At 42.0% G+C, this 115,343-nt stretch carries 100 protein-coding genes (1 of these 100 only partly in view); 47 read left to right on the top strand and 53 right to left on the bottom strand.

From position 1 onward, the window contains the following. Positions 1 to 1,383 carry the 5' portion of an MBL fold metallo-hydrolase gene (locus AC570H_RS21710; protein ID WP_497358897.1) on the bottom strand. The gene continues 33 nt to the left of window position 1, outside the view, so 1,383 of the gene's 1,416 nt are visible here — the first part of the coding sequence; the start codon lies at positions 1,381 to 1,383; the stop codon falls past the left edge of the window. A gap of 291 nt (positions 1,384 to 1,674) precedes the next feature. On the opposite strand from AC570H_RS21710, the gene AC570H_RS21705 reads away from it, so the two are divergent. Then, positions 1,675 to 1,899 carry a (4Fe-4S)-binding protein gene (locus AC570H_RS21705; protein ID WP_497358895.1) on the top strand — a complete coding sequence of 75 codons (225 nt, stop codon included), beginning with the start codon at positions 1,675 to 1,677 and terminating at the stop codon, positions 1,897 to 1,899. Between the two features lies 1 nt (position 1,900). Here AC570H_RS21705 and AC570H_RS21700 read toward each other — a convergent pair whose 3' ends face one another. The 4 genes from AC570H_RS21700 to AC570H_RS21685 form a co-directional block, all read right to left on the bottom strand. Beyond that, positions 1,901 to 2,920: an asparaginase gene (locus AC570H_RS21700; RefSeq protein ID WP_497358893.1), complete on the bottom strand. Its 1,020-nt coding sequence runs from the start codon at positions 2,918 to 2,920 to the stop codon at positions 1,901 to 1,903. 245 nt (positions 2,921 to 3,165) lie between these two features. Continuing rightward, the gene (locus tag AC570H_RS21695; RefSeq protein WP_497358890.1) at positions 3,166 to 3,933 is read right to left on the bottom strand and encodes a TatD family hydrolase; all 768 of its coding nucleotides are present in this window, start codon (positions 3,931 to 3,933) and stop codon (positions 3,166 to 3,168) included. Positions 3,934 to 4,042: 109 nt separating this feature from the next. Then, on the bottom strand, positions 4,043 to 5,053 hold the full coding sequence (locus tag AC570H_RS21690) for an FKBP-type peptidyl-prolyl cis-trans isomerase (RefSeq protein ID WP_497358888.1): 1,011 nt from the start codon (positions 5,051 to 5,053) through the stop codon (positions 4,043 to 4,045). Between the two features lie 45 nt (positions 5,054 to 5,098). After that, entirely contained in the window at positions 5,099 to 6,109 is a 1,011-nt protein-coding gene (locus AC570H_RS21685; RefSeq protein ID WP_497358886.1) for a DHH family phosphoesterase, read from the bottom strand. 117 nt (positions 6,110 to 6,226) lie between these two features. Here AC570H_RS21685 and AC570H_RS21680 point away from each other — a divergent pair, with 117 nt between their 5' ends. Continuing rightward, positions 6,227 to 6,646, top strand: coding sequence for a nucleoside-diphosphate kinase (locus AC570H_RS21680; protein WP_497358884.1), 420 nt, complete (start codon positions 6,227 to 6,229; stop codon positions 6,644 to 6,646). Positions 6,647 to 6,751: 105 nt separating this feature from the next. Continuing rightward, positions 6,752 to 7,480: a BamJ family beta-barrel-assembly machinery protein gene (gene bamJ / locus AC570H_RS21675; RefSeq protein WP_497358882.1), complete on the top strand. Its 729-nt coding sequence runs from the start codon at positions 6,752 to 6,754 to the stop codon at positions 7,478 to 7,480. A 257-nt stretch (positions 7,481 to 7,737) separates the two neighbouring features. Here bamJ and AC570H_RS21670 read toward each other — a convergent pair whose 3' ends face one another. Both AC570H_RS21670 and recF read right to left on the bottom strand, forming a co-directional pair. Further along, entirely contained in the window at positions 7,738 to 8,028 is a 291-nt protein-coding gene (locus tag AC570H_RS21670; RefSeq protein ID WP_497358880.1) for a DciA family protein, read from the bottom strand. Beyond that, positions 8,021 to 9,124, bottom strand: a complete 1,104-nt coding sequence (recF, locus tag AC570H_RS21665) for a DNA replication/repair protein RecF (RefSeq protein WP_497358878.1) — start codon at positions 9,122 to 9,124, stop codon at positions 8,021 to 8,023. The genes AC570H_RS21670 and recF overlap by 8 nt, the downstream gene beginning before the upstream one ends. A gap of 128 nt (positions 9,125 to 9,252) precedes the next feature. On the opposite strand from recF, the gene AC570H_RS21660 reads away from it, so the two are divergent. The 3 genes from AC570H_RS21660 (at position 9,253) to ytxJ (ending at position 11,125) form a co-directional block, all read left to right on the top strand. Next, complete coding sequence (locus AC570H_RS21660; RefSeq protein WP_497358876.1) at positions 9,253 to 9,921, top strand: tetratricopeptide repeat protein; 669 nt, start codon at positions 9,253 to 9,255, stop codon at positions 9,919 to 9,921. A gap of 181 nt (positions 9,922 to 10,102) precedes the next feature. Beyond that, complete coding sequence (gene ribH, locus AC570H_RS21655) at positions 10,103 to 10,594, top strand: 6,7-dimethyl-8-ribityllumazine synthase (protein WP_497358874.1); 492 nt, start codon at positions 10,103 to 10,105, stop codon at positions 10,592 to 10,594. A 198-nt stretch (positions 10,595 to 10,792) separates the two neighbouring features. Then, entirely contained in the window at positions 10,793 to 11,125 is a 333-nt protein-coding gene (ytxJ, locus tag AC570H_RS21650; RefSeq protein ID WP_497358872.1) for a bacillithiol system redox-active protein YtxJ, read from the top strand. Positions 11,126 to 11,259: 134 nt separating this feature from the next. On the opposite strand, the gene AC570H_RS21645 is transcribed toward ytxJ, so the two are convergent. Continuing rightward, entirely contained in the window at positions 11,260 to 12,777 is a 1,518-nt protein-coding gene (locus AC570H_RS21645) for a malate:quinone oxidoreductase (protein WP_497358870.1), read from the bottom strand. A gap of 430 nt (positions 12,778 to 13,207) precedes the next feature. Here AC570H_RS21645 and AC570H_RS21640 point away from each other — a divergent pair, with 430 nt between their 5' ends. Both AC570H_RS21640 and AC570H_RS21635 read left to right on the top strand, forming a co-directional pair. Beyond that, entirely contained in the window at positions 13,208 to 14,512 is a 1,305-nt protein-coding gene (locus tag AC570H_RS21640) for a hypothetical protein (protein WP_497358868.1), read from the top strand. An 8-nt stretch (positions 14,513 to 14,520) separates the two neighbouring features. Next, a complete protein-coding gene (locus tag AC570H_RS21635) occupies positions 14,521 to 14,964 on the top strand; it encodes a GNAT family N-acetyltransferase (protein WP_497358866.1) in 444 nt (147 codons plus the stop codon). A gap of 98 nt (positions 14,965 to 15,062) precedes the next feature. Here AC570H_RS21635 and AC570H_RS21630 read toward each other — a convergent pair whose 3' ends face one another. After that, entirely contained in the window at positions 15,063 to 15,398 is a 336-nt protein-coding gene (locus AC570H_RS21630) for a hypothetical protein (RefSeq protein WP_497358864.1), read from the bottom strand. Positions 15,399 to 15,680: 282 nt separating this feature from the next. On the opposite strand from AC570H_RS21630, the gene lipA reads away from it, so the two are divergent. The 3 genes from lipA to AC570H_RS21615 all read left to right on the top strand — a co-directional run bounded on the left by lipA (position 15,681) and on the right by AC570H_RS21615 (position 18,039). Next, positions 15,681 to 16,562 (top strand): lipoyl synthase, encoded by an 882-nt coding sequence (gene lipA, locus AC570H_RS21625; RefSeq protein WP_199136699.1) that lies wholly within the window; start codon positions 15,681 to 15,683, stop codon positions 16,560 to 16,562. Positions 16,563 to 16,628: 66 nt separating this feature from the next. Further along, entirely contained in the window at positions 16,629 to 17,180 is a 552-nt protein-coding gene (locus AC570H_RS21620; RefSeq protein WP_497358862.1) for an RNA polymerase sigma factor, read from the top strand. 7 nt (positions 17,181 to 17,187) lie between these two features. Then, positions 17,188 to 18,039, top strand: a complete 852-nt coding sequence (locus AC570H_RS21615) for an anti-sigma factor (RefSeq protein WP_497358860.1) — start codon at positions 17,188 to 17,190, stop codon at positions 18,037 to 18,039. On the opposite strand, the gene AC570H_RS21610 is transcribed toward AC570H_RS21615, so the two are convergent. Further along, positions 18,036 to 19,538, bottom strand: coding sequence for an NAD(P)H-hydrate dehydratase (locus AC570H_RS21610; RefSeq protein ID WP_497358858.1), 1,503 nt, complete (start codon positions 19,536 to 19,538; stop codon positions 18,036 to 18,038). The two genes, AC570H_RS21615 and AC570H_RS21610, sit on opposite strands and share 4 nt — an antisense overlap. A 199-nt stretch (positions 19,539 to 19,737) precedes the next feature. On the opposite strand from AC570H_RS21610, the gene yiaA reads away from it, so the two are divergent. Beyond that, positions 19,738 to 20,145 carry an inner membrane protein YiaA gene (gene yiaA, locus AC570H_RS21605; RefSeq protein ID WP_497358856.1) on the top strand — a complete coding sequence of 136 codons (408 nt, stop codon included), beginning with the start codon at positions 19,738 to 19,740 and terminating at the stop codon, positions 20,143 to 20,145. Positions 20,146 to 20,293: 148 nt separating this feature from the next. Further along, a complete protein-coding gene (locus tag AC570H_RS21600) occupies positions 20,294 to 21,517 on the top strand; it encodes a glycoside hydrolase family 5 protein (protein WP_497358854.1) in 1,224 nt (407 codons plus the stop codon). Between the two features lie 308 nt (positions 21,518 to 21,825). On the opposite strand, the gene uvrA is transcribed toward AC570H_RS21600, so the two are convergent. After that, complete coding sequence (gene uvrA / locus AC570H_RS21595) at positions 21,826 to 24,666, bottom strand: excinuclease ABC subunit UvrA (RefSeq protein ID WP_497358852.1); 2,841 nt, start codon at positions 24,664 to 24,666, stop codon at positions 21,826 to 21,828. Positions 24,667 to 24,992: 326 nt separating this feature from the next. Between uvrA and fabV the strand changes: the two genes are divergently transcribed. Next, positions 24,993 to 26,195 (top strand): enoyl-ACP reductase FabV, encoded by a 1,203-nt coding sequence (gene fabV / locus AC570H_RS21590; RefSeq protein ID WP_497358850.1) that lies wholly within the window; start codon positions 24,993 to 24,995, stop codon positions 26,193 to 26,195. Between the two features lie 176 nt (positions 26,196 to 26,371). Further along, positions 26,372 to 27,259 (top strand): pirin family protein, encoded by an 888-nt coding sequence (locus AC570H_RS21585; protein WP_497358848.1) that lies wholly within the window; start codon positions 26,372 to 26,374, stop codon positions 27,257 to 27,259. 423 nt (positions 27,260 to 27,682) lie between these two features. Here AC570H_RS21585 and AC570H_RS21580 read toward each other — a convergent pair whose 3' ends face one another. Both AC570H_RS21580 and AC570H_RS21575 read right to left on the bottom strand, forming a co-directional pair. After that, positions 27,683 to 28,735 carry a 2Fe-2S iron-sulfur cluster-binding protein gene (locus AC570H_RS21580; RefSeq protein WP_497358846.1) on the bottom strand — a complete coding sequence of 351 codons (1,053 nt, stop codon included), beginning with the start codon at positions 28,733 to 28,735 and terminating at the stop codon, positions 27,683 to 27,685. 110 nt (positions 28,736 to 28,845) lie between these two features. After that, positions 28,846 to 29,619, bottom strand: coding sequence for a lytic transglycosylase domain-containing protein (locus tag AC570H_RS21575; protein ID WP_497358844.1), 774 nt, complete (start codon positions 29,617 to 29,619; stop codon positions 28,846 to 28,848). A gap of 219 nt (positions 29,620 to 29,838) precedes the next feature. On the opposite strand from AC570H_RS21575, the gene AC570H_RS21570 reads away from it, so the two are divergent. The 3 genes from AC570H_RS21570 to AC570H_RS21560 all read left to right on the top strand — a co-directional run bounded on the left by AC570H_RS21570 (position 29,839) and on the right by AC570H_RS21560 (position 32,934). Beyond that, positions 29,839 to 31,131 carry a pseudouridine synthase gene (locus tag AC570H_RS21570; protein ID WP_497358842.1) on the top strand — a complete coding sequence of 431 codons (1,293 nt, stop codon included), beginning with the start codon at positions 29,839 to 29,841 and terminating at the stop codon, positions 31,129 to 31,131. Between the two features lie 140 nt (positions 31,132 to 31,271). Beyond that, a complete protein-coding gene (locus tag AC570H_RS21565; protein WP_497358840.1) occupies positions 31,272 to 32,381 on the top strand; it encodes a lactonase family protein in 1,110 nt (369 codons plus the stop codon). Between the two features lie 37 nt (positions 32,382 to 32,418). Continuing rightward, complete coding sequence (locus tag AC570H_RS21560; RefSeq protein ID WP_497358838.1) at positions 32,419 to 32,934, top strand: hypothetical protein; 516 nt, start codon at positions 32,419 to 32,421, stop codon at positions 32,932 to 32,934. 3 nt (positions 32,935 to 32,937) lie between these two features. On the opposite strand, the gene bshA is transcribed toward AC570H_RS21560, so the two are convergent. The 4 genes from bshA to tilS form a co-directional block, all read right to left on the bottom strand. After that, the gene (gene bshA, locus AC570H_RS21555; protein WP_497358836.1) at positions 32,938 to 34,077 is read right to left on the bottom strand and encodes an N-acetyl-alpha-D-glucosaminyl L-malate synthase BshA; all 1,140 of its coding nucleotides are present in this window, start codon (positions 34,075 to 34,077) and stop codon (positions 32,938 to 32,940) included. A gap of 251 nt (positions 34,078 to 34,328) precedes the next feature. Continuing rightward, on the bottom strand, positions 34,329 to 34,919 hold the full coding sequence (locus AC570H_RS21550; RefSeq protein WP_497358834.1) for a DUF5025 domain-containing protein: 591 nt from the start codon (positions 34,917 to 34,919) through the stop codon (positions 34,329 to 34,331). Between the two features lie 99 nt (positions 34,920 to 35,018). Next, on the bottom strand, positions 35,019 to 35,501 hold the full coding sequence (locus AC570H_RS21545; protein WP_497359190.1) for a hypothetical protein: 483 nt from the start codon (positions 35,499 to 35,501) through the stop codon (positions 35,019 to 35,021). Beyond that, on the bottom strand, positions 35,501 to 36,832 hold the full coding sequence (gene tilS / locus AC570H_RS21540) for a tRNA lysidine(34) synthetase TilS (protein ID WP_497358832.1): 1,332 nt from the start codon (positions 36,830 to 36,832) through the stop codon (positions 35,501 to 35,503). Before tilS ends, AC570H_RS21545 begins: the two co-directional genes overlap by 1 nt. Before the next feature lie 129 nt (positions 36,833 to 36,961). Between tilS and AC570H_RS21535 the strand changes: the two genes are divergently transcribed. Next, entirely contained in the window at positions 36,962 to 39,238 is a 2,277-nt protein-coding gene (locus AC570H_RS21535) for an OstA-like protein (RefSeq protein WP_497358830.1), read from the top strand. A gap of 171 nt (positions 39,239 to 39,409) precedes the next feature. Here AC570H_RS21535 and rdgB read toward each other — a convergent pair whose 3' ends face one another. Together rdgB and AC570H_RS21525 are read right to left on the bottom strand one after the other, a co-directional pair. Continuing rightward, a complete protein-coding gene (gene rdgB / locus AC570H_RS21530; RefSeq protein ID WP_497358828.1) occupies positions 39,410 to 39,988 on the bottom strand; it encodes an RdgB/HAM1 family non-canonical purine NTP pyrophosphatase in 579 nt (192 codons plus the stop codon). Between the two features lie 122 nt (positions 39,989 to 40,110). Further along, positions 40,111 to 40,731, bottom strand: a complete 621-nt coding sequence (locus tag AC570H_RS21525) for a hypothetical protein (protein WP_497358826.1) — start codon at positions 40,729 to 40,731, stop codon at positions 40,111 to 40,113. Positions 40,732 to 40,943: 212 nt separating this feature from the next. Between AC570H_RS21525 and AC570H_RS21520 the strand changes: the two genes are divergently transcribed. From AC570H_RS21520 to AC570H_RS21510, 3 genes are all read left to right on the top strand, one after another. Next, entirely contained in the window at positions 40,944 to 41,429 is a 486-nt protein-coding gene (locus AC570H_RS21520; RefSeq protein ID WP_497358824.1) for a hypothetical protein, read from the top strand. A 61-nt stretch (positions 41,430 to 41,490) separates the two neighbouring features. Further along, positions 41,491 to 42,855, top strand: a complete 1,365-nt coding sequence (locus tag AC570H_RS21515) for a peptidylprolyl isomerase (RefSeq protein WP_497358822.1) — start codon at positions 41,491 to 41,493, stop codon at positions 42,853 to 42,855. Then, positions 42,856 to 43,818 (top strand): AAA family ATPase, encoded by a 963-nt coding sequence (locus AC570H_RS21510; RefSeq protein WP_497358820.1) that lies wholly within the window; start codon positions 42,856 to 42,858, stop codon positions 43,816 to 43,818. Positions 43,819 to 43,874: 56 nt separating this feature from the next. Here AC570H_RS21510 and AC570H_RS21505 read toward each other — a convergent pair whose 3' ends face one another. After that, a complete protein-coding gene (locus AC570H_RS21505) occupies positions 43,875 to 44,312 on the bottom strand; it encodes a transposase (RefSeq protein WP_497358818.1) in 438 nt (145 codons plus the stop codon). A 236-nt stretch (positions 44,313 to 44,548) separates the two neighbouring features. Between AC570H_RS21505 and AC570H_RS21500 the strand changes: the two genes are divergently transcribed. The 7 genes from AC570H_RS21500 to AC570H_RS21470 all read left to right on the top strand — a co-directional run bounded on the left by AC570H_RS21500 (position 44,549) and on the right by AC570H_RS21470 (position 49,096). After that, a complete protein-coding gene (locus AC570H_RS21500; RefSeq protein WP_497358816.1) occupies positions 44,549 to 44,938 on the top strand; it encodes a hypothetical protein in 390 nt (129 codons plus the stop codon). Then, a complete protein-coding gene (locus tag AC570H_RS21495; RefSeq protein ID WP_497358814.1) occupies positions 44,925 to 45,371 on the top strand; it encodes a type II toxin-antitoxin system RatA family toxin in 447 nt (148 codons plus the stop codon). Before AC570H_RS21500 ends, AC570H_RS21495 begins: the two co-directional genes overlap by 14 nt. 4 nt (positions 45,372 to 45,375) lie before the next feature. Then, the gene (locus AC570H_RS21490; RefSeq protein ID WP_497358812.1) at positions 45,376 to 46,047 is read left to right on the top strand and encodes a hypothetical protein; all 672 of its coding nucleotides are present in this window, start codon (positions 45,376 to 45,378) and stop codon (positions 46,045 to 46,047) included. A 583-nt stretch (positions 46,048 to 46,630) separates the two neighbouring features. Beyond that, positions 46,631 to 47,152 carry a hypothetical protein gene (locus AC570H_RS21485; protein WP_497358810.1) on the top strand — a complete coding sequence of 174 codons (522 nt, stop codon included), beginning with the start codon at positions 46,631 to 46,633 and terminating at the stop codon, positions 47,150 to 47,152. Between the two features lie 87 nt (positions 47,153 to 47,239). Continuing rightward, entirely contained in the window at positions 47,240 to 47,791 is a 552-nt protein-coding gene (locus AC570H_RS21480) for a hypothetical protein (protein WP_497358808.1), read from the top strand. 9 nt (positions 47,792 to 47,800) lie between these two features. Further along, the gene (locus AC570H_RS21475; RefSeq protein WP_497358806.1) at positions 47,801 to 48,598 is read left to right on the top strand and encodes a hypothetical protein; all 798 of its coding nucleotides are present in this window, start codon (positions 47,801 to 47,803) and stop codon (positions 48,596 to 48,598) included. Positions 48,599 to 48,697: 99 nt separating this feature from the next. Next, positions 48,698 to 49,096: a DoxX family protein gene (locus AC570H_RS21470; RefSeq protein ID WP_497358804.1), complete on the top strand. Its 399-nt coding sequence runs from the start codon at positions 48,698 to 48,700 to the stop codon at positions 49,094 to 49,096. Here AC570H_RS21470 and AC570H_RS21465 read toward each other — a convergent pair whose 3' ends face one another. The 9 genes from AC570H_RS21465 to mutL all read right to left on the bottom strand — a co-directional run bounded on the left by AC570H_RS21465 (position 49,097) and on the right by mutL (position 58,711). After that, a complete protein-coding gene (locus AC570H_RS21465) occupies positions 49,097 to 49,618 on the bottom strand; it encodes a hypothetical protein (RefSeq protein WP_497358802.1) in 522 nt (173 codons plus the stop codon). A 13-nt stretch (positions 49,619 to 49,631) separates the two neighbouring features. Continuing rightward, positions 49,632 to 50,519, bottom strand: coding sequence for a glycerophosphodiester phosphodiesterase family protein (locus AC570H_RS21460; RefSeq protein ID WP_497358800.1), 888 nt, complete (start codon positions 50,517 to 50,519; stop codon positions 49,632 to 49,634). 197 nt (positions 50,520 to 50,716) lie between these two features. Then, entirely contained in the window at positions 50,717 to 51,571 is an 855-nt protein-coding gene (locus tag AC570H_RS21455) for a nuclear transport factor 2 family protein (protein ID WP_497358798.1), read from the bottom strand. Positions 51,572 to 51,646: 75 nt separating this feature from the next. After that, positions 51,647 to 52,636 carry a M28 family peptidase gene (locus tag AC570H_RS21450; protein ID WP_497358796.1) on the bottom strand — a complete coding sequence of 330 codons (990 nt, stop codon included), beginning with the start codon at positions 52,634 to 52,636 and terminating at the stop codon, positions 51,647 to 51,649. A 56-nt stretch (positions 52,637 to 52,692) separates the two neighbouring features. Next, a complete protein-coding gene (cysS, locus tag AC570H_RS21445; protein ID WP_497358794.1) occupies positions 52,693 to 54,153 on the bottom strand; it encodes a cysteine--tRNA ligase in 1,461 nt (486 codons plus the stop codon). 24 nt (positions 54,154 to 54,177) lie between these two features. Next, positions 54,178 to 55,287 carry an endonuclease/exonuclease/phosphatase family protein gene (locus tag AC570H_RS21440; RefSeq protein WP_497358792.1) on the bottom strand — a complete coding sequence of 370 codons (1,110 nt, stop codon included), beginning with the start codon at positions 55,285 to 55,287 and terminating at the stop codon, positions 54,178 to 54,180. Next, complete coding sequence (locus tag AC570H_RS21435) at positions 55,287 to 56,129, bottom strand: rhomboid family intramembrane serine protease (protein WP_497358790.1); 843 nt, start codon at positions 56,127 to 56,129, stop codon at positions 55,287 to 55,289. The genes AC570H_RS21440 and AC570H_RS21435 overlap by 1 nt, the downstream gene beginning before the upstream one ends. After that, positions 56,122 to 56,859, bottom strand: a complete 738-nt coding sequence (locus tag AC570H_RS21430; RefSeq protein WP_497358788.1) for a rhomboid family intramembrane serine protease — start codon at positions 56,857 to 56,859, stop codon at positions 56,122 to 56,124. The genes AC570H_RS21435 and AC570H_RS21430 overlap by 8 nt, the downstream gene beginning before the upstream one ends. Positions 56,860 to 56,863: 4 nt before the next feature. Next, positions 56,864 to 58,711 (bottom strand): DNA mismatch repair endonuclease MutL, encoded by a 1,848-nt coding sequence (gene mutL, locus AC570H_RS21425; RefSeq protein WP_497358786.1) that lies wholly within the window; start codon positions 58,709 to 58,711, stop codon positions 56,864 to 56,866. A 444-nt stretch (positions 58,712 to 59,155) separates the two neighbouring features. Here mutL and AC570H_RS21420 point away from each other — a divergent pair, with 444 nt between their 5' ends. From AC570H_RS21420 to AC570H_RS21400, 5 genes are all read left to right on the top strand, one after another. Continuing rightward, complete coding sequence (locus tag AC570H_RS21420) at positions 59,156 to 60,781, top strand: amidohydrolase (RefSeq protein WP_497358784.1); 1,626 nt, start codon at positions 59,156 to 59,158, stop codon at positions 60,779 to 60,781. Then, the gene (locus tag AC570H_RS21415) at positions 60,771 to 62,585 is read left to right on the top strand and encodes a serine hydrolase domain-containing protein (RefSeq protein ID WP_497358781.1); all 1,815 of its coding nucleotides are present in this window, start codon (positions 60,771 to 60,773) and stop codon (positions 62,583 to 62,585) included. Before AC570H_RS21420 ends, AC570H_RS21415 begins: the two co-directional genes overlap by 11 nt. Positions 62,586 to 62,721: 136 nt before the next feature. Next, positions 62,722 to 63,780 (top strand): sensor histidine kinase, encoded by a 1,059-nt coding sequence (locus tag AC570H_RS21410; protein WP_497358779.1) that lies wholly within the window; start codon positions 62,722 to 62,724, stop codon positions 63,778 to 63,780. Further along, positions 63,773 to 64,516, top strand: a complete 744-nt coding sequence (locus AC570H_RS21405) for a LytR/AlgR family response regulator transcription factor (RefSeq protein ID WP_497358777.1) — start codon at positions 63,773 to 63,775, stop codon at positions 64,514 to 64,516. The genes AC570H_RS21410 and AC570H_RS21405 overlap by 8 nt, the downstream gene beginning before the upstream one ends. A gap of 133 nt (positions 64,517 to 64,649) precedes the next feature. Beyond that, positions 64,650 to 65,168, top strand: a complete 519-nt coding sequence (locus AC570H_RS21400) for a hypothetical protein (RefSeq protein WP_497358775.1) — start codon at positions 64,650 to 64,652, stop codon at positions 65,166 to 65,168. A gap of 71 nt (positions 65,169 to 65,239) precedes the next feature. On the opposite strand, the gene AC570H_RS21395 is transcribed toward AC570H_RS21400, so the two are convergent. Beyond that, the gene (locus AC570H_RS21395; RefSeq protein ID WP_497358773.1) at positions 65,240 to 66,202 is read right to left on the bottom strand and encodes an isopenicillin N synthase family dioxygenase; all 963 of its coding nucleotides are present in this window, start codon (positions 66,200 to 66,202) and stop codon (positions 65,240 to 65,242) included. Between the two features lie 345 nt (positions 66,203 to 66,547). On the opposite strand from AC570H_RS21395, the gene msrA reads away from it, so the two are divergent. Further along, the gene (gene msrA / locus AC570H_RS21390) at positions 66,548 to 67,129 is read left to right on the top strand and encodes a peptide-methionine (S)-S-oxide reductase MsrA (protein WP_497358771.1); all 582 of its coding nucleotides are present in this window, start codon (positions 66,548 to 66,550) and stop codon (positions 67,127 to 67,129) included. Between the two features lie 168 nt (positions 67,130 to 67,297). On the opposite strand, the gene AC570H_RS21385 is transcribed toward msrA, so the two are convergent. Then, the gene (locus AC570H_RS21385; RefSeq protein WP_497358769.1) at positions 67,298 to 68,248 is read right to left on the bottom strand and encodes an outer membrane beta-barrel protein; all 951 of its coding nucleotides are present in this window, start codon (positions 68,246 to 68,248) and stop codon (positions 67,298 to 67,300) included. 177 nt (positions 68,249 to 68,425) lie between these two features. Here AC570H_RS21385 and AC570H_RS21380 point away from each other — a divergent pair, with 177 nt between their 5' ends. The 3 genes from AC570H_RS21380 to AC570H_RS21370 all read left to right on the top strand — a co-directional run bounded on the left by AC570H_RS21380 (position 68,426) and on the right by AC570H_RS21370 (position 72,969). Further along, positions 68,426 to 69,022, top strand: a complete 597-nt coding sequence (locus AC570H_RS21380; RefSeq protein ID WP_497358767.1) for a TetR/AcrR family transcriptional regulator — start codon at positions 68,426 to 68,428, stop codon at positions 69,020 to 69,022. Between the two features lie 27 nt (positions 69,023 to 69,049). Further along, the gene (locus AC570H_RS21375; RefSeq protein WP_497358765.1) at positions 69,050 to 69,682 is read left to right on the top strand and encodes an NAD(P)H-dependent oxidoreductase; all 633 of its coding nucleotides are present in this window, start codon (positions 69,050 to 69,052) and stop codon (positions 69,680 to 69,682) included. Positions 69,683 to 70,245: 563 nt separating this feature from the next. Next, the gene (locus AC570H_RS21370) at positions 70,246 to 72,969 is read left to right on the top strand and encodes a carboxypeptidase regulatory-like domain-containing protein (RefSeq protein WP_497358763.1); all 2,724 of its coding nucleotides are present in this window, start codon (positions 70,246 to 70,248) and stop codon (positions 72,967 to 72,969) included. 121 nt (positions 72,970 to 73,090) lie between these two features. Here the strand turns inward: AC570H_RS21370 and AC570H_RS21365 are convergent, their stop codons facing one another. The 5 genes from AC570H_RS21365 to AC570H_RS21345 form a co-directional block, all read right to left on the bottom strand. Further along, positions 73,091 to 73,459: a hypothetical protein gene (locus AC570H_RS21365; protein ID WP_497358761.1), complete on the bottom strand. Its 369-nt coding sequence runs from the start codon at positions 73,457 to 73,459 to the stop codon at positions 73,091 to 73,093. A gap of 9 nt (positions 73,460 to 73,468) precedes the next feature. Continuing rightward, on the bottom strand, positions 73,469 to 74,074 hold the full coding sequence (locus AC570H_RS21360; RefSeq protein WP_497358759.1) for a DUF998 domain-containing protein: 606 nt from the start codon (positions 74,072 to 74,074) through the stop codon (positions 73,469 to 73,471). A gap of 11 nt (positions 74,075 to 74,085) precedes the next feature. Further along, entirely contained in the window at positions 74,086 to 76,530 is a 2,445-nt protein-coding gene (locus AC570H_RS21355) for a TonB-dependent receptor domain-containing protein (protein ID WP_497358757.1), read from the bottom strand. A 437-nt stretch (positions 76,531 to 76,967) separates the two neighbouring features. Further along, on the bottom strand, positions 76,968 to 78,575 hold the full coding sequence (locus tag AC570H_RS21350) for a PspC domain-containing protein (RefSeq protein ID WP_497358755.1): 1,608 nt from the start codon (positions 78,573 to 78,575) through the stop codon (positions 76,968 to 76,970). 11 nt (positions 78,576 to 78,586) lie between these two features. Then, positions 78,587 to 78,940, bottom strand: a complete 354-nt coding sequence (locus AC570H_RS21345; protein ID WP_497358753.1) for a PadR family transcriptional regulator — start codon at positions 78,938 to 78,940, stop codon at positions 78,587 to 78,589. Between the two features lie 659 nt (positions 78,941 to 79,599). Between AC570H_RS21345 and AC570H_RS21340 the strand changes: the two genes are divergently transcribed. Both AC570H_RS21340 and AC570H_RS21335 read left to right on the top strand, forming a co-directional pair. Next, complete coding sequence (locus AC570H_RS21340) at positions 79,600 to 81,045, top strand: amino acid permease (RefSeq protein ID WP_497358751.1); 1,446 nt, start codon at positions 79,600 to 79,602, stop codon at positions 81,043 to 81,045. A 147-nt stretch (positions 81,046 to 81,192) separates the two neighbouring features. Then, a complete protein-coding gene (locus tag AC570H_RS21335) occupies positions 81,193 to 81,354 on the top strand; it encodes a hypothetical protein (protein ID WP_497358749.1) in 162 nt (53 codons plus the stop codon). Positions 81,355 to 81,466: 112 nt separating this feature from the next. On the opposite strand, the gene AC570H_RS21330 is transcribed toward AC570H_RS21335, so the two are convergent. Then, on the bottom strand, positions 81,467 to 82,606 hold the full coding sequence (locus AC570H_RS21330) for a putative sensor domain DACNV-containing protein (RefSeq protein WP_497358747.1): 1,140 nt from the start codon (positions 82,604 to 82,606) through the stop codon (positions 81,467 to 81,469). A 356-nt stretch (positions 82,607 to 82,962) separates the two neighbouring features. Between AC570H_RS21330 and AC570H_RS21325 the strand changes: the two genes are divergently transcribed. Continuing rightward, positions 82,963 to 83,679 (top strand): pirin family protein, encoded by a 717-nt coding sequence (locus tag AC570H_RS21325; RefSeq protein WP_497358745.1) that lies wholly within the window; start codon positions 82,963 to 82,965, stop codon positions 83,677 to 83,679. A 132-nt stretch (positions 83,680 to 83,811) separates the two neighbouring features. Further along, positions 83,812 to 84,114, top strand: coding sequence for a hypothetical protein (locus tag AC570H_RS21320; protein ID WP_497358743.1), 303 nt, complete (start codon positions 83,812 to 83,814; stop codon positions 84,112 to 84,114). A gap of 3 nt (positions 84,115 to 84,117) precedes the next feature. On the opposite strand, the gene AC570H_RS21315 is transcribed toward AC570H_RS21320, so the two are convergent. Both AC570H_RS21315 and AC570H_RS21310 read right to left on the bottom strand, forming a co-directional pair. Next, positions 84,118 to 84,441 (bottom strand): hypothetical protein, encoded by a 324-nt coding sequence (locus AC570H_RS21315; protein ID WP_497358741.1) that lies wholly within the window; start codon positions 84,439 to 84,441, stop codon positions 84,118 to 84,120. A 128-nt stretch (positions 84,442 to 84,569) separates the two neighbouring features. Beyond that, complete coding sequence (locus AC570H_RS21310; protein ID WP_497358739.1) at positions 84,570 to 84,914, bottom strand: hypothetical protein; 345 nt, start codon at positions 84,912 to 84,914, stop codon at positions 84,570 to 84,572. 342 nt (positions 84,915 to 85,256) lie between these two features. Between AC570H_RS21310 and AC570H_RS21305 the strand changes: the two genes are divergently transcribed. Beyond that, the gene (locus AC570H_RS21305) at positions 85,257 to 85,724 is read left to right on the top strand and encodes a hypothetical protein (RefSeq protein ID WP_497358737.1); all 468 of its coding nucleotides are present in this window, start codon (positions 85,257 to 85,259) and stop codon (positions 85,722 to 85,724) included. Positions 85,725 to 85,825: 101 nt separating this feature from the next. Here AC570H_RS21305 and AC570H_RS21300 read toward each other — a convergent pair whose 3' ends face one another. Next, positions 85,826 to 87,574, bottom strand: a complete 1,749-nt coding sequence (locus AC570H_RS21300; protein WP_497358735.1) for a M61 family metallopeptidase — start codon at positions 87,572 to 87,574, stop codon at positions 85,826 to 85,828. 208 nt (positions 87,575 to 87,782) lie between these two features. Here AC570H_RS21300 and AC570H_RS21295 point away from each other — a divergent pair, with 208 nt between their 5' ends. The 4 genes from AC570H_RS21295 to AC570H_RS21280 are packed head-to-tail and all read left to right on the top strand — an operon-like array spanning position 87,783 to position 94,202. Further along, the gene (locus AC570H_RS21295) at positions 87,783 to 88,886 is read left to right on the top strand and encodes an efflux RND transporter periplasmic adaptor subunit (RefSeq protein WP_497358733.1); all 1,104 of its coding nucleotides are present in this window, start codon (positions 87,783 to 87,785) and stop codon (positions 88,884 to 88,886) included. After that, a complete protein-coding gene (locus tag AC570H_RS21290; protein ID WP_497358731.1) occupies positions 88,883 to 91,996 on the top strand; it encodes an efflux RND transporter permease subunit in 3,114 nt (1,037 codons plus the stop codon). Before AC570H_RS21295 ends, AC570H_RS21290 begins: the two co-directional genes overlap by 4 nt. Next, positions 91,996 to 93,321 carry a TolC family protein gene (locus tag AC570H_RS21285; protein WP_497358729.1) on the top strand — a complete coding sequence of 442 codons (1,326 nt, stop codon included), beginning with the start codon at positions 91,996 to 91,998 and terminating at the stop codon, positions 93,319 to 93,321. Before AC570H_RS21290 ends, AC570H_RS21285 begins: the two co-directional genes overlap by 1 nt. A gap of 17 nt (positions 93,322 to 93,338) precedes the next feature. Continuing rightward, the gene (locus tag AC570H_RS21280; protein ID WP_497358726.1) at positions 93,339 to 94,202 is read left to right on the top strand and encodes an N-acetylglucosamine kinase; all 864 of its coding nucleotides are present in this window, start codon (positions 93,339 to 93,341) and stop codon (positions 94,200 to 94,202) included. Between the two features lie 177 nt (positions 94,203 to 94,379). On the opposite strand, the gene AC570H_RS21275 is transcribed toward AC570H_RS21280, so the two are convergent. The 13 genes from AC570H_RS21275 to AC570H_RS21215 form a co-directional block, all read right to left on the bottom strand. Next, positions 94,380 to 94,577 (bottom strand): hypothetical protein, encoded by a 198-nt coding sequence (locus AC570H_RS21275; RefSeq protein ID WP_497358724.1) that lies wholly within the window; start codon positions 94,575 to 94,577, stop codon positions 94,380 to 94,382. A 2-nt stretch (positions 94,578 to 94,579) separates the two neighbouring features. Beyond that, positions 94,580 to 96,097, bottom strand: coding sequence for a glycoside hydrolase family 10-like protein (locus AC570H_RS21270; protein ID WP_497358721.1), 1,518 nt, complete (start codon positions 96,095 to 96,097; stop codon positions 94,580 to 94,582). A gap of 116 nt (positions 96,098 to 96,213) precedes the next feature. Further along, on the bottom strand, positions 96,214 to 97,806 hold the full coding sequence (locus AC570H_RS21265; protein ID WP_497358719.1) for a M20/M25/M40 family metallo-hydrolase: 1,593 nt from the start codon (positions 97,804 to 97,806) through the stop codon (positions 96,214 to 96,216). A gap of 322 nt (positions 97,807 to 98,128) precedes the next feature. Continuing rightward, a complete protein-coding gene (locus AC570H_RS21260; RefSeq protein WP_497358717.1) occupies positions 98,129 to 99,400 on the bottom strand; it encodes a DUF1501 domain-containing protein in 1,272 nt (423 codons plus the stop codon). An 8-nt stretch (positions 99,401 to 99,408) separates the two neighbouring features. Then, positions 99,409 to 101,379, bottom strand: a complete 1,971-nt coding sequence (locus AC570H_RS21255; protein WP_497358715.1) for a DUF1800 domain-containing protein — start codon at positions 101,377 to 101,379, stop codon at positions 99,409 to 99,411. A gap of 237 nt (positions 101,380 to 101,616) precedes the next feature. Beyond that, positions 101,617 to 103,728 carry a glycoside hydrolase family 97 protein gene (locus AC570H_RS21250; protein WP_497358713.1) on the bottom strand — a complete coding sequence of 704 codons (2,112 nt, stop codon included), beginning with the start codon at positions 103,726 to 103,728 and terminating at the stop codon, positions 101,617 to 101,619. 77 nt (positions 103,729 to 103,805) lie between these two features. After that, positions 103,806 to 105,626 carry a RagB/SusD family nutrient uptake outer membrane protein gene (locus AC570H_RS21245; protein WP_497358711.1) on the bottom strand — a complete coding sequence of 607 codons (1,821 nt, stop codon included), beginning with the start codon at positions 105,624 to 105,626 and terminating at the stop codon, positions 103,806 to 103,808. Positions 105,627 to 105,648: 22 nt separating this feature from the next. After that, complete coding sequence (locus AC570H_RS21240; protein WP_497358709.1) at positions 105,649 to 108,792, bottom strand: SusC/RagA family TonB-linked outer membrane protein; 3,144 nt, start codon at positions 108,790 to 108,792, stop codon at positions 105,649 to 105,651. Positions 108,793 to 109,142: 350 nt separating this feature from the next. Continuing rightward, a complete protein-coding gene (gene susR, locus AC570H_RS21235; RefSeq protein ID WP_497358707.1) occupies positions 109,143 to 110,747 on the bottom strand; it encodes a SusR family glycan utilization regulator in 1,605 nt (534 codons plus the stop codon). A gap of 307 nt (positions 110,748 to 111,054) precedes the next feature. Beyond that, entirely contained in the window at positions 111,055 to 112,509 is a 1,455-nt protein-coding gene (locus AC570H_RS21230) for a glycoside hydrolase family 30 protein (protein WP_497358705.1), read from the bottom strand. Between the two features lie 134 nt (positions 112,510 to 112,643). After that, on the bottom strand, positions 112,644 to 113,921 hold the full coding sequence (locus tag AC570H_RS21225) for an MFS transporter (RefSeq protein ID WP_497358703.1): 1,278 nt from the start codon (positions 113,919 to 113,921) through the stop codon (positions 112,644 to 112,646). Between the two features lie 7 nt (positions 113,922 to 113,928). Beyond that, positions 113,929 to 114,153 carry a hypothetical protein gene (locus AC570H_RS21220; protein ID WP_497358701.1) on the bottom strand — a complete coding sequence of 75 codons (225 nt, stop codon included), beginning with the start codon at positions 114,151 to 114,153 and terminating at the stop codon, positions 113,929 to 113,931. Between the two features lie 12 nt (positions 114,154 to 114,165). Beyond that, the gene (locus tag AC570H_RS21215; protein WP_497358699.1) at positions 114,166 to 114,783 is read right to left on the bottom strand and encodes a TetR/AcrR family transcriptional regulator; all 618 of its coding nucleotides are present in this window, start codon (positions 114,781 to 114,783) and stop codon (positions 114,166 to 114,168) included. Positions 114,784 to 115,343: the final 560 nt, after the last annotated feature.

Below are 115,343 nucleotides of genomic sequence, written 5' to 3'. Positions count from 1 at the left end.
ATCTGTACGTTTGAGATTGGTGTTTTTAATAGCTCCATAGCCTCCAGCTACATCAATCACATTTTCTACACCACGTGCTTTTAAGATGGAAGCTGCAATCATGGAGCGATAGCCACCTGCACAGTGGATGTAATAAGTTTCATTAGGCTTGATTTCGTTTGTCCAGTCATTGATGTAGTCAAGCGGACGGGTTAAGGTAGCTTCGAGGTGCTCGGCTTCGTATTCGCCCGGTTTGCGTACATCTAAGGCATTGGCCGAAGGATTGGTATTGATGACATGCTCAAATTCCGTCGCACTGATCGATTCGATGCGATCTACTTCTTTTCCCGCCGCTTCCCAAGCTTGTATGCCACCTTCAAGGTAACCAATGGTATTATCATACCCTACTCTGGCCAAACGGGTAATTGCTTCTTCGGCTTTGCCTTCTTCGGTAACCAACAGCAGTTCTTGCTTCAAATCGGTAACCAAAGCGCCTACCCAAGGGGCAAACTGGCCATTCAGGCCTATATTAATCGAATTTGGAATAAAACTTTTGGCAAAATCCTGCGGATCTCTCGTATCTAAAATCAAGGCCCCTATTTGGTTGGCCATATCTTCGAAATCGTTAGGATTTAAAGCCACCAAGCCTTTTTCAAATACCTCGTCAATGCTTTCGTAACCACCTTTGTTCATGGCTGCATTTTTGGCGAAATATTGTGGAGGAGGCAAAATACCCGAAGTTACCTCTTCTATAAATTGTGCTTTTGATGTTGCTTTCAAGGCATAATTCACCTCTTTTTGATGGCCAAGCGTATCAAAGGTTTCCTTACTCATGTTTTTTCCACAGGCTGAGCCTGCGCCATGTGCAGGATATACGATGACATCATCGGCCAACACCATAAGCTTGTTGTGCAGCGAATCATAAAGCGTTGCCGCCATGTCTTCCATCGTTAACGAACCTTTTTGGGCCAAATCTGGTCTGCCTACATCACCAATAAACAAGGTATCGCCGGTAAAAATGCAATAGTCTTTGCCGTTGGCATCTGTTAGCAAGTAGGTGGTCGATTCTGGCGTGTGTCCAGGTGTGTGTAAAGCGGTGATGGTTAGGTCGCCAATTTTAAATTGCTCGCCATCTGTTGCAATGTGCGATTCGAAATGTGTCTTTGCGGTTGGTCCGTAGATAATTTTCGCACCAGACTTTTCTGCCAAATCTACATGGCCAGAAACAAAATCGGCATGAAAATGGGTTTCAAAAATATATTTGATGCTAGCGCCATTATGATCGGCTTTTTTCAAATAAGGATCAACCTCACGTAACGGATCGATAATCGCTGCTTCGCCATTGCTCTCAATATAATAAGCCGCTTCGGCTAAACATCCCGTATAAATTTGCTCAATCTTCATCTTCAATTTTTTATAAAATTAACAAAAAGCCTCGATTCTTAAACGCTAAGAAAAGGAAAAGCTTCTTCCATTATTGCTAATATTGTTTAATTGTTAATCTGGTTAACTGCAAACTAGCAATTGCTAACTCCATTCCATCTCCCATCTTACCTTCTATCTCTTCCCTAAGCTACAAACCAACTCATTTTCCATGAGCTTTCCATAGTCTAGAGACTTTGTTTACATAAGTTTTACGGTGCCCTACTTTAGCTGTCCGTTTAAAATCAGTATATTTAATAGAGGCTTATTCATATGAAAGACATTACCAAAAAATATACCAATGGAGAAGTAACGATTATTTGGCAACCTGCAAAATGTATACATTCTGCCATTTGTTTTAGAGGCCTACCAACTGTTTTCAATCCAAAAGTAAAACCTTGGATCGAAGCAATGGGTGCTTCGACAGCAGTCATAATTGCCCAAATTGAAAAATGTCCTTCTGGTGCTTTAAGCTACATTTTAAGTGATGAAAAATAGCCTAACCAGCAGTTAATTCGCCAGCAATAGATACTTCTAGTAATTGTTTCACCTCTGTAGTGCTCAACCCCTGGCCCATTAAATACATTAATTTGGTTACGGTCGCCTCAAAAGTCATGTCGTTGCCACTTACAATACCCATCTGCTGCAATTTCCTACTGGTTTCGTACAAGCCAAGCTGAACCGAGCCTCCCTTGCATTGAGAAATATCTATAATGATCTTATTACTGGCTATAGCTTCTTGCAGGCAATTGATAAACCAAGGTGCCGTTGTGGTATTCCCCGACCCAAATGCTTCTAAAACAATCGCATCAACCGCCGATTCGGTTACTGCTTTTACTGCCCGTTCGGTAATGCCTGGATACATTTTCAACACTCCGATATTGGCATTAAATGCGGTATGGATTTGAAAAGGTTTTGAAGGCGCCGGCAAAATATAGTTGGGGAAGAAAGTAAGATTCACCCCTGCCTCTGCCAAAATTGGATAATTTGGAGAGGAGAAAGCCTCAAATTTCTCTGAATTGTATTTAATAGATCTGTTGCCACGGAACAATTGATAATCAAAATAGATACAAACCTCTGGCACCATTGGCTTGCCGTCTTTTTTAGTGGCGGCGATTTCTAAAGCGGTGATCAGATTTTCTTTGGCGTCCGTCCTGATTTCGCCAATTGGCAATTGCGAACCTGTTAACACCACTGGTTTGGCCAAATGTTGTAGCATAAAGCTCAATGCCGATGCCGTGAAAGACATCGTATCCGAACCATGCAGAATTACAAAACCATCAAAGCTCTCGTATTTCTCCTGAATTAACTGAGCCAAAGAAGCCCAAATTTCGGGATCCATATTAGACGAATCTAAAATTGGATTAAAGGAATGTACCGACAATTGATAATTCAGGCGGGCAAGTTCAGGTACATTTTGTTGGATCTGCTCGAAATCGAAAGGAATAAGCGTACCGGTTTTGGCATCGTTTACCATCCCGATAGTACCTCCAGTATAGATGATGAGAATTTTGGTCATTCCACTTGGTTTGAAAATTTTACTATTGCAAAGTTGGAATGTTATTTCAAATCCCAAAGACCTTTTTGCCGATTTGCGAGCAACCTTTATCTTTTAGCCACAAATTAACATATTGTTAATTTATATAGCTATTTATTAAAAATTCATCAAATTTAAACTCGTATATATTACTTATTTAACGAAATTCGCAAATAAGAAAAAGCTAAACACCATATTCCATCTTACATATTCCATCTTACCTTAATCTAAACTCCAAAAACTTTCTTCGAGTTTTCCGTAGTAACTTCAGCTACTTCTTCGATGCTTAAGCCATAAATATCGGCTACTTTTTGTGCAATATGTACCAAATAACTGCTCTCGTTGGGTTTGCCCCTGAATGGTACGGGTGCCAAGTAAGGCGAATCGGTTTCTAACACAATATCGGCTAGCGGAATTTGTTCCAACACTAAATCCAAGCCTGCCTTCCTATAGGTCACTACGCCTCCAATACCCAAATAAAAACCTAAAGCGATGGCTCTTTTGGCCTGTTCTAAATTACCGGTAAAGCAATGAAAAATGCCCCGCAGCTTCTCGTCGTTCATATCGTCCAATACTTCAAATACCTCATCAAAGGCTTCGCGACAGTGGATTACAATGGGCAGGCCCAATTCTTTTGCCCAGTTGATTTGCTGCCTAAAGGCATCTTGCTGGATAGCCAATGTGGATTTGTCCCAATACAAATCGATGCCGATTTCGCCAATAGCATAAATCTGGCGACCGTTGATGCTCTTAAAAATGGTTTCCAACTGTTGTTCATAACCCTCTTTCACGTCGCATGGATGCAGCCCCGCCATGGCAAAACAGTTTGTCGGGTATTGTTGTACCAACTCGTCGATCATGGCAATAGAAGTCACATCAACATTGGGCAAGAAAAGACGTTTCACTTCATTTGCTAAACAGCGCTCCATGAGCAATGCCTTTTTGGCCGGATCGGTTTCGTAGTAAAGATGGGTATGGGTATCGGTTAACAACATGATGCAAAGGTAAGGGCATTTGCTCAGCTTTATGTCACCACAAAAGCTGATTTTACAAAAAAAGCCCCCGATATTATCGAGGGCTTGTCAATTTTATTCAGATCTACTCCTAGTGTTTTACTTCTGGAGCAGGTGTAGCAGTTACTGGCACAGGTGAAGTAGTTGTAACCGGAGCTTTGCCTTTGATGATATCTACAATTTCGATATCGAATACCAATGGGCTGTTTGCACCAATTTTTGCCTGTGGAACGCCTTGCTCGCCATAACCTAATTTAGAAGGGATCACCACAGTAATTTTACCGCCTTTGCCAATTAGGCCTAAAGCTTCTGTAAAACCTGGAATTGCACCACCTACTACCATTTTGGTTGGGCCATAAGTTCTGCCCATCGATGGAAGGTTTGCTTCTTTAGCAGTTTTCTCGTCGCTAGTGTCAAAAATGATGTATTTTTTGTTAGCACCTTTTTTAGTCAAGCTGCCAGTATAGCTGATCGAAACTGTATCGCCGGTAACCGCTTTTTCGGCACTGCCTTCTTTAACGATCACATACTCTAAACCACTTGGGGTAGTTTTGGTTTTAAGGCCTTTTTCTTCGATGTAAGCTTTGATTTTAGCAGGCTCTGCTTTTTTCATGTTCTCCATCGTAGTTTGGTAGTCTTTTTGGAAATACTCATTTGCTCTTGCGTGGAATACAGAATCAGCTTCGTTAGCATTTTTCTTGAATACTTTATGGATTTTCACCGTAAAAGTCATGTATTTATCGTTTTTGAACTGCTCTGGCTTAGGCGATTTTTGATAAAAAGCCATGGTATCCAAGTTCAATTTGAAGGTAGCGCTATCGCCTTCTCCAAAAAGATAAAGCACATCATTCATATCGCCAGCATAATTTTTCTTACCTACAGGGAAAACCTGAGGAATTCCGTTTTCATAAGTACTGAAGAAAACCGAATCTTTGTCGTTTTTCTGAACAAAGTCCATCTTCACGATATCACCTTCTTTAATCTTGTCTTTGCTATCGCTATGGTGGATAGTATAAAGCAAACCTCCCGGACCTTTTTTCTCTCTGTTGCAAGCGGCTAGGCCTAGTGTAGCTGCTAAAAGAATTACTAAACTTTTTTTCATTGTTCTAATTATTGTGTTTTTTGAATAGCGTGAGGTCGACCTCAATTATTGTAATAGTTGTGTTTTATATTCTGGTAATATCGATTTAAATTTCTCAATGGTTTGGGCCAGGCTCAATTCTGAAGCCCCGCCTGCCGCATTTCTATGGCCACCGCCGTCGAAGTACTTTTTACAGATTTCGTTGGCCGGAAAATCGCCTGTAGAGCGTAAAGATAGTTTAACTTTATCAGTTCTTTCAATGATAAATGCAGCGAGTTTAATGCCGTTGATAGAAAGCGCATAATTTACGATGCCTTCCGTATCGCCTGTAGCAATCTGATAGGTTTTTAGCTCTTCGGCATTTACCGTAATAATGGCCGTATTGAATTCTCTCAAAATCTCCAATTTGTTAGATAGGCAATGGCCTAAAAAACGTAAACGGTTTTCTGAGGCATTATCGTACACCAATTGGTGGATGCGCCAATGTTCTGCGCCCAAATCGATCAGGTCGGCAGCAATGCGATATACCGTTGAAGTAGCTGATGGAAAACGGAAAGAGCCCGAATCGGTCATGATTCCGGTGTACAAGCAAGTTGCTACGTCTTTATTGAGCAGTTCGCCTTCGTTCAGCTCGTTTTTAATAAAATCGTACACCAATTGCGCCGCTGCACAGGCATTGATGTTCCAATGGCGGTAATCGTCAAAATCTTCAGGATCTAGATGATGGTCGATCATCAATTTTAATCCTGGCGCATTACGGATATGCTCGCCTAATTCGTTGATCCTGCTCAGCGTGTTAAAGTCGAGGCAGAAAATCAAAGCTGCATCGTTAATCAGCTGCACTGCTTGTTCTTGTGCTTCGGTATAGATGATTACGTTCGAGTTGTTTGGCATCCAGTGTAAAAAATCTGGATAATCGGTTGGCGTAATTACCTGTACATGATGGCCTTTCTGAATTAAAAAGGCATATAAACCTAAAGACGAGCCCATTGCATCGCCGTCTGGCTTATGGTGCGTGGTGATCACGATCTTCTGTGGCGTAGCCAACAAGGTTTTTAATTCTGAAATGGATATCATAATTTTTTCGCCAGCAAAGCTAATGATTTTAGGTTTAATTGACACGTTTTATTCGATCGTCCTTTAAATATTAAGCGAATAATTGTATTTTTGCAAAAATTTTGAATTAAAATAAAAATGGCTACAAATAGAACATTTACAATGATTAAGCCTGATGCGGTTGCAAACGGGCATATTGGCGCAATCATTAACGATATTACCAAAGCAGGTTTTAAAATCATCGCTTTGAAATACACAAAGCTAACTGCAGAAACTGCTGGCGAATTTTATGCCGTACACAAAGCGCGTCCTTTCTATAACGACTTGGTAAGCTTTATGTCTTCTGGCCCTATCGTTGCTGCGATCTTGGAAAAAGACAATGCGATTGAAGATTTCAGAAACCTGATCGGCGCAACCAATCCTGCAGAAGCTGCAGAAGGAACCATCCGTCAGAAATATGCAAAATCTATCGATGCCAACGCTGTTCACGGTTCAGATTCTGACGAAAACGCGCAAATCGAAGGCGATTTCTTCTTCACCGCTGCAGAGCGCTTCTAGGCTGCACAAACAACTTATGGATACGTCATCTCGAAACAGTTTGGGATGACGTATTTTTTTTGTAGGTGGTTTTATTTTGTATCTTTCGGCCTTTAAAACTAATTAATGAAGAAAATATTTATTGCCGCTCTAATCGCAACAGTTGGATTGAGCGCTAATGCCCAAACCAAAGGAAAAGCCGCTCCGGCAAAAAAACTGGCTACCGCAGCTAAACCCATTGCTAAAGTACCTGTTTTTAAAAGCAACCTCGATTCGGCCAGCTATGCATTAGGCCTAAACGTAGCCAACAGCTTTAAGGCTGGAGGCGTGAATGCCCTCAACTACGAGCTGTTCAGTAAAGCTTTGAAAGATGTCTTCGCAAGCGCCAATCCATCACTTAGCAAAGAACAATGCCAGGAGGCTGTAACCAAGTTTTTTGAAGAAGCAGGCAAAGAAAAATACGGGTCTGCCATTAACGAAGGGAAAACTTTTTTCGCCAAAAACAAAACCAAAGCCGGAGTTCAAACCACGGCCAGCGGTTTACAGTATGAAGTAATTACACAAGGAACCGGCAACAAGCCTAAAGCTACAGACCGAGTTACTGTTCATTATAAAGGAACCTTGCTCAACGGCAAGCAGTTCGACAGTTCTTACGATCGTGGAGAGCCTACCACATTTGGCCTTAACCAGGTAATTTCTGGTTGGACAGAAGGCTTGCAACTGATGCCAGAAGGATCAAAATTCCGCTTTTTCATCCCTCAAAACCTAGCTTACGGTTCAAGAGCGATGGGCAACGACATTCCTCCTTTCAGCAGCTTGATTTTTGAAGTGGAATTGATTAAAGTAGAGCAATAGGAAACTATTTTTGGCCTGCGCTGTTGTTATAGGCAAAGATCAACAGCCATGAACAAATATATCCCCTTAGCATTTATTGCGCTTCTCTGTACCACACTAAGCAGTTGTGAACTTGTAGAAGGCATATTCAAAGCCGGCGTTTGGACCGGCATCATTGTAGTAGTGATTGTCCTTGCCTTGATTATTTGGCTCATATCCAAAATATTTGGTGGCAGAGACTAACAAGAAATCCCGTTTGAACAGCGGGATTTTTTATGTTATAGAAAAACGATTTCGGTAATTATTTCTCCTCCGGCCCGCTCGTTCAGCTTTTGGATGATCCCGGTACGCACCATCAGCAATTCATTTTTGATTACCGAAGATTCAATACGCACGAACAATTTTCTTTGGCTTACATAAATCTGCGTAGTTCTATTGGCCACAGCCGTACCCATAATTTCTGGCCAATGTGCCACCAAGCCTGTTTCATCATACTTGCCGCGCAAACGGTAAACCGAAAGCATTTTGGTAATGGCTTCCTTTAGGGTAATATCGTTGGGTTTACGCATGGCTGATTGTTCCGTTGACTACTTCGAACAAAGTTACGTTAACATTGATGGCATTAAAAATAGAATTTACTCTTTCTTTATTGGTATCGGTGATAAACAGCTGGCCAAAATCATGGTGCGAAACCATTTCCATCAGCTTACGCACCCTCAAATCGTCCAACTTATCAAAAATATCATCCAATAACAGCAAGGGTTTAAAACCCTTCGATTTTTGCAAATAACTGTATTGAGCCAGTTTCAAGGCAATCAAGAATGATTTTTGTTGTCCCTGCGAACCAAATTTCTTTAAAGGCATTTCCCTAATGGCAAACAAGAGCTCGTCTTTATGGATACCGGTAGTGGTTCGCTCGAGCAACCTGTCTTTTTCAATCGATTGGGTCAAAAGCTGTTCAAAATCCTGCTCGTTCAATTGCGATTGGTAAATTAAGGATACCTCTTCCGCATCTCCACTGATGTAGCTGTAATGCTGGTTAAACAAAGGGATAAAATCGGCCAGAAACAGTTTGCGCTTTTCAAAAATCTTTATGCCCGATTGCACCAATTGCTCATTCAAAATCTCCAGCAGTGCCACATCGAGCTTTCGTGTTGCCGCGATTTGCTTGAGCAATGCATTGCGGTTGAGCAGGTGCTTATTGTAAACGATCAGTTGATCCAGGTAGTCGGCATCGGTCTGCGAAATCACATTGTCTATAAACCGCCTCCGTTCCTCGCTTCCATCCATAATGAGGTTGATATCGTAGGGCGAAATCATCACCAATGGGAAAAGACCAATATGGTTGGCCAGCTTGTCGTATTCTTTTTTATTGCGCTTAAACTGCTTTTTTTGGTTGCGCTTTAGTCCGCAGGTTATTTTTTCGTTTTTTTCTTTCCTGTCAAAATCGCCCTGCACCAAAAAGAGATCTTCGTCGGTTTTAATCTGCTGACTATCTATGGGATTAAAATAGCTTTTGCAAAGACATAAATAATGTACGGCATCGAGCAAATTGGTTTTTCCAGCTCCATTATTGCCCACAAAAGCATTTACGGTTTTAGAAAAATTAAGCTCTGCCGAAGCATAGTTTTTGAAATTGAGAAGGGTAATATTTTTAAGCCACATATTTTACAGCTCAAAGTTACTTTTTTTTAACGGTGCTAATTGACTAAAGTTTAATTAAATAGTTAAAAAAGGGGTTGATACTTTCATTGAAAAACGTATTTTTGCAATCCTTAATTTTTTAAAATAAAATGTCTACAACAGAGAAAGAAATTAATCAGCCTGTGAAAAAAGGTTCTTTTGTACAAGAAAACACCAAAAGCCTGGTTTTTATTGCTGGCGCAATCGTAGTTTTAATCGGTATTTATTTTTGGTATCAAAATGTTTACCTTAAAAACAGAGCAGAAGATGCAGCTGGACAGATGTTCAAAGCTGAACAATATGTAGGCGTTGATTCATTGGCAAACATTGCCATCAATGGCGAAGGCGGTTATCCAGGTTTGGAAAAAATCGCTGCAGAATACGAAAACACCAAATCGGCAAATTTGGCCAACCTTTATTTGGGTGGTATTTATTTGCGCAAAGGCGAATACAAAAAAGCAACCGAAGCTTTAGGCAAATACACCGCTACCGGAAGCCCTGTTGCTGATCCATTGGCCTTAGGCCTTTTGGGCGATGCTTACAGCGAGTTGAAAGATTTCAAACAAGCGGCTACCTTTTACAAAAAAGCTGCTGATAAATCGACCAACAAATTCACTTCGCCAATGTTCCTTAAAAAATTAGGTTTGGTAAACGAACAATTGAAAGATTTTAAAGGCGCTGCAGAAGCTTACAACAAAATCAAATCTCAATTCCCCGACAGTCAAGAAGCAGCTATGATCGATGAATACATCGCTCGTGCAGAAGCTCAAGCAAAATAATTTCCGGTTATCCGGTTCTAAAAGAGAATGTCCAAAAGGCATTCTCTTTTTTTATGGCTGAAATTCTAGCCACAAAAATTATCTTGCTACTCGATACTTGCTTCTTGATACTTTATCAAAAATTACACCATACCAACTTTTCAGCCTTACAACATTAAAGGCAGAATCCTATCTTTGCAACATGGCAACACATCTTAAAAATCTGTCGGATTTCTCCCATACCACTATCCCAAACGGAGCTGATTATAAAATTGCAATCGTAGTAGCAGAATGGAATGCTAAAATTACCGGTGCACTTTACCAAGGCGCTTATGATACGTTGGTTAAACATGGCGTTAAGGAAGAAAATATCATTTCGGCATCGGTACCAGGAAGTTTTGAACTTACTGCTGCTGCAGAAATTTTACTGACCCAACAAGTGGGTTTGCATGCAGTAATCTGCCTAGGCTGTGTGATACAAGGAGACACCAAGCACTTCGATTTTATTTGCGAAGCCGTAGCCAATGGCATTACCAATGTAGGCATTAAACACAGCAAACCGGTTATTTTTGGCGTGTTGACTACAAACGACGAGCAACAGGCTATTGACAGGGCTGGTGGCAAACATGGTAACAAAGGCGATGAAGCAGCCATCACCGCGCTTAAAATGGCGCACTTCGCGACAACAATTTAATTCGCTTGCTTGTTATTCATAAAAATTTGTAATTTAGAGCTTTAAATCAGGAAATCCTTTAAACTAAAGTCGATGAAAAAAGTAGCTATTCTTCTATTATTCTTGTTCTGCGCAATTGCCGTATTAGAATCATGCTCTTCTCGTCTTTGTCCTGCCTACAGCTCTTATCCGGAAGGAAAAAGAAGGAGAGGATAAAAAATGCAATGGATAAATCTTAACGACCCAGAACAAATTAACGCCATTAAAAGCGCACAGGGTTATAGTGTGATATTTAAGCACAGTACCCGTTGTTCGATCAGCCTGATGGCCAAAAGAAATTTTGAGTTTGACTGGAGTGCCATACCTGAAAATACACCACTTTACTTTTTAGACTTGATTAGCCATAGGGATATTTCTGCCCTGATTGCTGAAACATTTCAGGTTCACCACGAATCGCCACAGGTTTTATTGATCAAAGACGGAGAGTGCATCTTGGATTCTTCGCACAGCGATATTTCTGCAGAAGAAATTGCGGAATCAATTACGGCTTAAATAATTCACTGAGACAAGAATTAGTGGCAAAGAAAGAAGTGTGATGCAAAAACTTAGCACCCTAGCGGTTAGTTTTCCATCTCACCTCTTCTATCTTACATTTTCCATCTTCCGTTTTACATCTTACCTCAAACCTAGCCTTCCACCAAACTATTCAGTTTCAGTGTTGCAGAAGTATGTTGTCTGGTTTCTTGGCAAAGCGTTTCGTTTTCTGCCAGTTTTTGTCCGTAGGTTGGGATAATCTGTTTGATTTTAGACAACCATTTGGCGCTTTGCATTTCAGTTTTAAAACAACGGCTCATCAAATCGAGCATAATAGAAACTGCAGTTGAAGCACCTGGAGAAGCACCCAACAAAGCGGCAATAGAACCATCAGCTGCACTTACCACTTCGGTACCAAACTCTAAAATTCCGCCTTCTTTTTCATCCTTTTTGATGACCTGCACACGTTGGCCAGCTGTTTCCAATTCCCAATCCTTCATTTCGGCATTCGGCAGGTATTCCCTTAAGGCTTCCATCCTATCTTCTGGCGATTGACGCACTTGTTCGATCAGGTATTTGGTCAAATCCAAGTTATGCAAGCCAGCAGAAATCATTGGACGGATATTATTGAATTTGATAGATAAAGGCAGATCTAGAAACGAACCATGTTTCAGGAATTTAGTCGAAAAGCCGGCATAAGGCCCAAAAAGCAGTGCCTGTTTGCCATTGATCATACGCGTATCCAAGTGTGGCACCGACATTGGAGGAGCGCCAACCGCAGCCTTGCCATAAACTTTGGCATGGTGACGGGCAATTACCTCTTCATTAGTACATTTCAGCCATTGGCCACTCACCGGAAAACCGCCAAAGCCTTTTCCTTCTGGGATATCAGATTTTTCTAACAAAGGCAATGAACCTCCACCAGCACCAATAAATACAAATTTGGCCAGGCGTTTACGTTTTTTGCCAGTTTCCAAGTTTTTAACTTTTACTTCCCAGGCCCCGCTATCGGTTTTATCCAGCTCACGGATTTCATGGTCGAAAAACAAACTTACATTGGCTTGTTTGCCTAGGTAGCTGAACATTTCGCGGGTCAATGAACCAAAGTTCACATCCGTACCCAAGTCCATTTTGGTGGCTGCTACTTTTTCATCGTCGCTGCGACCTTCCATAATCAAAGGCACCCACTCTTTTAAGGTAGTAGGATTTTCGGTGTATTCCATATCCTCGAACAAGTTGCATTTTCGTAGCTCCTCGTAACGGGTCTTCAAGAATTTGATATTGTCTTCGCCCCAAACAAAGCTCAGGTGTGGAATATTTCTAATAAAGGTGTGTGGATCAGAAAGAATGTTTTTCTCTACAAGATAAGTCCAGAACTGTTTGGAAACCTCAAAAGATTCGGCAATTTGAACTGCCTTTTTGGTATCAACCGAACCATCTTCCTTTTGAGGCGTATAGTTCAGTTCGCAAAATGCCGAGTGTCCTGTACCTGCATTATTCCAGGCATCGGAACTTTCCGCAGCCGCGATATCCAAACGTTCATATATTTCAATGCTCAAATCTGGCTCCAGCTCTTTTAACAACATACCAAGTGTGGCGCTCATAATGCCAGCGCCAATCAGAATTACATCTGCGTCGGTTTCAACAACCGTCTTTCTTTTTCTGCTCATTTTACAACCAAATAAAATCTGTTATTTACTTAGCACAATCGGTGCCAAACAAATACATAACAGTCATGTTAGTCTAATTAAATAAATTCGCGTTCAGTCAGGACGAAGCTATATGCTTCAGCATTTTCCTTGTCAGAAAAAGCAATTCTTTTTGGTTAGTTTACAAATTTACTGTTTAGAAAGAAAAACAAAGAGAATTGCGCCTAGTTTTTAAATTAAAATGAGAAAAAAGACAAACATGCTGTAATTATTTTCTATTTTCATTTACTAGAACTGTTTAAATTTCTGTGGAATATCAAATGGACGGTGGAGAAACCGCCCACTAGCGTCGCTAGAGATAGATGTCTCCACCCAGCTCATGAACTTATAAGTTTCTTTTCATTTTTAAACCGTTTCTAAGTAAAAATCTCATCCATTATTTTAACCATCTATGAAAACCAACGTCCTTGTTTTTATTTTATTCACTTTCCTGATACAAGCTTGTTCCAAACCCAAAACCGATGCCTACCTGTTGGAACAAGACAAAAAGACTTTAACAGCCAATCTGGACTACGACAAAATCACATTCTATAAATTCGTTAAAATTGGCATAAGGTCAAACGCGGTACAAGACACCACCAAGCCTGAATACCAAAAATTTGCTAAACACTTTCAAACCGTAGCTCAAACGTTGAGCAACATCGACACCAACCAAACCAAGATTTCTGTTGTAGATGCACTACGCATGTACCGTGATTACCGAGCCATCAAAAGTTTTGTAAAAGCAACCGACGAAGATATTTTTCCCTCGCTTTTAGAAGGCATCAGCGCCATGAACAGCGACAAAACAAAGCCATTGGCCTTGATGAACGAAAAAGATAAAACCGAGGCCCAAAACATGGAACATGCCATCTTAAGTATGATTGTACTGGTTAGCAGGGATTTTGGAAAGCCATTTGCGCTCTACGAATCAGCAATGACACATCCTGAACATCTGCCGGATGGCGAGCTCAAAACCTTGCTCGAATTTGTAAGGGGCTTTCTGTTTTTTAGCAACAGCCTGTATTACCTGTCGGAAGATGGAATTTCAAGAAATATCGTTTGGCTAGATAAAAACCAGAATATCCCATTGCCCTATACCAAGGCTTTTTTTGGCTGGGGAAACCTGAACAACGAACAAACCCATACCGCTTTTCACAGCATCAATTACTTGTTTAGGGGCTTTGACCGTTTGATGATGGAGCGAAAAATTGACGAAGAAAGGGCTTTAGAAGATTTTGAGAAATTCTTGGCCGACACCAAAAAGCTAGGTCTCGAAAACGAACTTACCTTATCAATAGAGAGTTATTTGTACCTGAAAAAGGAAAAGCCTGAACAGGCAATAGCGGCACTAACCAAATTGAACCAAAGTCCTTTGCTATCAAACAGCGAACACGAAGCCTTAGAAAAAACAATTGCTTATGTAAAAAAGAGGGAGCCTGATGCAGCTTTAAACGGTGTGTATGATAAAGTGTTTTTAAGCAAAGTTGCGACAAAATATATGGTTTCTGTTTTGGCCAAAATCAATTGGGAAAAAGTAATGAAAGACAACAACGTTCCTCATACCGAGAAGATTTTCGGCACCTTGCGCAAAGTACAGCAAATTTCTAATTCGGTGAGCAGCTATACCAGTAACGAAACATTGGACAAGAAAAAAACCGAGCTCAAAAACAAAAGCAAGGAATTGGTAGAAAGCGCAAAAGACCTCTTGAAATAATCTCAAATATGGCGGAGCCCCTCATTACGCAACTTAAAGAAGCAAACCAACAACAAGTGGTACAAATCTGTCAGCTCACCAGTCAATTAGGTTATGAGAACGATCATGCAGACATGTACCAACGCCTCGAAAATCTGCTAAGCAATAAGACCGACAGTATTTTTGTGGCGCTTGCCGATGGAATAATCGTTGGTTGGATTCATGGTTCTTATCGACTCACACTGGAAGGTCCACCTTTCGTAGAAATCCTGGGCCTAGTGGTTGATGTTAATTTTCGAAAACAGCAAATAGGAAAAAAACTGATTGAAGCGGTCAACATTTGGAGCGAAGCTTTTGATGTGGAGAAAATCCGCGTGAGGTGCAACATTAAACGACTGGAAAGCCATGAATTTTACAAAAGTATCGGTTTTGAAGAAACCAAAAGGCAGGTAGTTTTTGATAGGAAAAGTTGATCAGTTTTCAGTTGGCGGTTACCAAACCGCAAAGAATGAAGCTTGATGTACTTAACATGTTCTTCCTTTCTTTGCGGTTGATTTAACTGATTTTTACATCAAATTGGGCCATTATATAAAATTGGCATTGGCGAACAGAAGATCTCAGCATCGATGTATGGCAGACCACCTGAGGTATAGAAGTAACCATCGGTAACCCAAAAATCGCCATTTATAGCTGTTCCTAAAATTTCAGTAGTTACGTAATCATTGGCATAAAACTCGGCGAGCACCCAATTGCTGTTTGCGTCAAGCACCCAGGCTGATCCACGCCAAACACCAATAGGATCTGTTTTTTTCAGTTTGGTTAGTTGAGGAGCTTTTGCGCTCGAAACACTAGTGGCTGACAGACTAAAAACGCTTAGTACCATCATTAAAATAAAGATTTTTTTCATTGATTAGGGTTAATAGGGTTTATATTTAAATATAAGCAGAACGTATTGCTTATCCTTAACAATCAGTCACTTGTAAAAAAATAGAACAATTCAGCATTGGCTTTCAGTTGACAATTCAACAATTAATCATCCTACAGTTCAGCGATTCTACAATTAATCCGTTTAGCCATACAACAATTTAACAATCAGGCCATCGAACAATTAATCTATCCCTAGATAACTTTACAACATTCAAACATTTCGGTTTTCTGACTTATCAATCCTATTGCTTAACTTTGTATTATGATTGAACTTCCTGTAGTTCCGGCTGTAACCCAAGCCCCACGTAAACCCGACTGGCTAAGAGTAAAATTACCTGTTGGCAAAGAATATGCTCAAGTACGTAGTTTAGTTGATACGCATAAGTTGCATACCATTTGCGAAAGTGGCAATTGCCCCAATATGGGCGAATGCTGGGGAGCTGGCACAGCAACTTTTATGATTTTGGGCAACATCTGTACACGCTCTTGCTCATTTTGCGCAGTAGCTACCGGTAGGCCTTTAGCCGTTGATACCGACGAACCGGCACGTGTGGCTAATTCGGTAAAATTGATGCAGGTTAAGCATTGTGTAATTACTTCGGTTGACCGTGACGATCTTAAAGACGGGGGCTCTATCATTTGGGCAGAAACCCTTCAGGCAATCAGACGTGAAAGTCCAGAAACTACTTTAGAAACCTTAATCCCTGATTTTAAGGGCCAATGGGATAATCTTTATCGTGTATTAGAAGAAAGACCAGAAGTAGTATCTCATAACATGGAAACCGTAAGGCGCCTGACTAGGCAAGTACGTATCCAAGCCAAATATGATAGAAGTTTGGAAGCCTTAAAACGCATTTCGGAGTTTGGCCTAAGAACAAAAACAGGAATTATGCTTGGCCTTGGCGAAACCGAAGAAGACATCTTAGAAGCGATGGATGATTTGGTAGCAAACGGCGTGCATATCCTTACTTTGGGCCAATACCTACAACCTACACGCGCGCATCATCCGGTAGTGGATTGGATACACCCCGATCAATTTGCCAAGTATAAAGAAATTGGTTTGGCCAAAGGCTTAAAATATGTAGAGAGCGGTCCATTGGTACGTTCTTCCTACCATGCAGAAAAACACCTGTTCGATTTCTAGTAAAAAATCTAATTACAAAACATTTTCTCCTGCGACTTGTTGTAAGTATTCTGTATATTAGACCAATTGGCAACCTCAAAAAAAATAATCCTTTCTGAAGAAGAGCTGGTAAGCGCCTTAAAAAGACGCGATACGATTGCTATCAAAGCATTGTACAGCATGTATTCTGGGGCTTTGCTGGGCGTAATCTCGCGCATTGTTCAGCCTATTGAATTGGCCGAAGATCTATTACAGGAAACTTTTGTTAAAATATGGAACTCAGCTGAAGGTTACGACCCCTCAAAAGGGCGTTTGTTTACCTGGATGATGAATGTTGCCCGCAACTTGTCGATTGATAAGCTTCGTTCCAAAGATTTTAGGAATTCGAGCAAAAACCAAGATTTAGAAAATAACGTAGATTTCATTGACGAGCAAAAAAAGGTTAGCTTTAACGCTGATATACTTGGCCTAAAAGACCTAGTTACACAGCTTAAGCCTGAATTTAAACAAGTATTAGATCTTGTTTATTTTGGGGGCTATACACACGTTGAAGCAGCCGAAGAATTAAATTTGCCTTTGGGAACCGTAAAAACACGGGTCCGAATGGCTATTTTAGAGTTGAGGAAAAATTTTAATTGAGGTGGAAGTGGAAGATGTAAACGCATATATTGAATCGGGCATACTTGAACTCTACGTTTTGGGTCAGTTAACTGAACAAGAATGTAGGGAGGTAGAAGCAATGGCCCAAAAACATCCCGAAATAAAAAAAGAATTGTTAGCTGTTGAGCTGGCACTAGAGGGCTATGCGCTAGAAAATGAAGTTACACCATCCGCTGATTTAGAAGATAAGATCCTAGGCGCCATAGGCGAAAATAACATTCCTGCCCAAGCACAAACTGTAGCAGCACCTACAAACGAACCGAAGATTATTCCTTTATATACCGATAACAGAGTTAAGGTTTTGCGATTTGCATTGGTAGCCTGCATTGCTTTGCTAATCGTGAGTGCAGCTAGCTTATTCTCTTTGTACAACCAACTCCATAGCGCGCACGAACAGATTGCCAGCCTAAACGCCACAAAAGATAGTTATGCCGCAACGGTTTCGAAATTGGAATTTGACAAAGCCGGCATGAAAAACCGCATAGATATGACCGAGACCAATGAATGGGCAACCGTAAAGTTGGGCGGGGTAAAAAATTCGCCAGCGTCTAATATGTTGGTTTATTGGAACAAAACCAATAAAAGCATCCTGATTAACTATGCCGCTATGCAATTGCCAAAAACAGATAAAGCACACGAATACCAATTGTGGGCTTTGGTTGATGGCAAACCGGTTAGTTTAGGTGTGTTCGGCTCTGACGAAACCGCTAAAGAAGCTGTCAAACAAATGGAAGCCATCAACAAAGCACAGGCTTTTGCAGTAACCATCGAACCGATGGGTGGCAGCCAGAACCCTACCATGGAGAAAATGGTGGTGATGGGCGAGACTTCTATTTAATCCGCTTTCTTCTCTAAAATTTTCTTGAGTGTTTTTGGAATTTGCAAAGCCAATTGTGATGCGCTGACTGTTGCTCTTTTTTTAGCCAGTTCATCTCCAGCTTTTCCATGCAGGTATACCCCTAAAATAGCTGCGTCGGCTGCAGTGTAGCCTTGTGCCAGTAACGCTGCCAATATTCCCGTCAGCACATCGCCCATGCCTCCCGAAGCCATTGCTGGGTTTCCAGTGGGATTGATGTGTATTTCGCCATCTGGCAGGCAAACAAAAGTATATTGGTTTTTAAGGATAATCACGATTTTTCGCTCCATGGCTTCTTCGCTTGCCGTAGCCACACGACTCCACCAGTGCTGATGTTGTCCAAATAAACGATCGAATTCTTTGAGGTGTGGTGTTAATATACTTTCTGGAGACAATTCTGATAAGATATCTTGTCTTTTGGCCAAGAGGTTCAGTGCATCTGCATCTACGATCAATGGCCGTTTTAAGCCGATGATTTGCTCCAACAGCCGCTCGTTTTCAGACTCTGTTCCCAAACCCGGGCCAATGGCAATGGCATTGAATTTATCGAAGATATCAATGCTTAAATCGGCAGTTCTGGGTAAAGCCATCACTTCTGGCAAGGCTGTATTGAGCGCAACCAAGCCACTTTTAGGCAAACATACCGTGGTTAAACCAGCGCCAGTATGCAAACAAGCACTTGCGGCCAAAAGGGCTGCCCCCATGGTAGTTTCATTGCCTGCAATCAGCAACGCGTGCCCATAGGTTCCTTTATGGCTAAAATTCTTTCTTGGCGAAATTAAATTCCCGGCATCTGTTTGCTCGGTTAATTTCCACCGGCTTGCCTGTGCTGCTATAAAATCTTCATCTAAACCAATATCCACCACCCTAAAGCGTTCCAATGCCTGTGCGGATTCGGGAAAGAAAAAATTAAGCTTAGGTAGTTGGAAAGCGATAGCCAGTTCGGCTTTAATGCCATTGTAATGATTGAGCGGACCTTCTGCATAAAAGCCTGTTGGCACATCAACTGCAATCACTCTTTTATCAAGTTCGTTAACAAGAGTGGCTACTGCTAAAAAATCTCCCGTTAAAGGTTTATTTAAACCCGAGCCCAATAAGGCATCGATCAATACTGTTGCCTTTGTTTTTCTAAGTAATGCGAGGTCTGTTAATGGGATAATGGGTACTTTCGTCTCTTTTAAACGCTCGAGATTCTGCAGGTAATCATCGCTTTGCTTAATCGAAAAGCTGGTCAGGTAAACCTCACCATTGGAGTAGCCTTCCTGTGCAAGCAAACGTGCAATGGCCAAGCCGTCTCCACCGTTATTTCCAGACCCACAAATGATGGCTATGGCTGTTTCTTTTAACGGCACTTCTTGCTTAAAAACCTTTACAAAGGCATTTGCGGCACGTTCCATTAAATCGATAGCAAAAATTGCCTGATGCTTGATGGTATAAGCATCAGCTTCGCGTATTTGGGCAGCGGAGAGGAGATTTTTCATCTGTATTAAGTTACAGATTTTAATCTAGAGTTAAAAATCTTCCAATCGTCATCCCAGACCTGATTCGGGATCTATCTCGAGCGAGACTCCGGATCAAGTCCATCATGACGAATCGATAGAAGACAAAAAACTGTAACATTTCTTACTTCCCAACATCTGAATATCAATAATTAAAAACCGCTAACCAAATTAAAAGCAGATGAATCAAAAACCATCGAACGCGTTCATAGCAGCCGCATGGATCGCACTTGGAATTGGCATGATTGGCTTTATCGTAGGGCTTTGGCGCTCCGATATGCTGTTAAATGAAAAAGGTTATTACTTTGCCGTATTGATGTTCGGCCTATTCGCCGTAATCTCTTTACAAAAAGCCGTACGCGACAAACTGGAAGGCATTCCAGTAACCGAAATCTACTATGGCATCAGCTGGTTCTGTACCATACTCACCATTACCCTATTGGTTATTGGCTTATGGAATGCAGACTTGTTGCCGAGCGAAAAAGGATTTTATGGCATATCCTTTATCTTGGCGCTCTTTGGAGCGATTGCTGTACAGAAGAACACAAGAGACAACCAGATCTTTAACAAAGGCCAACAATTAAATTAGAACAATCAAATCATTACAGGCCACTTGCGTAAAGCAGGTGGCTTTTTTTGTGTACTTCATACACTATCTTATTAAAATTGTGACGATTGGAATTCCATAAAATCCTATACTTTAGTTATTTTAGGAATAAATTATCCCAATTTTTCTCATGAAATACTTAAAAATTTTACTACTTGCCCTTGCCCCGTTTTTCGTAGCCGCGCAAACCCCTAAATTCTTTGATGTTAAAGGTAAAAGCATTATCGACCCCAAAGGCCAACCCATTGTACTTAAAGGCACCAACTTGGGCAACTGGCTCATCCCCGAGGGTTACATGTTCAAGTTCAAAGATGCCACCTCCCCAAGAATGATTAATCAAGTATTTACCGAACTGATTGGCCCCGATAAAACGGCCGCCTTTTGGAAAAAATACCTTGACAACTATGTTACCCAAGCCGATATCCGTTACCTGAAAAGCTCAGGAATGAATTCGATCCGTATTCCTTTTCACTATAAAATGTTCACTACCGAAAGCTATTTGGGCGGCAATGACCCGAACCGAGGTTTTGAATTAATGGATCGGGTAATCAAATGGTGCAAAGCCGAAAACCTGCCTGTAATATTAGATATGCATTGCGCACCTGGTGGTCAAACCGGCGACAATATCGACGATAGTGATGGCTATCCTTTCTTGTTCGAGAATGAGGCTAGTCAGCAGTTGACCATTAGTATTTGGAACCGAATAGCCGACCATTACAAAAATGATCCAACTGTTATTGGCTATGATCTATTAAACGAGCCTATCGCACATTATTTCGATACCAAAAAGCTTAATCCGTACTTAGAGCCATTTTACAAGAAGGTAACTGCAGCCGTAAGAAAAGTTGACAAAAACCATTTGATCTTTTTAGGTGGTGCCCAATGGGATTCGAACTTCAAGGTGTTTGGAGAGCCGTTCGACAAGAAACTGGTTTATACTTTCCACAAATATTGGACGGCTACTACGCAAGATGTAGTTCAGGAATATGTAGACTTTAGCAATAAATATAACGTACCAATTTACGTTGGCGAAACCGGCGAAAACAACGACAAATGGATTTTAGAATTCAGAACGCTAATGGAGAAACTAGACATTAGCTGGCATTTTTGGCCGTACAAAAAGATGAACAACAAAAGTGGCATCGTTACTTTCCCTGTTCCAGAAAACTGGGATTTGGTGATCAAATATGCCGATCAACCCAAATACAGCTTTGCCGATCTAAGAAAATATGCTCCTGCCGACAGGACCGTGATTGAAAATGCATTTAACCTGTTGCTAGAGAAGTGCAAATTCGAAAACTGTACCACCAACGATGGCTATTTAAAAGGCCTTGGCTTGAAGGAAGGGAAGTAAAGTTTTCAGTTGACAGTTCTCAGTTGTCAGTTGATAGTATGACGTTATCAGATAAACCCTTATTGAAGCGGGCACGCAATGCAATGGAGTAAAGCGGAAAAAAGGGCTACAATTGCCGATGGGCACAGACATTGTTTTTCAAACAATTAGAAGCTTACTATTTACAGTTTTCCTCCATACGCTATCCTGAACTTCGATTCAGGATCTGTCTCGAGTGAGATGCCTGCCTATCGCAGGCAGGTCGGGCCAAGTCCAGCATGACGAGTTGTATTACACCTGCGAAGTCTTAGAAACTTCGCAAGTGTTTATTATCCTTCCATCTCTTTTTTCAAGAATTTACCGGTTAAACTGATTGGGTTTTGGATCAATCCCTCTGGGGTACCTTCAAAAATAATTCGGCCACCACCGGCACCGCCCTCTTCACCCAAATCAATTACCCAGTCGGCCACTTTTACTACATCGAGGTTATGCTCGATCACCAGAATGGTATTTCCTTTTTCTACCAACTCGTTCAATACGCCCAACAACACATTGATATCTTCAAAATGCAGTCCGGTTGTAGGTTCATCGAGGATATAAAAAGTTTTTCCGGTATCTTTTTTAGAAAGCTCAGTCGCCAATTTAACCCTTTGTGCCTCACCTCCAGACAAAGTGGTAGAAGCCTGGCCCAAACGGATATAACCCAAGCCTACATCATTTAAGGTTTTGATTTTGCGATAAATGGCTGGCATGTGCTCAAAGAAAGTACAAGCTTCTTCAATGCTCATATCCAACACATCGCTGATGGATTTGCTGCGGTAGCGCACCTCTAAAGTTTCGCGGTTGTACCTACGGCCACCACATTCTTCGCAAGGAACAGCCACATCTGGCAAGAAGTTCATTTCAATCACCTTCATTCCGGCACCCTGACAGGTTTCGCAACGACCGCCTTTAACGTTAAACGAGAAGCGACCTGGTTTATAGCCACGGATTTTGGCTTCTGGCAACTGCACAAACAGGTTTCTGATGTCTGAAAAAACACCCGTATAAGTTGAAGGATTCGATCTTGGCGTACGACCGATAGGTGCCTGATCGATCTCAATTACCTTATCAATTTCTTTAAGTCCGTTAATTTTTTCATAAGGCAACGGGGTTTTCTTTGCCCTGAAAAAATGATGGTTTAAAATCGGATACAAAGTTTCCGTGATCAAGCTCGATTTACCACTACCAGAAACTCCAGTCACAGCGATAAACTTGCCCAAAGGGAAATCAACCGATACTTCTTTAAGGTTATGTCCGGTAGCTTTGATGATAGAAAGTTTATGTCCATTGCCCTTGCGGCGTTTTTTAGGAACCTCAATTCCTTTCTCTCCGTTTAAATAAGCAGCCGTTAAAGTACCCGATTTTAAAATTTGTGCAGGCGTTCCTTGGGCAACCACTTCGCCACCACGTACACCTGCTGCCGGACCAATATCAATCACATGGTCGGCCTCTAAAATCATATCCTTATCATGTTCTACCACCAAGACGGTATTTCCTAAATCGCGCAGGTTTTTAAGCGCATTGATCAAACGCTCATTGTCGCGCTGGTGCAAGCCGATACTTGGCTCATCCAAAATGTACATGACATTCATCAATTGCGAACCAATCTGCGTGGCTAAACGGATACGTTGTGCCTCACCACCCGATAAGGTCCGTGCGGTACGGTCTAACGAAAGATAATTCAGTCCAACATCGGTCAAGAAACCAATCCTCGACCTGATTTCTTTCAAAATCTCTTTGGCAATGGTATTCTGTCTTTCATTTAAACGGTTTTCTACATTTTCGAACCAGCCTTTTAGCGAAAGAATATCCATTTCTGCCAATTCGAAGATGTTTTTGCCATCTACTTTAAAGTGCAGGCTTTCCTGCTTTAAACGTGCTCCATTACACTCCGGACAAGTTTTCAGCTTACGGAAGCTATCCATGTCGTCTGCGCCCTCGCCCCTACGCTCCTGTTGTTCTTCGAGCAGTTTAATGATTCCATCAAAAGTAATCTGGTAGTTTTGTACGTTCCATTTATTGTATTCGACAGCGACGCTCAGCAATTCGTGCGTCCCGTTTAAGATGATGTCGATATTTTCATCACCCAGTTTTTCTAAAGGTGTAGAAAGCGAAAAATTATATTTTTTGGCCAGGGCTTTCAACACTTGGAACATCCACACTTCGCGGTATTCGCCTAGAGGTGCCAAACCACCGTTGATGATGCTCAACTTCATGTTTGGCATCACCGATTCCTTATCGACTACGAAAATATAGCCCAAGCCATCGCAACGCTCGCAAGCGCCATAAGGCGAGTTGAACGAAAAGCTGTTCGGCTGTGGCTCATCATAAGAAATGCCTGTTGTTGGGCACATGAGGAAACGGCTAAAATGCGCCACATTATTTTCTTTATCGCTTATTTTGATAATTCCCTTACCCAAACGCATGGCAGTCTGGATGCTATCCAATAAGCGTTTATGATCTTTTTCGTCGATGATTAAACGATCAACTACAATTTCGATATCGTGGATTTTATAACGATCTACCTGCATCTTAGGCGTGAGGTCTTGGATTTCTCCATCAACACGAACCTTTACATAGCCCTGTTTGCGGATCTGCTCAAACAATTCGCGGTAATGTCCTTTACGGCCTTTTACTACTGGCGCCAGGATATTCACAGCGATGCCCTCAAATTTCTTATAGATATTACGGAGAATCTGGTCTTCGCTCATGCGCTCCATTTTCTCGCCAGTATTGTACGAAAAAGCATCAGCAACACGAGCGTAAAGCAAACGCATAAAATCGTAGATCTCGGTAATGGTTCCTACGGTAGAGCGTGGGTTTTTGCTCGTTGTTTTTTGCTCAATGGCAATTACAGGACTCAGGCCAGAAACCTTGTCTACATCAGGGCGCTCCATCCCCCCCATAAACTGGCGAGAATAGGCACTAAAGGTTTCCATGTAACGGCGTTGTCCCTCGGCATAAATGGTATCAAAAGCCAGCGACGACTTTCCACTTCCACTCAGGCCCGTAATTACAACGAGTTGATTACGAGGAAAACTAACATCGATATTTTTAAGATTATGTACTCGGGCTCCATACACTTCTACATCTTTTTGTACGCCGAGGTCGATATTGTTTTTGCTCATAAATTGATTAGTTTTCGATATTAAAAAACAGCCTGCAAAAATAGCGATTTTCAGGCAGAAAAACTACCGATCTGCAAAGCTGAAAATCACGCAGTTGTCATCATTAAATTTTGTGGCTGATGCTTAACAAACAAGCCAAAACAAGAAAGGTTGATACGATTTGCAAAAACTGATTTGAGAGACAATCGATGGTTTTTACCTGCTGTTGGCAAAACATATCACCGCATATTTGGAATGGAAAAAAATTAAGAATAGTTTTGAGGAACAAAACACAGCTGTGCCAAATTGGGCATTGCTGATTTAATTTTAAGAAAAGCTTAGAAATTATGATTATCGAACCTAGAATGCGAGGATTTATATGTTTAACCGCACATCCGAAAGGCTGTGAGCAAAACGTAATTAATCAAATTAACTATATCAAATCAAAAGGAGAAATCGACGGACCGAAAAAAGTGCTGGTTATTGGCGCATCAACCGGTTTTGGTTTAGCCTCTAGAATTACCAGCGCTTTTGGCTCTGGTGCAGCCACTATCGGCGTTTACTTCGAAAAACCGCCTAAAGAAGGCAAAACCGCTTCACCAGGCTGGTACAATACTGCAGCTTTCGAAGCTGAAGCTCAAAGAACAGGCTTGTATGCCAAAAGCATCAACGGCGATGCTTTCTCTAACGAAGTTAAAACTCAAACCATCGACCTGATTAAAGCCGACCTTGGCCAAATTGACTTGGTGATTTACAGTTTGGCTTCTCCAGTAAGGACTAATCCAACAACTGGTGTTACCCATCGTTCGGTTTTGAAGCCTATTGGCAGTACTTTTACCGATAAAACTGTTGATTTCCATACAGGTATCGTTTCTGAGGTATCTATCGAACCTGCCAACGAAGAAGAAATTGAAAATACAGTTGCCGTAATGGGTGGCGAAGATTGGGAAATGTGGATCGACGCCTTAAAAGATGCTGGTGTATTGGCAGAAGGTTTTACCACAGTGGCTTATTCTTACATTGGTCCAGCAGTTACCGAAGCTGTGTACCGCAAGGGAACCATCGGCCGTGCCAAAGATCATTTGGAAGCAACAGCTTTTACCATTACCGACAGGCTAAAAGACATTAACGGAAAAGGTTATGTTTCTGTGAACAAGGCATTGGTTACACAAGCCAGCTCGGCTATTCCGGTTATTCCATTATACATCTCATTGCTGTACAAAATCATGAAAGCAGAAGGTATCCATGAAGGCTGTATCGAGCAGATCCAACGCTTATTTCAGGACAGGTTGTACAGTGGCAACGCAGTACCTGTTGACGAAAAGGGCCGTATCAGAATTGACGACTGGGAAATGCGCGAAGATGTACAAAGCAGAGTTGTGGAGTTATGGAAAAGCGCAACCACCGAAAGCCTGCCTGCCATTGGCGATTTAGCCGGTTATAAAGCAGATTTCTTGAACCTATTTGGTTTTGACATTGCTGGTGTTGATTACCAGGCCGATGTGAACGAAGTAGTTGAGATCCCTGGATTGGTAGAAGCGGAAGCTTAAAACCCAAATATAACTTTTAAAGCCCCGTCATTATTTGTCGGGGCTTTTTTTGTAGGGATTCGTCATGCTGGACCCGATCCAGTATCCATCTTGAGAGAGATCTCGGATCAAGTTTGGGATGACGAATCGATTAATAACTAAATCCAAAATTCCTTATCTTTAAACAAAAAAATCTGATGTCGAATATTCAGCTTATTATTGAAGAAAGGCCAAGTGATATTGGCAATTTTATGGTGGGTAGATTGTTGCCTTTCCGCGAAAAAAGAATGGTTGGCCCTTTCAGTTTTATCGATCATATGGGGCCTGTTGCCATGAGCGACCATAAGAATCTCGACATCCCTCCTCATCCACATATCGGTCTGTCTACCCTTACCTATCTTTTTGAAGGCAATATTATGCACAAGGATGGATTGGGCACCGAGGTGGAAATTAAGCCGGGCCAGGTGAATTGGATGACCGCCGGAAAAGGCATTGCCCACTCAGAACGTACACCAGATTATTTGCGACACTCGGATAAAAGGATGCACGGCCTGCAGATTTGGGTGGCCCTGCCTAAGCACCTGGAGCAAATGGAGCCAGAGTTTTTCCATGCAGATGCCGATCAAATCCCGACTTGGGAAGATAATGGCGTTCAATATAAATTAATTGCTGGCGAAGTAATGGGCCATCAATCGCCTATTCCGGTTTACAGTCCGCTTTATATGTTAGAACTGAAAACCACTGCGCGACAAACCGTTAAAATTGGAGATCAACTTTTTGGAGAAAGTGCCATCTATATTTTAGAAGGTGCTGTAGAAAGCGAAGAACATACTTTTACACCTAAGCAATTATTGGTAGCGAAAGATAGTACGCTTTGTGAATTTACGCTTCAAGAAAATACCACCATCTATATTTTTGGTGGCGAGCCATTCCCTGAAGACCGTTTCATCTATTGGAATTTTGTAGCGAGCAGCAGAGAGCTGATCGAAGCTGCCAAAGAAAGATGGTTGGCACAAGATTATCCCCCTGTTCCTGGAGAAACAGAGTTCGTGCCTTTGCCTCCACAGAGTAAGAATATAAGATAGAAAGAATTTTTATTCGCATTGGTTTTACTCGCATTGGTTCGTGTCGACACGAACCATGGGCGTGCAGCAATTACTTATCTTATCTTTCCTACCCCTATCCCCTCCAAAGGGGGACAGCATGATGCTTAAGATTTGCTCTTATGATGCGTTGGTTCGTGTCGACACGAACCATGGGTATTAAAAGGAATTGGAGCTTAGATGCCTAAGGTGTCTTAGGTGGTGAAAGCACTATTCGCATTGGTTCGTGTCGACACGAACCATGGGCGTGCAGCAATTACTATCTTATCCTCCTCCCCCTACCCCCTCCAAAGGGGGACAGCATAATGCTTAAGATTTGCTCTTTACGATGCATTAGTTGATGCATTGGTTCGTGTCGACACGAACCACGGGTATAGATGTCTTAGGTGGTGAAAATAGCAGAGCCTAATCCCAAGTAATGGTGGTGCCATTTACCGTGGGGTGTCCGGTGCAAACGAGTACTCGGCCACGGGCTACCTCATCATCTGTGAGCACTTCGTTATAATCCATCCTTACACCACCCTCGATGCAGGTAGCTACACAGGTACTACAAACGCCACCGCTGCAGCTGTAGGGCAACTTGATTTTGTTTTCGAGGGCTACGTCTAAAATGCGTTTCGGGTACGGAATATCCAAATGATGCACCTGTCCGCCAAAATGCAGCACCACCGAATAGGTATTGGTGTCTTTCACTTTTTCAGTCGAATCATCTTCATCAACCTCGTCTTCCGGCAATACAAAAGTTTCCCGTTTCACCTGAGCCGGAGTAAATCCTGCGCCCAACAAGGTAATCCTGCACACATCCATGTAATCAACGGGGCCACAGGTATAAAAAAGCGCGTCAGCTGAACTGAAGGTCATGTTTTCTTTTACCAATTGGTTGATCAAAAAGCCATTGAGCCTTGCCCGCATCAGATTTTTTGAATTGCTGTGCAGATGGATCACTTTTAACCGATCTGGATAATCGTGCTCCCATTTATTGATTTCGTCTTTAAACAAAGTATCTGTGGCAGATCTGCTGCTATACACGAGCACGATTTTAGAATACTGTTCTGAAACTAAAGCTGTTTTGAGAATCGAAAAAAGTGGTGTGATCCCAACCCCGGCAGCGAACAGAAAAACTGTTCTTGGTAGCGTAGGCGCAGCTGTATAAGTAAATTGTCCATTAGGCGTGGCTATATCCACTACATCGCCTATGGCCAACTGATGATGGATAAACCTTGAGATCTCTCCATTTTCTACCAGTTTTACTGCAATAGACAAAGGTTCGTTAACCACTGGTGAGCTACAAAAGGAATAAGATCGCCTTAGCTCCCTGCCGTTTACCTCAAAAACCAAGGTAAGAAACTGCCCGGCTTCATAGGCAAGCTTGGTTCCGTCTACCGTTTCAAAGTCGATAGCCAGCACTTCTGTGGGTTGCGGGCGAACGGAAATAACACGGAGCTGAGGTGTAGACATGGGCCTAAATTAATAAAATCTCAATTTATATAGGTAGGTGAATCTTAATCTTTGCGCAATAAAAAAGCCATCAACCCTAAGATTGATGGCTTTTAATTTTTCAAATCAAATTACTCTACATTGCTGTTGGTGCTGCCCGTATAGGCAATGAGTGCTCTTTGTCCCACGTAGCCATTACGCACGGGGTTTTCTAAAATTTCTTTTACTGAAATCAACTTGTAAACATACCCTCCTGTTTCTCTGTTTAATTTCATCTTGAAATAGTTATCCTGATTTTGCCTGTTGATCTGTCTTTTCATGTGCACATCGCCTACATTATAGGCGGCGGCTACCAACGTCCAGCTATCAAAGATGCCATAAAGCTCTTTAATGTATTTGCAGGCCGCGATGGTCGATTTTTTCAGGTTATTGCGTTCATCCACACGGTCATTCACTTTAAGTCCGTAGGTACGGGCCGTGCCTGGCATAAACTGCCAATAACCCGACGCGCCTTTGGGAGAAGTTCCGCCCTGAAGGCCAGACTCTACCAATGGAACATACTTAAAATCGTTAGGAATACCATATTGTGCAAGAATCGGTTCGATAATGGGGAACCATTCTGCCGCTTTGCGGTGTAAACGATTAGTTTGCAGGTTTCGGTAAGCAAAAGAGGCCAAAACCTTTTTCATCTTGCCATTTATTTTAGAGTCGCCCATGGGTAGGGTCTCTTCTGCAAATTCTAGTTGAGCTAATGTGAAAGCCGGCTCTTCAGCTTCTTTTTTTAGGGTATTTTTGTTGTCCTTATCAAGACTTGTTTTTACTTCTGGCAGCGTATAAGCAAACACTTTTGCCATAACCAGTAATACCAAGATTACCGTACATGGAATGAGGTGTTTCTTTATCATCTTCCTCCTTTTTTTGGTGAACAAAATATACTTGGTCCGCAAAGATACGTTTTATTAACCTAATTATCAAATAGTTATGAAATTAAGTGCAAAAATCGCGGTTTAAATAAGTTTAAACACAGATTCTCTTTTTGTGAATTTGGCCAAAATTTAGGGGTTTGGATTACGAGATTTTTGCTAAATTTGCATCCGCATAATTCATGCGCTTAGAGGCATATCATGATTAGAAACAACAACAGGAACAGTCGCGATGACAAGTCCAAATCGGGCAAAGGCAGTACAGGTAGAAAAGCTACAGGCACAGACAAACCCCAAAGCAGGTTTAACGACAAAGACGGAAAAGACGACAGACGCAAAACTGGCTTCGACTCCAAAGAGAAAAGAGAATATAAACCTAGAACCGACAGCGGTTTCAAACCTAGAGAAGGAGGAGACGATAGACGCAAATCTGGCTTCGACTCTAAAGACAAAAGAGCATATAAACCAAGAACCGAAGGCGACTTCAAACCTAGAGAAGGAGCTAATAAACCTTGGGATAAAAAAGAAAGTCCTCGCCCATTCAAAGCAGCCAGCTCTAAAGACGGCATTACCGAAAGCAAGCGCAGCTATACAAAAAGAGATGACCAATCTGGCGAAGGCTTCAAATCAGGCGACAGAAGAAGTGCACCAAAAAGCTTCGATAGCCGTCCCTTCAGAAAAAGAGAAGATGGCAATTTCAAGCCACGCAAAGAAGATAAAGGCGAAAGAGTTGCGCCAACTACCCGCAGCAGAAAACCCGCAACACCAAAAGACGACGACCTTATCCGTTTAAACCGTTACATTGCAAATTCTGGAATCTGTTCTCGCCGCAAGGCCGATGAGCTGATCGAAGCTGGCGTAATTAGCGTAAATGGCGTTCCAGTTTCTGAATTGGGACATAAAGTTGATCCGTTTAAAGACGAAGTGCGTTACAATGGCGAATTGCTTAAACGCGAAAAGAAAGTTTACGTACTTTTAAACAAACCTAAGGATTACATTACCACTACAGACGATCCGCAAGAGCGCCGCACCGTAATGCAATTGGTAGAAAAAGCCAGTCGCGAGCGTATTTACCCGGTTGGCCGCCTAGACAGAAATACTACCGGTTTATTGCTGATGACCAACGATGGCGAATTGGCCGATAAATTATCGCACCCTAAAAACGGCATTACCAAAATATATCATGTTGAATTGAGCAAAAACCTGAGCCAGGGCGATTTTAATAAAATCGAGTTTGGTTTAGAACTGGAAGATGGCTTGATTAAACCTGATAACATTTCTTATGTTACTGGTGCTTCTAAAAAAGAAATCGGAATCCAAATTCACAGTGGCAAAAACCGTATCGTACGCCGTATATTTGAACACCTTGGTTATGAGGTAGTTAAACTAGACCGCGTGGTTTACGGAAGCTTGACCAAAAAGGATTTGCCCAGAGGCAGATGGCGCTTTTTAGAAGAGCACGAATTGATACAAATCAAACATTTAATTAAATAAGATAAGGTTGAAGGCCGGCAGGCAATAGGTTTAAGTCAGAAAGTCTTTTGCCCAAGGCGAAAATCATTTTTTTTAGCTAAATTCACCTCATAAAGACAGCTTAAATGTTGTCTTTTTTTGTTTATGCTAATCCAAAATTCATGAAAAAACTGTTTTTCCTTTTCGTTGCCCTACTTTTCATCAATCAGGCCAATGCCCAGCACTATAATCTTTTAATAGGCACTTATACCAACAAAGGCAATAGCGAAGGTATTTATGTTTACGATTTCAATACCTTAACTGGGGCAAGCCAATTAAAGTCTGTAGCCAAGAATGTGGTTAATCCGAGTTATTTGGCGGTAAGCAAAGACAAGAAATTTGTATACAGTGTAAACGAAGACGGCAAAAACAGTGGCATAAGTTCGTTTCGGTTCAATAGCACGAGTGGTAATCTGACTTTCATCAACAAAAAAGCATCTGAAGGCGCTGATCCATGCTACATCAGTGTAGACGATAAAAATGTAATCCTAGCCAATTATAGCGGCGGTACCATTAGTGTTTTTGGACGCAATGCCGATGGCTCCTTAACCGATGCCAAACAGGTGATCCAGCATACAGGAAAAAGCATCGATCCTAAAAAAAGACAGGAAAGCGCCCATGTACATATGGTACAGTTTACACCTGATAAAAAATACCTGATTGCCAATGATTTGGGCGAAGACCGGATCTACATCTACAATTACAACCCGAACAGCAGCAATAAAGTTCTTAGTATCAAAACCGTAATCAGGACCAACGCGGGAACCGGGCCAAGGCATTTGACTTTTAGTCCAAATGGCCGTTTTGCCTATTTGGCACATGAATTTAATGGTAGCATTACTGGCTTTGTATATGCCAATGGCTCATTAAAGAAAATACAGGAAATTGCTACGGCTGGCAAGGATTTTACGGGTAAAATTGATGGTGCAGACATCCATGTTTCTGCCGATGGCAAATTTCTTTATGAAAGCAACCGAGGCGATGCCAACAACATTAACGTATTCGCCATTTTGCCTACCGGGATATTGAAATTTGTAGAAAGCGTAAGCAGCTTGGGTAAAGGTCCACGTAATTTCAGCATCGATCCTTCTGGCAAGTTCTTGTTGGTAGCGCATCAATACACCAATGATGTAGTGATTTTCAACCGCGACAGGAGCACCGGTAAATTAAGCGATAGCGGCAAAAGAATTAATGTAGGCGTACCGGTTTGTTTGGTATTTAGCAAACCATAAAATTTACCTATTTTCGCATCCCTAATTAGCCTCTCAAATGAAAAAACTCTATTTTATCCTCATTGCGGGTATTTTATTAATTTCTTCTTGCCAGAAAGACATTGCTTTTCCCGAAGGAGCTGGACCAGGCTCAGGCAAAAGCCCTAGCTCGGGATCAGGCGCCAACAATGCGTTGGCCGGAAAAAGCTGGAAATTGAGTGCATCTGTTTCTACGATAGAAGACAATGACTTTAGCATGGAGATCGATCTTTTCGCCCTACTACCCACTTGCAGTTTAGACGATGTGATTACCTATAATGCGGATGGAACGTGTACACAAAACCAGGGTGCTTCCAAATGTGACCAATCAGCCCCACAAAGCCAAACAGGTGGCAAATGGGTGCTATCAGCCGATAAGAAAAACATAGAGCTTACTTTCCCTCCCTATATGGGCATGAGCTCGTTGAAAGCCGAAGTGCTCCAACTGGATGAACAGACTTACAAAATAAGCTATGTTACTTATATCAACGGACCGAAATCGACCACTGTAACTACTTACACAAGAGTAAAATAATCCTTATCCGTTTATTAAAGATTGTTCCAATACTTCGTTATAGAAATCAATATACATTGGCAATATCTTTTTAAGGTCGAAATCCTTAGCTCTAGTCAATGCATTTTCTTTGAAATAGCTCAGCACATCTTCGTTGCTCAAAATGGTAATGGCTTTATTGGCCATGTCATCTATATCGCCAACATCGCACATGTAGCCACAAAAATCGTCTACATTGAGCTCTGGCAAGCCACCTGCATTCGAGGTGATTACCGGAACTTTGCAGGCCATGGCTTCCAAGGCTGCCAAACCAAAGCTTTCTGATTCAGAAGGCATAATGAAAAGATCTGAAACCGAAAGGATTTCTTCAACAGCGTCTTGCTTGCCCAAAAATCTTACGTTTTCACATATATTCAGTTCCCTGCACAGCTGCTCATTGGCTGTACGCTCTGGTCCATCGCCTACCATTAACAGTTTAGAGGGGATGCGTTCTTGTACCTTTTGGAACATCTTAATTACATCTTCTGTACGCTTTACCTTTCTAAAGTTGGAAGTGTGGATCAAGATGCGTTCGTTATTGGGCGCGATAGCCTTTTTAAAATGGTCTTTAGGTTTAAGGCTAAAGCGGGTAAAATCTATAAAGTTTGGAATAACCTTAATATCCTTTTTGATGTCGAAGTGTTTATAGGTGTCTTCCTTCAAATCTTGCGATACCGTTGTTACCCCATCGCTTTGGTTAATGGAGAAAGTAACCACGGGTTTGTAGGTGGCATCTTTGCCCACCAAAGTAATATCTGTACCGTGCAAGGTAGTTACAAATGGGATATTGATACCATAAGTAGCCAAAATCTGCTTGGCCATAAAGGCAGCCGAGGCATGCGGAATGGCATAATGCACATGCAACAAGTCTAATTGCTCAAACCGAACCACATCTACCAGTTTACTGGCCAAAGCCGATTCATAAGGTGCATAGTCAAATAAAGGATAATCCCTTACAGAAACCTCATGGTAGAATAAATTGGCCGAGAAAAAATCAAGACGCGCCGGCTGGCTATAGGTGATAAAATGAACCTGATGGCCTTCATTAGCCAGTGCTTTGCCTAATTCTGTAGCTACTACACCGCTGCCGCCAAAGGTAGGATAACAAACAATTCCTATTTTCATTTATATATTGCTAATTGAGATGATTAATTTAACCAAATCCGATTAAATTAACGAAAGCAAATTAACCTATATCTTATGTATTATTTGTTATCTATTGGTAATAAAATGGAGAGGTAGAGATGGAAAAGGTAAAAGGGGAAATGGAAGATGTGGGATCGTTACACTTGCGAAGTTTTTAAACAGCATAGCCCTCAACTTTACCATTGAAAACAAGATAATTAAAAGTTAAACTTCGCAAGTGCTTGATTTTATTAATAACGAACCTCGAACTTACCATTTTTGATGACTACAAAATCGTCTGGATTTTTTTCATTGTATAACGTACCGTTTAATGTACCCCCCACAATTGGCACCCCGCTGCCGCTTACAAATTCGTATTTGCTAATTTCTACCTCAAATGGCTTCTTGTTTACATTTGGCACATATAGCACCACATCATTTTCGCCATTGCCGAACCTTTTGAACATTACAATATAAGTACCAAAGCTTTCATAATAAGGGGTCTGCCCGGTAATTTGAAAAACATTTCTCTTGATGTCGAAGATTTGGAATCGCAATTTCGGCGCTGTAAAATCTGTCGTCTTTTCTTTAGGTAGCTTTACATCAACCGTGTACATATCTGTAATAACTCCTTTCCCATTTCCTACGCCGGTCCATTGGCCATGAAAGTCATAACGATTTTTGTCCATCGAATTCCTAATGGCCACCTGTTGGCTGCCAATCTGAGCATCGAAAAATTGGATGTACTCTTCTCTTTTGGGCTTTTCTGCAGCATCTTCTTTTTTGCAGGCCGTAAATAGCAGTGCCAGTAGCACTGTTGACAATAGCAGTGAATTTTTCATGTTTCATTTTTTTGTGTGTATACCAAATATAAGGAATAGCCACCGACATTTAAAATGAGCATGGCGACTAGATGGAAGATGTAAAATGGAAGAGGGAAATTAGCTTTTCATTTCGGCCTGGATAACCAGGTACATTTCATTAGGCCTTTGGGTACCTATAAAATATTCGAGCCCGTCTCTATCGGTAAGCACGATGGCGTCTTTGCCAGAAGAATAGAACCTGATGCTGCCTTTTCTGTGCAGGTTATAAACCGGATTATTAAAAAAGTAATTGCTATAAGTAGCCTTGCGTACCTTTACAATGCTGTTCAGGTCTATTTTAACGCGTTTAGCCGTCCAAAGGCCATCAATAATCACGCTTTTGTTTTCGATACGGATTTTGTATTGGATCAAAAACAACAGGATAATGGAAACCCCAATAATGCCAAAGCCCACCACCAAAAAGAGATCAACGGTATTGTCTCGATCGCGTTCGTACACATAAGCGGCAAAACAGAAAGCAGCCATCACCAAACGAATGGCAATTCGGATATAATCGCGTCCGATGTACTGTTTTTCGATATAAGCGTGCTTGTGGTCCATCATTGATTTAACAGTTCGAATATAGCAACTTTTTTCGTTGTTGCGTTTACTTTATATCTATTGTCTTGGCGCCAGCCGGCCACCCAAATAATTTCGCCATTGCCGTTTACCAGCAGCGGTATTTTTTCTTTTTGGGGCAGTGGAACCTTGCTGTCGATCAGAAAATCGCTCAGCTTTTTAAAATTCTCCATTCCCAACGGCATAAACTTGTCGCCATCTTGCCTAAAACGCAAAATAAGCGGAAAAATAAGTTGCGCCACATCTACACAGGCTTTATTCGGGCTGGCTTCGTAAACATTAGAATCCACATAAGTGAGGGCAATTTCCTGTTCGCCAATCCAAATGTTTTTATCTTGTGGATGGACTAAGCAATGTCCCTCGTTTTTGTTTTCCAGAGGCGAGATGATCAGCTCTTCCCGATCAATGGTAACCCGATGGCTTGCACTATAAAAGGAAGTACCGCTTTGCTTATCTAGCGATTCTAAAATTTCTTCCACTACAGTCGCACGAAACTGAAAAGGCTTTAACAGTTCGAAAAACAGGAGTTTTTGGGGCACCAGCACCTTGATCTTTTCTATGGAGATATAGCAATCGCCCTTATCTTCTCGCATTATAGCAGTGCGGATTTGCGTCACCACTAACTGCACCAACTCCTCGGTTTCGGCAAAACGTGCCATATTTTGGGCAAAGGTCTGCTCCAAATTTGGGTTAAGCTCCTGCAATTGCGGAATAACAGACAAGCGGATACGGTTCCGTGCATATTTGCTGTTTTCGTTAGAGCTGTCTTCGATATAACTGATGTTATGCTCTTCAACCAAGGCATCTATTTCTTGTCGCGTTAAAAACAGCAGGGGCCTGATTAATCTGCCACGTTTAGGCAAAATACCATGCATACCGCTTATTCCCGTCCCTCTGGTTAAATTGAGCAACAAAGTTTCTATCGAATCATTTTGGTGATGCGCCAAGGCGATATAGTCATAGCCAATTTGTTGCCTTAGCTTTTCAAACCATTCATAGCGCAGTTCCCTGGCTGCCATTTGAATAGAAAGCTGATGGGTTGCTGCATATTCGGCTGTATTGAATTGCACCACATCAAAAGGCACTTCCAAATCTGCGGCCAATAGTTTTACAAAGGCTTCGTCTCTTTGCGATTCGTCGCCCCGCAAATTAAAATTGCAATGGGCAATACTAAATTGAAATCCAGCGAGTTTAAATAGCTGTGCCATCAATACCGAATCCCTGCCCCCACTTACAGCCAACAGGATTTTATCCTCAGGCTCAAAAAGGGCATTTTTTTTGATGTAGGCTATAAACTGCGGTAAGGGCAACATGGTTTCAAAATTATCTATTTTATGACGATTGTTCTCAACATACGCTAAAAAACTATAGGAATAACCCAATAGGTTAAAACGATTATTTTAAACAGCTGAAATTACTAAGCAAAAACTTAACTTTGTAACGTGCAAAAATTACGCTTTTTCTTTCTTCTATTAGTGCTTTTGCCTAGTTTGCTGTTTGCGCAACAACGTACCAAAATCATATTGCAAGCTTCGAGCCAAGCCAAAGTAGATACCAAGACTAACATCACTTATGTTAAAAACCCTGTTTTTAGACAGGACAATGCTATTTTAACTTGTGATAGCGCTGTTTTTTATACAGAACGCAATTTCTTTGAAGCCTATAAAAATGTGCACATCAACCAAAGCGATACGGTAAACATCTTTTCCGATTTTTTGGATTATGATGGCAATGCCAAACTGGCCCACCTCAACAGCAATGTAATCTTAAAAGATCCTACCTCAACGTTGACCACCAATGTGCTCGATTACGACATGAACACCAGAATTGGCACTTACGTAGATGGAGGCAAGATTGTAAATAAGGATGTAACCCTAACCAGTAAAAGAGGCTATTATTTTGCCAATACCAAAGATGCCTACTTTAAGTTTAATGTGGTTGCCGTAACGCCACAAACTGTAATCAAATCGGATACTCTGCGCTACAACACCCTCAGCAATTGGACCTATTTTTATGGTCCTACCAATATCAAGGGCAAAGACGACAACTTATATACTGAAAATGGCTTTTACAATACCAAAACAGAGAACGCTTCTTTTGACAGGAACAACCTTTATACCAACGGCTCCCGTTCTTTAAAGGGCGATAGTTTATATTATTATGGCAAAAAAGGCTATGCCAAGGCTGTTAGGAACATCGTTTATATAGATACATCTGACAAAATGTTGATGCGCGGGCAATTGGGCGAGTATTACAAAACCGAGGAACGAATACTGGTGACCAAAAATGCCTATGTTGGTATGTCTAGCGACGATTCTGTAACTGTGGGCAATAAAAAAATGCCTGATACACTTTGGCTAGGTGCCGATAGTTTAGAGTCGCAAAAATCATTTGTAAAGGATTTAAAGCTACTCAACAAACCTGTGATCGAAAAAGACAATGAAGTTGGAGCTGAAGATGAAAAGGCCAAAGAAGAAAAAGAGAAGGAAAAAGCCGAGGCCAAGAAAGCACTAGCCGAAACCAAAAATCAAAAAAAGACCATTACATCTGCACCCAGCACTAAAAAATTAAGTCGAAAAGAAAGAAAGGAAGCTGAGCAAAAGGCCAAGGATTTAAAAAACACGAGTCCGCCAACCCTGCAAGTTGACAGTGCCCTGCTCATTAAAAACAAGCTCCGGCTCGATAGTATTAAGCAGGATAGTGTATTGAAGGTTCAAAAACAGTTGGCTATAACCAAAACAAAAGATAGCTTAAAAACCGCTCAAAAAACCGCAGACAGCCTTAAAAAACTGATCGTTCCGGGTAAAAAAACTGGCGCAATCGATCCTAAAGCCAAATTAGCGCAAGCTAAAACCGTTACTGCCAACAAGGCAAGCAAAGACAGCGTTAAGGTTTTTAATCCTGCCGATACGGTTACCACGAGGGTAATCAAGGCCTATCACAATGTGAGGGTATACAAATCAAATATGCAGGCCGTGGCCGATTCGTTGTTTTACAGTTCTGCCGATTCGGTATTGCGCTGGTATAAAAACCCTATTTTATGGTCTGATGGCTCGCAACAAACCGGAGATACCATTAACGTATTCTTCAAAAACAAAAAAACGCATAGTTTTCAGGTATTGCAAAATGCTTTTATCGTAAACTTGGAAACCGATACCACTAAATTTAACCAGGTAAAAGGCAAAAAGATTACCGGTTTTTTTAATGAAGGCGAACTACGCGACATGATTGTAGATGGCAACGCCGAAAGCATGTATTACAACAAAGACAAAAACGGCAGTTACGATACGATGAACCAAACGGTAAGCGGAAGGATCAGGTTCAAGTTTGCCGATAAAGAATTGTCTGAGGTAACCATCATCAAGAAAAACGAGGGCACGATGTTCCCTATCGATAAAATGCCAAAAGAGCCATTGCTAACTGGGTTTATTTGGAAGCCAGAGTTGAGGCCACGCAATAAAGCTGATGTAATTAAAGGCAGGCCAAAACCAAAAGTTACCACTCCTCCTAAAGGTAGTGCAAACGATAAATCTAAAACAACCGAAAAAACTACCGGTGACGATCCCACTGGAGTGAAGCCTATTTTTCCGGCCAAAAAACCGACTACAACTTTGCCAAAAGAGGCCGAACAAAAGCCTGCAACCAATGGTAAGCCGATAGGAGTTGTGCCTACAAAAGCAGATACCAGCAAAACTATATTGCCCAAAAAGGTTAATTAGTTCTCATTTAACTGCTCAGAAAGTAAGGATATTGCAGAGCATGCCGAGGCTGTTTGTTTTAACAATCCATTTCTTAATTCTAAAGAGATTGTCATTCCGAGGCACGAGGAATCTATTTAGACAATTTCTTACAAATCCTTCGCTTTGCGCTGGATGACAAACATCCGCTTTTTAAACCTCTTCTTTCAAAAAAGCAATCAATTGTTGCATGGCCAATGCGCGGTGGCTGATTTTGTTTTTTAAGGCCAAATCCATTTCGGCGAAGGTAATGTCGTAGCCTTCAGGCTCGAAGATGGGGTCATAGCCAAATCCATTGGTTCCGGCAGGTTCTTGTCGGATGTTGCCATTAATTACGCCTTCAAACAGGTGGTTTTGTCCGTTTTGCATGAGCGAGATGACCGTCTTGAAACGGGCTTTGCGATTGGCGATTCCCTGCATCTTTTCTAGCAATAAATCGAGATTTACCTTGTCGTTTTTAACACCGCTGTAACGCGCCGAATAAATTCCAGGTTCATTGTTCAACGCTTCCACTTCTAGGCCGCTATCATCGGCAAAACAGTCAATGGCATAATTTTCTACTACATAGCCGCTTTTTAGCGTTGCATTCTCGACAAATGTATCTCCTGTTTCAGGAATATCTACATCGCAGCCAATATCGGTAAGGTTGAGCACCTCATAAGTAGGTGCAAGTATTTCGCGTACTTCTAGGGTTTTGTGCGCATTATTGGTCGCAAAAACTAGCTTTTTCATTCGTATCAATTTGTTTTTTTCGTCCAGTTTCTATTGTTTTTTTACGGCGCTCAAGAACTCGCCAAGGCTCGGTTCAATAGTGATGTTTCTCCAATGGAACTGGTCAAATCACGATAGTTTGGTCATCTTTTTAATTGTTGAAGACTGCCCCAAAGCACTTTTTTGCTCATCTGGTCGCTATCTAAATCGTGCAGGTTATTGGTGAATACAAATTGTATCTCCCCTAGCATTGCCAATTGATGTAGCGGTTGCTCTGCCAGCTCCAGTTCTTTTGCAGTAACACCAAAAGAAAGCACCAATCTGCAGTTAAAAAAAATTTTCAGGTCGTTAAACTTGGCCTGCTTGTAATTTGCATAATTAAGCAAGGCAAAATCATTGGCGGTAAGTTCAATGGCTTTTACGAGTTTACGCAACAGCTCGCGGCCCTGTTCTGTACTTACATCGTTGGCATGATCATTCACCAAAATGAGGATCTGTTTTTGGTTTTTGCCGAGGTATTTAAAATCGAAATTGGTTTTCGCCTCTGGCTGGGGAATGCTTACCGGAATAACAACCGTATTTTTTTCTTCGGTGGCAACAAGATCGACTTTAGGCAAAGCGGGAGCAACAACAGGCACTTCTTTTTCGCCTACAACTATAAGTGGTTCAACAGGAGCCGGTTGCGAGCTACCTTTCACCAAATAAACGTCTTCCGTAAAAAATAAACGTAAGGCTTCTGCGTTATTGGTTAGTTGGTTCACCATCTTCTCTTTTCTATCGAAATTATTTTCTGTTAAAATTAGTTAAATATCTTATTATAGCGCCTTAAATTATTACTTTTATCCATTAAAATTTATAGCTGTTGTCTTTTGTGAGAAAAGTCTGTTGCATTTTTATTTTATGTTCTTTGGTCCATGTTGCTTTTGCACAAAATGTTGCGTCGGTTAACGGCAAATCCATTAGCAGCAAAGAATTTATGTGGGTCTATAAAAAAAATCATGCAGGATTGGCCAATGCTTCCTATCAAGAGCTCGCATCCTATCTCGATCTATACATTAACTTTAAATTAAAGGTAATGGATGCAAAAGCGATGGGTTTAGATGCCGACACTGCCTATAAAAAAGAAATTAATGGCTACGAAGATGCACTAAAGGCACAAAAGAAAGCTTCGCCCAAAAACATAGAGTACAACTTCATCATGAACGAGTACAGGGAAGGCGTACTGATGTTCAATGTTTCCGAGAAAAAGATCTGGAGCAAAGTGCAGGACAACGAAACGCTGATCCATAATTTCTATGATAAAAACGCTGGCAATTATGCCGGCAAAAGTTTTGAAGACGTTCGTGGACAGGTGATTGCCGATTATCAGCAAAGCTTGGAAGACCAATGGATCAAAACCTTAAGAGCTAAATATACCGTAAAGGTAAACGACGATGAACTCAAGAAGCTGGCCAAGCCCTAAAAGCGATGTTAGCCGAATAATATTAACTTTGCAACAGAAAATACAATTGAATAACCCCATAATGAAGAGATTTTTAATAATCGCAGGCCTATTAACTTGCCTGTTTATCAATGTACAAGCCCAAAAAACAACCATAGATAAAGTTGTTGCGGTAGTAGGAAGCAATGTCATCCTACTTTCTGACCTCAATCAACAATATGCTATTTTCCTTAATCAGGGCAACCCGCCTGATACCAAGGTAAAATGTTACTTTTTGCAACAAATGCTGATCCAAAAGCTGTTAAAACAACAAGCTGAAATCGATTCGATTATGGTTGAAGACAGCCAAGTTGACGACGCCTTGGATAAACGTATGCGTTACCAAATTCAACGTATGGGTGGTCAAGAGCGTTTAGAGCAATTCTTGCAAAAATCGGTACTGCAATATAAAGACGAGATGAGACCTGAGGTAAAAGAGGGGCTGATTGCCGAAAAAATGCAGCAAAAAATCACAGAGAACACTACTGTAACTCCATTGGAAGTAAAAAAATACTTCGAAGCTTATAACAAAGACAGCTTGCCTGATATTGGCACAGAGGTGGAAGTTGGAGAAATTGCGCTTTATCCTAAGTTAACCAAAGCAGAAAAACAAAAATATTACGATAAACTCGATGCCATCAGGCTTCGTGTTAAAAGTGGAGAAGACTTCGGATTTCTGGCCAAAACCTATTCTGAAGATCCTGGATCGGCATCAGAAGGTGGAGACTACGGCTTTATCGACAGAAGCACCATGGTAAAAGAGTTTACCGCTTGGGCATTTAAGCTAAAAGCCGGCGAGATGTCGCCAGTATTTGAAACAGAGTATGGCTACCACATTGTTCAGGTAATCGAGCGCAGGGGTGAGCAGGCACACGTAAGGCATATATTAATTAAGCCACAAACTACGCCAGCCAGTTTAGAGCGTACCAAACTTAAAGCCGATAGTATTTATAAGGACATTACCGTAAAGAAACTTCCTTTCTCTACAGCAGCTTCTTTATACTCTGACAACAAAGAAACCCAATACAATGGTGGTATGATGCTTTATGCTGATAACCAAACCGCGAGAACCACCTTTATTCCAATCGAGAAAGTAGATCCAGCGGTATTTGTTGTGATCGATACCATGAAAGTTGGTGAAGTTTCTAAACCAGTTTCATTCAGCAGTACACAAGATGGCAAAGAAGGCTATAAATTGTTCTTCTTAAAATCTAAAACCCCACCACACAAAGGTAATTTAGACCAAGATTACCCTAAGTTCAAGGAAAGGGCACAGCAAGAAAAAAATGCCAAAGTAATGAGTGAGTGGTTTGAAAAACGCAAAGAAACTACCTATATTAGGATCGACGACGAGTTTAACACTTGCGACGAGATGAAACTTTGGGTTAATAAAGACAAGAAACAATAGATGCAATTTAATAACGAGGTCGAAGCGGTAGATGCCCTGCACCAATCTTTCAAAAACATTAAGGCCGAAATAGGCAAAGTTGTTATTGGCCAGGATGAAATCGTAAAATCTGTACTGATCGCTATATTCAGCAATGGACACTGCCTTTTGGTAGGCGTACCCGGACTAGCAAAAACCTTATTGGTACAGACTGTTGCGAACGTTTTAGACCTCGATTTTAACCGAATCCAGTTTACGCCAGATTTAATGCCCAGCGATATCATCGGGGCAGAAATTTTAGGCGAAGACCGTCACTTTAAATTCATCAAAGGCCCTATATTTTCTAATATCATTTTGGCCGATGAGATTAACCGTACCCCGCCAAAAACACAGGCCGCTTTATTAGAGGCCATGCAGGAAAAAGCGGTTACGGCAGCTGGCCATACCCATGTTTTGCCACAGCCATTCTTTGTATTAGCTACGCAAAACCCAATTGAACAAGAAGGAACCTATCCCCTGCCTGAGGCACAGTTAGACCGTTTCATGTTCAATATCCAACTCAATTACCCTTCATTTGCGGATGAGTTGACTATTGTAAAAAATACCACCAGCAATAGAGAAGTTAAGCTTGACAAAATTGTTACTGCAAGCGAAATCCAGTATTTCCAAAAACTGATCAGGAATATCCCTGTTACCGATAATGTATTGGAATATGCAGTAAAGCTGGTGGCTAAAACCCGTCCGAATACGGAGTTTGCTTCTACAGCCATTAACAATTATATTTCCTGGGGCGCTGGTCCTAGGGCATCACAATTCTTGGTGTTAGGCGCCAAATGCCATGCGGCTATTTCTGGTAAATATGCCCCGGATATTGAAGATGTACAAGCAGTTGCCGAACCAATTTTGCGCCACCGTATTGTACGTAATTACCGCGCAGAAGCTGAAGGTCTGTCTATTGAGCAGATCATTAAAGATTTGTTTTAATCAAATAGCTAGATGCCTTGGTTCGTGTCGACACGAACCAAGGGACAATGCATATTCTAAAATTCCTCTCTCAGATCTTTGAGAAATTCAAATTCCCCTATATCCTCTTCATCTCCTTCATAAAATTTTGCTGAGGAATATTTATAGTCGCAAGGATGGGTAGCAAGTTGCCAACGTTCTGTTAAAGGATTATTATGGATATAATCCAATTTTTGATAGGCTACGGATCTGCTGTAAAGTTCTATAGCCAAGGAATCCCTTTTCCAAAACTCATATTGTTTATTTACCAAATTAACTTTGAATTTTAATAGCTCAATAGGTGATAGAAGTTTTTTGAATTCATGAGCGGTATATTTTAAGAAGGAGGAATGTGAGGATTCTTTGCCATTTACCTCATTTATACGCCAGATTAAATGGATGTGATTTGGCATAATTACAAACGCAAATACATCCAGCTTGTCCTTGGCGCTTAGATAGGCTAGAGAGTTAATCACAATGTCTTTAAAATCATTCGTATGGAGAAGCCTTTGCCACTTATTAATAGTCGCAGTCCAAAAGTATATCTTGCCAATTTCAGGTATAATTCGCCCTGGTTCGTGTCGACACGAACCAGGGCTCCGGATTTTGCGTCGCCGTATTGTGAGTAATTACCGCGCAGAAGCTGAAGGCTTGTCTATTGAGCAGATCATTAAAGATTTGTTTTAATCAAATAGCTTTCTAAATTTGAGCCATGGCGCTCAAAAATAGATATCTCTTTCTTACTTTGGCTTTGCTTGCAATTGTTGCGATGAGTTACTTCTATCTATTTCCACGAACTCCTTTTCAAAAACTTGTAGCCAAATGCAAAACTTGCGAGGAGAGCAAGCAATTAGCACAAACAGATTTCAAAAAAGGAAATTATCAATATGTCGAGTGGGGATTAATGGATAGCAACCATCGCACCATTGATAGTATCCTCGTAGCTGATTACCGAATTAAACCTTTGCATGGTGGCTGTGTTCCATTTTCGGAGCTAAGATGTTATGAGCAAACTATGTATGAATTGTTGCTCAAAAAATATGGCTTTTTTCCGAAAGAGGTTTATAAAAAGTTTAAAGAAATTGAAAATGAAATCGATTAAATTTACTGAGCACATCTTGATCAATAAACCGCAAGCCGAGATTTTCGATTATACACAAAACTATAACAACCGTCTAAATTGGGATACCTTTTTAACAAAGGCAGTACTCATTGAAGGAGCGACCGAAGCTGCAACCGGCGTAAAGGCATATTGCGTAGCCAAAAATGGCTTAGGCATGATCACCGAATATGTAAGCTTCAATAAACCAAAGGCAACAGCCATTAAAATGACGAAAGGGCCTTTAATGTTCAGTTCTTTTTTAGGCTCTTGGACTTTCAAATTGGTAACTGAAGAACAAACCGAAGTTATTTTCCTGTATTCGTTTGGTTTGCGATTTCCTTTTAATCTTTTCAAACAGGCTATCAAACGTAATTTGCAAACCAATGTAAAGCAAAGGCTTTTGGATTTAAAAACTTGTATGGAGCAAGAATAAAACAATGAAAAGATTTCTTCCAATTATTGGCTTATTATTACTGTTTGGATGCAATCAGCCAAAAAGAAACACAAACGAAAAGCTAACAAATACAATTGAAATTGGCACCTATTCTTTCGACTTCCCACCTAATTTTAAATTGGTAAAAGAACAAGGAATTGATTCGTATGTAGGTCGTGTAGAAGGTGATAGCATGAGCTTTTCGTTCGATTTTGGAGCTTATTCAAATAAATTAGCTGAAAGTCCTGAACAGTATCTTGAAACAGGGTTTTGGAAAAGTGATCTTTCTTTTCGATTTATGAAAAGCGGTGTATCGTATGACAATAACAATGAACCTAAGGTTGATGTGCTTGCTATCAGGCCCGCGACTTTACAGGATAGTGTGATTGGCAAAGGCTGTGATTATATAGCTCATTGTCAACATAAGCAAGTTATTTTTGATGCCCCCATCTATTTCCCTACCGAAACCAAAGCACATCATTTTAAAATCGACACTGTAAATGGTATTTATAAAAAAATAGTATATGCCAAAGATCCTCAAAAAGGAACCACAGGCATTTATATCACCAAACTCAATAATAGAATTGCTTTGAATTTGGTAGCAATCAATTTGACCAAAGCGCAACAAGAAATAGCTTTAAAGATTTTTAAAACAGTTAAACCTCTAGAAAATTAATCACAATGTTCCCTATCGATCGAGAATTCACAATGGTTTATATTTTACACTTGATCACTATTGTTATTTTATTTTTAGGCTTAAAGTTTTCAAAGAAACAAAAGTACTTTATCGTTAATCTGATCATTTACTTTGCATATGCTGTATTTCTAGCCTTTATTTTTGCTGATGAGGAAAACTTCAAGTATGGGGGTTCTTTAGTTGTGCTGGGGTATAGCGCGCTATTTCCTGCTTTTCATTTATTAGCGCTATTGTTAATCTATTTATTCTGGAACATCTACTTGTCTTTTAAAGAAAGAACCTAATGCCCTGGTTCGTGTCGACACGAACCAGGGGAATCGATATCATCTCATTAGGTTTTCTCCTTTATTTTTATCTACCTTTGTAAAAAACAAAAGCATGTTCCGCATCCAACATATCCAACATCGAATTGGCTCGTCTAGTGAGCCAAAGGGCTGGGCCATGTCTATTTGTTTCTTTTCGGGATACTAGTTCGCCCCCATCCGGCCCCAAGCCAACCATTTTTAATTTAACAGTACAATCTATTTAAAAGGCTTTGGCCTTAACCAATTTTAATATCCTCATGGAATTTTTATATACTATGGACGAGAAATATCTCCAAGCCATAGAAGAACTCTACTACGGCGAATTGCCAAAGGCGATGCATTTATTTAATGAAATCGTAAATGCAGATCCTGAATATGCAAGGGCCTATTACCAGCTGGGAAGCTGCTATTATTATCAATTTAAGAACTATCAGACGGCTGGCTATTATTACAAGAAGTGTATCGAGCTTGAACCTGCTTTTCCGGATGTGTATGAGCACTACCTTAAATTGTTAATGGTGCTGAAGATGCATAAATCTATAGCACAGCTTGCCCAACAGGCTTTGGCTATTCCTGGCGTGCGCCAAGACCATATCTATAAAAGCTTAGGGCTTTATGCCGAAGAACAGCAAGAATATGGACAGGCCAAAGCACATTTTCAGAAAGCGGCACTCATTGCACCAACGACAGAAGCACACAGCGAACTGAAAGAGCACATCGCGCGAATTATCGACAAGCAAAAAGCCAAACAGCAAATGGTTTACGCTTACCAAGGGTAATTGATCTAATCAATTACCCTTTTATTCATTATCAGCGTTTTGCTTTGGTACAAGATTTGATCAATTGAGTACACCAAACAACAACCTATGTTCTCCATTGTAAAAACAATCAAGCCACATACTATTTTTTTAGAACAGCAGTTGAACCAAACCGCTTTGATTCAAAGAGTAGGTATGGCGGCCTGTATAGCTAGATTTTTTCTAAAGCTTCCGGCTGTAAAGCCTTCTTTTGCCAAATATTTAAACATCGAAATTAATGATGAGCAATTAATAAAGGACATCCTAAGCCAGGATACTACTTTCTATCGCGAAGCATTCAAGCGCTATGATGAGGAAACGGATCCCTATGCCGATGATTTTGTAGAACTGGACAGTTTTGAAATCCTCATGCTCGAAGGCATAGATTCTTGCACCAATCACATGGATCAACCTGCCCATTTGGTTCAGGTTTTTGTTAATATCATCGATACCATCGACTACTATGAACAGTTTTCCGACGATCCGGATTACTGGAACAATATTTTGGAGGAGGAAATCGAGTTTCAGCAAACAATTGTAGAGCGCCTAACCAAGGGCGAACACATCGAACTGAATACCTATAGCAACAGGTACGAAAATGTAGATTTCCATGAACTTTAAATTAAAAAGATGCCGTTTGGAAATGTAAAATCGGTTAAAGAATTAACGCTCATCCATACTAATGGTAAACTGGAACAAAGTGGCTATGATATCAATCATTATGACGATCATGGCCTGGTTTATTTATGGGAACGCTTTGATGAACGGGGCAAGCTTTTAAAAACACAGACTAAAAAATACAACGATCAACAGGTTCTCATTGAAGAGGTGTTAAAAGATGCCGATGGCAGTTATTTTAGCAAGAATTCCTATAACGATAATGGGAATCTTATTGAAAGCATTATCGATTACGGCAAAGGCACTGTTACTAAGGAAATCTTTAGCGACGAAGGCGAACTGTTGCAAAGCTTTGAAAATGAAATGCCTATAGCGATAGAAGAGGAAGATTACATTGATCCCTATAACGAGCAATGGGAACGTAAAGAAACTGTTGACGAATTGGGTAGGCGCGTAGAAATTGAGCATTATTATTCATTCAACAAGCTGTATGGCATTACTAAAAGTACATTTGATGAACATGGCAACATCGTTCAATGCCAAGTTTTTGCAAACGAAACAGCCTTTGCCCAAAACCAGCCTAGAAAAAACACAAGTTATAACTACGATAATTTTGGCAACCTAGTCAAAGAAACAAGAGAAGAGCACGATGAAAATTACGGAGATGATCTTACTATCTTCTTCTACGTTTATCAGTATGATCATTTGAACAACTGGATAGAGAAAAAGGAACTGATGAACAACAAGATCACGGATTATAAAGACAAACTGAAATTCATCAGACAAAGAGAATTCATTTACAACGAGTAAGTGCTGTGTTAAAGTCACCAAATTTTTGGCTGCAGAAAATCAAATGGTGCTATTTCCGTATCTTAATGAAGCGAACTATTAACTCAACGCTGAACTTAAATGAAGAACAAGAGCTTTATCCTCAATATTGCAGTAGCCATTATCCTTTTAACGCATGCCTTACCGGGAATGTTCGATGGTGGCATCAATAGTTTTGGCGAAGCTTATTTAAATCAAAATGGCTTTTCGCCCGTTGGCGTACCGCTTGCCTGGGCCATTAAACTTTCCCATGTGGCCTGCGCCATCCTGCTGTTGCTTAACAAATGGGTAAAACCAGCTTCGCTACTGACTATTTTGATCCTGATAATGGGCATTATCATGGTGCATTTTAAGGAGGGCTGGTTTGTAGTTGGTGGCGGAAGAAACGGCATAGAATACAACTTTCTGCTGATTTGCGTACTCGTAGTCATTATGCTCAATGACCGGCCCAAGCCCATCACCATCCAATCCCGACTTTAATTATTGATAATAATCTGTAGTGGTTACCTGACCACCAAAAATGCTTTTTTGTCCCTGAGTAGCCTTGAACTTCTTTACGGCATTAATACCCTTAACCAAAGCAGGTAATGCCGTGCTGTTAGAAAAGGGCTGAAAACTAAAAATAAGGCCTCCATCCTGACCGTATAGGTTAAGCGAGTTGATGCTTGGTTTATTCATGGTCATCGCTGCAATGCTGTTGATAGGGATTTGTTTGAAAGGACTTCCGCCTTTGTTAATGATCAGGTTGTTGCCTTCAAAAACGATTTCCAGCTTTGGATAAACCAATCGGGCAATAAAAAATACCGGAGCAACAAACACGATGCCCGCAAAAATGCCTAAGGCTTTTACACTGCCCGAAGACATGCCCATGGAGTTTACAAAATTGATTACTCTTTCTAAACCAAAAATGCCAAATACGAGGCCAAAGGCGATGCATAAATACAAGAGTGCGGCCATTATGCCTACTCCTTTGTTAATCTGTCTGAATACGATTGGTTTCATGTTTAATTTGCGGTTAGTTTCCTTGGTTAAGCTGCCCCATAATGTTTGGATAATCGGTAATGATTCCATCTACGCCCAAGCCCATCAAATATTCGATATCTTTTACCGAATTAACTGTCCATGGAATGATTTTAACTCCCGCAGCATGGCATTTATCTACCAGGTTCTTGCCCACCAATACCGAGTACGGACTATAAATTGTAGGTGTAAAGCCTAGATCCTTTATGTTGTTTTCGAAATCTTCCTTCTCATCGATACCCAAAGAAGTACGTATTTTAGGATACTTTTTGTGCAGGTACTGTAACGATCGCATATCAAAAGACTGGATGATCACTCTCTTTTCGAGCTTGCGTTTTTTTACAATGTCCATAATAATATCTACAAACTCTTCTGGACTTGGCTGAAATTCGCCATCGCCTTTTCTGATCAGTTTGGTTTCGATATTGTAATCAGGTTTGGGCATCTTTTTTAGTTTCACATAGTTCTCTACCGAATCCAGCAATTCGCCCAATAGCGGTTTATAGGCTGCTATTTTTTGCTGTCCCAAAAAGCGAGGATGGATTTTGCTGCCTACATCGAACTTCTTTACCTCCTCATAATCCATTTTATAGATATTGTATTTCTTTTCGTCTTTTAAAGAGATTTCTTTGCCATTAGGCGTTAAACTAAATTCATGATTAAAATAAGGCTCCTGTGATACTACAGCTTGTTTGTCTTTTGAAATCACCACATCCATTTCGAGGGTGGTTGCCCCTAGTTCAAGGCCTTTGATCATTCCGGGAATTGTATTTTCGGGCATAATGCCACGAGCTCCACGATGGCCCTGTACATCAAACTTTTTTTGTGCCGAAGCAACAAGCGAGAGAGAGAAAGCGAAGATTAGAAGTAAGTGTTTTTGCATGTCAGTTTTGGAGCAATAATGAAGCCAGTTTTTAAGGCGGAGAGGCTAAAGGCGGAAGATTTAGGGGTAAAGGAAAAAGTAGCAGTAGCAGTCCTTCAGTGAGACCAATGACTAATGAATTAATCGGCTAATGAACCAATAAAAAAAGGATCCCAGCATGGCCAAGATCCTTAAAGGTTTATATTTGGTTGGTTTGGTTAACGTTCTGCCAAAGTAAAGATTTGGGTCATGATGTTCCAGTTGCCATCGCTTTGACGCTCCCAGATAAACAGGTAGTTAAAGCTTTCGCGCAAATCGGTTTTGTAGTCGATTGTAGCCACGCCATAGGTATAAGCCAAATCGCCGCCTAAAGCTTTATCAGCTGCAGTAGTTTTGAGATTGATCTTATCTACCATGCGGTTGTTAAATGCCTGGATACTTTCTTTGCCGCTAATGGTTTCGGTACCCGGAAACAACAATTGTGCATCTTTATTCAAGAAGCCCGCAAAAGCGCTCGGTCCGTAAGATTTTAAAGTTGTATTTAATGTTTTCTCCGTAGTTAAAATCACATCTCTTCCTGCTTTTAGCTCTTTTTCTGTAGCGAATTTTGGCGTGAAGTGATCTTTGGGTTCCACGAAATTGGTTGCTACCTTGTTTAAAGGTTTGTTGGTTTCTGCGCCCAAATCAAGGATCAATTCCCATTTGCCGTTTTTAGCTCTCCAAACCGAAAGGTAGTGGCCATACGATTTTTGTTCGCCATTAACTACATAGCTTCCTGAGGTAAAACCCCAATCGCCGCTTCTCGATACACGCGCCATGAGTGGAGTCCAGCTCAAAGATTTCATGTCGGGCGCTGTGCTATAGAACTTCTTGGCGTTTACAGGATTTGGCCTAAAAACAACCGCATCGCTCGCTGCATATTTGGTAAATGCCGCGTTTGTGCCTTCCTTAACCGCGTCTTCTGCAAATGCTTTTTCTGCATTGACCAAAGATTTTGTACTTCCATCTGATTTCTGTGCATAGGCACTCACGCTCAAAGTGGCAATCAAAGCGGTATAAATGATTTTCTTCATGGTTTAATTAATATCGTAGCGCGAATATAAGATTTGACCGCAAACACTGGCCCAAAAGTATTCCACAATTACACATTAACTAACAGGTTGCTCGCGGTAAATGGTTTCGAGCATGGTTTGGCCAACGGCTTTCAATGTATTTTTATCGATGTTGTTGAGGTTATCCAACTGCGTATGCCAATTCATGTAAAATCCGGCCGCATCTGAGTAATGGATTACATCTATGCAGGGAATACCTGCCTGGTTAACCCAAAAATGATCGTCAATTAAGTTGCCCGACGGCACGTTTACAAAGTAGGCCGAATAACCAATTTCATTGCCGATATCCCATACTTTCTTTACAATTTGTGGCGCATACTTCCTAGAAACCTCATCTTGTGTAAACTGTGCATTGCTGCCACCAACCATATCCAAATTAATGGCGTAGATAGGCTTGTAACCTTTTACGGGCTGATTTTTTACCCAATACTGTGATCCCAGGCACCAGGTGGTTTCATTAACCGATTCGTCATTGGCCTTGCCATAATCTTCAATATCCCACAAAATGAAATCGACCCCCACATTTGGCTGCTTCTGTTGCAGCTGACGGGCCATTTCTAGCATTACGGCAACACCGCTGGCGCCATCGTTAGCCGCATCGAAAGGTTTGTTGCGCATATTGGCATCAGGATCTTGGTCTGAAAAAGGGCGTGCATCCCAGTGTGCTGTAATCAATACCCGTTGTTTTTTCTCTGGATAAAAAGCGGCGATGATATTTTTCAATTGGTGACTCTTGCCATCATAGGTTTTGGTGGCACCTTGTTGCACGAATACTTCGCCCCCGAACGACTTGAATTTCTTTACCAAATAGACCGCGCAATTGGCATGAGCCTCAGTTGAAGGAATACGAGGACCAAAATCGACCTGTGCCTTGGTATAGGCAAAAGCACTATCTGCGTTAAAATCTGGCGACAAAAGTTTCACTTCCTGAGGTGTTTGATCAGCATCAGCACTTGGCTTATTGTTGTTACAAGCCGTTAAAAAGGCAAATGCAATTAATGCTAGCAGTATATATTTCTTAATCATCAAATTTCTTTTATTAAGGACCAAAGACTGTGGACTTCGGACTATCGACTTCCGGACTAAGCTTTACTCCAAGTCGTTCCTTCTTTGCTGTCTTTTAATTGAATACCTATTTTTTGCAAGCCTACCCTGATGAGATCAGAAGTAGCGTAATCTTTGTTTTCTTTTGCTTCTTTGCGCAGGGCGATTACCATATCCAATACTTCGTTAAATTCGCCATTGCTGGTGTCTTCGTCTTTTAACCCGAATACATCCGTTACAAAATCGCTCATTAGTTTTTTGAGGGCTTCGAGCTCTGTTTCCGAAATTTTGAGGCCTCCATCATAAACAGTATTGATGATACGTACCGCTTCGAACAGTTCGGCAATAACTACCGGACTATTGAAATCGTCGTTCATGGCATTGATACACTTGATCCTGATCGGCTCGATCGCTACATCGCTTTGCTCACTGGTGCTGAGCTTTGGCAATAGGCTAATGGCATTCATCATCCGCCTAAACCCTTTTTCTGAAGCATCTAAAGCATCATTTGAAAAATCTAGCGTACTGCGGTAATGTGCCTGGAGCATAAAGAATTTAACCGTCATTGGGCTATAGCCTTTTTTGAGCAAAGGATGGTTTCCCGTAAACAGTTCTTCTGGCAAAAAGCCATTTCCCGCCGATTTGGACATCCTTGTGCCATTAACCGTTAACATATTGGTGTGCATCCAATATTTGGCCGGCTGATGGTGGCTACAAGCCTCAGACTGTGCAATTTCATTGGTATGGTGCGTAGCCGCCAAGTCCATGCCACCCCCGTGGATATCAAATTCTGCTCCCAGGTATTTGGCACTCATGGCAGAGCACTCGATATGCCAGCCCGGAAAGCCCATACCCCATGGCGAAGCCCATTGCATCAGGGTTTCTGGTTTGGCTTTGATCCAAAGTGCAAAATCCAATCGGCCGTGTTTGTCGCCCTGACCTCCCAGCTCTCTGGTATTGGCCAAAAGCTCATCCAAATTGCGATTGGTTAAAATGGTATAGTTATATTTTTCGCGGTATTTCTCTACGTCGAAATAAATGGTTCCGTCAACTTCATAAGCATAGCCATTAGCCATGATCACCTTGATCATTTCGATCTGCTCGATAATATGACCCGTGGCGGTAGGCTCTATGCTAGGCGGCAAGGTATTGAACATGCGCAACACATCGTGAAAACCCAAGGTGTACTTTTGTACGATTTCCATGGGCTCCAACTGCTCCAGTTTTGCTCTTTTTGCAAATTTATCGTCGCCTTCGTCCCTATCGCCTTCCAAGTGGCCGGCATCGGTAATATTCCTTACATAGCGAACCTTGTAGCCGCTGTATTTCAGGTACCTAAAAATAAGGTCGAAAGAGATAAAAGTCCTACAATTTCCCAAATGCACGTCACTGTAAACCGTTGGCCCGCATACATACATACCCACATGAGGGGCATTTATGGGCTCGAATACTTCTTTTTTCCGTGAAATGGTATTGTATAATTGGAGATCTTGTATCATGCTGCAAATGTAAATAAAAACCGCTTAAGGCCTGCCTTTTAAACGCAGGTCGCTGCGAACAGGAAAATGGTCTGACAATTTAGCTTCAATAATGTGGTAATTGGTTACTTCAAAATCCTTTGTAGTAGCAATATAATCGATTTGAAAATTAGGAAACTTGCCGTTGTAGGTCCTGCCCAATCCGCGTCCCTGCTTAATAAAAGCATTGTTTAGCGAATCGGTCATTTTGGTCACCGCATAAGAGGCAGGCGTATCGTTAAAATCGCCGGCAATAATGTAAGGAATGCTACAGGTACGCATGTGCGATTTCATGATGTCAACCTGGGCGCTCCGCTTTTTAAAGGCACTTCGCAACATCCTTGCAATACGTTTGGAAGGGTTCATCTGCGGATCCATTTCCTTTACTTTTTCCAGATAAGTATAATCCTCCTTTTCGAAAGAGATAGATTGCAGGTGCACATTGTAAACCCTAATGGTTTGTCCATTGATATCGAGGTCTAAATAGATGCTTTCGTTGCCTGCATTTTCTTCAAAAATGATGCTTCCCTTGTTTTTGATCGGATATTTAGAAAAAATAGCCAAGCCAATGGCCTCAGACTGGCTTTTCATGGTTGGCTGGAAATAATAATGCTTGGTGTTGAGCAATTTCTGCAAGGTATCAACCGTGTCGTATGGACCTTTGTAGCGGCTATAAAATTCTTGAAAACAAATAATGTCGGGGTTTTGCTCTTTGATTACCGTGAGCATTTTTCCTTTCACCTCTTGGGTGATTTCTTCGCCATATGGCTTAAAATTATGCACATTATAGGTCATCATTCTCACCAACTTGGCATCTTCCTTTTCGTTTCTTCCGGTTTTGCCAAAAAGGCCAAAGGTAGCAATCAGCGTATGCCAGCCACCACAAATAACAACTATAATTACTACGGTTAAGACCCATCTCTTGCGCAAAAACCACCATACGAGCATAATGATGTTGGCCAACAAAAAGAAAGGATAGGCCAAACCGAAAAAGGCAAGGATGATATGCTGCCTCGGATCGTTGCTGCCCGCCAATATACCACAAACCAATCCGATAACCACCACAATGGTGATCAGCAACAAGAGCTTATCGAGAAAGGTAAATTTCTTCTTCATTAATTTTTGCTTGCCTTAAACAATGTTTCTTTTTCTTCCTTGCTCAATTTATCGTAGCCGCTTTTGGAAATCTTATCTAAAATAGCATCTATCTCCCTTTGGTTAATGCTATTGCTGCTTTTCTTTACGTTTTCGTTCCTTACTACCTTTAATTTGGACTTCCGTTTAAAAACAGAACTCATATCGTAGCCACTTTGCAACAGCTTAACGTAAACAAAGCCAAATAAGGCTCCGCCCAAGTGCGACAGGCTTCCTCCTGCATTACCGCCAGTAGTGCCAATCAGGTCTAAGATGATATAAACCACCAACAGGTATTTCAACCTGATATTGCCAATAAAAAGCAGACGGATTTCGTAATTGGGCACCAAGGTTGCCAAAGCCGTCATTACGGCCATCACCGAAGCCGATGCCCCGATCAGTGGTATTCCTATTTCGTCTTTAAAAGCAGGCACTAAATTAAAGATCAGTGCAAAAAACACGGCACCTAAAATACCCCCGCCCAGGTAAATTACATGGAACTGCCTTGGCTTGATAAAATCGAGCAGCAACTGCCCCATCCAGTACAGCCAAATCATATTGAAAAGGATGTGAAAGAAACCTGCATGAAAAAACTGATAAGTAATGATGGTATAAAAACGGCTGAGCCAGAGCTCAGGAGCAGACGGGAAAGCCATATACTCGAATACCAAACCATCCATCAAGCCTTTTTGCCCTGTGAAATAACAAACCACACCCACTAAACCCACCAATACAAAAATAAGTATGTTTAAGCCGATGTAGGCCATAGCAGGGCTACCCGATTTAAAAAACTTCAGCTTCAGTTCATGCCAGATATTATTCATAGTAGTCGTAAAAGGTGTTCTTGTTTTTCCAGAGCTTAACCAAAATAAAGCCGATCAGTGCACCACCCAAATGGGCAAAGTGTGCTACCGAATCGCCTTGAATTTTCGCCACCCCCAAAAACAATTCTATAACGATATAAATAGGGATAAAATATTTGGCCTTAAGAGGAACTGGAATAAACATAAGGTATAATTCTACATTCGGATAAAGCATACCAAAAGCAGTCATTACGCCAAAAACTGCCCCAGATGCACCTACCATCGTTCCAAAATAAATGGAGTAAAGGTTTCCAGCCTCTGCAGGCGAAAAAAGATTCGGGTTAAATTGTCTAGAAGCAAGCATATCTAATGGCACCCGACCTTGGTTAACAATCGAGCCCGTAATTTGATATAGTTCAAAACCTTGAACCACCCATTGCAAGAAAAGTGCACCAAGTCCAGTAATCAAATAGAAATTAAGAAAACGTTTACTGCCCCAATGGTTTTCTAAAATGCCACCAAACATGTATAGTCCAAACATATTGAAAAAAATATGTGTGATATTTGCATGCATGAACATATAGGTAATGGGTTGCCAGAAATGGAAATTAGGCGAATCAAAATAATGTGCACCTAAAAGATCGCGCAGATCACGACCTCCCTGCTGTTCGAAAATCCAGGTAGCTACATAGAAAAGTACATTGATAATGAGCAGGTTTTTGACTACTGGAGGTATATTTAAGTTATTCATAAAATTACTTTTCAAATTTTTGGATCAGCTCGGCCAAGGTAATGGTTTGGATTACCGGTCTTCCGCCAATGCTAAAGTTAGGGGTTTTACAGGCAAAAAGTTCTTCAATCAGGGCATTCATTTCTTGCTGGCTCAACGAAGTTCCGCTCTTAATGGCACTGTTGCGCGCCATGCTCCTGGCCAAGGCATCTCGCTTGTCTAATTTAAGCTCTTGCTGCGAATTTTTAAAGCCTTCTATCAAATGCTCGAATAATTCGGTTTCGTTAATATTGCTGCTGCCCAAGTCAACCGGAATTCCTTCGATCACCAACGTGTTTTTTCCAAATTCTCTCACTTCAAACCCAAGGCTCTTGATGTCGTCCAACAGCCCTTTGGCCAATTCGTAATCGTTGGCGCTTAGGGTTACCGTTTGCGGGAAAAGACTTTGCTGCGATGCCCCTTTACGATCCTCCAAATGCAATAAAAATCTCTCATACAAAATACGTTCGTGTGCAGCCTGTTGGTCTATGAGCATAATGCCCGATTTGATTTGTGAAACAATATAACGGTTATGGATCTGCATTAATTGTTTCTGTACCGGCTCAAATTGTTCTTCGCGTTGCGAACTGCCCAAATCTATGCTGGCCTGTTCAGGCATCTGGTGTTGGGTAACCTCATACAAAGAACCCCAATTCTTGGCACTTGGAGCCTGCTGTATTGGACTTCTTGATGCAAAACTGCCCGAATTAACCGGCTTGCTTTGTGCAAAAGGGTTAAAATCAGGGTTGAAAGAAATGCTTGGTGGCACAATATCTTCTGGCGCAATAGGGCTAATCATATTGCTAAAGCCCGTTTCCTGGTTAAAATCGATAGTTGGACTGATATTAAACTTGCCCAAAGACCTTTTTACCGCCGAGTGGATAATGGCATAAATAGATTTCTCGTCAACATACTTGATTTCTGTTTTGGTAGGATGTACGTTCACATCGATTTTTGCCGGATCGATATCTATAAAAAGCACATATAAAGGAAAATTATCATCAGGCAATAGATCTTCATAGGCCCTGTTGAGCGCATGGTTCAGGTAACCGTCTTTAATAAAGCGCTCGTTTACAAAAAAGAACTGTTCGCCCCTGGTCTTTTTGGCAAATTCGGGCTTGCCTATAAAGCCTTTAAGGTTGATAATTGTCGTTTCTTCTTCTACCGGGATGAGGCGTTCGTTGTAATTGTTGCCCAAAAGGTGAACAATCCGCTGTTTCATACCCGATGCTGGAAGACGATAAATTTCTACACCATCGTGGTGCAAGCTGAAAGCAATATGTGGCCTGGCCAAAGCTACCCGTTGAAATTCATCAATGATATGGCGCATTTCGGCCGGATTGCTTTTTAAAAAATTTCTTCGCGCCGGAATATTGTAAAACAGGTTTTTAATGGCAATACTGGTTCCGTTGGGGCAACCAATCGGCTCTTGCTTAATGAAATTAGAACCTTCTATCTGGATCAGCGTGCCTACTTCGTCTTCATGTTGTTTGGTCTTCATTTCTACCTGCGCAATGGCGGCAATAGAAGCCATGGCCTCGCCCCTAAAGCCCATGGTGCGAATGGCAAATAAATCTTCGGCCTTGCGTACTTTCGAAGTAGCGTGGCGTTCAAAGCACAGGCGGGCATCGCTAATGCTCATGCCGCAACCGTTATCTATAACTTGGATCAGGGCCTTGCCTGCATCCTTTACAATGAGTTGTATTTTGTCTGCCCCCGCATCTATGGCATTCTCTAAAAGTTCTTTTACTGCCGATGCTGGTCGCTGCACCACCTCTCCTGCCGCAATCTGATTGGCGACACTATCGGGTAAAAGTTGTATAATATCAGACATTTATATGGATTGTGTAAAGGTGCTAATTTAGCGAAAATAAGCCTTATCCTTAAGCCTGTTTTCACATTGCTGATACTAAATGACTTAGGCATGATTGGTTCATTGGTATCGTTAGCTGATTTGAGGATTAGCTCATTGGTTGATTGTTGAACTGGAAACCCTCAACCGGAAACTGCCAGCAGACTAGCCACCAAACCACCTTACATTCCCCCCTACATTTTCCATCTTACATATTCCATCTTACATCTTACATCTCCCCCATTCCCTTTACCTTCCCATCCCTACAGACATGTTACAACGCTCAAAGGCTCCATTGAATCGAAAACTCAAGAGGTTTTTATATCTTTAAAACATGAACCCGATATTATTGAATAATCATATTAGCGATAAGATTATTTCAATGTTTAAAGGTTCCATTTAACATTAAGAATAAAAAACACACAAATGAAAAGGTATTTTCCCCTGATACTCGTACTGGCTGTCTTTTGTAGCTGCAGCAAGCCACAGGCCGATTTGATTGTTTACAACGCCAAAATCTATACTGTTAACGACAAGTTTGAAGTAGTAGATGCGATGGCCATTAAAGACGGAAAGATTTTAGGTCTTGGAAAAAGTGCTTCCATTCGCAACCAATACCAGGCCAACGAAGAACTCGATGCCAAAGGCAAGGCCATTTACCCAGGCTTTATTGATGCCCATGCCCACTTTTTTGGCTATGGCGAAAGTTTGCAAACCGCCGATTTACGGGGCACCAATAGCTGGCAGGAAGTGTTAGATAGGCTGAGTGAATTTGCCAAAACCCATCCCGATGGCTGGCTTACCGGTCGTGGCTGGGATCAAAACGACTGGGCCGACAAGCAGTTTCCAAGCAGGGAAAAGCTGGATGAGCTTTTTCCGAACAGGCCGGTGCTATTGGAACGCATCGATGGCCATGCCGCTATTGCCAACGACATCGCTTTGAGCGAGGCTGGTATTACCAAATCGTTTACCTTAACCGGTGGCGATATTGTTGAAAAAGATGGCAAACTGACCGGACTGCTTATTGACAATGCGGTTGAACTGGTGGCTAGCAAAGTGCCCCAAGCCGATTCTACCCAAGCCAAAAAAATATTGTTGGATGCTCAGAAAAACTGTTTTGCGGCCGGCTTGACCACGATAGACGACTGCGGCCTTGATTACGATGCTGTTGAATTTATAGAAAAACTCCAGGCCGATAAAAGCCTGAAAATGCGTTTGTATGTAATGCTGTCTGACGCCGAGAAAAACTACGAATATTTGTTTAAACGAGGTGCCATTAAAACCGATAGGCTTAATGTACGTGCCTTTAAGGTCTATGCCGATGGTGCTTTAGGCTCTCGAGGCGCCTGCCTGCTACATCCTTATAGCGATATGCCCAAAAAATCGGGCTTTTTGTTGAGCGACATCAAACATTTTCAGGAAGTGGCGCAAAAAATAAACGAACATAATTTTCAGATGTGCACCCATGCCATTGGCGATTCGGCCAATCGTAGTATTCTCAAAATCTATAATCAAGTATTAGGCACCAAAAATGATAAACGCTGGCGCATTGAGCATGCCCAAGTGGTAGCTCCCAGTGATTTTAGCTTGTTTGGAAAAACTAGCGTAATACCTTCTGTACAGCCTACACATGCTACTTCAGATATGTATTGGGCCGCCGATCGTTTAGGCGACAGGGTAAAAGGTGCCTATGCCTACAAACAATTGTTGGCCCAAAATGGTTGGATACCTTTGGGTACCGATTTTCCGGTAGAGCAAATCAACCCAATGTTTACTTTTTATGCAGCTACCATTAGAAAAGACAATAAAGATTACCCACAAGGCGGTTTCCAAATGGAGAATGCCTTAACACCCGAAGAAGCCTTGCGTGGTATGACCATTTGGGCCGCAAAAGCGAATTTTGAAGAGAAAGAAAAGGGAAGTTTGGAAGTAGGCAAGTTTGCCGATTTTGTAATGATGGATACAGACATCATGAAGGCCGCGCCTCACCAGATTTTAGAAAATAAAGTATTAAAGACCTACCTTAATGGAGAGAAAGTATATGAGAAATAATCTGGCTGGCATTGTTGCCACCTGCCTAGCTACCGTTTTTACTTTGGGCGCCTGCGCACAAGACCACAAACAGAATGAAGACCGATTAAAAAACATCAATGCCATTGTTAAAAGCGATGTCCTACTCAATAACCAACAAGGCTTTATTCCCATTACCAAACTTGCCGACAAGAAATTTGCTTCTGTTAACCTAGGCTTTGTTTATCAGGCCGCATTCGACAGCTTGCTCAACAAATATGCCGATGTAAAATCAGTAAGTGCAGAGAAATACAGGGATTCTGCCACCTTGAACGATTTGGAAGACGACCTCAAATATTTTAGCACCGTAGTAATTGGCCTAACCGATCAGATGGCCAGTAATGGTCGCTACCTTAATTTCATTAGCAATGTAGCCAAGCGCAAAGAACTGGTTTTGGTTGTTTTTGGCGATGGAAAAGGCCTGGCTTCTTTTGACAACCTGAATGTGCCGATTGTTTGGAGCCCCCAGCAAAATGCAGAAGCAGCCATGATTGCGCCACAGCTTATTTTTGGAGGGATCGCTGCAGATCAGGTTTTAACACAGGGCTTTTCTGCCAAATATACAACTGGTTCGGGCTTTAAGACCGCCGCTACACGCTTAAAATATACGGTACCTGAAGATGCCGGCGTAAATACAGAAAATTTAAGAGAGGTGGATAGAATTGCAGCGGAAGCCATTGCCGGAAAGGCAACTCCCGGAATAGTGGTTTTGGTAGCCAAAGATGGAAAGGTAATCTACAACAAGGCTTATGGCTTCCATACGTATGATAATAGCAGAAAAGATGATGTAACAGATATTTTCGATCTAGCCTCGGTAACCAAAATTACCGCCACTACCCCTAGCGTAATGCGCCTGGTGGAGGAAAACAAATTAACCCTCGACACGAATATTGGCTATTACATTCCAAAAGCGCGCAATACGCCGATGAACAACATCCATGTGCGCGAAGTTATGTTGCACCAAGCTGGATTTATCCCTTACATTCCTTTTCACAATTATATTAAAGAAGGTGATTACAGCAGGGATTCATCAGCTGCGTTTCCTACCAAAGTAGCTGATAACTATTATGTGAAGAAAGGCTTTTTTAGCGACTTCATGTGGCCGAAAATGTTGAACTCGCCTATTAAAACCCGTGGCAGCTATGTGTACAGCGACATCAGCATGTATGTGATGAAGGATATTGTAGAGCACATTGCCGAAGAACCTTTAGACAAATATGCACTGGATAATTTCTATATGCCATTGGGTATGCATACGGCAGGGTTCTTGCCAAGAAACCGTTTCGACAAAGATCGGATTGTGCCTACCGAAGATGACAAGGTTTTTAGGAAAACACTTTTGGAAGGCTATGTGCACGATCAGGGTGCAGCATTGGCTGGTGGCGTTTCGGGCCATGCCGGATTATTTGCGAATGCAAACGATTTAGCCATTTATTACCAGATGTTATTGAACAAGGGAACTTATGGCGGCCAACAATACTTTAAGCCAGAAACCGTAGCAACCTTTACCAGCAAACAATCTAACGTAAGCCGCAGAGGCTTAGGCTTTGATCGTTGGGATCCGGATTTGAGCAAAAAATATCCATCAGAACTGGCCTCTTCGCAAACCTTTGGCCATACTGGCTACACCGGCATTGGCGTTTGGGTAGATCCTTCAAGAGGTTTGGTTTACATTTTCTTATCTAATCGGGTAAATCCAACCGTTACCGATAACCTGTTGAAGATGAATATCCGTCCGCGTATTCAAGACGCCATTAACAGGGCCATTGATAAAGGAAATAACTAATTTCTCCAATAGAATTATAATAAAGGCCCAATTAATTTTGGGCTTTTTTATATCCTAATTTTCCAATCCACCCTTAAAAAACAACCATTAGTCGGAAATAATTGGCTAAAAACCTACATTTAATGCAAATTGCAACATGCAGGTAAAATGCAACAATACTTGGCTCAAAACCAATCTGACCTACAGTGCCGTTGGCATTGGCTTGGGGCTCATGATCTACTTGATGCAGTCGGTGCTCTCCAATGCCTTACATTCTGTTGAACACTTAATCGCCAATATCACATTCAGCTTAGTTATTTCATTAACCATAGCCAATATGGTGCATTTTGCCGTGTCGACCAAAATTCTGCATGCCTGGGAAAACATCTGGCGCAATTTCATTATCTACTATGCCATCAGCTTTACAGGCATGATCATCGCAGTAGAAATCAGTTATTTTATATTGGGCTATTTTTACCAGTGGGACAGCAAATTTCCTCATACCGACGATTACCTGTTCGATTCGATTTTGGTATTGATTGTCTGTACGTTGGTTTATGTACACATCTACAGAAGAACTCTGCAGGCAAACAAACTGCAACAAAAAGAACTCGAACTCCATAAACTGAACGAGCTAAAATCCAATGCAGAACTCGATGCCCTGCAAGCTAAAATCAATCCTCATTTTTTGTACAATGCCTTAAATTCTATCGCAGGGCTGATTAAGGAAAATCCCGATCAGGCCGAAAATATGACCATCAAGCTGTCTAAGCTGTTTCGCCAAAGCATCAACCAGAGTCAAGAAAATCTGGTGCATATTAAGGAGGAAATAGAATTGCTAAATGTCTACCTCGAAATAGAAAAAGTGCGTTTTGGAGATCGAATTAAATTTATCTTCGAAATTGAAGAAGGCTTGGATTTGATAAAAATCCCGAAGTTTTTGATCCAGCCTTTGGTAGAAAATGCCTTAAAACATGGCTTAAAAAACAAAGCCCACGATGGTTATCTCAAAGTGGTTCTTTTTACAAGTGCCCAACAGCTGATTGTGCAAGTGGCAGACAATGGTTTGCCCTTTGACTCAAACTTGACCCTTGGCTATGGACTGGAAAGTACATTTGACAAAATACAGCTACTGTATGGAGAAGCCGGCGAAGTAGAGCTGATCAGTACTCCCGAAAAAATGGTGCAAATCAAAATGCCTTTATCCTATGCTTAAGGTTTTAATTATCGACGACGAATCCATTGCCAGAAATCGCCTGCGCAGAATGTTGGCAGCTTATGCTTCCGATATCATCATCATCGGCGAAGCGGTCAATGGCCAGGAAGGTGCCGAAATGATCAATGCATTAAAGCCTGATGTGATCTTCTTAGACATCGAGATGCCAATGCTAAATGGCTTTGAAATGCTGGACAAATTGGAGTTTCATCCCACCATTATTTTTGCCACTGCTTACGACCAATACGGAGTAAACGCATTTGAAAAAAACTCTATCGACTACCTGTTAAAACCCATTGAAGAAGAAAGGCTGGCCAAAACCATTCAAAGGCTTCGCAACGAACTCATCAAAAATAATCTTGACGCGATCAAGCAAGCTTCTTTCCATGAGCCTGTTAAAAAAACCAACACCTTGAGCCTACAGGTTGGCGGCCGGATTATTTTAATAAAAACAGCAGACATCATTTACATCGAAGCCGATGAAAAATATGTTTTTATCCATACCAAAGACGATAAAAAGTACATCACCGATTTTACTTTAAAAATGCTGGAAGACAAGCTAGCGCCCGATTTCTTGCGCATCCACAGAGGCATGATCATCAATACCCATCAAATTGTAGAAATGAGAAGGAGCTTTAACGGAGCTTTCACGTTTGTAATGAAAGGGGCCCAAGAAGCTCGGCTTAAATCGAGCCGCTCTTATGGAGCACAGATCAGAAAGACCTTTGAAATTTAAGATTCCTTAGCCAGCATCCGCCTCGTACTTTTAAATACAAACATTTAATGCAAGTACAAGCGAGATGCTCGCGATAGCATTTTTTCGTGCTAGAATTTTATTATCTTTAAACTGGAGACAAAAAACATTTACCATGAAAAGAAACATCGCTATTTTAACCTTGCTTATCCTCGGCTTTGTAGCCACCACAAAAGCCCAACAAATTAAAGATGGACAAACACTCGATCTCAACGGAATTGCGGTTACTTTTAACATCGTCAACAAAGAGAGCATCGATGTAAAAGACCAAAGTTTTGATCGCTACAAGGTAACGGCTTCGGTAAAAAACAATTCTGGCAAATCGTTTAACAACAGGTTAACTTCTTCTGTTGACATTGCTACGGCACTCAAAAGCAAAATTGTTGAACTGAACTGCATCAATGCCACCGGAGCAAGATTAACCTCAAAAAAGCTCGACATTAGCATGAAAGCCCATACCATCACCGTGACCTACCCTGGCAAAGACAAAGACGGCAAATTCATTAGCCAAACCATGGCCGTGGTGGCGAGTTATTATTTTGATCCGGGACAAACCCTTGATAGCGATGCTATTTTTATCGTACCCAAAGGCGAAACTCCCCAAGTAACAGTAAGAAGCTTATTACAGAATTAAACGAATCGGATTTTAAATCAAAAGGGCAACAATCTGGTGATTGTTGCCCTTTTTTCGTTCGCTTAGTCGAATTATTTTTTTAACCCGATTTCTCTTAGACGTTCATCCAAGTATTCGCCAGCGGTCATATCGCTGTACACTTTTGGGTGTTCGGCATCAATGGTTGATGGCAAACTGGTTAAATCCATATCAGAACGTGGGTGCAAGAAGAAAGGTACCGAAAAACGTGAGGTTTTCATCAGTTCTCTAGGCGGATTAACCACCCTGTGGGTAGTAGATTTCAGTTTGTTGTTGGTTAAACGTTGCAACATATCGCCTACGTTTACCACAATATCGGTATGGTGTGCCTTAATTGGCAACCACTCATTGTTTCTGGTCAACACCTCTAAGCCATCGGCACTGGCACCAATCAACAACGTAATCAGGTTGATGTCTTCGTGTGCTCCTGCACGCACGGCATCGTCAGGCAAGGCATCGGGGTTTTCAATAGGAAAATAATGGATTCCTCTCAAAATAGAGTTGCCATTGTGTACGTGTTGATCAAAATAATCGATTGGCAAACTCAAATAAGTTGCAATCGCTCTTAGCAAGTGCTTGCCGTTTTCTTCCAGCTTTACATAGATTTCTCTGGTCACTTTATTAAAGTCGGCGATCTCTTCCAACACTTCGTTATCAGGGTATTCCTTTTTAATCGGATCGCCATCTGATACTTCTTGGCCAATTTGCCAGAATTCTTTTAAGTCAGCCGTTTTGGCGCCTTTTGCAGTTTCTTTACCTGCACTGGTATAGCCGCGTTGGCCAGCCAGCTCTGGTTTTTCGTATTTGCGTTTGGTTTCTACCGGAAGAGAAAAAACCGCCTTGATATTTTGGTATAGCTTGTCAATCAGTTCCTGACTTACGCCATGGTTGGTTATGGTTACAAAGCCAGAATCATTAAAGGCTCTGCCCAGTTCATCAGAGAACTTTTTGCGTTGCTCTTCATTTCCATTAATGTAAGTGCCTAAATCAAGGCATGGAATATACGGTGTAGACATATGATTTTATTTTAATGAATATTTAAATTTAGAAAAGATATGTTAATAAAGTTTGAACCCCCTTATTTTTAGCGCCTAACAATTTACAAAACAATTTGTTAAGTTATTAACAAATCTAAATATTTAGGCTGCTTTTAGGGTTTTGTCAGCCCTGCGTACATTTTTTATTTTAGAAAACTTTAGTGTTTTCTTTTACGTATACTTACTAAAGCAATCACAAAAATTTATATTATCCCAAGATGAAACCACCATGTTTTTACAATCACGTAAGAGAGCATTTAAAAATCATGGTCGCTTTATCACTATTGAAAACACATATTTAAACAGATGAAATACCTAACCATTATGTCACTAATCCTCCTATCTATGCAAGATGCAAACGCCCAAAAACAAAAACCGTTGAAAGCCACTTTCGGCATGGGTTGTTTTTGGTGTTCTGAAGCTTTGTTCCAACGTTTAAACGGCGTATCCAATGTAAGATCTGGTTACGAAGGCGGCGATGTTGCCAATCCAACCTACGAAGAAGTGTGCACAGGCACCACCAACCATGCCGAAGTTATCGAAATGGAATACGATCCTGCCAAAATCAGTTATGACGAGCTTTTGGAAGTTTTCTGGAAAAGCCACGATGCAACCACTTTGAACAGACAAGGGGCCGATGTAGGCACGCAATACCGCTCGGTTATCTTTTACCAAAACGACGAGCAAAAAGCGATTGCCGAAAAATACAAAGCCGAACTGAACAAAACCAATGCATTTGGCAAACCCGTGGTGACAGAAATTACCAAGGCACAGCCTTTTTATGTGGCCGAAAACTATCACCAAGACTATTTTAACAAGAATGGCGAAGCCCCTTATTGCCGTTTGGTTATTTTACCAAAAATGGAAAAACTAGAAAAGCTTTTTAAAGCGAAACTGAAACACTAATCTCAATTAACCTAATGCTTGGCGTCACCACCAACCATTAAAGGCAAATCATATCTTGTTGGGCACACAAGCCAAAAATTGAATTCTATAGCCACAGCTTAACAGATACATATGTGTTAAGCTGTGGCTATTATTTTTATTGTCTTTTTAATCTGCTATCTGGCAGTTTTATATTCCGATCTTCAAGCCTACGTTTAAGCCCAGTCCACCAATGTTGATGTATGATTTTAAATCGTCGCTTGCCTGGTTCGGATTGTAATTGGCCGTACCAGCCACATTAGAGCTTGGGGTTAAAGTTTTGTGGTAATTGGTTTCCCTAACTGCGGTTGGCAAATCGTTTAATCCTACGTTTACCTTGGCTCCATTGGCCAATGTTCCAACGGCAGTAAAGCTTTTTACTTCCTTGCTATCGCTATTTACAGATACATTTCTGTACTCCACCTCACTAAAGAAACTGATGTTTTTGCCAATTGGATAATTAAATCCCGCTGCGCCGATAAAACCAATGGTTGGTTTAGGTTTCACCCTTTCAGAACGGGTAAGCTCGATGGCTACAAAATTAGGGTTTACGGTTCTGGCAATGGTTCCGGTTTGGTCGCTAGCCGTAGTATTGATATCTAAATAACCATACACCGGCACCACGGCACCCACTTTTAGGTAAGGCCTAAATTTCATTTGGGTTGGCAGGTGAAAAACCAGGCTTGGTGTTAAATCCACTGCCGAAACCTGTCCAACTGCTTCTAAAGCCAATACGCGGTTATTTCCAATATAACCGGTTTGTTTGGCCATCGTGTTTTCTTCGCTTCTAAAATAGTTTACGCCCAACTCTACTGCCACCACATTATTAAACCTGAAGCCCCCTGTTAAACCGGCCCGCCAGCCTTGGCCAAAAGAACCTGTAATGGTACTTTCCGAAATCCGTGTTTGCGCACCTGTTGATGGGTTGATCGAAAACACATAATCCCGAGGTTGCAAAGACCCCACATTCGGAAATTCTACCGGGGTAACTTTTAAAAAATAACTTCCAGTCGGTTTGAGGTAAAATCCTCTGCCCTCTTGTGCAAAAGTAGTGAGAGACGCTCCTGCTAATAATGTAGCAATCAATAAAAGCTTTTTCATGACGTGAGTATTAAAAACAGGCATATTCATTATGCTTGCATAAGATATTTAACGTCTTTGCTTGGCAAATGTTTTTAAGAAATGTATTCTCCTATCATTTTTTGGTCATAAACTTTTTTTATTGGGCAATATTGCCAAAAGCGTTTTACTTTTGCTAACAGTGTTAACTTTTTAAATATGGCCGTTACAGAACGCAGGTTAAAACAGCGCGAGCAACAAAAAGAATCCATCTTGGAAGCTGCCCGTACCATCATGCTCAAAGAGGGCTGGCCGGCTGTTTCCATCCGTAAGATTGCCGATGTAATTGGCTATAGCTTACCTGTTGTGTACAACCACTTCGAAAGCAAGGATGCCATTATGGAGGATTTCATCAGGCATGGCTTTTTCCTTTTGGGTGATGTAGCATTAAAAGCCAAGGCACAAGCAACAGAGCCGGCGCAACAATTAAAGCTGATTGCCAACGCCTACTTTGAATTTGCACTTTCGCACCGCGAGTACTATCAGATTATGTTTGGCTTGGGCGTGCCCAATTGCGATCGTGCCAAAGAAACAGCGGAAATTGGCCGTTTTGGCGATATTATTATTGCAACCATTCAGCAGCTGCAGGGCGGCGAATGCAACTCGCAGACCATTTTGAAGTTCCACACTTTTTGGTCGATTGTGCATGGGCTCAGCTCCATCAACATGATCAACCTTGCAGCCACCCCCAATGCCCTGCAGCAACAGGTACTGCAAGATGCCATACAGGGATTTATCATGAATATTAACAATTAGAAAACATATAAAATTTAGAATAATACAATGGAATTAATAGAAGCATTGAACTGGCGCTACGCCACCAAAAAAATGAATGGTCAAGCCGTACCACAAGAGAAAGTTGACCTAATTTTAGAAGCCGCACGTTTGGCCCCAACCTCTTCAGGTTTGCAGCCGTTCAAAATCATTGTGGTGACCAATCCAGAACTTAAACAAGAACTTTTGCCCCACGCCTATAGCCAATCACAAATTGTTGATTCGTCGCACCTCCTTATTTTTGCCGCCTGGGACAATTACACCCACGAAAATATTGACGAAGTATTTAACAGAACCAACCAGGAGCGTGGCGTGCCTGCAGAAGCTACTGCAGAATATGTTGCCCGCTTAAAAGGCATGTTGGTTGATAGAGAAGCAGAAATAAATTTCCAGCACGCTGCACGCCAAGCTTATATCGGCTTTGGCATGGCTATAGCACAAGCCGCCTTGCTGCAAGTTGATGCTACTCCAATGGAGGGTTTTGACAATGCAAAGGTTGATGAAATTTTAAATCTTGGCGCTAAAAACCTACGCAGCGTATCGTTATTGCCTTTAGGCTATCGCGATGAGGCTGGAGATTGGTTGGCAGGCTTGAAAAAAGTACGTCAACCGCTTTCAGATTTCGTAATCGAGTTTAAATAACAAGGGTTTTCCCTAAAGAAATTGCTTATCCCATTGGCAATGAAAAAAGCGGGTGATTGATTTTCGATCATCCGTTTTTTTTACTCCTAACCGCAAAGGATTCTGGATATGGAAAAGCAAAGCCTAGTGCGCTTATGCAAATCCTGCCCTGCTATTCCTACAAGTCCTCGCCTCGTACCTCGGCTCGGGGCTTTTCGTTCTATCAGGTTTAAGATGCAGGGATACTGCTCCGCTGTTCCATTGCACTGGTCCAACGCAATAGCCCGCGATTGAAGCGGCATCCTTTTTTGCTGCAAAAGCAAAAAAGATACAGCGGAAAGCCGGACCAACGTTAACCGATGTAGCGAGACTGCGCTCTTAACTGTAAACGGTTTTCAATTCTCGGCTTGCAGTGAACTAAACGCACTGCATCAACAAGAACAGAAAATTTAGCCCCCAAAACGCATAAGTCCATGTGTTTAACGCCCCGCCCTATTGTAAAAATATGTTAAAGATGAGTTACAATGTGTTCCCATCCGCCAATTATCAATATATTAGCAAACATTCAACAAGCATAAACATTGATGAAACTGACCAAGATCCTTTTCACGCTCCTGATTTCTATCTTCTTATTTAATTTAGCGGCAAGTGCCCAGCAAGACAGCGTGGCCTTGAACAACATAATTACCAAAACCAAAAGACTTTCGGACGAACAGCCCATAGAAAGGGTATATGTCCACTTCGACAAGCCTTATTATGCGGTAGCGGATACTGTTTGGTTTAAGGCTTATGTAACTACCGAGCAGAACGTACCTTCGCCCTTGAGCAAAATTGTTTATGTTGAGTTGTGGACGGCCAAAGATTCGCTGGTTCAAACCGTAAAGCTGCCTGTAAAAAACAGTGTAGCCTATGGCAATATTCCCTTGAACATGAATACCTATAAACAGGGCAATTATTATGTGAGGGCTTATACTTTGTGGATGGCCAACTTTGACAGCGGCTACTTTTTTACCAAAACCATACCGATTGGCGAGGCCATTGACAAGCAACTGATTACCAATATTACGCTCACCAACGAGCAGGCCGATAAAAACATCAAGACCAATGCGAAAATCCAGTTTCGCGACATGAGCAAGAAGGCCTATGCCAATAAGGTGGTGAACTGGCAGGTATTTTCTAATTACGACGTGTTTGCAAAGGGAAAGGGCACTACCGATCAGAACGGGATACTCACCATTAGCGTAACCAGCAAGAATGGCGAAATGATCACCAAGGGAAGCATTTTAACGGCAATTAACATTGCAGATAAGGAAGTGGCCAATGCCAGTTTTGATTTGAAGCAAACCGGCAATACCGTCGATTTTCAGTTTTTTCCAGAAGGCGGCGAGCTCATTAGCGGCATTCCCAACCAGGTTGCTTTTAAGGCGCTAAAGGCTTCGGGCCTAGGTGTTGATGCCAAAGGCAGCATCATTGACGACCAGAACAACGAATTGACCACTTTTACGTCTTCCTTTGCAGGCATGGGTTCATTCTTCATTACGCCCGAAGAAGGCAAAACCTATCGAGCCAAGGCCACGTTTAAAGATGGCTCGAGCAAAACCTTCGACTTGCCTAAAGCAGCCAGCAGCGGCATCAGCTTACAGGTAATCAATTCAAATACAGAGTTCATTAACCTAAAGATTTTGGCCAATACTCCTTATTTTGAGGCCAACAAAGACAAAACCTTTATCGTGGTTGCCCAAAACTCCAACGTGGTGTATTATGCGGCAAAAGCAGCGCTTAAAAACCAGGTGATTATTACCAAAATCCTAAAAACCAATTTCCCATCGGGAGTGGTACAACTCACTTTGTTTGATACCAACAGCCAACCTTTGAGCGAGCGCCTGGTTTTCATTATGCATCCAAATGCCATTAATCTTACCGTAAAAAGCGATTTGCCACAATACAAGCCACGCCAAAAAGTAAAAATAAGCATTGATGCCAAGAGCGCAAACCTGCCCACTGTTGGCGATTTTTCGGTATCGGTAACCGACGAGCAGAAAGTGCCAGTAGATGAGAACAGCGAAACCACGATATTGAGTTCGCTATTGTTAAGCTCTGATTTAAAGGGCTACATCGAAAAACCCAACTACTACTTTACCAAAACCGACGAGAAAAAACTGGCCGATTTAGACAAGCTGATGCTGACCCAAGGCTACCGCAGGTTTTCTTACAAAGCGATTTTGGCTGGAGAATACCCAATTGTTAACTTTCTGCCAGAGCAAGGCATGAACATTACCGGAACGCTGAGAGATCGTACGGGCATGCCGATAAGAAAAGGTGCCATGCGTTTAATCGTAACCGGGAAACCCATTTCGGCAGAAACGGTGACCTCGAATATGGGGGTTTTTAATTTTCAGAACTTGAACTTCCCTGATTCGTCACAAGTAACTATTAGCGCCAAGTACAATGCAAATTCGGCCAATATGACCATTATGCTTGATGGAACGCCGTCGCCTGCAGCTTCAAGAAATCCAAACATAGCGGATGAAGTAGCCAATATCGACACCGTTTTATCTTCTTATTTAAGCAACAGCCAAAAACAATACAGGTACCTCCGCACCCTAAAAACCGTTGAAATTAAAGGGGCACCAGTTAAAAAGCCGAGCCACAGCGACCATGCCACACTTTCTGGACTTAATGCTACACCAGATCATTTGTTAACCGGCGATCGTTTTGTAGGGGGCTGCTCGTTTTTGTTGCAGTGCCTTAAAACAATGGCAACTGGCCTAACCTTCGACAACGAGAACTTCTATGTGTCTAGGGATTTCAATTCGGGTTCTAGAACCCCTGTTCAGGTTTTCATTAATGGCAATCCGGTAGACACCAGAGATATCAATAGCGTAAATGCAACAGATGTAGAATCGATCGAAATCTTCTTGAGAGATGATTTGGGTACGGTCGACCGTTTGTACGGAACCAAAGGCGTATTGGTTATCAACACCAAAAAAGCGCCTGTTGGCAAGAAAATTAGCAAACAAGAGCTCATGGACATGATCCCGAAGAGCAATATCATCACCTACACTCCTCCGGGCTATGCCAAAGAAAGAGAATTCTATTCGCCTAAATATTTGCCTGGAGCAGCCATTACAAGCAACGATTTAAGGACTACCATTTATTGGAACCCTAAAGTAATTACCGATGACAAGGGACAGTTCAATTTTGAATTCTTTAATGCCGATGGCAGAGGAAATTACCGCGTCGTAGTAGAGGGATTGGATAAAAGCGGCAATTTAGGAAGAGCGGTTTACCATTATAGCGTGAAGTAAAAAATAGCCGTCATTGCGAGCCCGATTTCAATCGGCGAAGCAATCTTATCTCGAGATAGATTGCTTTGTCACTTCGTTCCTCGCAATGACGATCATCATCTTTGATAGCCGCCCTTCTACCTTATTTCAACACGTCCTTAACCCCTGCACACAACTCTTTTAATTTGAGGTAGTTGCCAAATGAATTTTTGTTCTTTTTAAAGTCTATTTCAACAAAGCCGGGATAAGCCTTGAGGTAAAACCTGCTTCCGTCGCCCAATACGATTTCTTCATTTTTTTCATAGCCTTTATCGAAAATGCGATCGTTTTTCAAAGCACTTTCGATGTAGTTGATTACGCTACTGTTTTTTCTTTCCGGATAGGTAGCCCTGAAATTATAGGCATCGTCTGTACTTTTCACCGCAATTGATTGGTTGGCGTTATCTCCCAATCCGCAACCCGATGCCAATACGATAACCAGGGCCATTATTAAGTATATTCTTTTCATCATGCTTATTTTTTAATCGTTAATAGAAGGAACATAATTGTACTTGATATTTAACAGCTTGATGAAACTAAAGCTCATGGCTACAAACCACATTGACCAGCCTAAGTGAAAAAATCGCTGGATAAGACCTGGAAATTGTTGCTGAAAAGCCGGGATAAATCGTAAAAAGATCAATGCCATGGTCAAAAGACTAATCAACGACAGCTTTCTAAGAGTCTGCAACTGCTGGCCCTTCCACAAAAATATACTTAGCAACGCTCCTGCAAAAAGCAGCAAGGGCACAAAACCTATAACGCTATGCAAGGGATTCCCCTGGTGGAAAATGGCCGTCCATGCAAACATAATTGCAGCTACAGGCGTTGCCAAAACAGGCACCATACTTAAATTCATCTCTGCACAAACCCGCCAAAGGCCAACCACATAAAACATCGCCATGGTTGCACAACAGAGCATGGCTACGGCCGTAAAATCTTCAGAATTTGTGCCGATGGCGCCAAGCTCGCTTACGGTATGTACAAAAGGATTGTAATTGCCATGCAACTCGCCGGCAATGGCCATGCTTACCCAAAACACAAAGGGCATAATCAGACCAAAGTAGAGCAGTTTTTTGGTTTTCATGATTTTAAGATTTAATTGGCCCTGTTTTTCAGGTCGTCTGTTGCCGTGTTGCGGTTACGGGCCGATTTCACGTTTTGGTTTCCGAAATTATAGCTCAAGCTTAACGCCGCCCTTCTGCTGGTGTAACGGTTAACCACTTGCAGGTTTACATTTTGGTATTGCAGTTTACCTTCCCAATGGTTGGTTAAAAAGATATCATCCACGCTTAGCCTCAGCTTCATTTTCTTGTTCATCAGCATTTTTTGCACACCGGCATTTAAGGCATACTGATAAACGGTAGTGCGTTCTACCCCAGATATGCGTGGCGAATTGAGCCAGAAGTTAAGTTCTATGGTGAAGTTTTTAGGCAACATAAACGATTGCGAAGTATTGAAATTATAGGCTACTTTGCTTGCGCTGTATTGGGCGCCTTCTAAATCGTTGTCGCTAAATTTATTATAGAATACGCTAAAGTTGTTCTGCATGTTCCAGAATTTGGCTACCTGAAATGGCAGGTACAAATTGGCCGAATAGTTTTGCGCCCTGCCCAAGTTCATCCTGATTACATTTACGATACGGGTAACTTCATCCTGCTGACTGATTTGCGTAATCATATCGCGGGTATCAGCGTAGTTGAAAGACAATGAAAAATTCTTATAGCTATAACCCAGTTCAAAATTATCGGTAAACTGTGGCTTTAAATACGGATTGCCTTGATCTAGCGCAAAAGGATCCATATAAAATACAAATGGATTCAGTTGCTGGTAATTGGGACGGTCTACCCTACGGCTGTATGAATACCTGATGTTATTGTCCTTGTTGATTTTCTGGTTTACAAAAAATGTTGGAAACAGCGAAAGGTAGTTTCGATCGACCACTTTATTATCAGTTATTGAGTTACCGTTAGAATGGGTATGCTCGGCTCTTAAGCCTACTTGAACCTGAAATACCTTCCATTCTTTTGAGAAATTGGTATAGGCTGCATTGATATTTTCTTTATAGATAAAATCGTTTGAACGGCCAACACTGTTTTTCCAGGCACCATTTACAAATTCTTCGGCCAGCAAAGCATTATGTGTAGTTACATGGCTGCTTTTTAAACCGGCCTCAAACTTCATGGTTTTAGAAATTGGCAAAGTCAGGTCAGATTTTACGGCATACACATCAATATTGGCATCGGTGCCGTTTCTCAAAGCCGTGGTATTGCTAACCTGGCCTGCATTGTTCAGGTAGGTGGCATCAAACAGCTCGTTCTTTTTGTTGCTAAAACCCGCATAATCGGCATCAAAAGTGATACTCGATTCTTTACCGAAATCGTGCTTGATGTTAAAATTGGCTGTTAAGTTACTTGCCGGCGATTTTGAATTCGCCTGCTGGTTTACCGAATTCGAACTTGCCGCACCACCTTGAACCTCGTTAATGTAGGTTCTGCTCAAATTACCTAAGTTGGTGGTTACGGTATTCGCATCGACCATTACTCCGATTACCGTTTTTTCTGACACATAATAATCGGCACCCAGTTTACCTGTATAGCCCACCCCTCGGTTATTGCGATCAAAATTTTGGTCGAAAGCACTGGCCAAACCATTGTTAAGCGTACTGCGGTTAACCCTGATGTTGTTAAAGTTCGCCTTGCGCATAAAACCTCCATTGCCAAATATGTTCCACTTGTTAACGCGGTGATTCAGGTTCAAAAAGATACCTGCTCGGTACAAATCACTTGGGGAATCGGGCATCATGGCTTGGCCGCCATTTAACGAAAGGGTTCCGTTGGTACCATAAGATTTGTTTCTTTTTAGCTTGATATTAATAATTCCTGCATTGCCGGCCGCATCATATTTAGAAGATGGATTGGTGATGAGCTCAATGGTAGAAATCTGATCGCTACTCATGTTGCTCAACAAGGTAGTGATATCGGCACCCGAAAGCACATTCGTTTTGCCGTCAATCATTACTGTAATCCCAGTCTTGTTGTTGAGCTTGATTTGTTCGTTCTGGCGATCGATGGTTACCCCAGGCGCCTTTTCCAGTACATCGAGTGCCGTGCCGCCGGTTGCCACGATGCTGCTTTCTACGTTAAGCACGGTCTTATCAATTTTATGCTCAACAAAAGGCTTTCTGACTTCAACAGTCACCTCTTTCAATTGCTTGGTTAAGCCTTCTATTTTAATGGCTGGCAATTTCACATCGGTCTCTGCCACTGTAAACTTAGCTGTTTTGGCATTTTTATAGCCAACCATTTGAACCGACAAGAGGTAATCGCCAGCTTTTATCTGATCAAAGGCAAAGTTACCATCAAAATCTGTCTGCACCGATTTTAAGGCGGCCGTATCAGCGAAATTGAGCAACTTGACCAAGGCATAAGGCACAGCCTCGGCTTTTTCATCGGTTACCTTTCCCGATATTTTGTTTATTTTTTGGGCAAAAGAAGTCCCGTACGCCAATAGACAGGCTATCAGCACAATTAATTTTTTCATGATTTTTAGGGATTATATGCTCAGTAGAGCTTTTTTCATTTCCTGTTTTATTTGTTTGGATCAGCTAAGCTTTAGCTGATCCAAATGTCAATCATCCAAGCCTTGCCTTAATTAATTGTCTGGTCTTTTTATTCCGGAAACAATAAGACCATGTTTTGTTAATAAGGGTTACAGTTTAAAGAAGAGTTCGCTGCAAATACAATCCTGATCAAGACCTGGCCAAGGCCTTTTCCCAGTAATGATATGAACAGTTTCTCTTTTCCTGATCAACTGTATTAGTTAAATAATACACTAAGTTATTAATACAGATAATCGATTCCAAATTTATTGTCAAAAAATTGCATAAAACCCTTCTAATCTTAGTTTCTAGGCATTTTTATTCGTGTATTTTCAAGTTATCCTTTCATTCTGCAACAAGCATCAAGCTGTAAAGGTGTTTATCTCTCTTCCTTATTTTCTACAGGATGATCAACCTCATATTTGCATTTTAATCCTTCATCGGTCATGATCCAAACACTATAATTGTTGTTGGGCTCCAGTTCACAGCCACCATAATAATTGGTGTAGCGATAAACATCCTGTTTAATATTCAAGATGGTTCCTACCGGCACTTTTAGCGTTAGCCTTAATCGCTGTCCTCTCCATTTGCTATGATTTTTAAGCTGAAAACGTGGATTAAAAATGATCGTTGTGCCATTCTGAACAAATTTGTAACCAATGTTCTGGGCATTTTGCAGGGCAACCGAAAATGTTTTGCCTTGAGATTCATAGTTCTGCACTACACTGGTTGTACCATTTTCACTTTTTTCTATATCGATGTGTACATAAGTCGGCAAGCGGAAAGGGTTGTCGTCTGGATCATCCAATACCATTCTATCTTGAAAAGTGGAAGGGCCGATATGGTATTGCAAGCTATCTTCCCTGCTAAACAACATGCTTTTGTCAATATCAAGCGTATAATTCGGTTGGCTTTTGAGTACCGTAGTTTGGGCAAGCTCGGCGTGGTCCCTAAACTCGGAAGAGATTTTAGCTATATAATAACCAGTAACGGCTCCACCTGCCAGCCAGATAATCAGCAACGAAAAAGAAAGTACTTTATTAATGGGCTGCTTATTAAAAGCTACCCTGATCGCAAATAAAACCAGTGCTAAAATTGGCACAAACAAAACAATAAATGAGCCAAGCAAAACCGGATTTCTAAATTCCTCGTTGATCACCGAGAAAGGAAAATAATCGTAAGTATTGCTATCCATAAAGCCTAAGAAAACAGCTAGGCCAATCACCAAGGCAATCATGGCGCCAAAACCTGCGATGATCATTGCACCGGCAATCAGTTTGAAGATGGCTTTGGCACTTCCGTTCAAAAAGCGGCGAAGCGCCTCAATAAATTCGTTAATGAAACTGCCAGAACGTTTGATCATTGGTTTGATGTGCTGTTCGTTGGTCGATTTCATGTTTGCCGTAAAAGAAGCCAGCTCTTCGTCAAAACTTCTTTTGTAGCCATATAAATTGGTGGCTTCGCCCTTCATTTCCATTCTTTCCGATCTTGAAACCGCTCTCGGAATGGCAATCCACAATATGAGGTAGGCCAATACCCCTGCACCGCCAATAAAGATAGACAGGAAGGCAACCAGCCTGATCCAACGGGCCTCGATATTCATGTAATGGCCCAAGCCTGCACATACGCCTGCAATTACGGCATCGTCAGCATCGCGATATAGTTTTTTGTCGCCAGAGAAACTTAGGGTCGGACCAGCTTGTGGAGCTTCTTCGCCTTCTTCGTTCTGGAAATCTTCTACGCGTCCCATCTGTGCGATTACACTTTCTACATCGGCCATTTCAACCACTTGCTTTTGTCCGGTCTGCAAAATTTCTGTCAGCATTTCGGCAATACGGTTTTCTATGTCGGTTACAATTTCGAAATCGTCGGCATTTTTGGCAAAATGATGCTTAATTTCATTCAGGTAAGCAGTGAGCACTTCGTAGGCATCTTCTTCAATGTGGATGATGAGGTTACCTATATTTATGATGATTGTCTTTTTCATGTTTCTAAGAATTAATTTTGAGCGTTGGTTGATTTGGCGGCACCACTTTGTGAAGTAGTAATGGCATAAGCCAGTTCTTCCCAGGTATTGTCGAGTTGTTTTAAGATTTCGCGACCTTCTGGGGTGAGCACATAATACTTGCGTGGCGGACCAGAAGTAGACTCAACCCAGTTGTAGCCCAACAATCCGTTATTTTTTAATCGGGTAAGCAAGGGATATAATGTTCCCTCAACCACCAACAGCTTAGCCTGTTTCAGTTCGGCGATAATATCGGAGGCATAAATCTCTCCTCTCGATATAATTAAAAGCACACAGTATTCGAGTATGCCTTTTCGCATTTGGGTTTGCGTATTTTCTGCTATCATAATACAAAGATATATGCTTTGTATAGTATTATGCAATACATAGTACTATAAATATTTTTAACTAATACATAACTAACTGATTTATAGTCTTTTAATTTTTACGTTTTTCTTTGATTATTTCAAAATTTTAATTAAACAGAAGAATTTTATTGGTTATTGGATAGTTAAAACTTTAAAATTTTGACGCTTATCACTAGGCTCTTGTTGATGTTTTTCACCAACAAGCTGTTTCCCCTTTTGATCAGATGGTATCTTTTGGAGCGCAGTGAAAGTGAGACACCAAGCGCTTGTTGGTGTTCTTCACCAACAAGTATTTTTCTTTTTGATCAGATGGTTTTTTGAAGCGCAGTGACAGTGAGACATTTTTAAGCCAGTCTGGCTTTCAACTGTATCTTTTTTGCCTCTCGGCAAAAAAGGATGCCGCTCCAATCCCGGCTATTCATTTCGGCTAATGCAATTATCATCGTTACAGAAAACGCTGTTCCCTAAACCCGATTGACAGCGCTAATTTTGAGTAAAGCGAAAAGCTTTAACAAAAAGCCGATCAAAATTAAATACTGCGCACCTTAATATCTCTGCGTCATATCCAAATATTATTTTAAGACTACCATTTTAGTAGTATTTATTTTTATACCTTTGCAGCCTCAAACCGAATCAGCATGTTCAAAAAATCAATAGCCTCTATCAAGGCAGAAGTAGCCGAAAGCTCGGAGGCATCACTCAAAAGGAGCCTTGGCCCTTTTCAGCTTGTTTTGATTGGCATCGGCCTTACCTTAGGTGCAGGCCTATTTTCAATTACTGGACTCGCAGCAGCCAATTATGCTGGGCCTGCCGTAACCCTCTCTTTTGTAATTGCTGCATTGGGTTGTGGATTTGCGGCTTTATGCTATGCCGAGTTTGCCTCCATGATTCCTGTTGCCGGAAGCGCCTACACCTATGCCTACGCTACCATGGGCGAATGGTTTGCCTGGATCATTGGCTGGGACCTGGTGCTCGAATATTCGGTTGGCTGTGCTACTGTTGCCATCAGCTGGTCACAGTATTTGGTTAAATTTTTAGCTTCCTATCATATCTACCTGCCTGCACAGTTTACCTTATCGCCATTTGAAACGGCCAAGCTCAGCGACGGTACCATTGTACACGGCTGGGTTAATCTGCCTGCCGCATTGGTGGTTATATTAATGACCCTGGTAGTGATTAGAGGCGCAAAAGGCTCTGCAGTGGTGAATGCGATTATCGTATTTTTAAAAGTAGGCGTGGTATTGGTTTTTATCGCCTTGGGCTGGAATTATATCAATCCTGCCAACTATCACCCCTATATTCCGCAAAACACAGGCGAATTTGGTCACTTTGGCTGGAGCGGTGTTTTACGCGCTGCAGGCTTAGTCTTTTTTGTATTCATTGGTTTTGATGCCGTAGCGGCTTCTGCCCAGGAAACCAAAAATCCCAAACGCGATTTGCCTATTGGCATTATCGGCTCCTTATTGGCTTGCACCGTTCTTTTTGGGCTTTTCGGACATGTAATGACTGGCTTGGCCAATTACAAGGAATTTGCTAACAGCGGCGCGCCTGTTGCCATTGCCATCGAAAAAACACCTTACTCATGGTTGAGCCAGGCTATTATTTTAGCGATATTAATCGGCTATACCTCGGTAATTCTGGTCGATTTAATGGCACAATCGAGGATGTTCTACGCCATCAGCAAAGACGGATTATTGCCAAAAGCCTTTTCCAAATTGCATTCCAAATTTAAAACGCCTTACCAGTCGAACATTTTATTGTGCCTCTTTATTGCCTTGTTTGCTGCTTTTGTACCCTTAAACGTAGTGGGCGAAATGACAAGTATCGGTACGCTCCTCGCCTTTTTAATGGTATGTGCAGGTATTTTGATTTTGCGGAAAACCAATCCTGATGCCGAAAGGCCATTCAAAGTGCCTTTGGTACCTTTAGTTCCTATTTTGGGCATCTTGGTTTGCTTGGCCATGATGGCTTTTATGCCTTGGGAAACCTGGCTGAGGTTAATTGTTTGGCTGGCTATCGGTATGGTGATTTACCTGCTATATGGAAAAAAGAACAGCTTGCTAAGGAAATCGTTTAAAAAATAGTACAGCCTGAATAGGGTTTAAAGCAAGATTTATAAAATAAGAAAGCGATTTTTGGGTTCAAAATCAGACTTATCCACATTTTAACAACCTGTAGCGCTGTGGCTTAAGTTTTGTTGGGCTTAATTTGTTCCCCTAATCCGTTGACTTATGATCATCAAACTTCAACTTCCGACCTCAGCAACAGCTACTAGACAGCATCGTTCAAAAACTGTTCAAACGCTTACCCGTAAGGATAGGATTAAAGCAGATCGTATATTTATTACGGTGATTTATCTTTTGGGCATCATTGGCGCTATCGTATTTGCATAAGCAGCTTTGGCTTGCAATTTCTTAAAGATTGCTTCATCAATCGTTCTTCGCAATGGCGATGAATCAAACACTATAGCAATTGAACAATAACTTTTTGTTCAATCCTAATTATTTACAACAACAAGGTATCAATCCGGTGGGCCTGTACCATATTTAAGGTTGGCGACCAGCTGAAAATGGTAAAATGTCCATCTTGTGACGCTACCAAAGCCAATGCATTGCGTTGATCGTAAATAAATTGGGCAGCAGAGAGATGTCTTGTCCCCCCAATTTTAGCCGGATGAACGGTTACGGCGTCGCCACCAGCAATAGGCTCTGAATAGGAAAGCTCTTGGATGTGGCCACTGCTATTGGCCCTGCCTGTTTTGGCACCGAAAGCCAACAATTCGTAATCATCACTTATAATTGTTGCACCATCTACGGCAGTTAAACCTGCCAAATGGTCTATTTCTCTTTTTAAGGCACTTTGCCAAAAGATTTCGCTGGCATTCCTGTCCTTATTGGTCAAATCGGCCAAGCCTCTGTACGAAGGTTTTAACGAATAACCGATGGGATGGATAACTGATTGCTCCCACTCACTTGTTCCTGCAGGCACCACCAATATGGCTCCACCTCGTGCATGGGCACGCATGGAAACGGCCAACTGGATCAGGATATTGGCGGCATCGTTCCAATAAGAATGCGCCGTTAAGTCGAGCAGCGATAAAAGCATGGTCGGACAATCGGCAACCGTAGCGCTTTTCTCTTCTACCACTTTAATTTGATCGCCTTTGAGCACGGCTACATTCGTGTACTTGCCAAAGCCATAGATCCGACGGTGCTTGATCACCAACAATCCAGGCTCCGATACATCTACAACAAAACAATAGTTTGGAATATTAAGCGTGGTGCCCCAAATATGCAGGCTATAGCCATCGTGCCATACGCCGATGTGAATTCCGCTTCGCTCTACCCCGGGCGCCATTTTGGTTAAAATATTCGCATTTAAGGGCAGATTTTGATGAAACAACAAGGGCTTGCTAGCTTGTTCGGGCGGTAAAAAAGCAATAGAAATTTTTGGCGAGTGTCCCTCCTCCTTGCGCAGGCTCGACCAAAAAGCCGCATCTAATATGGCTTCGATCACCCGTGCAGGAGGCTGTGGCGCCAAATCAACTTCTCCCTTCGCATTGGCTTCGGCCAAGTGCTTAGCGAAATGTGCCTCTATTTGTGGGGCGACCAATTTTGCGGCCTGATATGTTGCTCTATTTACCATGCTACTAAGTTAAGTGTTTTAGTTTTGGATTTTTAGCCTATAAAAGTTGAGCAAAAGTAAATTTCTCTTGAGCTGATGGTTAATAGCTGATAGTCTATGGTTGATAGTTTGGATGGTTAATTGTTTAACTGATATATTTTAAATGGTTGATTATTGATAGTCCATAGTTGATAGTCCATAGCCAAATGTATAACCAAATTGCTTAATTGCTCAAATACCCACAACATAACAACACTAAGCATTGGCTACAAAAGGTAACTTTCCGCTAGCAAATCATTCTTAATTTCTTTCTTATCCTACATCAAGAAGTTTGAGCTTGGCCTGCCTTAACTTTGTATCAATAAGTTTTAACAATTATGGCACAAACAGTATTGCACAAAGCCAACACCCGAGGGGTGGCAGATCATGGCTGGTTAAAAAGTTATCAGAGTTTCAGTTTCGCTGGATACTATAACCCTGAACGAATCAATTTCGGCGCCTTACGCGTATTGAATGATGATATCGTAACCGGAGGCATGGGTTTCGGCGAGCATCCGCACGACAACATGGAGATTATTTCTATTCCGCTTGAAGGAGAGCTGCAACATAAAGATAGCATGGGCAATGTGGCCACCATCAAATCTGGCGAAATCCAGGTAATGAGTGCGGGAACCGGAATTTATCACTCTGAGTACAATCCAGATGCAAGCCATCCTGCCAAATTTTTACAGATCTGGCTTTTTCCAAACAAAAGGAATGTAACCCCAAGGTATGACCAGATTGTGTTGGATCAAACCGGGGGCAAGAATGAATTTGTTCAGATCTTATCGCCAGATGCAGCTGATGCCGGTGTATGGATTTATCAAAATGCCTGGTTTAACCTCGCAACTTTTGAAGCCGGAAACAGCAAGGCCTATGAAATGCATGGAAAAGGAAACGGATTATACGTTTTCGTACTAGAAGGAGAATTAGAAGTGGAAGGTCAAAAATTAGAAACAAGAGACGGTTTCGGTGTTTGGGATACCGAAGCAGTTAATATAAAAGCTACTGGAGAAGCTAAATTCTTGTTAATGGAAGTTCCGATGGAATTCTAATTGGAAATCCAAAATCGGGAGTCTTAAAAAAGATTCCCGATTTTTGTTTTTAACGATTTCCCATTCCCCTCCCTGAAGGGATGTCCAAAAGGCGGGATGGGTTAATATTTAGCACTCAATAACAATCGAAAAATGGAAGCCATTGAAATATTAGTGATTGGAACAAACGAACCGATTATGCAGACCATTGCCAGGCTGATTAACCAAAAGGAAGAATGGCAAGCTAAATTGGCCTATTCTACGGAAGAAGCTTTAAATCTATGTCTGCAAGAAAGCATTAAGCTTGTGCTCATTGGCGCCGGCATAGCCGATGAAGAAGCCGACAGTTTGAAGCTAGAACTTGCCAAGAAAAGGCCTTCATTACCTATAGTGAAGCATTATGGTGGCGGGAGCGGTTTATTGTTTGCAGAGATTTATCAGGGCTTAGAGGCTTGATGACTATGAACTAAGGATCTTCATCAGGCTAAGCAAATACACTGTTCCAAAAACGCCCAATTGATACCAAAATATACGTTTCAAGTTTGAAGCATCCCATTTAAATGCTTTAGCAAACAATCGGCTGATTAAAAAAGTTAGCCATGCAAACATCAGCGCCAGAACGATAATCACTGCGCCTTGTTTGATGATTGCACTTGAAAGGCTTTGTGCCTGTGCAGCACCTCCACCCAACAACAAACTAAAATACAGGATACAAATGATGCCCATCATCATCGCATTGATAAGGAGCAGCAGCACACCATAGGTTATTTTTTTAGCGATCATCAAAAACTGTTTAGGATTACATTACCTTTAATTCCAAAAACACCAAAAGGCAGCCCAAGGTTAATGTAGCTGTTCTGAGAGTGAGCTGGATCGGATTCATGACGACGGGTTTTTTAATTTCTGGTCAATCATTCAAATACAAAACCATAAAGAACTGTTAAGTAAGCAAGTATAAAGAAGCCTAACTGGTACCAGAATATTTCGTTAGGGGTGGATTTGCCCCATTTAAAAGGCGTTGCATAAATCATGCTTATTAAAAAAGTAAATTCGGCACACATACAACTCCATACCGTAGCCAGTAATCCATGCATAACGAGAAATGGAAAGCTTGAGATCCGATTGGCGCTTTCTGCATTACCCAAACACAAAGCCAAAAACAGAAAGCCAATGATGGTTAAGCCTACTATATTGATGATTGACACCCATATGTAATAGGCAATCTTATCTAATTCTACTCGGATAGCTTTGTTCATGAAGCAATACAGTTGTTTAACCCATTAATTCCCAAAACACCAAAAGGCAGCCTTCCAAAATATTTTATTGTCGGAGAGATCAACAAACGAAAAAGTTCAATTTCCCCCCTGCCCCCCAAATAAGGAAGAATTAATTTCCGAGATAAAACTATTTTTCGCACTGACAGTTTTTCATCCGGCTCCCCAAAATATCTTCCATTTCCCCTCTTACATTTTCCAATATCTGCCAATTGACCTTCCCCAAAAACCACCAATTTTCAAATATTTTACATAAATCAAACACATCGGCACAAAACTTGTTAGGTAGATGAAAACTATTTATAAAAAATTAAATATAGAATTATGAAAAAATTACTTTTTACTTTAATTGCAGGCGCAGCACTTTTAACAACGGGTTTAAATGCCCAGGCACAAACCTATAAAACCGGTGCAGGTTTAGGCATCGATTTTGGTAATGGCGCTACAATGGTTGGTCCTTCGATTAAACACTTCTTCAACCAAAATAGTGCAATTGAAGGTGATGTTTTATTTGGTGGAAGTTCTACTTTGATCCAAGCATTTTATCAATACAATGCTCCTATTAAAGGCGCATCAGGCTTACAATGGTATTTAGGTGGTGGTCCCGGCATCAATTTGTATGATGGTGGTTCTACTTTCATGATCCGTCCGATGGTAGGTTTGGATTATAGAATTTCTGGCGCACCGATTGGTTTTAACTTCGATTGGAGACCAGCTTTACAATTTTATGATGGCGGTAACGATTTCGAAGCTGCAAGATTTGGCTTAGGTATCAAATACATCTTCAAATAAGAAACTTACTTAAAGAAAAAAGCCCCGAACATATTGCTCGGGGCTTTTTTTATGGTTTATCAATTGAACCGTCTGCTAAATGACGATCGGGGGAAAACTGTCTATATTCCCATCCATTTTTTACGAACAGCCAATTGTTGAGGCGTTGCATCTTCTTTTAAGGTAGTTTTAAACCTAACAGCGTCGTTCGAAGTTAAGGTTACGGTTAAGTCTTGTTTTAAACCATCTCTTACAATGCTCACTTTTACCGTTTCGCCCACTTTTTTGCTTGAGATCTGTGTCATTCGCTCTACCAAGGCTTCTGCTGGAACATCGTCAATCGAAACAATTTCATCGTTTACGTTTACGCCGCCATTCCATGCACCAGAACCACGGGCTACGCCGCTTACAATTACTTTTCCAGTAGCTCTGCTGGTGGTTGCGCCAAAATAAGGAATGCTTTTGCCTTCATTTTCGTTAACAATGTCGATACCTGCATAACCGAAGTATTTGGCGTATTCAACTTCATCGGTACCATTAACATATTTGGCCCAGAAATTAGTAAAATTCATACCGCTGATTTTCTCTACCATCGCCTTGAATTCAGCATCGGTATAACCGCGTTTTAGGGTTTTGCATTGCAGGTACATGGCTTTCATCACATCATCCAAGCTTTTCGCGCCTTTTGTAGCATTGGCAATTTCCAAATCCATTAGCAGACCTACTACCTCGCCTTTGCTATAATAAGAAACAAAAGTATTTCTAGAGTTTTCGTTCGGGCGGTAGGCACCATTGATCCAAGCATCAAAGCTCGATGCTGATGCTGACATAATTTTAGCTCCCGGTGTATTCATTACCGTACCCAATGCACCGGCTAAACCAGTTACAAAACCATCAGGTTGCGAAAAGCCTGCCCTTAACATGAATTTATTTTCATAGTAAGAAGTAAATCCTTCGGCAACCCATAAATTGGTGGTATAATTTTCATTGTCGTAATCGAATGGACCTAAAGCAATAGGACGCAATCTCTTTACGTTCCACAAGTGGTGGTATTCATGTGCAACCAAGCCCAAGAAACCATTGTAGCCTCTTGGTGAGCCATACGCATTGCGCGATGCACCTAAAACCGTAGAGTTCAAATGCTCTAAACCGCCTCCGCCTTGTGCGTAGTTGTGTACGATAAATGTATAATGCTTGTTAGGGTTTTCGCCATAAACTGCAGTAGCCTGTTCTACGATTTTAGCCATATCGACTTTTAGACGGTCTTTATCGTAATTGCCACCGCCATACATCGCTACTTCATGTCTTACACCAGCGGCATTAAATTCGAATACATCCTGGTTACCCACTTCAATCGGGCTATCATATAAAATATCAAAATCAGATGCGGTATAGGTAAATTTTTGACCAGCAACCGGCTCTAAGCCAGTGCTTACCTTGTCCCATTTGCCGAAAGGCACAATCTTAACCGTACTTGGCGTTTTGATCATCCCGGCAGGGTACATAAAAATATTTGCCGAAGAAAGGAAGGCATGTGAAGCATCGATAAATGCCGTACGCACCGAAATTTCGAATGCATAAACCCTATAATTGATTTTAACCGCATTAGCCTTGGTATTGAAAATTCGCCAGGTATTTTTGGTTACTTTTTCTACTTTAACGGCTTTTCCATTGGCTGTAGCACCAAAACTCTCTACGCTTTTGGCAAATTCACGCACCAAATAAGAACCTGGAGTCCACACGGGCATTTTCACGTCAACATAGCTTTTGGCGGCAATGCCCGACATGTTCATTTCTACTTCTGCATAGTGTGCCTGTGGCTCTTTGAAGCTCACTTCAAAGTTTATTTTTACTTGTGATTTGGCTGCCATAGTAATTGATAGGAGTATGACTAATCCGAAAATTGATTTATTCATTGGTTTAAATTAGTTGGAATTGAAACTTTAAGGGCAAATTTAAAATTTCTTAGTTTTTAAAGATATATATTTATGTAATAAGCTGTAACATACTTAGTACATCAAATGATAAGAAAAACAAATAAATATTTTTGTACGTTAACTCAAGTATCACAACACACAAATGAAAATTAGGTACATTATTTACGCACTCTTGGCTATAGGCTTAGCCTATTTAGTTTATTATAGAATTTCTGAAAACAAGAAAATCGAATCCGATGGCGGCGCCAAAGGCGGTGGTGGCGGAGGCAAGGGCGCAAAAGGAGGCAAAGGTGGCCCAGCATTAGCCGTAGAAGGCGTTGTGGTGCAAACCGCCAAGTTCGACAACGATCTCGAAATTACCGGAAGCATAGACCCTAACGAGTCGGTAGTATTGCGAAGCGAAGTTTCTGGCCTGGTAACCGGCATTTATTTTAAGGAAGGTACCAACGTAAGCAAAGGTGCCGTTCTGGTAAAAATCAACGACAGAGATATTCAGGCACAGCTTAGAGATGCCCTCACCAAAGAAAAGCTTTCGTCTACCAACGAGAACAGGGCCAAGCAGCTATTGGCTAAAGGAGCCATCAGCCAAGAAGAATACGATACTTCATTGGCCGATCTGCAATCATTAAAAGCACAAACCCAATTGATCAGGGCACAATTAGCCAAGACTTCAATTTTGGCACCATTTAGTGGCAAGATCGGTTTACGCTCCATTTCGGTGGGCGAATACTTAACCCCATCAACCACGATTGCCAATCTCGTAAGCATCAATCCGGTAAAGATCACTTTCTCGATCCCTGAAAAATATGCTGGCCAAATCAACCAAAACGCAAGCATTGATTTCCATATAGATGGCTCGCACCAGACTTTTAAAGCTAAAATATTTGCTTTGGAGCCAGGCATTAACCAACAAACCCGCACTTTGCAGATCAGGGCTTTGGCACCAAACGCCGATGGCAAATTGTTGCCGGGTTCTTTTGCCAAGGTAAAACTGGCTTTGTCTACCATTAACGATGCCATTTTAATACCGAGCGAAGCAATTATTCCGGTACTGAACGGCAAAACCGTTTACATCAGCAAAAACGGACTGGCGCAACAGGTAAAAGTTGAAGCCGGCAACCGTACGGCCGAAAGCGTATTGATTACCTCTGGCCTGAGCGTAGGCGATACCGTATTGACCACTGGCGCCATGGCACTTAAACCTAAATCTCCCGTAAAAGTTAAACTGGTAAAAGCTAAGCCATGAGTATTTCGACCACCAGTATCAAACGTCCGGTTCTTGCCATTGTAATGAACCTGGTCATTATCCTATTTGGGGTAATCGGTTATAACTTTTTGGGTGTGCGCGAGTATCCTTCTATCGATCCGGCCATTGTTTCGGTGCGTACCTCTTATCCAGGTGCCAACTCAGACATTATCGAATCGCAGATTACCGAGCCCCTAGAAAAATCCATCAACTCTATCGACGGGATCCGCAATATTTCTTCATCCAGTAACCAGGGAACGAGTAATATCACCATTGAGTTTAACCTCGACAAAAATATAGACGAAGCCGCGAATGATGTGCGCGACAAGGTGTCGCAGGCGGCAAGGAGTTTGCCTAAAGACATTGATGGTTTGCCAACCGTGAGCAAGGCCGATGCCAACTCTGATGCGATCATTTCGATGACCATTCAGAGCGATAAACGTGGCGTAACAGACCTGAGCGATTTTGCAGAGAACGTAATTGCCGACCGGATCCAAACCATACCAGGCGTAAGTAGCGTGCAAATTCAAGGTCAGCGTAAATATGCCATGCGTCTTCGCATCGATCCGAACAAACTGGCTTCTTATGGCCTTACCTCGCAAGATATCGTAACGGCATTAGACCGTGAAAACGTAGAGTTGCCTTCAGGAAAACTTACCGGTGCCACTACCGAACTGATTGTAAAAACATTGGGCAAACTCACTACAGCCGATGAATTTAACAACCTGATCCTTTCTAGCGACAGCAACAACGTAGTAAAGCTGCAGGATGTGGCCTTTGCCGAATTGGGTTCTGAAAACGAGGAAACCGTTTTGCGCGAATCGGGCAAGCCCATGGTGGCCATCGGAATTATTCCGCAACCAGGCGCAAACTACCTCGACATCAGTAAAGAATTCTATAAACGTTTTGACAAATTGGAGCAAGACGTACCTCAAGACATCAAGCTTAAAGTAGCGCTAGATACTACCCTATTTATCAAGCGCTCGGTAACAGAGGTGGCCGAAACCATTTTACTGTCGTTGGTTTTGGTAATCTTGATCATTTACCTGTTTTTTAGGGATTGGGCCATCGCCTTTAGGCCATTGATCGATATTCCGGTATCGTTGATTGCCACCTTTTTTATCATGTACATTTTTGGCTTCTCCATTAACGTATTAACGCTTTTGGCTATTGTACTGGCAACGGGTTTGGTGGTTGATGATGGTATCGTGGTAACCGAAAACATCTTTAAAAAGGTGGAGGAAGGTTTATCGCCAATTGAAGCGGCGATTAAAGGTTCTAACGAGATTTTCTTTGCGGTAATTTCCATCTCCATTACATTGGCGGCGGTATTCTTGCCGGTAATTTTCTTGCAGGGATTTGTGGGCCGGCTCTTTCGAGAGTTCGGGGTGGTGATTGGCGCAGCCGTATTGATTTCGGCCTTCGTATCCTTAACCCTAACCCCGATGCTGAATGCCTATTTAATGAAAAAAGGTGGCCACACGCCATCCAGGTTCTACAATTTTACAGAGCCCTATTTTGTTAAATTGAACGAAAGCTATAAGGATAACCTCAACAAATTTTTGAATAAGCGATGGCTTTCTATTCCGCTGATCTTGATTTGTATGGGCCTCATTTTCCTTTTCTGGAAACTGTTGCCAAAAGAAACAGCGCCTTATGATGATAGAAGTGCCATTAACCTGAACGTAACTACGCCAGAGGGTGCTTCATTTGCCTATACCGATAAGTTTATGTCTAAGCTGAGTACGATGATTATCGACTCGGTGCCAGAAAAGAATGTGTTGATTACCATTACTTCTCCTGGCTTTGGTGGAGCAGGCGCTACCAACTCGGGTTTCTTCCGCATGGGCTTAACCGATCCCGAAACCAGGGATAGAACCCAGAAAGACATTGCAGACAAGCTGACCAAAATCACCAAAAAATATACCGAAGGCAAAGTAACCGTAACCCAGCAACCTACTATTTCGGTTGGCCGTAGGGGCGGATTGCCGATCAGTTATATTATTCAGGCACAGAATTTTGAAAAGCTACGCGAGAAAGTGCCTCTATTTATGGACGAAGTTTCTAAAGATCCTACTTTTACCACTTCAGACATCAACCTTAAATTTAATAAGCCCGAAATTGATCTATCAATCAATAGAGACAAGGCTAAAAACCTAGGTGTTTCCATTGTAGATATTGCCCAGGCTTTGCAGCTTGGCTTAAGCGGACAGCGTTTCTCGTATTTCTTTATGAACGGCAAACAGTATCAGGTAATTGGCCAGTTTGATGTGAGCGATCGTAAGGAACCCTTAGATTTGAGTTCGGTTTATGTACGAAACGATAAGGGTCAATTGATCCAGCTCGACAACTTGGTCACCACTAAGGAAGAAAGCAGCCCACCACAATTGTACAGGAACAACCGTTTTATTGCAGCAACGGTTTCGGCAGGTCTTTCGCCAGGCAAAAGTATTGGCGATGGTATTGCGGCCATGGACAGGATTGCGGCCAAAGTATTGGATGAGAGTTTCTCTACCGATTTGAGTGGAGAATCAAGGGATTTTCAAGAAAGTTCTTCAAACACACTTTTCGCCTTTGGTTTAGCCTTGTTATTGGTTTACCTGATCCTTTCTGCACAGTTCGAAAGCTTTAAAGATCCGATCATTATTATCCTTACCGTTCCGATGGCGGTAGCCGGTGCGTTCTTATCACTATGGCTGTGTGGCCAAAGCTGGAACATCTTCAGTCAGATCGGTACCATCATGTTAATTGGTTTGGTAACCAAAAACGGTATTTTGATCGTAGAGTTTGCCAACCAGCTGAAAGAGCAAGGCAAATCGGTACATGATGCCATTAGAGAAGCTGCCGTTTCGAGGCTGAGGCCAATCTTAATGACCAGTATGGCCATTGCCATTGGTGCCTTGCCTATTGCCATGGCTCTAGGTGCGGCCGCGAAAAGTAGGATGAGTATGGGTACCGTAATTATTGGTGGTACTTTGTTCTCTTTGGTGCTAACCTTGTTCGTTATTCCGGCTATTTACTCTTACTGGTCTAAAGAGCACAAAGAAAACACAGAATTAAAAGAATCTTTAAACGCAGCATTGGCCGACGAAGGGCAGGACAAAAAATAATGAGAAAGATGAAATTAAAGTATTTTATATTTTTTATCGTTGGCTGTTTGGCAGGCATAAGCAATCTTGCGTTTGCACAGGAGAAATTAACCCTCCAAGATGCAATTGCCACGGCCTTAAAAAACAATTACGATATTAAACTGATCAATAATGATGCGGTGATTGCCAAGAACAATGCCAATGTAGGCAATGCAGGCATGTTGCCTAGCGCATCAGGTACCTTTAGCACAGGCGGCAGCAGACAAAACACTGTCCAAACCCAATCAACTGGTACGCAAAGAGTAACCGATGGTGCCAAAAGCACCAACATGTCTTACGGCGTTGGACTAGATTGGACCATTTTTGATGGCTTCAAGATGTTTGCCAATTACGACAGACTTAAAGCCTTAGAGCAACAGGGACAGGTAAATGCCAAGGCACAAATCTTAACCACCATTTCAGACGTAATTACAGCTTATTACAACATTGTAAAACAGCAACAATTGGTAGTCGCTTCAGATAGCGCACTTGATATTTCTAACCTTAGGCTCACCATTGCCAACAACAAATTGGAAATTGGCCGTGGCTCTAAATTAGATGTGCTTGCTGCCAAGGTAGATTACAATGCCGATACTTCGACCTACCTGCAGCAAAAAAACCAATTGGCTACTTTCATGGTCACCCTTAACCAATTAATGGCCAGAGAGGTGGATGCCAAGTTTACGGTAGAGGATGACATCAACATCGACAACAACCTCAACTTTACTGATCTGGCTGGCCAAATGCAGCAACTTAACCCTTATTTGCAAAGTGCCATGCTGAGCAAAAAAGTTGCCGAATTAAACCTGAAGCAGGTAAAAGGCGATCGCTACCCGCAGGTGAGCCTGAACAGTGGCTACGAGTTTTCGCGAAGCACCACGCCTACAGGCTTTAATACCAAATTTAGGGCCAATGGACTAACCTATGGACTAACGGCAAGCGTGAATATCTTTAACGGCTTTTTACAACGTCAAAACGAACGCAATGCGAAGGTAGAAATCAGTTCGGCCAGTCTTTCCTTAGATAAAGTAAAACAGGATATTTCGGCGCAATTGACCAGTGCCTACCAGAACTACAGTACCTTTTTAGAATTGGTTAAGCTAGAGCGCAGAAACGTAGATATTGCCAATCAGAATCTAGATATCACGCTTGAAAAATACAGGTTGGGAAGCATTGCACCATTGGAGCTGAGAGAAGCACAAAGAAATGCAATAGATGCCAATAGTCGCTACATTGACGTACAATATCAGGCTAAACTGGCAGAAATTGCGCTAAAAGAGATCAGCGGCACCTTAAATATTCAATAAATTGCTATTTTTAGTGCATGATTTTAGTTGCAGATAGTGGTTCGTCTAAAACAGACTGGATGGCTTATAGTCCAAATCAGATCTTGTCTTTTAGTACGCAAGGCATTAATCCTTATTTTGTGAATGCGCATGATGTTGTAAAAATCCTGTCTAAAAACAAGGATATTTCGGCTTATGCCACTTCGATTAAAGAGGTTTACTTCTTTGGTTCGGGCTGTTCATCGCCTGATAAACATGAGATTATTTCTAATGGACTGTCTGCATTCTTTACCAAAGCTTTTATTAGTGTAGACCACGACCTGATCGGTTCGGCTTATGCTACTTGTGGCGATAAGAAAGGCTTGACCTGTATTTTAGGCACGGGTTCTAATATTTCGTATTACGATGGCGTAAACGTACATGATGGCAAGCATGGACTGGGCTATGTGCTGGGCGATGAAGGCTCGGGTACTTATTTTGGCAAAAAAGTATTGCTTTCCTATTTGTATGGCGTTATGCCTGCCGAATTGCGCGAAGCCTTTGTCAAAGCTTATGAGATCAACAAAGACATTATAATCGAGAATATTTACCAAAAGCCTTTCCCTAATTCATACTTGGCTACTTTTAGCCGTTTCATGAAAACACATCAGTCGCATCCTTTTATCCAACAAATTTTGCATGATGGCTTTCAGGAATTTATCGATACCAATGTAAAAGACTACAAATCGTATCGGAGCCTGGAATGTAATTTTGTGGGTTCTATTGCTTTTTATTACCAAGATGAGTTAAGGGCTACTTTTGCGGAGAACAACATTAAAGTAGGCAAGGTATTGCAAAAACCGATAGAAGGCATCTTCGAATATATCCTGAAAAGAGAGGGGATTACGCTTCAGACAAGCTAATTAGGTCATTGGCCATTGGTTCATTAGTCATTAGTTTATTGGTCATTGACTGGTTGGTTGATTAGAGGGTTAGCTTATTGCAAACTGAAAATCGCCAACTAAGAGTCCATTCAAATAGCTTGCTTCGCAAGCTTGCAACGACGAATTTTCACTATGTGCCTATGCGGTGCTTTTTAATTAGTTCAAATCATCCACCTCATAACTTTTCAAAATCCAATTCCCTTTGGCGTCCTGTTCGTAATTGGCCTTGTAGTTCGAGGCTGGCGGAATGGTAAAATGAAAACTGAATTGTTTAACCATCGGATCTTTTGGAATAAAATGATCCTTGATGGCGTTTGCAGTTGCTTCTATCAGTTCTTTTGAATTGGTTTTCATAGTTATTTGCTTGTAATGATCTGGCGTTCTTCAAATTCGCTTTCGTTGCCGGTACGATCTACAGCAGTCACGGCATAGGCGCTTAACGGCATTTGACCTCTCGGCCCTTTAATGGAGACTAAGATATCTAAAAATTCATCTTTACGGTTCAAGATTCTGTAGTTCCATTTATCGCCATATTTGAAATAAACTACCCACCTAAACACATCGCTTTTTTCGGGATGGCTCCATTTGAGTTGCCATAGCGAATCTTTTGCAGCAATGGTTACGATTGGTTTTTCTGGCGCTTTTTTATCCAGCCATTCACTTGGAGGAACCAATGCTTGCTTTTGATAAGGCCCATCTATCAAACCTTGCCTTAATTTTTCATGCTTCACCAAACCGGCCATGCTCCAATGCAAGGCGCCCTTGCTGCTGGGCACAATGCCTCGGGTAATCATGATCTGGTTTACAATTTCGTCTACGTTTTTATCGTCGCCACCTAGGCTGATGTTCATGCCCGGCCATAAATGTCTCCCTTTGGTATTCTCTGATTGCCACCAACCCAACAGTACCGGGAAACTTAATTTCTGTGCATTAACCGTCCAATAGAGTTGCGGACTGAAATAGTCAACCCAACCCTTGTTGAGCCAAAGTTTGGCATCTGCATAGAGCTTGTCGTATTGATCCATTCCTTCAATAGATTCGGGATAACCCGGGCGCCAAATACCGAAAGGACTGATACCAAACTTCACATATTTTTTCTCTGCCTTGATTTCTTTGTATACCTTTTCGATAAAGTTGTTTACGCTTTCCCTGCGCCAATCGCCACGGCTCAATTTGCCTCCGCTTTGCTGGTAGGCTGCCCAACTCTGCTCATCAGGAAAATCGGCACCGCCATTGTAAGAATCGTAGGGGTAAAAGTAATCGTCGAAATGGACACCATCGATGTCATAACGTTTTACAATGTCTTTTACCACGGCCAGAGAATGTTCTTGCACTTCTTTTTTAGAAGGATCCATCCAATATTGACCGTCTTTTAACTTCACCACCAAATCTGGCCTGGCCTTTACGATAGAAGTCGCGCTGGGCTCGCCACCCGATAAATGGTGGGCACGATATGGGTTAAGCCATACATGCAGCTCCAAGCCCCTATCATGCGCCGCCTCCACCCAAAATTGTAGCGGATCGTAATAAGGTTCTGGTGCTTTGCCCTGTGTACCGGTTAAGAAAAACGACCAAGGTTCCAGATCGCTTTTATACAATGCATCTGCTTGTGGCCTGATCTGCAAAATCGCTGCATTGAAATTCAATTTCTTAAGCAGATCCAGTAAAACGATGGCTTCTTGCTGCTGCTCGGCTGTACTCAAGCCTGGCTTACTTGGCCAGTTAATGTTGGCTACCGTGGCAATCCAGCCTGCCCTAAACTCTTGCATGGCTTTTGGAGGTCTGCTTAACGCTTCGTTGGGTGTGGTTTGAACTTGGCCATAGGCATTAAAGCTCAACAGGGCGACAAGGCATAAAATCGATTTCCTTAACATGATTGGGTAATGAAGGGTCTAAAACAAATTTGTCATTCTGAGGAGGAAGAATCTAGATGATGATTAAATAGATTCCTCGTTTCCTCGGAATGACAAATAGTGAAGTGTATTGAAAATTAGTTTACGCCACCTTTACGGGTTGCTTTCACTTGTGGAGGCCAAACGCCAGGCTTGCCTGTACGTTCGTTAACCGGCAAGGTAATTCTTTCGTTCGAAGTTTTTTCTGGGTCTTCGCAAGCCATGTATACCATAATCGCAGCTAAGATGGCATTGCTCCTGATTTCGTCGAATACCAATTTATCATAGCTATCGCGATTGGTGTGCCAAGTGTAGCTTCCATAATCCCAGCTGGTAGAACTTAGAGAGAAACCAGGTGCACCAACAGCTACAAAAGAAGCAAAATCTGAACCGCCACCACCTGGAGCACCAGGGAAGTTGGTTTTAATCTGATTTTTGATGGTATCAGGCACTTTATCCAACCATCTGGTTAAATAATCTTTGGCTTTAGCAAAACCTTGTCCCGATAGGTTAACCACACGCCCCGTTCCATTGTCTTGATTAAACAAAGCTTGTAGGTTATTTACGATTTCTGGATGGTCTTCTACAAAAGCCCTCGATCCGTTTAAGCCCTGCTCTTCGCTGCCCCAGTGGCCAACCAAGATGGTTCTCTTCGGATTTGGATAGAATTTCTTTAACAAACGCATTGCTTCCATCATCATAATGGTACCCGAACCATTATCGGTAGCACCACTGGCACCATCCCACGAATCGAAGTGGGCCGATAGCATCACATATTCGTTTGGTTTTTGCGAACCTTTAATTTCGGCAATGGTATTGAAGGTTGGAACCAAGCCCAATTCTTTAGATTCTGAAACAATGTTGAGCATTGGTTTTGAGCCATAGGTAGCCAAACGGTAAACCAAGCTGTAATCTTCTACCGATAAATCTACCGTAGGGATTTTAGTGGTATTGGCACCGAAAATCTTATCTACGCCCCAGCCTTGCGACCAGTTGTTAATGATGATCCCCGCAGCGCCCGCTTTTTCAATGGCTAAGGCCAGGTTTTTAGCGTTCAATCCGGTTTTGGCCAAACGGTCTCTCCAAGCTTTAGCGGCATCGTCTTTTTCTTTTTTGAATTTGGCATAAAGATCCTTAGTGGCAAATTCTTCCCAGTTTTTATCTGGACGACCAGAAACCGGGTTCATTGAAATCATCACCAATTTGCCTTTTACATTTGGCAACCAGTTTTGAAAAGCTACCGAATCAGCCACTTCTGGCAAGATAATGGCTTCTGCCTTAATGCCTTTGCCCGAAGTTGATGGACTCCAAGCCAATTGGGTGCCTTCTAAGGTTCTCACCCTTGGACTGATCAAGTCGATGTGGCTTACGCCTCTTTGCCAGCCGCGCCATTCGCCCCATTTTTCGTTTCTGGCCGTAATGCCCCAATCGCCATATTTTTTAACGGCCCAATCATTTGCCTGTTTCATTTGTGGACTGCCTACCAAGCGAGGTCCAACAATATCTAACAGCTCATGAGCCAATTTTTCTAGTTGTGAATTACTGTTTTCCTCCTTAACAATATTGTCGATAACAGGGTCTTTGCTGCTTTGTGCAAAACTTAAGCTGTTGCAGAATACACTGGCACCAATGACCAGTGCGGTGGCAAACCTTGCTGCAGGAAAGCCTTTGGGTTGTAGAGAAGTTTTCATTATCCTTAAATAGTTTAGTTAATACGGAAAGATAGAACTTTGGCCCGATTTTAACAAAAGCGATAAAGCCCCTGTGGCGATTAGGAAACGCCGAGGGGCTTGTTATCAAATAAGTTACAAAGTTAAGGCTCGTCATGCCGGATACGATCCGGCAAGAAAGATTCTCTTGTTCCTCCCCCTGCCCCCTCCAAAGGGGGACAAAATTGTTGCTAGAGAGATCCTGGATCAAGTCCAGAATGACGCGTGGTATGGATGACGGCGGAGGAACTGTCAACTGAAAACCGCGAACTTTTCAACCACTCATATAAGAGGAGGGGAATTGTTAAGCTCCCCTCATTACGCCAATCTGTTTACCCGTCCAATCTGGGAAAAGCACTTTATCGTTGTTGATGCCTAAGTGTTTATCGGCTACTTCACTAAATACAGCTCTAAAATCGGTGGTTACCGCCAAGTCTCTTCCGTCTTCGAGGTTTTCCTTAGCCAATGGATTTACAATACCATGCACCAAGCCACCATTTACACTATTGCCTAAGATGAAATTACAAGAGCCACGCCCGTGGTCGGTGCCACCAGTACCATTTTGGGCTACTGTACGGCCAAACTCGGTCATGGTCATTACGGTTACTTCGTCCTGATATTTAGTCATATCAGTCCAAAAAGCCATAATGCTACTGCTCAAATCGTTTACGTTGCGGGCAAAAATGCCTGTTTCTGTTCCTTGGTTAAAATGTGTATCCCAACCGCCAGATTCGGCAAATGCCACTTCCATCCCTACATCCATTTTAATGAGTTGCGCAATTTGCTTTAACGAATTGCCCAAAGCGGTATTGGGATAAACGGCATTGTACTCTGGCTTATAATTTTTGGTGTCGGTTTTTTTGAGCATTTTAATGGCCTCAAAACTTTCTTTGCCCGTATCTTTCAATAAGCCCGACGAAGTTTGATCATACAAATCTTCAAAGCTTTTAGAAGCTAAGTTGGCTCCTGCCTGATTGCCACGCAATTGGATATTAAAATCGGACAAGTTGCTAATGGCTACTGCCGGATTATCACCATAAAACGATCTCGGCAAAGAAGAAGTTAAGCTTACGCCCTGAAATGGAGTAGCCGCCTCGTGGCCCAACAGACCCACTGCGCGATTGAGCCAGCCAGTCTCAGTGCCTTTGTTGAAAGGTGTACCTGATTCCATGAAATCCTGCGCATCAAAATGTGAGCGGGTATTATTTGGCGAGCCGATTCCATGTACAATGCCAAGCCTTTTCTCGCGGAACATTTGCTCGAAAGTCGCCATAGAAGGATGCAAACCAAAACGGCCATCCAAATCAATTAAAGACTTGTTTTTTCCTCCTTGTGCAGCCGACATAAACAAGTTTGGCCTTGCAGCTTTTAGGTAATTATCGGTAAATGGGGTAACGGCCATTAAACCATCCATTGCACCTCTCTGGAAAATGCACACCATGATTTTGCGTTTTTTAAACAATCCAGGTGCTACAGTTCCGGCAACGGCATCGGCCAGAAAACCTGGGATACCGCCTAAGCTAATTCCAAATAAGGCTAATCCGCCAGCTTTGATAAATCCTCTTCTCGAAGTCATGATAAATGTTATTTGCGTTGAAATTCTGGTGATCCGATAATTACCCCTACTACTTGCGCCAACATAGAATTGCTTCCTGCCTGTTGGCCCGGTTTATTGTTAACTAAGGCTTTTTTGCCTTTGGATTTCATTTTATCCATGCCTTCTTCCATGATATTGGCATCTTCGTTGGCCATGGTATTCATTTGTTGCGGCGCTGCATTTTGGGCGGCTGCTTTGGCTACGCTGTTCTCCAAATCTGGATTGTTGAGCATAGGTTTTAGCCTCGAAATGGTTTCATCGAGCTTGCGTTCTGGCATCATCAGTTTACTGTAGATGGTTAGGGCAGCTTCGGCACTTTCGGGTTCATGGTTATTGTTGATAGACGCCAAACTAAAACTGATACCCGGAATTCGTTGCGAGGCCAAGGCCAAGCCAAAATTCATCCGGTTGAGCAAAGAGCCTGTATTGATCCAATATTGTCCACGATCTGGAAATCCAGTTGGCGCCTGATAATAATACATCTGCTGGCCCATTTTATTGATCCAAGTATACAATTGGTAAGGTTGGTTAATGGTGGCATCTAAACTTCGAACCGCGCTGATAGCCAATTCAAAAGGTGATTTTGTTTTTTCTCTCAGAGCATTGGCCGACCAAAATTCTGGTGAGCTGGCCATGGTTAGCAATACCTGTTTGATATCGCCTTTGCTGCTCGTAAATGTTTTGGCCATCTTGTCGATCAGGCTTTGTGGAGGGTTATCGCTCACAAAACGAATGGCGATCTTTTTGGAGATAAATTTAGCGGTTGAAGCATGATGAGCCAGCATTTCTAATAAAGCCACTCCTTCTTCGTACCCCCCACCCGCAGGAAATTTCTTGCCTAAAACTACTTTCTCGCCATTATCATGACGGTTCATGGCAAATAAGAAATCGCCTTCGTGTACAAAACCTTGTTGGCGTAATTTGTCATCGCCCACTCTTTCCATCAGTTTTTTGATGGGTGCGCCATAACCGTTCTCGCCCATCGGCGCCAAGGTCCAGCCGGTTAACACGCGGGCAGCTTGGGTTACATCGTTTTGGTTATAGCCACCATCAACGCCCAAAGTATGCAATTCCATTACTTCGCGGGCATAGTTTTCGTTAAGGCCTTGTTTTTTGTTTTTGTTATTGATCTTTGCTTTTTGCAGTTGGGCCTGTCTTTTACGGGCTTGCGCTTTACGGTTGCCTGTTGCCATCATTTCGTTGGCAGGCTCTTCCATAGGCGTTACGTTGTTGCCCATGCTGCTAAAATTATCGAGATACATCAACATGGCTGGCGATTTCGCTGTGGCCAACAACAAATTTTCGAAATGCCCAAATACGTTAGGACGGATCACATCACGCTCATAGGCGGGCACATAGGAAGCACATTGATTTTTGCTGAGCGATACATTGAAATGGTTGAACCAGAAATCGGTCATGAGTTCTCTTAACTGGTTTTGGCTATAGGTTGCTCTTAATATTTTTTGGTTGATAAACTGACGATACAGCTCTTGTTGAGGCCTGTAACCTTTATCTTGCATGTATTTGGCCAAGGTGGCACGGTATTCTTTTCTGTTGCCGTTGTTTACCGAATCTTTTGGAATATAGCCATCTCTCACGGCAAAACGCTGGATTTGGGCATTGCGCGGAAAGGTATTTTCTACTTCTGTATTGCTCAGGTTAATGGCATCAAATTTAGCGAGCATCGGATTGAGTGTTGCATCATCTTGTTTGCCATCCAGCTGTTGCTCCAGCCATTTTTCGAGACCCATTTTTACTACGGCATCAATATCGCCAGGTCTGGCACCGTAGCTGAACCTACTGAGCAAATGAGCCGCTGCCTGTTGTTCGGTTAAACCCGCCTGTTTATAGGGAAGTACAAATTTTTCTTTTCTATTGGCGTTAACGAAAGAAGAGAAAATAATGGCCAAGCTAAAAGCTAGCAAGCAAAAGTAAAAATGATGGATACGCTGTTTCATATTGTTGGGCGATTACAATGTTATGACAACAGAAAAACAAATAGGATTAATCAAAGCCTTTAAAAAACAAAAACTTAACATTGGGTTTTTACTTAACATTGGGATTATTCTAATAAAAAAGGAGCGCTGATGGCGCTCCTTTGAATTTATTTTGGGATGATTATTTTGATGAATACGTTTGGTGAAGAACACCAAACTTGAGCAGGTGAAGAACACCAAACGCTAACAATAGAAAAATTATTGAACCTGCTTAATACTAACAGCCGCCCCCCCTCCTTGTGCCAATTTAAGCTTTAGCACCGTGCCCGCCGTTACGGCTTGTGTACTGATCTGGTAAGCTTCTGGATTGGTTTTCCAATCGGCATTGGCCGCATCTGCATAAATGGTGGCTGTATATTTTTTGCCTTTTTCCAAGAAACTGAGGTTGATGGTAGCCGTTCTGCTTTGCTCGTCGGTTATTGCACCGATAAACCAGTTGGCACTGCCTTTTCCTTTTCTGGCGATGGTGATATAGTCGCCAGGCTCGGCTTCCAGTATTTGGGTATCATCCCAATCAACAGGTACTTCTTTGATAAACTGAAAAGCATCCAAATGGCTTTCGTAGTTTTCGGGCAGGTCTGCCGCCATTTGCAAAGGACTATAGAGCGTAACATACAAAGCCAACTGCTTGGCCAAAGTGGTATGCACCTGCCTATCTGGTGCTGCTGGGGCATAACCTTTTAATTTAAAAATGCCAGGTGTATAATCCATCGGACCACCCATTAAACGGGTAAAAGGCAATATGGTTTCATGTTCAGGCTGATTGCCATTGCTAAAAGCATTGTATTCATTACCTCTGCCTGCCTCACTAGCCAAGAAATTAGGAAAAGTACGATGTAAACCTGTGGGGCGCATGGCTTCGTGCACATCGATCATAACTTGATGTTCAGCTGCCTTTTGCGTTACACGGTTGAAATGATTAGTCATCCATTGCCCATCGTGATGTTCGCCACGCGGAATGATCTTGCCTACATAGCCCGTTTTAACTGCCGGATAATGGAACTTGTTCATGAACCTCAAAGCGGTATCCAAATACCTTTCGTAATTGGTAGCTGCTCCAGATGTTTCGTTATGCATGATCATTTTTACGCCTTTCGAAGCTGCATAATCATTAATTTCTTTGACATTAAAATCTGGATAAGGCGTTACAAAATCGAAAACATCTTCTTTCCAGTTGCCAAACCAGTCTTCCCAGCCGGTGTTCCAGCCTTCGACCAATACGCCATCTATTCCATTTTTAGAAGCAAAATCGATGTAGCGTTTTACGTTCTGCGTATTGGCACCATGCTTGCCATTTGGTACTAGCTTTCCGTCTTTATCTACTGAATTCATGTCGTTGGCCATGCTCCAGGTACTTTTGCCGATCTGCATTTCCCACCAAACACCTACAAATTTCATCGGTTTGATCCACGAAGTTTCTTTAATTACAGAGGGCGGATTAAGATTGAGGATGGTTTTAGAAGCCAAGATCTCAGTCGCTTTATCGCTCACTAAAATGGTCCGCCATGGGGTATTGAACGGTGCATGCAAGTAGGCTTTATTGCCCAAGGCATCGGGCACCAAGTTGGATGAAAGACCAAAGCTATTCCTGTTTACGTGCAACTGCATAGCCGGATAGTTAAGCAAAGCTGCTTCGTGGATATTGATGTACAAGCCATCAGTAGTTTTGAGCATCAATGGGGTTTGCACCGCATATTGGTCAGGCACTACACGAACGGCAATATCAGTGGCCGCTTTCTGCACGGCCCAGGCATCTACCTGGCTCAGGTTTGAAGTGGTATAGGCGTATTCGTTGGTATCGTAATCGCCAGGAATCCAAAATGCCTTATGGTCTCCCGTAAGGTTAAACTGGCTGAGCTCGTCGGTAACGATAAAATAATTTAAGTTGGGCTGTTTCGGAAATTCGTACCTGAAGGCTACCCCATCTGCAAAAACCCGAAATACGATATCCAATAAGCGACCAGGCTGCTGTTTTTGTTTCAGGTGCACCGTAAACTGTTCATAATTGTTACGAATGGTATTGACTTCGCCCCAAACGGGTTTCCAATTTTCGTCGCTTGACTGCTTATCTACACCTAAACTTTCGAAATTGGCATAGAAAGTACTATCGTCTTCGAGCTTAAAACCCAAATTCGAATCTTTGATAATGACTTTTTCCTTAAACTTAACCGAATAGGTCGGTTTTCCGTTGGCATCTAGCTTAAATGTAGCGCTCACCTTATCGAGTGTGGCCTTCACTTCGTTGGTTTGCTGTGCCAATACAGGTGGCACAAATAATAGGGATAATAAATAGAGATATACGCTCTTCATCAGTATACATGGTTTTTGACCAAGCTGGTCTGTTCTAGAAAAGCCTGGCACCGCTTTGTACAGTACCAGGCACTATTTTAATAACCCGGGTTTTGTTGTCCGGCTATTTTGGAATTGGCATTAAATTCTGACAAAGGGATTGGCCAAGCATAACTCTTGGTTTCGTTAAAAGTTAAAGGCACGGTCAAGTTTCTTGCGGTTCCGTAAAAGGCTGCTTCTTGCGGACCCAAGCGCCAGCGACAAACATCAAACCACCAATGTCCTTCGTGGAACAATTCGGCCCAACGTTCAAAACGCAAAGGATTATTACCCAATACAGGATCAGAAATGGCTGCCGTTGTAGCATTTAAACTAGCATAGTCTCTCACCGATGGAGTGTTGATTGGCAAATCATATGCCCTGCGGTGTACTTTATTGATGTATTCTAATCCGGTTACGTTATCTCCAGCACCTAGCGAGGCCTCGGCATACAGCAAATAAATATCCGCCATGCGCAAGAAATACCAGTTCCATTTGTCGTAGTTCACATTGTTGATGTGGTAATCGATAGCTGCATATTTCCTGAAGCCCCAACCATAGGTATTAGGCTCGTTGGCCAAATAATCAGGCTTAGAAACAGGTACATTTTGTTTAGGACCTCCGTTCCAATCGGTATTGAGCACATCTACCCAAGGCTGTAGCAAGTTCACATACAAACGTGGATCGGCCGTTTTATTGGTTCTTACCAATTGGGCCTGCGCTTTGTACACCGGATCCATTACCTGCACCGGATTGCTGAAACTAGCTGGCTTGGTATTATCAAATGCCGGATTGGCCACCAAAGTGTAATAGCCGAGCGGATAGCCAAAGCGCTTGATGTTTTTATCGTGCACACCCAGGTTGCCACCATAACCTAAGGGTCTGGCACCGCTTTCGGTTCCTGTTTCGCTCAAAATGTAAGGCGACCAGATAATCGCATTCAAGGTTGAGGCATTTGGCGTATTTCCCCATGGGCCATAATTACCCTTGTTATCTGGATCAACGTTCATTTCGAACAACGATTCTTCGTTAAATTCATTAGCCTGATTGCCGTTAAAAGCGTCTTTATATTTGGTAAAAGGCATTAACGTTTTGCCGCTGTTGTTAATCACATCGAGCAAAGTAGTTCTGGCATTTGCCCAGTCTTCGGTAAACACGTAAGCTTTGCCTAGCAATGCTTTTGCCGACCATTTATTAGCCCTGCCAATTTCTGCTGCTGGCCATACTTTGGTATCCAATAAAGCCGCGGCGTCTTTCAGGTCGGTTTTGATAAAATCCCATACTGCTTTGGTGGTAGCGCGAGGCTGTTGGGTACTTTCTACATCTTTAGGCACCTCTTTATAAAGCGGCACACCCATTTTGTTTTCGTTGATTCCGCCAGCTTTAATGTAGGCTTCGCCAAATAGGCATTCCAAATGAAAATAATAAAAGGCACGCATAAATTTGGCTTGGCCACGAATGGCATCGATATCTGCTTTTTGCGAAGGAGTAGCTTTGTTTTTTTCGAAATAATCTGCTGCTGCCAAGGTTACATTACAGGTATTGACGCCCGCATACAAGGCAGTCCACGCATTTTGCGACTTGCCGTTGGTGATGCTGAGGTTGTTCGCCGTCATTTCGTTCCAAGCTGCATCGCCATTGTAATTGGCATCGCCGGCATGCACCGAGTTTTCTAAGGCTTTGGGCATCAGTTCGAAGCCCCAAAGACCTATGCTCCGCAAGTTGCCATAAGCTGGAATTAACACACTGTTCAGCTCATCTAAAGTATTTGGATAAGATGAGGTAGAGACTCTATCTGTGGGTACAGTAAGCTCGGGATCTTTTTTACAACCAGCCATTAAACCAAGCGCCAGTATTGCAATATATATTTTCTTATACATTTGAGTTGATGTTAAAAGGTGATTAAAAATTGATGTCAATTCCGACAGAATAAATGCGGGTTTGAGGATATTGGCTTACCACATCTATGCCCCTAGCCGTTACGCCTGCATAACCCGACGGCGAGAAAGAAGCACCCAATTCTGGATCGAGGCCACTGTAGTTGGTAATGGTGAACAAGTTGTTGCCCATTACGAAAATCCTTGCGCTTTTAATCCTGAGTTTTTGGATGGCATTGCCCGAGAAGGTATAGCCGATCTGCAGGTTTTTCAATTTCAGGTAATCGCCTTTTTCTACAAAATAGCTGCTCACTGAAGAGTAATTGCCGTTTGGATCCATGGTAAATGTTCCGGTACCGTTGGCTACGCCCAAGCGTGGCTGGCTGGTTAGTCCGTTGCCACCCAAGTAAGAAGCACCCCAAACTTTTGGAGAAGTGTTGCCGTCTTGGAAAGGACGCATTTCGTAGGCTTTTACGCCATTAAAAAGATCGACGCCTGCTACACCATTAAACAAGAAGGCGGCATCAAAACCTTTAAAGTTCAACCTGATGGTAGCGCCATAAACAAATTTAGGGTTAGGATTACCAATTACCTGACGATCTAAATCGTTGATAATGCCATTGCCATCCAGGTCTTGGAAGTGCAAATCGCCTGCCCTAGCAGTGTTTCCATTAACTTTTTGTCCGGCAGCTTCGGCATCGGTTTGGAAAATGCCTAAAGTTTTGTAGCCATAAAAAGAACCAAATGGCAAGCCTTTTCTGGTAGTGGTAATGGTTTGGTTAGGCATCATTTGAAAAGCTACATCGCCATTGTTGTAATAGTTGTAGCCATCGCTCAGCTCGGAAGTGGTTTGCGAGGTGAGTTTGGTCACTTCGTTTTTGTTAAAGCCACCGGTAAAGTTAACATCGAAACCAAGCTGATTGATCTTGCTCTTATAGCCCAGCATAAATTCGAAGCCTTTGTTGCTTACCGAACCGATGTTGGTAATAAACGGACCTGAAATACCTGCACTCGGTGCCATTGGCAGGGCATAAAGCATGTCTTCTGTTTTCTTGTTGTACCACTCTAAAGTGAAATAGACTTTATTTTTAAGCAACTCTCCATCTAAACCGATGTTGAGTTCTTTAATGGTTTCCCAATGCAGGTCTGGATTCGGAATGGCACTGTAAGTATTACCCGGAATAATGACGCCACCTGGCGAGAAATTAGCACCATTGGCACTGCCGTTGCCCAAACTGTTAAAAGGCTGGTAAACCGAGAGGAAAGAGTAAGGCGCAATGTTACTGTTGCCCAATTCGCCATAGCTGGCCCTTAGCTTCAGGTTATCAAATGCCGGAAGTGCTTTTTTAAAGAAAGGCTCTTCAGAAATGTTCCATGCGGCCGAACCTGCAGGGAAAACGCCCTTTTGTTTGTTAGGTCCGAATACGGTAAAGTTGGCATCTTGGCGGATAGAGCCCGAGATGTAATATTTACCCGCAAAGTTATAGTTTAAACGGGCAAACAGCGATTTGATCAAGCCGTTGTTGTCTTTCTGTCCCGTAAACTGGTAAGTGGTACTTGAAGTTGGTATAAACGAATAATCGGCTGCTGCCAAAGGCGAAACATTACTGGCCGTTACGTTAACGTTATTGAATTTGCCAGTAATCTGTTCGAAACCAGCTACTGCGCTGATGGTGTGCTTATCGAAAGTCTGGTTATAAGAAAGCACATAATTGGTTAACAGTGATTGGCTCTCTACCGAAAGCTTGTTGAGCGAGTTGGATCCTGCGCCTACGCCACCAATGGAGAAGGCATTTTGGAAATAATTTTGTGTTTCGTTATAAAAGGTATAACCAACCGTACTTCTAAAGGTAAGATTCAATGGCAATTTCACCTCGCCGTAAACCGTAGCCTGGAAGTTGTTCTTAAAGTTTTCTACATGGGCATTGTCTATCGCTCCTACAGGATGTGTACCTGAGAAAGCCAAACCCGGATATCCAGTTGGCAAAGTGCCATAAGTACCATTTTTGTTAAACAACGGAATAATAGGCAAGGTTCTGAACGGAGCATTGTGCAACTGTGCTTCTACCCCAACATTTTGCGGACTAGAGGTGTTGCGTCGCGAAACCGAAACCTGCTCGCCAAACTTGAAGATTTTGCCTACGTTAAAATTGGTATTGATCCTTGCGCCTCCAATGTTCGAAAAGTTTTTGCGGGCAACGCCTTCCTGCTTGTTATAAAAGCCAGATACCAAATAATTCACAATTGGCGTAGCGCCACTTAAAGAGATATTATGGTTCTGCTCGGTCGCATTTTTAAAGGTTTCATCAATCCAATCTGTATTGGCCAAGGTATCGAGCCTAGGTGCATTTGCAAAACGCGTTGGGTTAATGATATTCTGCAAAGCGATATAACCATCTTTATCCAATAGTTTGCCAACCTTAGGCGTAGTTACACCGAAACGCATATTGTAATTGATAGCTGGTGTTGCTGTTGATCCTTTTTTGGTGGTGATCAAAACCACGCCACCTGCCGCTGCTGCGCCATAAATAGACGCTGCTGCAGCGTCTTTAAGCACATCCATGGTTTCAATATCCTGTACGTTCAGGTTGCTGATATCGCCAACTCGGTTTCCATCAACAATATACAATGGATTGGGCTGGTTTAAAGAGGCCAAACCCCTAATGATAATGGTAGGCTGCGCATCTGGTGCACCCGAATTTTTGACGATGTTTACCCCGGCAACCCTGCCCTGCAAGGCATCTACTGCATTGGTAATCGGTTGGCTTTTAAAGTCGTCGCCTTTTACCGAAGACACCGAGCCGGTTAGGTCCTTACGTTTTTGGGTACCATAACCCACCACCACTACTTCATTGAGCGATCGTGGCTCGTCTTTTAAAAATACGTTAATTGTAGTTTGTTGTTTGACTTGAATTTCTTGGCTTACATAGCTGAGCATGGTGAACACCAATACATCTGTGCTGTTGGCGCTAATGGCGTAGTTGCCATTCTGATCGGTGCTGGCTCCTTTGGCTGATCCTTTAATGGTGATGCTTACACCTGGCAAGCCAGCTCCCGTCCCATCCACCACCTTTCCGCTCACGTTTATGTTTTGCGATCTGGCCACGAATGCCAGCAGCACAAACACAGGAATAAAAAGAACCCTTTTGAGTAGTTGTCTTTTGTTCATAGTATTTTCTGTTAGGTTTATAATTGGTAACCCAAAGAGAAACTATAAATAAAACTAGCGCAACTTTCAACAACCGAATATAAATCAATTTTGAAAAAATAAAATTCAATTAATTGATTTTAAATCAGTTACAAAATAATACTTCTTAAAAAATATAAATGGGATATAATCGAAAATGGCCTGGATTTTGGTTAATAGCTTATAGTTTGGATTTATAAGCGATGTCTCGATTGATGTATCTATGGCTAATGGTCCATCGTTTATGGCTTGGTAGCTTATCTATATACAATGGTCTATTAACTATCAACCATGGACTTCCCGACTACGAACTTCCGACTAAAGACTACCACCTAGCTTACCGCCTGTATCGTCATTACGGCTTGCTCAAAATCATCATTGGCTATTGTCGATTTGCTTTTTAACCGAGCCTTGTAATTGTAAATGGTATTAACCGAATAGCCCAAGATATGGGCGATTTTTTCGGTATCGGTTATACCGAGCCTAATCAGGGCAAAAATACGCAGATCGGTATTGAGCAACTGGTTGGGCAACAATTTGATCTGGTTTTCTTCGCAAAAGAAGGCATTAAAGGTCTTCACAAAATTGGGGAAGATGGTTAAAAAGGCCTTATCGAAGTTGATGAACAGTTCTTCGCGCTCTTTGGTGAGGTTAATGTTATCCACCAAAATACGGATATCGTCAAAACGCTTGGTGATCAATTTGTTGTCTACCGATCGCTTAAACTTCTCCAGTTTTTCGATGTACTCGGAAATAAGGTTAAAATAATAGCCGATGTATTCTTCCTTAATTTTGTTGGCTTCGTCCAGCTCACTGATTTTCTCCTGCAGGGTTTGGTTGGCTTTTAAAATCACTTTATCTGCCAGTTTCAGCTTTTGCAATTGCTTATAGATAATTACGGCAAAAACAATAATGGTTACCGACAAAATCGTAAGCAACGAAGCATAAAAAATCAGTGCCCTTCTTTGGTCTTCCACATGGTTGATCCGTTGTCCGGCAATAATGGGCAAAATGGCCCCTACCTGGATTTTGCGCTGCCTTGCCCCATAGTAAGTGGCATCGTCCATAGCCGCCTTGATAAAAATATAGGCATTTTCCATATCGCCTCGCTGATGGAGCAGTTGGGCCAAACTAGCCATGGCTGCAGCCTCCTTGGTTGCCGATCGCACATCAGCTATCGCGGCCAAAATAAGAAGGTCGATCGCCTTTTGGGGCTGCTGTTTCTTGATATAAATATCGCTCACCGTAGAGGCCGTTACCGCATACTGGTGTTCGGTAAGGCGAAAATATTTATTGTCTAAAAGGCTTTGCAAATTAACCATGGCCTTATCCAAAGCCCCAGCTATTAAGTATTTAAGTCCGTTGTAGTAAAGGTATTCGAAAGAATCGGGCTTGCATAGGGCTGTGGCCGAATCGATGTATTTTTCTGCAGCTTTGTGGTATATTGGGCTATAATAGTTGTCTTTGGCAAAATCAGCCAAATCATAATAGGTACGAGCTGTAATGAGGTAGTATTCTCTTTTGGCTTCGATAGGCAATAAGTTTACATTGACCGTTTTTAGCGAATCGAAAGTTTCTTTAAACATGCCCGAAGAGAGCAGGGTAAAACCCAGTTTCACCTTGCCATAAGCTATTTTGGGCTGGTCGTTAAGCATCCGTCCCAGCTCCTGCAGCTTTAGCGCACAGGTAAATGCCTTGTTAAAATTAAAAGACTTGTATTCTTCGTATAGTTTAAGGTAAATGCCGTATCGAAAATTGAGGTCGTTATTATTGCTCAACAGGTCTTCTAACTGGCCTATCCGCTTCAGCTTGATCTCATCGTAGGTATTTTTCTTGCTCAGTTCTACATTGAGCCTGTTGAGCAAACTATCCTGATTGGTGGAGGCAAATGTTGTTGCAGCATATAAAAATAAAAACAGGAACAGCAAGGGTCTCATTGTTTGCGCTAGTTGAATTTGGTTAGCTTAAAGGTAATTATTTAATGTTTAATATTTCATTTCTTTGCTCATAGTAGAAAAGCAAGCCAGCATTCCATTTGATTGTCAGTCCCGCTTTTTGCTAAAGTTTTTTCGCTTTGCTCAAAACTATCGCTGCCAATCGGGTTTAGGGAAGCGCTGTTCCTGCAGCTATATCAGTTGCACGTTAGCTGAGCCGAGATGGCACATCCCCACCAACTCCTTAAAAAACAAAGCCCCATCTCGATGCCAGATCGAAACGGGGCTGTTTATTAACCATTAAAATTTGTTACTTGATGATTAAAGTACTGATAGAATGTGGTTCGCTTACGGTTTCGGCTGCATTACCCGCTACCCATAACTGGTAAGGCAATTTTTGGTCTGTGGTATTCATTACCACAACCACCACAGAACCGTCAGGATTTTTGAAAGCAGTACTGCTCAACATGGTACGGCTTGGCGCACTGATGATCCTTTTGGCACCAGGTTTAATGTATTTAGAAAAATGGCCAATGTAATAGAACGAATTGGTATACATCAATTTGCCCGATTTAACATCGGCATGTACAGGCGCAAAACAGAAATTGCCTACATGGTTTGGTCCGCCGTTTTCATCCAGAAGAATGTTCCAATCGGTCCAAGCCGCTGTTCCGGCGTTAAAATCGTTGATCATCGAAAGGCCATAGCGCTCGCCTAAGGTCCAATCGTTAATGCGGTCTAAGCTGAATTTCTCTACGCAGCCTTCTGTAAAGATCAATTGCTTGGTAGGAAAAGCCTCTTTTACCCTTTTTAGGTTCTCAAAATTCTGTGCGCTGCCTGTCCAGGTTTCGTACCAGTGGAAACCGATGCCCCAAAGGTATTTTTCGGTTTGCGGATCGCTAAACAAAGTAGAAGCTCTTTGGTAGATCAAGTCGCGGTTATGGTCCCAACCGATCAGTTTTTTGCCAGCCATACCGTTTTTGTGCAGGGTTGGACCCAAAAAGTTTTTAATAAAATCTCTTTCTTCTTCGGCGGTGTAAATGCACGACTCCCATCTTTGGGTGGCCATCGGTTCATTTTGTACGGTAAGGCCCCAAACCGGCATGCCTTCTTTCTCGTAAGCCTGAATAAATTTTACATAATAATTAGCCCACGACTGATGGAAAGCGGGAAGCAAAGAACCGCCTTTCAGCATGTTGTTATTGCTTTTCATCCATGCCGGTGGGCTCCAAGGGCTTACAAAAAGGTCTACTTTTCCGGCAGTTGCCTGAGCCTGTTTAATCAATGGAATTTTGAATTTGCGGTCGTGGTCGATGTTAAAGGTTTTCAAGTCCTTATCTCCATCGGCTACATAAGTATAGGTATCGCTAGAAAAATCGCAGCTGTTGATGTTGGTACGTACAACGGTATAGCCAATGCCTTTGTTCTTGTCGTAATAGGCCGTTAGCAATTCTTGCTGGCTTGCTTTTGGCAATTTGGCAAATACCTCTGCCGATGCGTCGGTAATGGCACCACCAATGCCAATAAAGGTTTGGAAGGTCCTGTTTGGATCAACAAAAATACTGGTTTGGGTTTCTAAAGGCTGTTTGGCCGCTTTAAAGCTCAATACAGCGGTCTCTTGCATCGGCTTTCCTTCGCCTTTCACAGTGCTGTATACTGTTACTTTTTTACTGGCAATGGAAACGGCTTTCTTTTGTTGCGCAAAAGAAATGCTGCTGCTCAACAAAGCAACGGCAAGCAAGGCAATTTTCGGGTACTTGTTCATATCTCTAAATTTGGATAGGCAATTTGTTGAAATTAATTGCTTAAAACAACAAATTGCCTATTTTATGTGTAAAAAGTACACCAAGTTACAATCTCTGCAAAATCCGAGCAATTAAAACTGCGCAAACGTTTGCCTTAGATGCCTTCGCTCATTACCGGCTCTTCAAATTTGGCATCGGCTTTTTGGTTGCCTTTTTGGGCAATCATGTTGCTTACACGGTACATTAACAAAATACTGATGATCGTAATCACCACAATTACATAGCCCACAATATCATAATTTTGCAAAGGAGCCGCCTTGCCTTTCTGGGTTACGATCATGCCGGCTACCGCAGCGGCTACACCACCTGCAATTTGCTGCAAAGAAGCGTTGATGCTCATAAATGCACCACGGTCTTCTAGTTCGGGCACTGCACTGGTTAATGCCGACGAGGGAACCATACGGCTCATCACACCAGCCATCATCAGGATATTGCATATCAATACCAGCCAAAAAGGGGTTGGCCCTAAGTTGGTATAGATTACGCACATAATCATCATCCAAACAGAGGCCACGGCAAAGATCTTCACCTTGCTGATCCTATCGCTCAACCTTCCAATAAAAGGCATAACTACGACCGATGCAACTCCAGCAACCATAAACAGCATCACCAGCTGATCGTTAGAAATCTTTAGATTGTTAATCGCAAAGGCACTTCCAAAAGGCATCATCATAAAACCACCAATTGACAGCAAGGCCGTTGCCGTAAAACCAATGCGATGGTTGCGTTTTTTAACGGTATGCCACAAGTGCAATAATGCCGATTTATCCCGCTGCACGGCTAAATGCCCAGTTACCGGTTGCAGCTTGAGCAAAATTACAATGGCAATTAACACGGCCAAAGAAGCTACCATTAAAAACGGTGCTTCCCAGTTCCATAAGCCGGCTATATACAAACCGATAGGTACACCCAATACCTGACTGGCACCAAAGCCCATCTGGATAAAACCCATTACCCTGCCACGTTGCTGCAGGCTGAACAAATCGGTAATAATAGCCATGGAGATGGAACCGATTACGCCACCAAATAATCCGGTGATGATCCGTGCGGCCACCAATTGGGTATAGGTATTGGCCAAGCCGCAGAAAAAAGTACCTGCAATAAAGCCGATATAAAAGAACAATAATAGTTTTTTACGGTCAAAACGATCGGCAAAGCCAGCTGTGAGCAGGCCAGAGATCCCTGCGCTAAAAGCATAGGCAGATACGGCCACCCCAAATGCAGCAGGTTTTAAGCTCATCGATTTCATCAGCATATCGCCAAGGGGCGACATGATCATAAAATCGAGGATCACCGTAAACTGGGTAATGGCCAATAAAAAGATAACCAGCTTCTGGTAGCCGGTTAGTGGGATGATTTCTTGTTGTTTCATTTGTTTGTTAGGTTAATTCGCAACAGGTGTGTCCCTGCTGGGTAATCAGTTCAATAATTTGCTCATGTGTAAGGGTGTAAGAAATTACCCTGAGCACATAATCTTGATCATCTAAAGCAATATTCCATTGTGAAATGCCATCATGGCCATCTAAAATGGCCTGTAGTTTAGCCTTGCAGGCTTCGCTTTTGATATCGGTTTTAAAAAGGAGGATGTGGTCGAAATTTTCCATTGGGATCAAAATTTAATTCTTGAGCGCCTTAATTACTAAGTCGAAGGTTTGCCATAACAGCTCGTCCGTCATTTTAAAAGGTCTGCCACCAAAGCTTCGGCCTTCGCGGTCAAAACGCATCAGCGAATAAAGCGGCGCATAGGCTACCGACCAAAAAACTTCAAGCGGCATGGCATTGATTTCGCCCCTGGCCACCACATTGTGCATAAACTGCTCAATAACGTGCTTGAATTTTCGCATAAAATCATCTAAAAAGCGCTCTTGGTAGGTTGAGGTACGCAACTGTTCCAAAAACAAGCCCGATTCAGGATTTTCTGTGATAAAATTATAGCGATTGTGCCATTGCACCCGCATTCCTTCTTCAAAAGAGGCCTCGGGATCGAAATTTCTGATCATTGCATCGCCCATACGGTCGCCTTGCTCCTTGGCTATGCTGATGATCAAATCATCTCGGTCTTCGTAGTAAATGTATAGTGTTGCAACAGAAATGCCACAGGTTTTGGCCAGCTTGTTCATGCTGAAGCCTTCGAAACCATCTTCAACGATCAGTTTGATGGCCGTTTGTTTCACTAGTTTTACCTTTTCTTCATCCCTTACCCTCATGAGGCACAAATATAAATGAATATTCATTCACTTATGCAACAATCGAATTATTTTTGAATTAATTAGTCAATTATGACAATAAGGCTAAGAATCAAATCTCATAGGATTAGTCTTCCATGTTTTAGAAAAGCAAAGACAACATTCCATAGCATTGTCAGTCCTGCTTTTCATTGCAAGTCCTCGCCTTGTACCTTAGCTCCGGGCTTTCCATTTCAATCAGGTTTAGAGAACAGTGGCTCCTGCTGCTAGGTTCCATTGCACTGGCCCAAGTAAATAGCCCAGATTGGAGCGATATCCTTTTTTGCCTCGGAAGGCAAAAAAGATACAGCGGAAAGCTGGACTGGCTTTGATCCAAGCCAAAGGCATTGCGCTTCAAAATTGGCCTTGCGATTTGGATCTATTCTATCCTCCTCCCCCTACCCCCTCCAAAGGGGGACAAAGACCTTCTACCTTCCACCTACCGCTCTATCCTAAATAAACTGCCCCACCTTTAAGCACCTCCGAATTAGGGTCTGCTCTCTTTTCCTCCCCCTGCCCCCTCCAAAGGGGGACAAAACCTTCTACCCCAAGCCTTCCCCCTTAAAACC

This window comes from Pedobacter sp. B4419 (assembly GCF_059693725.1).
This window is presented reverse-complemented; position numbering and strand designations above follow the sequence as displayed.

Coding starts and splice junctions, on each gene's coding strand:
- AC570H_RS21705 (WP_497358895.1), top strand. CDS start 1,675: ATGAAAGACATTACCAAAAAATATACCAATGGAGAAGTAACGATTATT.
- AC570H_RS21700 (WP_497358893.1), bottom strand. CDS start 2,920: ATGACCAAAATTCTCATCATCTATACTGGAGGTACTATCGGGATGGTA.
- AC570H_RS21695 (WP_497358890.1), bottom strand. CDS start 3,933: ATGTTGTTAACCGATACCCATACCCATCTTTACTACGAAACCGATCCG.
- AC570H_RS21690 (WP_497358888.1), bottom strand. CDS start 5,053: ATGAAAAAAAGTTTAGTAATTCTTTTAGCAGCTACACTAGGCCTAGCC.
- AC570H_RS21685 (WP_497358886.1), bottom strand. CDS start 6,109: ATGATATCCATTTCAGAATTAAAAACCTTGTTGGCTACGCCACAGAAG.
- AC570H_RS21680 (WP_497358884.1), top strand. CDS start 6,227: ATGGCTACAAATAGAACATTTACAATGATTAAGCCTGATGCGGTTGCA.
- bamJ (WP_497358882.1), top strand. CDS start 6,752: ATGAAGAAAATATTTATTGCCGCTCTAATCGCAACAGTTGGATTGAGC.
- AC570H_RS21670 (WP_497358880.1), bottom strand. CDS start 8,028: ATGCGTAAACCCAACGATATTACCCTAAAGGAAGCCATTACCAAAATG.
- recF (WP_497358878.1), bottom strand. CDS start 9,124: ATGTGGCTTAAAAATATTACCCTTCTCAATTTCAAAAACTATGCTTCG.
- AC570H_RS21660 (WP_497358876.1), top strand. CDS start 9,253: ATGTCTACAACAGAGAAAGAAATTAATCAGCCTGTGAAAAAAGGTTCT.
- ribH (WP_497358874.1), top strand. CDS start 10,103: ATGGCAACACATCTTAAAAATCTGTCGGATTTCTCCCATACCACTATC.
- ytxJ (WP_497358872.1), top strand. CDS start 10,793: ATGCAATGGATAAATCTTAACGACCCAGAACAAATTAACGCCATTAAA.
- AC570H_RS21645 (WP_497358870.1), bottom strand. CDS start 12,777: ATGAGCAGAAAAAGAAAGACGGTTGTTGAAACCGACGCAGATGTAATT.
- AC570H_RS21640 (WP_497358868.1), top strand. CDS start 13,208: ATGAAAACCAACGTCCTTGTTTTTATTTTATTCACTTTCCTGATACAA.
- AC570H_RS21635 (WP_497358866.1), top strand. CDS start 14,521: ATGGCGGAGCCCCTCATTACGCAACTTAAAGAAGCAAACCAACAACAA.
- AC570H_RS21630 (WP_497358864.1), bottom strand. CDS start 15,398: ATGAAAAAAATCTTTATTTTAATGATGGTACTAAGCGTTTTTAGTCTG.
- lipA (WP_199136699.1), top strand. CDS start 15,681: ATGATTGAACTTCCTGTAGTTCCGGCTGTAACCCAAGCCCCACGTAAA.
- AC570H_RS21610 (WP_497358858.1), bottom strand. CDS start 19,538: ATGAAAAATCTCCTCTCCGCTGCCCAAATACGCGAAGCTGATGCTTAT.
- yiaA (WP_497358856.1), top strand. CDS start 19,738: ATGAATCAAAAACCATCGAACGCGTTCATAGCAGCCGCATGGATCGCA.
- AC570H_RS21600 (WP_497358854.1), top strand. CDS start 20,294: ATGAAATACTTAAAAATTTTACTACTTGCCCTTGCCCCGTTTTTCGTA.
- uvrA (WP_497358852.1), bottom strand. CDS start 24,666: ATGAGCAAAAACAATATCGACCTCGGCGTACAAAAAGATGTAGAAGTG.
- fabV (WP_497358850.1), top strand. CDS start 24,993: ATGATTATCGAACCTAGAATGCGAGGATTTATATGTTTAACCGCACAT.
- AC570H_RS21585 (WP_497358848.1), top strand. CDS start 26,372: ATGTCGAATATTCAGCTTATTATTGAAGAAAGGCCAAGTGATATTGGC.
- AC570H_RS21580 (WP_497358846.1), bottom strand. CDS start 28,735: ATGTCTACACCTCAGCTCCGTGTTATTTCCGTTCGCCCGCAACCCACA.
- AC570H_RS21575 (WP_497358844.1), bottom strand. CDS start 29,619: ATGATAAAGAAACACCTCATTCCATGTACGGTAATCTTGGTATTACTG.
- AC570H_RS21570 (WP_497358842.1), top strand. CDS start 29,839: ATGATTAGAAACAACAACAGGAACAGTCGCGATGACAAGTCCAAATCG.
- AC570H_RS21565 (WP_497358840.1), top strand. CDS start 31,272: ATGAAAAAACTGTTTTTCCTTTTCGTTGCCCTACTTTTCATCAATCAG.
- AC570H_RS21560 (WP_497358838.1), top strand. CDS start 32,419: ATGAAAAAACTCTATTTTATCCTCATTGCGGGTATTTTATTAATTTCT.
- bshA (WP_497358836.1), bottom strand. CDS start 34,077: ATGAAAATAGGAATTGTTTGTTATCCTACCTTTGGCGGCAGCGGTGTA.
- AC570H_RS21550 (WP_497358834.1), bottom strand. CDS start 34,919: ATGAAAAATTCACTGCTATTGTCAACAGTGCTACTGGCACTGCTATTT.
- AC570H_RS21545 (WP_497359190.1), bottom strand. CDS start 35,501: ATGGACCACAAGCACGCTTATATCGAAAAACAGTACATCGGACGCGAT.
- tilS (WP_497358832.1), bottom strand. CDS start 36,832: ATGTTGCCCTTACCGCAGTTTATAGCCTACATCAAAAAAAATGCCCTT.
- rdgB (WP_497358828.1), bottom strand. CDS start 39,988: ATGAAAAAGCTAGTTTTTGCGACCAATAATGCGCACAAAACCCTAGAA.
- AC570H_RS21525 (WP_497358826.1), bottom strand. CDS start 40,731: ATGGTGAACCAACTAACCAATAACGCAGAAGCCTTACGTTTATTTTTT.
- AC570H_RS21520 (WP_497358824.1), top strand. CDS start 40,944: ATGTGGGTCTATAAAAAAAATCATGCAGGATTGGCCAATGCTTCCTAT.
- AC570H_RS21515 (WP_497358822.1), top strand. CDS start 41,491: ATGAAGAGATTTTTAATAATCGCAGGCCTATTAACTTGCCTGTTTATC.
- AC570H_RS21510 (WP_497358820.1), top strand. CDS start 42,856: ATGCAATTTAATAACGAGGTCGAAGCGGTAGATGCCCTGCACCAATCT.
- AC570H_RS21500 (WP_497358816.1), top strand. CDS start 44,549: ATGGCGCTCAAAAATAGATATCTCTTTCTTACTTTGGCTTTGCTTGCA.
- AC570H_RS21495 (WP_497358814.1), top strand. CDS start 44,925: ATGAAATCGATTAAATTTACTGAGCACATCTTGATCAATAAACCGCAA.
- AC570H_RS21490 (WP_497358812.1), top strand. CDS start 45,376: ATGAAAAGATTTCTTCCAATTATTGGCTTATTATTACTGTTTGGATGC.
- AC570H_RS21485 (WP_497358810.1), top strand. CDS start 46,631: ATGGAATTTTTATATACTATGGACGAGAAATATCTCCAAGCCATAGAA.
- AC570H_RS21480 (WP_497358808.1), top strand. CDS start 47,240: ATGTTCTCCATTGTAAAAACAATCAAGCCACATACTATTTTTTTAGAA.
- AC570H_RS21475 (WP_497358806.1), top strand. CDS start 47,801: ATGCCGTTTGGAAATGTAAAATCGGTTAAAGAATTAACGCTCATCCAT.
- AC570H_RS21470 (WP_497358804.1), top strand. CDS start 48,698: ATGAAGAACAAGAGCTTTATCCTCAATATTGCAGTAGCCATTATCCTT.
- AC570H_RS21465 (WP_497358802.1), bottom strand. CDS start 49,618: ATGAAACCAATCGTATTCAGACAGATTAACAAAGGAGTAGGCATAATG.
- AC570H_RS21460 (WP_497358800.1), bottom strand. CDS start 50,519: ATGCAAAAACACTTACTTCTAATCTTCGCTTTCTCTCTCTCGCTTGTT.
- AC570H_RS21455 (WP_497358798.1), bottom strand. CDS start 51,571: ATGAAGAAAATCATTTATACCGCTTTGATTGCCACTTTGAGCGTGAGT.
- AC570H_RS21450 (WP_497358796.1), bottom strand. CDS start 52,636: ATGATTAAGAAATATATACTGCTAGCATTAATTGCATTTGCCTTTTTA.
- cysS (WP_497358794.1), bottom strand. CDS start 54,153: ATGATACAAGATCTCCAATTATACAATACCATTTCACGGAAAAAAGAA.
- AC570H_RS21440 (WP_497358792.1), bottom strand. CDS start 55,287: ATGAAGAAGAAATTTACCTTTCTCGATAAGCTCTTGTTGCTGATCACC.
- AC570H_RS21435 (WP_497358790.1), bottom strand. CDS start 56,129: ATGAATAATATCTGGCATGAACTGAAGCTGAAGTTTTTTAAATCGGGT.
- AC570H_RS21430 (WP_497358788.1), bottom strand. CDS start 56,859: ATGAATAACTTAAATATACCTCCAGTAGTCAAAAACCTGCTCATTATC.
- mutL (WP_497358786.1), bottom strand. CDS start 58,711: ATGTCTGATATTATACAACTTTTACCCGATAGTGTCGCCAATCAGATT.
- AC570H_RS21420 (WP_497358784.1), top strand. CDS start 59,156: ATGAAAAGGTATTTTCCCCTGATACTCGTACTGGCTGTCTTTTGTAGC.
- AC570H_RS21415 (WP_497358781.1), top strand. CDS start 60,771: ATGAGAAATAATCTGGCTGGCATTGTTGCCACCTGCCTAGCTACCGTT.
- AC570H_RS21410 (WP_497358779.1), top strand. CDS start 62,722: ATGCAGGTAAAATGCAACAATACTTGGCTCAAAACCAATCTGACCTAC.
- AC570H_RS21405 (WP_497358777.1), top strand. CDS start 63,773: ATGCTTAAGGTTTTAATTATCGACGACGAATCCATTGCCAGAAATCGC.
- AC570H_RS21400 (WP_497358775.1), top strand. CDS start 64,650: ATGAAAAGAAACATCGCTATTTTAACCTTGCTTATCCTCGGCTTTGTA.
- AC570H_RS21395 (WP_497358773.1), bottom strand. CDS start 66,202: ATGTCTACACCGTATATTCCATGCCTTGATTTAGGCACTTACATTAAT.
- msrA (WP_497358771.1), top strand. CDS start 66,548: ATGTCACTAATCCTCCTATCTATGCAAGATGCAAACGCCCAAAAACAA.
- AC570H_RS21385 (WP_497358769.1), bottom strand. CDS start 68,248: ATGAAAAAGCTTTTATTGATTGCTACATTATTAGCAGGAGCGTCTCTC.
- AC570H_RS21380 (WP_497358767.1), top strand. CDS start 68,426: ATGGCCGTTACAGAACGCAGGTTAAAACAGCGCGAGCAACAAAAAGAA.
- AC570H_RS21375 (WP_497358765.1), top strand. CDS start 69,050: ATGGAATTAATAGAAGCATTGAACTGGCGCTACGCCACCAAAAAAATG.
- AC570H_RS21370 (WP_497358763.1), top strand. CDS start 70,246: ATGAAACTGACCAAGATCCTTTTCACGCTCCTGATTTCTATCTTCTTA.
- AC570H_RS21365 (WP_497358761.1), bottom strand. CDS start 73,459: ATGATGAAAAGAATATACTTAATAATGGCCCTGGTTATCGTATTGGCA.
- AC570H_RS21360 (WP_497358759.1), bottom strand. CDS start 74,074: ATGAAAACCAAAAAACTGCTCTACTTTGGTCTGATTATGCCCTTTGTG.
- AC570H_RS21355 (WP_497358757.1), bottom strand. CDS start 76,530: ATGAAAAAATTAATTGTGCTGATAGCCTGTCTATTGGCGTACGGGACT.
- AC570H_RS21350 (WP_497358755.1), bottom strand. CDS start 78,575: ATGAAAAAGACAATCATCATAAATATAGGTAACCTCATCATCCACATT.
- AC570H_RS21345 (WP_497358753.1), bottom strand. CDS start 78,940: ATGATAGCAGAAAATACGCAAACCCAAATGCGAAAAGGCATACTCGAA.
- AC570H_RS21340 (WP_497358751.1), top strand. CDS start 79,600: ATGTTCAAAAAATCAATAGCCTCTATCAAGGCAGAAGTAGCCGAAAGC.
- AC570H_RS21335 (WP_497358749.1), top strand. CDS start 81,193: ATGATCATCAAACTTCAACTTCCGACCTCAGCAACAGCTACTAGACAG.
- AC570H_RS21330 (WP_497358747.1), bottom strand. CDS start 82,606: ATGGTAAATAGAGCAACATATCAGGCCGCAAAATTGGTCGCCCCACAA.
- AC570H_RS21325 (WP_497358745.1), top strand. CDS start 82,963: ATGGCACAAACAGTATTGCACAAAGCCAACACCCGAGGGGTGGCAGAT.
- AC570H_RS21320 (WP_497358743.1), top strand. CDS start 83,812: ATGGAAGCCATTGAAATATTAGTGATTGGAACAAACGAACCGATTATG.
- AC570H_RS21315 (WP_497358741.1), bottom strand. CDS start 84,441: ATGATCGCTAAAAAAATAACCTATGGTGTGCTGCTGCTCCTTATCAAT.
- AC570H_RS21310 (WP_497358739.1), bottom strand. CDS start 84,914: ATGAACAAAGCTATCCGAGTAGAATTAGATAAGATTGCCTATTACATA.
- AC570H_RS21305 (WP_497358737.1), top strand. CDS start 85,257: ATGAAAAAATTACTTTTTACTTTAATTGCAGGCGCAGCACTTTTAACA.
- AC570H_RS21300 (WP_497358735.1), bottom strand. CDS start 87,574: ATGGCAGCCAAATCACAAGTAAAAATAAACTTTGAAGTGAGCTTCAAA.
- AC570H_RS21295 (WP_497358733.1), top strand. CDS start 87,783: ATGAAAATTAGGTACATTATTTACGCACTCTTGGCTATAGGCTTAGCC.
- AC570H_RS21290 (WP_497358731.1), top strand. CDS start 88,883: ATGAGTATTTCGACCACCAGTATCAAACGTCCGGTTCTTGCCATTGTA.
- AC570H_RS21285 (WP_497358729.1), top strand. CDS start 91,996: ATGAGAAAGATGAAATTAAAGTATTTTATATTTTTTATCGTTGGCTGT.
- AC570H_RS21280 (WP_497358726.1), top strand. CDS start 93,339: ATGATTTTAGTTGCAGATAGTGGTTCGTCTAAAACAGACTGGATGGCT.
- AC570H_RS21275 (WP_497358724.1), bottom strand. CDS start 94,577: ATGAAAACCAATTCAAAAGAACTGATAGAAGCAACTGCAAACGCCATC.
- AC570H_RS21270 (WP_497358721.1), bottom strand. CDS start 96,097: ATGTTAAGGAAATCGATTTTATGCCTTGTCGCCCTGTTGAGCTTTAAT.
- AC570H_RS21265 (WP_497358719.1), bottom strand. CDS start 97,806: ATGAAAACTTCTCTACAACCCAAAGGCTTTCCTGCAGCAAGGTTTGCC.
- AC570H_RS21260 (WP_497358717.1), bottom strand. CDS start 99,400: ATGACTTCGAGAAGAGGATTTATCAAAGCTGGCGGATTAGCCTTATTT.
- AC570H_RS21255 (WP_497358715.1), bottom strand. CDS start 101,379: ATGAAACAGCGTATCCATCATTTTTACTTTTGCTTGCTAGCTTTTAGC.
- AC570H_RS21250 (WP_497358713.1), bottom strand. CDS start 103,728: ATGAAGAGCGTATATCTCTATTTATTATCCCTATTATTTGTGCCACCT.
- AC570H_RS21245 (WP_497358711.1), bottom strand. CDS start 105,626: ATGTATAAGAAAATATATATTGCAATACTGGCGCTTGGTTTAATGGCT.
- AC570H_RS21240 (WP_497358709.1), bottom strand. CDS start 108,792: ATGAACAAAAGACAACTACTCAAAAGGGTTCTTTTTATTCCTGTGTTT.
- susR (WP_497358707.1), bottom strand. CDS start 110,747: ATGAGACCCTTGCTGTTCCTGTTTTTATTTTTATATGCTGCAACAACA.
- AC570H_RS21230 (WP_497358705.1), bottom strand. CDS start 112,509: ATGAACAAGTACCCGAAAATTGCCTTGCTTGCCGTTGCTTTGTTGAGC.
- AC570H_RS21225 (WP_497358703.1), bottom strand. CDS start 113,921: ATGAAACAACAAGAAATCATCCCACTAACCGGCTACCAGAAGCTGGTT.
- AC570H_RS21220 (WP_497358701.1), bottom strand. CDS start 114,153: ATGGAAAATTTCGACCACATCCTCCTTTTTAAAACCGATATCAAAAGC.
- AC570H_RS21215 (WP_497358699.1), bottom strand. CDS start 114,783: ATGAATATTCATTTATATTTGTGCCTCATGAGGGTAAGGGATGAAGAA.